91 protein-coding genes and 7 pseudogenes (2 of these 98 only partly in view) are annotated in these 115343 nt (G+C 71.4%); 37 read left to right on the top strand and 61 right to left on the bottom strand.

What is annotated here, in order from left to right:
- From ACNKF0_RS10355 to ACNKF0_RS10275, 17 genes are all read right to left on the bottom strand, one after another.
- Positions 1 to 673, bottom strand: the 5' portion of a protein-coding gene (locus ACNKF0_RS10355; protein WP_416958104.1) for a GNAT family N-acetyltransferase. It extends 77 nt beyond the left edge of the window; only the first 673 of its 750 coding nucleotides appear in the window; the start codon lies at positions 671 to 673; its stop codon lies beyond the left edge, outside the window.
- 1 nt (position 674) lies between these two features.
- The gene (locus ACNKF0_RS10350) at positions 675 to 1166 is read right to left on the bottom strand and encodes a phosphoribosyltransferase (protein ID WP_299929979.1); all 492 of its coding nucleotides are present in this window, start codon (positions 1164 to 1166) and stop codon (positions 675 to 677) included.
- Positions 1167 to 1300: 134 nt separating this feature from the next.
- On the bottom strand, positions 1301 to 2053 hold the full coding sequence (locus ACNKF0_RS10345) for a regulatory protein RecX (RefSeq protein ID WP_416958102.1): 753 nt from the start codon (positions 2051 to 2053) through the stop codon (positions 1301 to 1303).
- Positions 2043 to 3095, bottom strand: a complete 1053-nt coding sequence (gene recA / locus ACNKF0_RS10340) for a recombinase RecA (RefSeq protein WP_191280372.1) — start codon at positions 3093 to 3095, stop codon at positions 2043 to 2045. The genes ACNKF0_RS10345 and recA overlap by 11 nt, the downstream gene beginning before the upstream one ends.
- 240 nt (positions 3096 to 3335) lie before the next feature.
- Entirely contained in the window at positions 3336 to 4589 is a 1254-nt protein-coding gene (locus ACNKF0_RS10335) for an MFS transporter (protein ID WP_416958100.1), read from the bottom strand.
- Positions 4586 to 4780, bottom strand: a complete 195-nt coding sequence (locus tag ACNKF0_RS10330; RefSeq protein ID WP_416958098.1) for a DUF3046 domain-containing protein — start codon at positions 4778 to 4780, stop codon at positions 4586 to 4588. The genes ACNKF0_RS10335 and ACNKF0_RS10330 overlap by 4 nt, the downstream gene beginning before the upstream one ends.
- Positions 4777 to 5394: a class I SAM-dependent methyltransferase gene (locus ACNKF0_RS10325; RefSeq protein WP_416958096.1), complete on the bottom strand. Its 618-nt coding sequence runs from the start codon at positions 5392 to 5394 to the stop codon at positions 4777 to 4779. Before ACNKF0_RS10325 ends, ACNKF0_RS10330 begins: the two co-directional genes overlap by 4 nt.
- Positions 5391 to 5918, bottom strand: a complete 528-nt coding sequence (locus ACNKF0_RS10320) for a DinB family protein (RefSeq protein WP_416958094.1) — start codon at positions 5916 to 5918, stop codon at positions 5391 to 5393. Before ACNKF0_RS10320 ends, ACNKF0_RS10325 begins: the two co-directional genes overlap by 4 nt.
- 142 nt (positions 5919 to 6060) lie before the next feature.
- Positions 6061 to 7677 carry an AMP-binding protein gene (locus tag ACNKF0_RS10315; RefSeq protein ID WP_416958092.1) on the bottom strand — a complete coding sequence of 539 codons (1617 nt, stop codon included), beginning with the start codon at positions 7675 to 7677 and terminating at the stop codon, positions 6061 to 6063.
- Between the two features lie 27 nt (positions 7678 to 7704).
- Positions 7705 to 8505: an ABC transporter permease gene (locus ACNKF0_RS10310; RefSeq protein ID WP_416958090.1), complete on the bottom strand. Its 801-nt coding sequence runs from the start codon at positions 8503 to 8505 to the stop codon at positions 7705 to 7707.
- 1 nt (position 8506) lies between these two features.
- Positions 8507 to 9352, bottom strand: coding sequence for an ABC transporter permease (locus tag ACNKF0_RS10305; RefSeq protein WP_416958088.1), 846 nt, complete (start codon positions 9350 to 9352; stop codon positions 8507 to 8509).
- Positions 9352 to 10266, bottom strand: coding sequence for an ABC transporter ATP-binding protein (locus tag ACNKF0_RS10300; protein ID WP_299930212.1), 915 nt, complete (start codon positions 10264 to 10266; stop codon positions 9352 to 9354). The genes ACNKF0_RS10305 and ACNKF0_RS10300 overlap by 1 nt, the downstream gene beginning before the upstream one ends.
- 82 nt (positions 10267 to 10348) lie before the next feature.
- Positions 10349 to 11806 (bottom strand): hypothetical protein, encoded by a 1458-nt coding sequence (locus ACNKF0_RS10295; RefSeq protein WP_416958086.1) that lies wholly within the window; start codon positions 11804 to 11806, stop codon positions 10349 to 10351.
- A complete protein-coding gene (locus ACNKF0_RS10290; RefSeq protein ID WP_416958084.1) occupies positions 11803 to 12720 on the bottom strand; it encodes a hypothetical protein in 918 nt (305 codons plus the stop codon). Before ACNKF0_RS10290 ends, ACNKF0_RS10295 begins: the two co-directional genes overlap by 4 nt.
- A 5-nt stretch (positions 12721 to 12725) precedes the next feature.
- Positions 12726 to 13175, bottom strand: a complete 450-nt coding sequence (locus ACNKF0_RS10285) for a hypothetical protein (RefSeq protein WP_416958082.1) — start codon at positions 13173 to 13175, stop codon at positions 12726 to 12728.
- A gap of 112 nt (positions 13176 to 13287) precedes the next feature.
- Complete coding sequence (locus ACNKF0_RS10280; protein ID WP_416958080.1) at positions 13288 to 13677, bottom strand: SdpI family protein; 390 nt, start codon at positions 13675 to 13677, stop codon at positions 13288 to 13290.
- Positions 13678 to 13731: 54 nt separating this feature from the next.
- Positions 13732 to 14880, bottom strand: coding sequence for a PQQ-dependent sugar dehydrogenase (locus ACNKF0_RS10275; RefSeq protein WP_416958078.1), 1149 nt, complete (start codon positions 14878 to 14880; stop codon positions 13732 to 13734).
- Positions 14881 to 15077: 197 nt separating this feature from the next.
- Here ACNKF0_RS10275 and ACNKF0_RS10270 point away from each other — a divergent pair, with 197 nt between their 5' ends.
- From ACNKF0_RS10270 to ACNKF0_RS10260, 3 genes are all read left to right on the top strand, one after another.
- On the top strand, positions 15078 to 15425 hold the full coding sequence (locus tag ACNKF0_RS10270) for a YciI family protein (protein ID WP_416958076.1): 348 nt from the start codon (positions 15078 to 15080) through the stop codon (positions 15423 to 15425).
- A gap of 14 nt (positions 15426 to 15439) precedes the next feature.
- Positions 15440 to 16753: an RNA polymerase sigma factor gene (locus tag ACNKF0_RS10265; protein WP_416958074.1), complete on the top strand. Its 1314-nt coding sequence runs from the start codon at positions 15440 to 15442 to the stop codon at positions 16751 to 16753.
- Between the two features lie 64 nt (positions 16754 to 16817).
- On the top strand, positions 16818 to 17705 hold the full coding sequence (locus ACNKF0_RS10260; RefSeq protein ID WP_416958072.1) for an NAD-dependent epimerase/dehydratase family protein: 888 nt from the start codon (positions 16818 to 16820) through the stop codon (positions 17703 to 17705).
- Positions 17706 to 17784: 79 nt separating this feature from the next.
- Here ACNKF0_RS10260 and ACNKF0_RS10255 read toward each other — a convergent pair whose 3' ends face one another.
- From ACNKF0_RS10255 to ACNKF0_RS10220, 8 genes are all read right to left on the bottom strand, one after another.
- Positions 17785 to 18060 carry a Fe-S cluster assembly protein HesB gene (locus tag ACNKF0_RS10255; protein ID WP_299930071.1) on the bottom strand — a complete coding sequence of 92 codons (276 nt, stop codon included), beginning with the start codon at positions 18058 to 18060 and terminating at the stop codon, positions 17785 to 17787.
- Between the two features lie 327 nt (positions 18061 to 18387).
- Positions 18388 to 22266: a hypothetical protein gene (locus ACNKF0_RS10250; protein ID WP_416958070.1), complete on the bottom strand. Its 3879-nt coding sequence runs from the start codon at positions 22264 to 22266 to the stop codon at positions 18388 to 18390.
- A 2-nt stretch (positions 22267 to 22268) separates the two neighbouring features.
- A complete protein-coding gene (locus ACNKF0_RS10245; protein ID WP_416958068.1) occupies positions 22269 to 23624 on the bottom strand; it encodes an effector-associated domain EAD1-containing protein in 1356 nt (451 codons plus the stop codon).
- Positions 23621 to 24757 (bottom strand): trypsin-like peptidase domain-containing protein, encoded by a 1137-nt coding sequence (locus ACNKF0_RS10240; protein WP_416958066.1) that lies wholly within the window; start codon positions 24755 to 24757, stop codon positions 23621 to 23623. The genes ACNKF0_RS10245 and ACNKF0_RS10240 overlap by 4 nt, the downstream gene beginning before the upstream one ends.
- 192 nt (positions 24758 to 24949) lie before the next feature.
- Positions 24950 to 28786 (bottom strand): S8 family serine peptidase, encoded by a 3837-nt coding sequence (locus ACNKF0_RS10235; protein WP_416958064.1) that lies wholly within the window; start codon positions 28784 to 28786, stop codon positions 24950 to 24952.
- The gene (locus ACNKF0_RS10230) at positions 28783 to 30225 is read right to left on the bottom strand and encodes a trypsin-like serine peptidase (protein ID WP_416958062.1); all 1443 of its coding nucleotides are present in this window, start codon (positions 30223 to 30225) and stop codon (positions 28783 to 28785) included. Before ACNKF0_RS10230 ends, ACNKF0_RS10235 begins: the two co-directional genes overlap by 4 nt.
- 332 nt (positions 30226 to 30557) lie before the next feature.
- Positions 30558 to 32081: a M1 family metallopeptidase gene (locus ACNKF0_RS10225; RefSeq protein ID WP_416958060.1), complete on the bottom strand. Its 1524-nt coding sequence runs from the start codon at positions 32079 to 32081 to the stop codon at positions 30558 to 30560.
- A 107-nt stretch (positions 32082 to 32188) separates the two neighbouring features.
- The gene (locus ACNKF0_RS10220; RefSeq protein ID WP_416958058.1) at positions 32189 to 32413 is read right to left on the bottom strand and encodes a hypothetical protein; all 225 of its coding nucleotides are present in this window, start codon (positions 32411 to 32413) and stop codon (positions 32189 to 32191) included.
- Positions 32414 to 32670: 257 nt separating this feature from the next.
- Between ACNKF0_RS10220 and ACNKF0_RS10215 the strand changes: the two genes are divergently transcribed.
- Positions 32671 to 37212, top strand: a complete 4542-nt coding sequence (locus ACNKF0_RS10215) for an ATP-dependent helicase (protein ID WP_416958056.1) — start codon at positions 32671 to 32673, stop codon at positions 37210 to 37212.
- Positions 37205 to 37996: a DNA-formamidopyrimidine glycosylase family protein gene (locus tag ACNKF0_RS10210; protein ID WP_416958054.1), complete on the top strand. Its 792-nt coding sequence runs from the start codon at positions 37205 to 37207 to the stop codon at positions 37994 to 37996. The genes ACNKF0_RS10215 and ACNKF0_RS10210 overlap by 8 nt, the downstream gene beginning before the upstream one ends.
- A gap of 19 nt (positions 37997 to 38015) precedes the next feature.
- On the opposite strand, the gene ACNKF0_RS10205 is transcribed toward ACNKF0_RS10210, so the two are convergent.
- Both ACNKF0_RS10205 and ACNKF0_RS10200 read right to left on the bottom strand, forming a co-directional pair.
- Positions 38016 to 38327 (bottom strand): helix-turn-helix domain-containing protein, encoded by a 312-nt coding sequence (locus ACNKF0_RS10205; RefSeq protein WP_416958052.1) that lies wholly within the window; start codon positions 38325 to 38327, stop codon positions 38016 to 38018.
- Positions 38328 to 38381: 54 nt separating this feature from the next.
- Complete coding sequence (locus ACNKF0_RS10200) at positions 38382 to 38918, bottom strand: CinA family protein (RefSeq protein ID WP_416958049.1); 537 nt, start codon at positions 38916 to 38918, stop codon at positions 38382 to 38384.
- 45 nt (positions 38919 to 38963) lie between these two features.
- On the opposite strand from ACNKF0_RS10200, the gene ACNKF0_RS10195 reads away from it, so the two are divergent.
- Positions 38964 to 40730: a glycoside hydrolase family 15 protein gene (locus ACNKF0_RS10195; RefSeq protein WP_416958047.1), complete on the top strand. Its 1767-nt coding sequence runs from the start codon at positions 38964 to 38966 to the stop codon at positions 40728 to 40730.
- A 59-nt stretch (positions 40731 to 40789) separates the two neighbouring features.
- On the opposite strand, the gene ACNKF0_RS10190 is transcribed toward ACNKF0_RS10195, so the two are convergent.
- From ACNKF0_RS10190 to ACNKF0_RS10165, 6 genes are all read right to left on the bottom strand, one after another.
- Complete coding sequence (locus ACNKF0_RS10190) at positions 40790 to 43891, bottom strand: ExeM/NucH family extracellular endonuclease (protein WP_416958045.1); 3102 nt, start codon at positions 43889 to 43891, stop codon at positions 40790 to 40792.
- A gap of 84 nt (positions 43892 to 43975) precedes the next feature.
- A complete protein-coding gene (locus ACNKF0_RS10185; RefSeq protein WP_416958043.1) occupies positions 43976 to 46912 on the bottom strand; it encodes a bifunctional metallophosphatase/5'-nucleotidase in 2937 nt (978 codons plus the stop codon).
- 121 nt (positions 46913 to 47033) lie between these two features.
- Positions 47034 to 47681 (bottom strand): CDP-diacylglycerol--glycerol-3-phosphate 3-phosphatidyltransferase, encoded by a 648-nt coding sequence (gene pgsA / locus ACNKF0_RS10180; RefSeq protein ID WP_416958040.1) that lies wholly within the window; start codon positions 47679 to 47681, stop codon positions 47034 to 47036.
- Complete coding sequence (gene rimO, locus ACNKF0_RS10175) at positions 47678 to 49129, bottom strand: 30S ribosomal protein S12 methylthiotransferase RimO (protein ID WP_416958474.1); 1452 nt, start codon at positions 49127 to 49129, stop codon at positions 47678 to 47680. Before rimO ends, pgsA begins: the two co-directional genes overlap by 4 nt.
- Positions 49130 to 49313: 184 nt before the next feature.
- Entirely contained in the window at positions 49314 to 50996 is a 1683-nt protein-coding gene (locus ACNKF0_RS10170) for a helix-turn-helix domain-containing protein (RefSeq protein ID WP_416958037.1), read from the bottom strand.
- Positions 50996 to 53629, bottom strand: coding sequence for a DNA translocase FtsK 4TM domain-containing protein (locus ACNKF0_RS10165; protein ID WP_416958035.1), 2634 nt, complete (start codon positions 53627 to 53629; stop codon positions 50996 to 50998). The genes ACNKF0_RS10170 and ACNKF0_RS10165 overlap by 1 nt, the downstream gene beginning before the upstream one ends.
- A 185-nt stretch (positions 53630 to 53814) precedes the next feature.
- Between ACNKF0_RS10165 and ACNKF0_RS10160 the strand changes: the two genes are divergently transcribed.
- Positions 53815 to 57264 (top strand): M4 family metallopeptidase, encoded by a 3450-nt coding sequence (locus ACNKF0_RS10160; protein ID WP_416958033.1) that lies wholly within the window; start codon positions 53815 to 53817, stop codon positions 57262 to 57264.
- Positions 57265 to 57363: 99 nt separating this feature from the next.
- Here ACNKF0_RS10160 and ACNKF0_RS10155 read toward each other — a convergent pair whose 3' ends face one another.
- Positions 57364 to 58230: a M56 family metallopeptidase gene (locus ACNKF0_RS10155; protein WP_416958031.1), complete on the bottom strand. Its 867-nt coding sequence runs from the start codon at positions 58228 to 58230 to the stop codon at positions 57364 to 57366.
- A gap of 11 nt (positions 58231 to 58241) precedes the next feature.
- Entirely contained in the window at positions 58242 to 58643 is a 402-nt protein-coding gene (locus ACNKF0_RS10150; RefSeq protein WP_416958028.1) for a BlaI/MecI/CopY family transcriptional regulator, read from the bottom strand.
- A gap of 91 nt (positions 58644 to 58734) precedes the next feature.
- Here ACNKF0_RS10150 and ACNKF0_RS10145 point away from each other — a divergent pair, with 91 nt between their 5' ends.
- The 7 genes from ACNKF0_RS10145 (at position 58735) to ACNKF0_RS10115 (ending at position 64582) form a co-directional block, all read left to right on the top strand.
- A complete protein-coding gene (locus ACNKF0_RS10145; protein WP_416958026.1) occupies positions 58735 to 60183 on the top strand; it encodes a cytochrome ubiquinol oxidase subunit I in 1449 nt (482 codons plus the stop codon).
- 29 nt (positions 60184 to 60212) lie between these two features.
- A complete protein-coding gene (gene cydB, locus ACNKF0_RS10140; RefSeq protein WP_416958024.1) occupies positions 60213 to 61235 on the top strand; it encodes a cytochrome d ubiquinol oxidase subunit II in 1023 nt (340 codons plus the stop codon).
- Entirely contained in the window at positions 61232 to 61708 is a 477-nt protein-coding gene (locus ACNKF0_RS10135; protein ID WP_416958022.1) for a hypothetical protein, read from the top strand. The genes cydB and ACNKF0_RS10135 overlap by 4 nt, the downstream gene beginning before the upstream one ends.
- Complete coding sequence (locus tag ACNKF0_RS10130; RefSeq protein WP_416958020.1) at positions 61705 to 61992, top strand: hypothetical protein; 288 nt, start codon at positions 61705 to 61707, stop codon at positions 61990 to 61992. The genes ACNKF0_RS10135 and ACNKF0_RS10130 overlap by 4 nt, the downstream gene beginning before the upstream one ends.
- On the top strand, positions 61989 to 62600 hold the full coding sequence (locus ACNKF0_RS10125) for a hypothetical protein (protein WP_416958018.1): 612 nt from the start codon (positions 61989 to 61991) through the stop codon (positions 62598 to 62600). Before ACNKF0_RS10130 ends, ACNKF0_RS10125 begins: the two co-directional genes overlap by 4 nt.
- Before the next feature lie 55 nt (positions 62601 to 62655).
- On the top strand, positions 62656 to 63078 hold the full coding sequence (locus ACNKF0_RS10120) for a hypothetical protein (protein ID WP_416958667.1): 423 nt from the start codon (positions 62656 to 62658) through the stop codon (positions 63076 to 63078).
- A 772-nt stretch (positions 63079 to 63850) separates the two neighbouring features.
- Complete coding sequence (locus ACNKF0_RS10115; protein WP_416958016.1) at positions 63851 to 64582, top strand: ATP-binding cassette domain-containing protein; 732 nt, start codon at positions 63851 to 63853, stop codon at positions 64580 to 64582.
- On the opposite strand, the gene ACNKF0_RS10110 is transcribed toward ACNKF0_RS10115, so the two are convergent.
- The 3 genes from ACNKF0_RS10110 to dapA all read right to left on the bottom strand — a co-directional run bounded on the left by ACNKF0_RS10110 (position 64542) and on the right by dapA (position 69003).
- Positions 64542 to 66323, bottom strand: coding sequence for an ATP-binding protein (locus ACNKF0_RS10110; RefSeq protein WP_416958015.1), 1782 nt, complete (start codon positions 66321 to 66323; stop codon positions 64542 to 64544). The two genes, ACNKF0_RS10115 and ACNKF0_RS10110, sit on opposite strands and share 41 nt — an antisense overlap.
- A 73-nt stretch (positions 66324 to 66396) precedes the next feature.
- Positions 66397 to 68082: a ribonuclease J gene (locus tag ACNKF0_RS10105; RefSeq protein WP_416958013.1), complete on the bottom strand. Its 1686-nt coding sequence runs from the start codon at positions 68080 to 68082 to the stop codon at positions 66397 to 66399.
- A 30-nt stretch (positions 68083 to 68112) separates the two neighbouring features.
- Positions 68113 to 69003 (bottom strand): 4-hydroxy-tetrahydrodipicolinate synthase, encoded by an 891-nt coding sequence (gene dapA / locus ACNKF0_RS10100; protein ID WP_416958011.1) that lies wholly within the window; start codon positions 69001 to 69003, stop codon positions 68113 to 68115.
- A 164-nt stretch (positions 69004 to 69167) separates the two neighbouring features.
- Between dapA and ACNKF0_RS10095 the strand changes: the two genes are divergently transcribed.
- Together ACNKF0_RS10095 and ACNKF0_RS10090 are read left to right on the top strand one after the other, a co-directional pair.
- Complete coding sequence (locus tag ACNKF0_RS10095) at positions 69168 to 69500, top strand: TfoX/Sxy family protein (RefSeq protein WP_416958009.1); 333 nt, start codon at positions 69168 to 69170, stop codon at positions 69498 to 69500.
- A gap of 39 nt (positions 69501 to 69539) precedes the next feature.
- Positions 69540 to 70343, top strand: a complete 804-nt coding sequence (locus ACNKF0_RS10090; protein WP_416958007.1) for a nucleotidyltransferase domain-containing protein — start codon at positions 69540 to 69542, stop codon at positions 70341 to 70343.
- Positions 70344 to 70350: 7 nt separating this feature from the next.
- On the opposite strand, the gene ACNKF0_RS10085 is transcribed toward ACNKF0_RS10090, so the two are convergent.
- The 3 genes from ACNKF0_RS10085 to ACNKF0_RS10075 all read right to left on the bottom strand — a co-directional run bounded on the left by ACNKF0_RS10085 (position 70351) and on the right by ACNKF0_RS10075 (position 72004).
- On the bottom strand, positions 70351 to 70761 hold the full coding sequence (locus tag ACNKF0_RS10085) for an NUDIX hydrolase (RefSeq protein WP_416958005.1): 411 nt from the start codon (positions 70759 to 70761) through the stop codon (positions 70351 to 70353).
- A 404-nt stretch (positions 70762 to 71165) separates the two neighbouring features.
- Positions 71166 to 71513, bottom strand: a complete 348-nt coding sequence (locus ACNKF0_RS10080) for a GntR family transcriptional regulator (RefSeq protein WP_416958003.1) — start codon at positions 71511 to 71513, stop codon at positions 71166 to 71168.
- Positions 71510 to 72004 carry a dihydrofolate reductase gene (locus ACNKF0_RS10075; protein ID WP_416958001.1) on the bottom strand — a complete coding sequence of 165 codons (495 nt, stop codon included), beginning with the start codon at positions 72002 to 72004 and terminating at the stop codon, positions 71510 to 71512. Before ACNKF0_RS10075 ends, ACNKF0_RS10080 begins: the two co-directional genes overlap by 4 nt.
- A gap of 94 nt (positions 72005 to 72098) precedes the next feature.
- Here ACNKF0_RS10075 and ACNKF0_RS10070 point away from each other — a divergent pair, with 94 nt between their 5' ends.
- Positions 72099 to 72230, top strand: a complete 132-nt coding sequence (locus tag ACNKF0_RS10070) for a hypothetical protein (protein WP_299930177.1) — start codon at positions 72099 to 72101, stop codon at positions 72228 to 72230.
- On the opposite strand, the gene ACNKF0_RS10065 is transcribed toward ACNKF0_RS10070, so the two are convergent.
- The 7 genes and pseudogenes from ACNKF0_RS10065 to ACNKF0_RS10035 all read right to left on the bottom strand — a co-directional run.
- Positions 72227 to 73036, bottom strand: a complete 810-nt coding sequence (locus ACNKF0_RS10065) for a thymidylate synthase (protein ID WP_416957998.1) — start codon at positions 73034 to 73036, stop codon at positions 72227 to 72229. The genes ACNKF0_RS10070 and ACNKF0_RS10065 overlap by 4 nt on opposite strands.
- 30 nt (positions 73037 to 73066) lie before the next feature.
- Entirely contained in the window at positions 73067 to 73858 is a 792-nt protein-coding gene (locus ACNKF0_RS10060) for a class I SAM-dependent methyltransferase (protein ID WP_416957996.1), read from the bottom strand.
- Between the two features lie 33 nt (positions 73859 to 73891).
- Positions 73892 to 74344 (bottom strand): hypothetical protein, encoded by a 453-nt coding sequence (locus ACNKF0_RS10055; protein WP_416957995.1) that lies wholly within the window; start codon positions 74342 to 74344, stop codon positions 73892 to 73894.
- Complete coding sequence (locus tag ACNKF0_RS10050; RefSeq protein WP_416957993.1) at positions 74337 to 74756, bottom strand: hypothetical protein; 420 nt, start codon at positions 74754 to 74756, stop codon at positions 74337 to 74339. The genes ACNKF0_RS10055 and ACNKF0_RS10050 overlap by 8 nt, the downstream gene beginning before the upstream one ends.
- 3 nt (positions 74757 to 74759) lie before the next feature.
- Positions 74760 to 75011, bottom strand: a complete 252-nt coding sequence (locus ACNKF0_RS10045) for a hypothetical protein (RefSeq protein WP_416957991.1) — start codon at positions 75009 to 75011, stop codon at positions 74760 to 74762.
- 119 nt (positions 75012 to 75130) lie between these two features.
- Positions 75131 to 75481, bottom strand: a pseudogene (locus ACNKF0_RS10040) (glycine cleavage T C-terminal barrel domain-containing protein); the annotation flags it as partial.
- A 110-nt stretch (positions 75482 to 75591) separates the two neighbouring features.
- A pseudogene (locus ACNKF0_RS10035) lies at positions 75592 to 76059 on the bottom strand (glycine cleavage system protein T); the annotation flags it as partial.
- Positions 76060 to 76190: 131 nt separating this feature from the next.
- Between ACNKF0_RS10035 and ACNKF0_RS10030 the strand changes: the two are divergent.
- The 4 genes and pseudogenes from ACNKF0_RS10030 to ACNKF0_RS10015 form a co-directional block, all read left to right on the top strand.
- Positions 76191 to 76481, top strand: a pseudogene (locus ACNKF0_RS10030) (M17 family peptidase N-terminal domain-containing protein); the annotation flags it as partial.
- Positions 76482 to 76569: 88 nt separating this feature from the next.
- The gene (locus tag ACNKF0_RS10025) at positions 76570 to 76851 is read left to right on the top strand and encodes a hypothetical protein (protein WP_416958665.1); all 282 of its coding nucleotides are present in this window, start codon (positions 76570 to 76572) and stop codon (positions 76849 to 76851) included.
- Between the two features lie 37 nt (positions 76852 to 76888).
- Positions 76889 to 77308: pseudogene (locus ACNKF0_RS10020) on the top strand (M17 family metallopeptidase); the annotation flags it as partial.
- Positions 77309 to 77354: 46 nt separating this feature from the next.
- A complete protein-coding gene (locus tag ACNKF0_RS10015) occupies positions 77355 to 77723 on the top strand; it encodes a hypothetical protein (protein ID WP_416957989.1) in 369 nt (122 codons plus the stop codon).
- Positions 77724 to 77732: 9 nt separating this feature from the next.
- Here ACNKF0_RS10015 and ACNKF0_RS10010 read toward each other — a convergent pair whose 3' ends face one another.
- Complete coding sequence (locus ACNKF0_RS10010; RefSeq protein ID WP_416957987.1) at positions 77733 to 78011, bottom strand: hypothetical protein; 279 nt, start codon at positions 78009 to 78011, stop codon at positions 77733 to 77735.
- Positions 78012 to 78236: 225 nt separating this feature from the next.
- On the opposite strand from ACNKF0_RS10010, the pseudogene lpdA reads away from it, so the two are divergent.
- The 7 genes and pseudogenes from lpdA to ACNKF0_RS09975 all read left to right on the top strand — a co-directional run bounded on the left by lpdA (position 78237) and on the right by ACNKF0_RS09975 (position 86261).
- A pseudogene (gene lpdA, locus ACNKF0_RS10005) lies at positions 78237 to 79617 on the top strand (dihydrolipoyl dehydrogenase).
- 57 nt (positions 79618 to 79674) lie between these two features.
- Positions 79675 to 79770, top strand: a pseudogene (locus ACNKF0_RS10000) (biotin/lipoyl-containing protein); the annotation flags it as partial.
- A 107-nt stretch (positions 79771 to 79877) separates the two neighbouring features.
- Positions 79878 to 80042 (top strand): hypothetical protein, encoded by a 165-nt coding sequence (locus tag ACNKF0_RS09995; protein WP_416958663.1) that lies wholly within the window; start codon positions 79878 to 79880, stop codon positions 80040 to 80042.
- A 124-nt stretch (positions 80043 to 80166) separates the two neighbouring features.
- Positions 80167 to 80307 (top strand): annotated as a pseudogene (locus ACNKF0_RS09990) (biotin/lipoyl-containing protein); the annotation flags it as partial.
- Between the two features lie 68 nt (positions 80308 to 80375).
- Positions 80376 to 81641, top strand: a complete 1266-nt coding sequence (gene sucB, locus ACNKF0_RS09985; protein ID WP_416958472.1) for a 2-oxoglutarate dehydrogenase, E2 component, dihydrolipoamide succinyltransferase — start codon at positions 80376 to 80378, stop codon at positions 81639 to 81641.
- 179 nt (positions 81642 to 81820) lie between these two features.
- Complete coding sequence (locus tag ACNKF0_RS09980; protein ID WP_416957985.1) at positions 81821 to 85330, top strand: ATP-binding cassette domain-containing protein; 3510 nt, start codon at positions 81821 to 81823, stop codon at positions 85328 to 85330.
- Positions 85331 to 85370: 40 nt separating this feature from the next.
- Positions 85371 to 86261: a TIGR01777 family oxidoreductase gene (locus tag ACNKF0_RS09975; RefSeq protein ID WP_416957983.1), complete on the top strand. Its 891-nt coding sequence runs from the start codon at positions 85371 to 85373 to the stop codon at positions 86259 to 86261.
- Here the strand turns inward: ACNKF0_RS09975 and ACNKF0_RS09970 are convergent.
- On the bottom strand, positions 86207 to 86827 hold the full coding sequence (locus ACNKF0_RS09970; RefSeq protein WP_416957980.1) for a hypothetical protein: 621 nt from the start codon (positions 86825 to 86827) through the stop codon (positions 86207 to 86209). The two genes, ACNKF0_RS09975 and ACNKF0_RS09970, sit on opposite strands and share 55 nt — an antisense overlap.
- A gap of 174 nt (positions 86828 to 87001) precedes the next feature.
- Between ACNKF0_RS09970 and lipB the strand changes: the two genes are divergently transcribed.
- From lipB to ACNKF0_RS09940, 6 genes are read left to right on the top strand one after another with little or no spacing between them, the layout of a single operon-like run.
- Positions 87002 to 87754 (top strand): lipoyl(octanoyl) transferase LipB, encoded by a 753-nt coding sequence (lipB, locus tag ACNKF0_RS09965; protein WP_416957978.1) that lies wholly within the window; start codon positions 87002 to 87004, stop codon positions 87752 to 87754.
- Between the two features lie 58 nt (positions 87755 to 87812).
- A complete protein-coding gene (locus ACNKF0_RS09960) occupies positions 87813 to 88286 on the top strand; it encodes a (2Fe-2S)-binding protein (RefSeq protein WP_416957977.1) in 474 nt (157 codons plus the stop codon).
- A 1-nt stretch (position 88287) separates the two neighbouring features.
- Entirely contained in the window at positions 88288 to 89295 is a 1008-nt protein-coding gene (locus ACNKF0_RS09955) for an FAD binding domain-containing protein (protein WP_416957975.1), read from the top strand.
- The gene (locus tag ACNKF0_RS09950; RefSeq protein ID WP_416957973.1) at positions 89292 to 91445 is read left to right on the top strand and encodes a xanthine dehydrogenase family protein molybdopterin-binding subunit; all 2154 of its coding nucleotides are present in this window, start codon (positions 89292 to 89294) and stop codon (positions 91443 to 91445) included. Before ACNKF0_RS09955 ends, ACNKF0_RS09950 begins: the two co-directional genes overlap by 4 nt.
- 52 nt (positions 91446 to 91497) lie before the next feature.
- A complete protein-coding gene (gene lipA, locus ACNKF0_RS09945) occupies positions 91498 to 92439 on the top strand; it encodes a lipoyl synthase (RefSeq protein ID WP_299932526.1) in 942 nt (313 codons plus the stop codon).
- A 58-nt stretch (positions 92440 to 92497) separates the two neighbouring features.
- Positions 92498 to 93205 (top strand): DUF4191 domain-containing protein, encoded by a 708-nt coding sequence (locus ACNKF0_RS09940; RefSeq protein ID WP_416957970.1) that lies wholly within the window; start codon positions 92498 to 92500, stop codon positions 93203 to 93205.
- A gap of 9 nt (positions 93206 to 93214) precedes the next feature.
- On the opposite strand, the gene ACNKF0_RS09935 is transcribed toward ACNKF0_RS09940, so the two are convergent.
- Positions 93215 to 93598, bottom strand: a complete 384-nt coding sequence (locus tag ACNKF0_RS09935) for an RDD family protein (RefSeq protein WP_416957968.1) — start codon at positions 93596 to 93598, stop codon at positions 93215 to 93217.
- A 180-nt stretch (positions 93599 to 93778) separates the two neighbouring features.
- Here ACNKF0_RS09935 and glnA point away from each other — a divergent pair, with 180 nt between their 5' ends.
- Positions 93779 to 95200: a type I glutamate--ammonia ligase gene (gene glnA, locus ACNKF0_RS09930; protein ID WP_299932516.1), complete on the top strand. Its 1422-nt coding sequence runs from the start codon at positions 93779 to 93781 to the stop codon at positions 95198 to 95200.
- A 619-nt stretch (positions 95201 to 95819) separates the two neighbouring features.
- On the top strand, positions 95820 to 96167 hold the full coding sequence (locus ACNKF0_RS09925; RefSeq protein ID WP_416957966.1) for a hypothetical protein: 348 nt from the start codon (positions 95820 to 95822) through the stop codon (positions 96165 to 96167).
- A gap of 484 nt (positions 96168 to 96651) precedes the next feature.
- Here the strand turns inward: ACNKF0_RS09925 and ACNKF0_RS09920 are convergent, their stop codons facing one another.
- The 6 genes from ACNKF0_RS09920 to ACNKF0_RS09895 all read right to left on the bottom strand — a co-directional run bounded on the left by ACNKF0_RS09920 (position 96652) and on the right by ACNKF0_RS09895 (position 109424).
- A complete protein-coding gene (locus ACNKF0_RS09920; protein WP_416957964.1) occupies positions 96652 to 98052 on the bottom strand; it encodes a DUF2399 domain-containing protein in 1401 nt (466 codons plus the stop codon).
- A complete protein-coding gene (locus ACNKF0_RS09915) occupies positions 98049 to 102380 on the bottom strand; it encodes a TIGR02680 family protein (RefSeq protein WP_416957962.1) in 4332 nt (1443 codons plus the stop codon). Before ACNKF0_RS09915 ends, ACNKF0_RS09920 begins: the two co-directional genes overlap by 4 nt.
- Complete coding sequence (locus ACNKF0_RS09910) at positions 102377 to 103735, bottom strand: TIGR02678 family protein (RefSeq protein WP_416957960.1); 1359 nt, start codon at positions 103733 to 103735, stop codon at positions 102377 to 102379. The genes ACNKF0_RS09915 and ACNKF0_RS09910 overlap by 4 nt, the downstream gene beginning before the upstream one ends.
- Positions 103732 to 105354 carry a TIGR02677 family protein gene (locus ACNKF0_RS09905; RefSeq protein ID WP_416957958.1) on the bottom strand — a complete coding sequence of 541 codons (1623 nt, stop codon included), beginning with the start codon at positions 105352 to 105354 and terminating at the stop codon, positions 103732 to 103734. Before ACNKF0_RS09905 ends, ACNKF0_RS09910 begins: the two co-directional genes overlap by 4 nt.
- A 1396-nt stretch (positions 105355 to 106750) precedes the next feature.
- The gene (locus ACNKF0_RS09900) at positions 106751 to 108610 is read right to left on the bottom strand and encodes a DUF262 domain-containing protein (protein ID WP_416957956.1); all 1860 of its coding nucleotides are present in this window, start codon (positions 108608 to 108610) and stop codon (positions 106751 to 106753) included.
- Between the two features lie 10 nt (positions 108611 to 108620).
- On the bottom strand, positions 108621 to 109424 hold the full coding sequence (locus ACNKF0_RS09895) for a hypothetical protein (protein ID WP_416957954.1): 804 nt from the start codon (positions 109422 to 109424) through the stop codon (positions 108621 to 108623).
- Between the two features lie 51 nt (positions 109425 to 109475).
- Here ACNKF0_RS09895 and ACNKF0_RS09890 point away from each other — a divergent pair, with 51 nt between their 5' ends.
- Entirely contained in the window at positions 109476 to 109826 is a 351-nt protein-coding gene (locus tag ACNKF0_RS09890) for a hypothetical protein (RefSeq protein WP_416957952.1), read from the top strand.
- A 12-nt stretch (positions 109827 to 109838) separates the two neighbouring features.
- On the opposite strand, the gene ACNKF0_RS09885 is transcribed toward ACNKF0_RS09890, so the two are convergent.
- The 4 genes from ACNKF0_RS09885 to ACNKF0_RS09870 form a co-directional block, all read right to left on the bottom strand.
- Positions 109839 to 111131: an ISL3 family transposase gene (locus ACNKF0_RS09885; protein ID WP_300639430.1), complete on the bottom strand. Its 1293-nt coding sequence runs from the start codon at positions 111129 to 111131 to the stop codon at positions 109839 to 109841.
- A 100-nt stretch (positions 111132 to 111231) separates the two neighbouring features.
- On the bottom strand, positions 111232 to 113049 hold the full coding sequence (locus ACNKF0_RS09880; RefSeq protein WP_416957950.1) for a DEAD/DEAH box helicase family protein: 1818 nt from the start codon (positions 113047 to 113049) through the stop codon (positions 111232 to 111234).
- A gap of 95 nt (positions 113050 to 113144) precedes the next feature.
- Complete coding sequence (locus tag ACNKF0_RS09875; RefSeq protein ID WP_416957948.1) at positions 113145 to 115145, bottom strand: site-specific DNA-methyltransferase; 2001 nt, start codon at positions 115143 to 115145, stop codon at positions 113145 to 113147.
- Positions 115146 to 115168: 23 nt separating this feature from the next.
- Positions 115169 to 115343, bottom strand: partial view of a DUF4391 domain-containing protein gene (locus tag ACNKF0_RS09870; RefSeq protein WP_416957946.1) — the final stretch only. 527 nt of this gene lie beyond the right edge of the window; only the last 175 of its 702 coding nucleotides appear in the window; its start codon lies beyond the right edge, outside the window — the gene reads right to left on this strand; its stop codon occupies positions 115169 to 115171.

The following is a 115343-nucleotide window of genomic DNA, read 5'->3' as shown; positions in this document are numbered from 1 at the left end:
TGCCGTCGCGCTGCGGCTCGTCGAACCAGGTGCCCTGCGTGAACCCGGCCTTGTCGAGGATCCGCAGCGACGCCGCGTTGGCGTGGTCGGGCGCCGCGAAGTAGGACGTCGCGCCGGGGAAGCGCCGGTGCGCACCTCGCATCCACGCCCACAGCACGCGGGCGCCCAGGCCGCGTCCCACCCACCCGGGCTCCCCGATGGCGTAGTCGACGCCGATCGCGTCGGGGTCGGAAGTGAGGAGCGCGAACCCGGGGTAGTCGCGGATCCGGTAGTCCTGGACGAACCCGACCGACCGGCCGTTGACCTCCACCACCCACATGCGGGTCGGCGTCGTGCCGTCCACCCGAGGCCCGTACGCCGCCACCACCCGGTCCGCGGTCGGCTCGCCGTCGTTGTGCCACCACCGTTGCACGTGCGGCTCCTGCAGCCAGCGGGTCAGCGCCGGGAGGTCGCCGCGCGTCATCGCCCGCAGGTCGACCCGCTGGTCGGGCTCGATCCCGAATCGCAGCGTGTCACCCGACAGGTCGTCGACCACCGGTTCGCCGTCCGTCTCCGCGGCGATCCGGACCGCGGCCGCTGCCCACGACTCTCCGGGCAGCACCGTGCCGGCCAGCTCCCGGTCGCCGTGTCGTACGACGACGGGGCGGGCCGCCATCGCCTGGGGGCCGGGCACGTCAGTGGGCGAGCGCGTCCGGGTCGACCACCGGCGGCAGCACCGACCACGGGAAGTCGATCCAGCGCTCGGTGGTGCGCCAGGAGTAGTCGGGCCTGATGACCGACTGGGGCTTCTCGTAGATCACCACCGTGCGGGCCTCGGCCACGTGCCCCTCGCAGAACGCGTGCACGAGCTCGAGGGTGCGACCGGTGTCGGCCACGTCGTCGGCGACGAGCACCTTCAGGCCCGACAGGTCGACCGCCGCCGGCGTGGGCGGCAGCATGATCGGCACGTCGAGGCGCTGGTCGACGCCGGTGTAGAACTCGACGTTGACCACCGAGATGTTCTTCACCGCCAGGGCGTAGCCCAGCCCCATCCCCAGCGCCAGCCCGCCGCGCGCGATCGCCAGGATCATGTCGGGACGGAACCCCGAGTCGGCCACCTCCTGCGCCAGCTCGCGGGTGGCCGTGCCGAAGAGGTCGTAGGTGAGGACCTCGCGCTCGCTGCTCACGGGCTCCATCCCACCAGAGCACGCCACCGGCAGGGAAGGGCGGTCCGCCGCCGATGTCGATCCCGAGCGTCATACGTCCCGCAACCCATGGGTGCGGATCCGTATGACGCAGCAGGACGGTGACTGGCCGGCGCTCAGAAGTCGGGGTGCGACTCGTCCTCGAGCTCGCCGAGCGCCTCGCGGACGACGGAGAACGCCAGGCCGGCGGCGTAGCCCTTGCGGGCGAGCATGCCGGCCAGCCGCCGGGTGGCCACCTGGTGGTCGAGCCCGCGCATCGAGCGCAGCTTCTTGTCGACGAGCGCGCGGGCGGCCGCGTGCTGGTCGCCCTCGTCGATCTGCTCCAGGGCCGACTTCGCGTCGTCGTCGTCGATGCCCTTGCGACGCAGCTCCTGCGCCAGCGCCCGGGGAGCCAGCCCGCGGCTGCGGTGGCGGCTCTCCACCCACTGCCGGGCGTAGGCGGCGTCGTCGATCAGGCCGACCTCGGTGAAGCGGTCGAGGAGCTGCCCGGCCAGCTCGTCGGGGACCCCCCGCTTGGCCAGCTTGTCGGCGAGCTCCTGGCGTGAGCGGGCCTGCCCGGTCAGCGTGTCGAGGAGGATCTTGCGTGCCACGGCCTCCGGGTCGGCCTCGACCTCCGCGGCCGCCGCCTCCTCGCGGGCCAGCCTGGCCGCCTCCCGCTCCTCCCACGTCCGGGTGCGACCACGTCCGCCCGCGCGGGCCTTGCGGCCCTCACGCCGGGCACCGTCCTGCCGGCCGCCGCCACGTCGGTCGCGACCCCTGGCCGTCGGCGACGGCTCCGACGTGGGTGGGGAGTCCCCCACCCACGCCTGGACCCCGAGGCCGACGTCGCCGACCCAGTCGGGTGCGGGACGCGACTCGTCAGAAGTCATTGACCCCGATGGGCTCGTCGCTCAGGTCGTCGCTGGGCTTGTCGACGGCCGGAGTCACACCCAGCTTCTCGAGGATGAGCTTCTCGATCTCGTTGGCGAGGTCGGGGTTGTCGCGCAGGAAGTTGCGCGAGTTCTCCTTGCCCTGGCCGAGCTGGTCGCCCTCGTAGGTGTACCAGGCGCCGGCCTTGCGGATCAGGCCCGCCTCGACACCCACGTCGATCAGGCCACCCTCGCGGCTGATGCCCTTGCCGTACATGATGTCGAACTCGGCCTGCTTGAACGGCGGGGCGACCTTGTTCTTCACGACCTTGACGCGGGTGCGGTTGCCGACCATGTCGGTGCCGTCCTTGAGGGTCTCGATGCGACGCACGTCGAGGCGCACCGAGGAGTAGAACTTCAGCGCACGACCACCGGTCGTGGTCTCCGGCGAACCGAACATCACGCCGATCTTCTCGCGCAGCTGGTTGATGAAGATCGCGGTGGTGCCGGAGTTGTTGAGGGCACCGGTCATCTTGCGGAGCGCCTGGCTCATCAGGCGCGCCTGGAGGCCGACGTGGCTGTCACCCATCTCGCCCTCGATCTCGGCGCGGGGCACGAGCGCGGCCACCGAGTCGATGACGATCAGCGACAGCGCGCCGGAGCGGATCAGCATGTCGGCGATCTCGAGCGCCTGCTCACCCGAGTCGGGCTGGGACACCAGGAGCGCGTCGGTGTCGACACCGAGGGCCTTGGCGTAGTCGGGGTCGAGCGCGTGCTCGGCGTCGATGAAGGCGACGATGCCGCCGGCCGCCTGGGCGCTGGCCACCGCGTGGAGGGCGACCGTCGTCTTTCCGGAGGACTCCGGGCCGTAGATCTCCACGACACGACCGCGCGGCAGGCCGCCCAGTCCGAGAGCCACGTCGAGGGCGATCGACCCCGTGGGGATCACCTCGAGCGGCGCACGCGTCTCGTCGCCCAGTCGCATGACCGAGCCCTTGCCGAACTGCTTCTCCACCTGTGCGAGCGCGGCGTCGAGGGCCTTCTCGCGGTCTGCACCAGCCATTGCTGTGTCCTGTCTTGTCGTCGTGTCGTGAGAGGTACGTCTGCGACGCTAGGGCGAGCCACCGACAGTCCCTGATCAGGACGGTCGAACGCTGTGGACAACCTCGCCCCTCGTCGTACCTGTGGATGCACAGTAGCCCGAACAGGTGTTCGACGCGCGCTCCGCGTCCGGCGTGTCGGCCCCCGGTCGCGGATCGGTCGCAGGCCGGTCGCAGGCCGGTCGCGGGTCGGTCCGGACGGGTCAGGCGTGCTTGCGGGTGACCGCGCCCGCGACGACGACGGCCCCGGCCAGCAGCGCGGCGAACATCGCCAGCGCGGGGTAGCCCAGCTCGCCGACGATCACCCCCGCGAGCGCTCCTCCCCCGGCGGCGGTGAGCGCCATCGCCATGTCGGAGGTGCCCTGCACGTCGGTGCGGGCCTCGATGGGCGTGCGGTCGGCGATGACCGTCGACGCGGCGACGGTGGCACAGGACCAGCCGAGGCCGAGGAGGAAGAGCCCTGTGAAGATCTGCCACGAGGTGCCCTGCGGCGAGAGGCCGCACAGCGCCAGCGAGACGAGCAGGACGACGCCACCGGTGACCAGGACGGCGCTGCGGCCGAACCGGTCGGCCGCCCACCCGACGACGGGCGAGAAGGCGAACATGCCGAGCACGTGGACCGAGATGACGAAGCCGATGATCTCCAGCTGCGCGCCGCCGTGCTCCATGTGGAGCGGCGTCATGATCATGACGGTCACCATCGCGGCGTGGGCGCAGGCCATGGCGATCACCGCGGCGCCGACGGCGGGCACGTCGCGCACGACGGCCACGAAGCGGCCCCACGACCGGCCGCGCGGCTCGGGACCGGTAGCTGGCGTGACGCCGGCCGTCTCCTGCGCGAGGAGCAGCGGGTCGGGACGCAGCCGCCACCAGACCCAGCCCGCGGCGACGACGAGCACCACCGCGCCGATGGCGAAGCCTCCGGTCAGCTCGGGCACGCCCATCGTACGCGCCACGGACGCCCCCACCCCCGTGAGGTTGGGGCCGGCGACGGCACCGACGGTCGTGGCCCACACCACGACGGACAGCGCGCGGGCGCGGTGCTCCTCGGTCGCGAGGTCGGTCGCGGCGTAGCGCGAGCCGTTGTTGACCGCCGTGGTGGCGCCCAGCATCACCGCGCCGAGGAGCAGCACCGCCATCGAGTCGACGACGCCGGAGACGACGGCGAGCACGGCCCCGGTCGCTCCGATCAGGTAGCCGGCGACCAGGCCGACCCGCCGCCCGCGGCGGCGCATCACGCGCGCGAGCCCGTAGGCCGCCGCCGCCGTGCCCAGGACCTGGAAGGTCTGCGCGAGACCGGCCATGGTCTCGCTGCCGGAGATGTCGCGCGCCAGCAGCGACGCCGTCGCGACACCGATGGTGACACCGACGGCGCCGACGGCCTGGGAGACGACGAGGGTGCGGACCGTACGCCGCTGGACCTCCGCGACGGTGAGCCCCGCGACCCCCGTCGTCATCGCTCGCTGTCCGGCAGCTCGAGCTGACGACGCACGGCCGCCCACACCTGCTTGGGCGCCATCCCGGCGTCGAGCGCCTCCTGGGTCGTCCGGCCGTCGAGGTCGCGCACGACCGTCAGCTCGGCCCAGCTGCGGGAGTACGCCGGCCCGAGGGCCTCGTCGAGCCGCGTCCAGAACTCCGTGTGCCTCATGCCGACACCCCATCACGGGCAGCCGACAGCTCGAGCCAGGTCTCCCCCCGGTCGCCCTCCAGGCCCTGGCGGACGACGACGTCGGTCCAGCCCGCGCCCGCTGCGACGACCTCCAGGTCGGGTGCCCGCCAGTAGGTGAAGTGCCGCGGGCCGCTGATCGTCCCGTGGGTGGACCAGCCCTCCCCGTCGCCCTCCTTGAACGACGCCCGGAGCAGGCCCCCGGGCCGGGTGACGCGGGCGATCCGGGTGAGCACCGTCGGCAGGTCGTCCCGGTCGACGTGGAGCAGCGAGGCGTTGGCCCAGACGGCGTCGTACGGTCCGCCGGGCGAGGCGAGGTCGTCGACGAGCGGGTCGAGGAGGTCGCAGGGGTGTCCCGCCCCGCGCAGCAGCGCGACGAAGCCGGGCGTGACGTCGGTGCGTCGTACGACCAGACCCAGCTCCTCCATCAGCAGAGCGTCGCGCCCGCCGCCGGAGCCGATCTCCAGGACGCGCGCGCCCGACCCGAGCTGCGTCGCGAGGTGCTCCATGTCGGCGCGCACCGAGGCCGGCATCGCTGCCGTGCGGGCGGCGTACGCCTGCGCGTCGCGGTCGTAGGCCCGGACGGTCTCCTTCATCCGCGGAGGGCTCCCACGTCGTGGAGGTGGTGGACGACGTCGTGCAGGTGGTAGCGACCGAGGCTCTCCACGGTGAACTCGTCGCCGTTGGACCGCAGCCCGCGCCGGCCGCGCGAGTCATCGGTGACGGACGCGTAGAGCACCGCGACCGCCCGGGACGCCTCGGCCAGCTCGGCGGCGACCGCGTCGGGGTCCTGGCTGCCGTAGTCGCGCTCGACCGCGGTGGCGTCCTGGTCCCAGCTCGCGAAGGTGGGGACGTCCTCGGCGAGCATCAGCCGGACCCGCTCGGCGAAGAGCACGTGCACGTCGCGCACGTGGCAGGCGTACTCCAGCGGCGACCAGACGCCGGGCCGCGGACGGTCGGCCACGTCGCGGCGGGTGAGCACCTGCGTCCACGCGGTCGTGGTCGTCCCGAGGAGATCGGGCAGGTCGGACACCTCGCGCGCGGCCGACTCGAAGCCGCACTCCGGGCAGGGCCGCTCCAGGACCCACGTCCAGTCCTTGGTGTCGGGCGTGATGCTCATGGCCGTCATCCAACCAGTCCCCGTGGTGGGCACAATGCGTGGAACGGACATCCGTCGCGCACTTCCCGCCGACCTGCCGGCTGTCGTCGCGGTCGACGCCCTGGACCGGCTCCACGAGGAGGTCTTCCGATGACCGGTCGGCTCAGGCGAGCCCGAGGCGAGCGGTCGACACCTCGCGCATCTCGACCTTGCGCACCTTGCCGGTGACGGTCATCGGGAACTCCTCGACCACCATGACGTAGCGCGGGATCTTGTAGTGGGCGAGCCTGCCTGTCGCGAAGGCCCGTACGCCGTCGGCGTCCAGCGGCTCGCTGCCCGGACGCATCCGCAGCCACGCGCACAGCTCCTCGCCGTACTTCTCGTCCGGGACGCCGACGACCTGCACGTCCTCGACGTCGGGGTGGGTGTAGAGGAACTCCTCGATCTCGCGGGGGTAGATGTTCTCTCCGCCGCGGATGACCATGTCCTTGATCCGGCCGGTGATCCGGACGTAGCCGTCGTCGTCCATCACCCCGAGGTCCCCGGTGTGCATCCAGCCGTCGCCGTCGATCGCCTCGCGGGTCTTCTCCGGCTCGTCCCAGTAGCCCAGCATCACCGAGTAGCCACGGGTGCAGAACTCCCCCGCCTCCCCGCGGGGGACGGTGTCTCCGCTGACCGGGTCGACGATCTTGACCTCCAGGTGCGGGCAGACCCGGCCGACGGTGCCGACCTTGCGCTCGAGCGAGTCGTCGGTGCGGGTCTGCGTCGACACCGGCGACGTCTCGGTCATGCCGTAGCAGATCGTCATCTCGTCGATCCCCGCGGCAATGAGCTTCTTCATCATCTCCTCGGGGCACGGTGAGCCGGCCATGATCCCGGTGCGCACCGACGAGAGGTCGTAGGTGTCGAGTTCCGGCAGGGCCCACTCGGCGATGAACATCGTCGGCACGCCGTAGAGCGAGGTGCACCGCTCCTCGGCCACCGCCGCGAGGGTCAGCGCCGGGTCAAAGCCCGGCGCCGGGATGACCATCGTGGCGCCGTGGGTGGTGCACGCGAGGTTGCCCATGACCATGCCGAAGCAGTGGTAGAAGGGCACCGGGATGCAGACCCGGTCGGCCTCGGTGTAGCCGCAGATCTCGCCGACGAGGTAGCCGTTGTTGAGGATGTTGCGGTGGCTCAGGGTCGCACCCTTGGGGAAGCCGGTGGTGCCGGACGTGTACTGGATGTTGATCGGGTCGCCCGGCTCCAGGCTGGCGGCCCGCTCGGCCAGCTGGTCCGCGGAGACCCCCTCGCCGTCGGCGAGCAGCCCCGCCCAGCTCGCCTCGTCGTCGAGGTGCACGACCCGCTCCAGTGCGCGGGTGTCGACGCGCGTCTCCTCGATCATGGCGCGGTAGTCGCTCGCCTTGAAGGACGTCGCGGCGACGAGCAGCCGCATGCCGGACTGGTTGGCGACGTAGGAGAACTCGTGGGTGCGGTAGGCGGGGTTGACGTTGACCAGGATCGCGCCGACCTTCGCGCTCGCGAGCTGCACGAGCGTCCACTCGGCGCTGTTGGGTCCCCAGATGCCGACCCGGTCGCCCTTCCGGATGCCGGCACCGATCAGACCGCGCGCGAGGGCGTCGACGTCCGCCTGCAGCTCAGCCCACGTCCAGCGTCGCCCGCTCGCACGCTCGACCAGTGCCTCGCGGTCGGCGTACGACGCCACGGTGCGCGCCAGGTTGTCCCCGATGGTCTCGTCGAGCAGTGCCGGCGTCGTCTCGCCCTGGGCGTAGGAGTCCATGCTCCGAACCTAGCCCGGAGCGCGGGCTCAGGTCAGCAGAAGCTTGTCGAGGCGACGTCGTACGACGAGCAGGCCGATGATGCCCATGACGACGAGGTAGACCACCGACACCGCCGACTCCCAGGTGATCACCCCGGTGGTCAGCTCGCGGCACAGCACCACGCCGCGGTAGAGCGGGGTGGCCTCGACGACCCAACGCAGCACCCCGTCGCCGAACGCCTCGACAGGGAAGAACGTGGCCGAGAAGAGGAACAGGGGCATCTGGGCGAGGGTGATCTTGTCGAAGTCCTGCCACGACGTCATCCACGTCGTGACGGCCATGCAGACGGCGGAGAAGGCGAAGGCGATGAGGACGGCCGCCGGCAGGGCGAGCACGGCCCACCACGACTGGGTGAGGCCCATCAGCGCCATCACGACGAGGAAGGCGGCGGAGTAGACCGAGCCGCGCATCAGGCCCCAGGTGATCTCGCCGCGTGCGATGTCACCGGTCGACAGCGGGGTGGCCAGCATCTGGTCGTAGAGCTTCTCGTACTTCATCTTGAAGAAGACGTTGTAGGTCGAGTCGAGGAGCGCACCGTTGAAGGCGGACGTCGCGAGCATGGCCGGGGCGACGAACTCGGCGTAGGGGATGGCCTCGCCGTGGAACTCGAAGGTGTCGATCAGCTGGCCGACGCCGATGCCGATGGAGAAGAGGTAGAAGACGGGCTCGAGGAAGCCGGTGATGAAGAGCTTCCACGCGCCCTTGTAGACGACGTAGTTGCGCAGCACCAGCACCTTGGTGGCGGCGGCGGGCGTCAGCGGAGCCGGGATCTCCTGGATCAGCGCCATGTCAGACCTCCAGCCTGCGGTCGAGGTTGCGCACGGCGAGGAACCAGCCGACGACGGTGAGGGTCACCAGCACGACGACGTGGAGGGCCGCGAGCGACCAGTCGACCTGACCGACGCAGAACATCCGCGAGAGCGAGACGCCGTGCCACAGCGGGGTCAGCCGGGCGATCCACTCCAGCACCGGGCCGAGGTTCGTGATCGGGAAGAAGGCCCCGGAGAATAGGGTCAACGGGATCACGCCCAGGCGGAACAGCAGGCCGAACCCCTCCTCCGACTTGAGCCGTGCGCTGTAGGCGAAGACCAAGGTGGCGAAGGCGAAGCCGACCAGCACCTGCGACAGCCAGGCCAGGATCGGTCCCCACCAGGTGGTGAAGACGCCGAACGGCGCGATGACGAGCATGAAGACCGCGCACGCCGAGGCGACCCGGAACATCACGAACCCGACGAAGGCGTTGACCAGGTCGCGCACGGCGAGCGGCGTGGCCAGCTGGGCGTAGAAGGTCCGGTGCCACTTGATGGCACCCATGACGGGGTACGTCGACTCGCTGACCGCGATCGTCATGGCGTGCGAGGCGACGAGGCCGGGGACCACGAAGGCGAGGTAGGACGTCGCGCCCTCGAGCCGGTCGGGGTCGCCCTCGATGAACCCGCCGAGCAGGACGCCCATCGCGACGACGTAGAGCAGCGGGGTGAGGAAGCTGCTCACCACTCCCCCGCGCCAGGTGCGCTTGAGGACGGTGAGCCAGTAGTCGTACTGGCGGGCCATGCCCTCCCACGCCGACAGGGAGCCGGTGGGTCGCACCGGGCGGGTGGTGGGGCTCGTGTCGGCTCCGGTCTCGGTGGCCATCAGTCCGCCAGGCTCCGGCCGGTGAGGCGCAGGAAGACGTCCTCCAGGGTGGAGCGGCGCACCAGGGTCGCGATGGGGTGCAGGCCGCGGTCGAGGACGGCCGTCACCACGTCCTCGCCGTGGTCGCTGTAGACGAGGAGCCGGTCGGGCAGCACCTCGACCCGCTCGCCGAGGTCCTCGATCTTCTCCGCGAGCGCCTCGTGCTCGCCGACACCGAAGCGGAGCTCGGCGACCTCGCGGGTCGAGTGGGCGTCGATGAGCTCGCGCGGGGAGCCCTCGGCGGCGATGCGGCCCTTGTCCATCACGACGAGGCGGTCGCACAGCTGCTCGGCCTCGTCCATGTAGTGGGTGGTGATGACGAGGGTGACGCCGGCCTGCTTGAGCCGGAAGAGCTGGTCCCACAGGACGTGGCGGGCCTGCGGGTCGAGACCGGTGGTCGGCTCGTCGAGCAGCAGCAGGTCGGGGTTGTTGATCAGGCTGCGCGCGATGGTGAGCCGCCGCTTCATGCCTCCTGACAGGTCCTCGACCTTGGCCTTGGCCTTCTCGGTGATCTGGGCGAACTCGAGCAGCTCCTGCGCACGCTCGCGGCACGTGGCGCGGTCGATGCCGAAGTAGCGGCCGTAGATGTAGAGGTTGTCGAAGACGTTGAGCTCGTTGTCGAGCGTGTCCTCCTGCGGGCACACGCCGAGCCGACCGCGGATGGCGGGGCCGTCGGTGGCCGGGTCCATGCCGAGGATGCGCAGCTCACCGCCGCTCACCGGGCTGACCGAGGCGATCATCCGCATCGTGCTCGACTTGCCGGCGCCGTTGGGGCCGAGGAAGCCGAAGGCCTCGCCCTTGCGCACCTCCACGTCGATGCCCTTGACGGCCTCGAAGTCGCCGAACGACTTGCGCAGTCCCCGTGCCGAGATCATGGCTTCTGTCACAGGAGTCGACCCTAGATCAGGGGGGTGACAACGGCGAACCGGATCGGCCTGCCGTGGCCCGACGGAGGCGTCACCGGGTGATCACCCAGGTGCGCACCGGACCCGAGGCCCCTCCCCCGAGGTAGCCGTCGGCGCGCATCCGGTCGATCGCGTCGCGGATCGAGCCGTCCGGGGACGCGTCGGCCGCGGCGGCTCCGGCTGCGTAGTGGGTCAGGTCGTGGTTGCCGATGACGTCGTGCCCACCGTCGTCGAAGCGCACCGTCGTGCGGTGCGGCTGGTCGGGGTTGTCCTCGCCGTCGAGCAACGGCACGACGTCACCGCGGTTCTCCAGGTGCAGCCCGTGGGTCCCGGCGGGCAGCTCGGCGACCTGCGCCGTCGGCGCACCGGCCGTGACGACGTGCTGAACGTGGAAGTGTCGGGTGAAGTCGGGGTCGGCGGCCAGCGAGGTCGAGACCATCCCGCCCTGGGAGTGCCCGACCAGCATCATCTCCTTGCCGTCGAGACCGGCGTCGAGCATGGCCTGCTGGATGCCGCGGCCGTAGCCGCTGTCCGTGCCGGCGAGCAGCTGGTAGTTGGTCTCCATGTCCCGCACCAGGTCGCCCCCGCCCGGGATCGGACGCATGTCGTCGGTGCCCGGGAGGTAGACGATGTAGCGCTCGTCGGGCTCGCGCCCGACCTGCTGGACCTGGATCGCTCCGTGCAGGCCCGCGCGGTCGGGACCGGCGTCGAGGTCGCTGGTGGCCGACAGCTGCTCCACGAGGGATCGCAGGCTGTCGGGACGCAGGGGGCGCGCCCCACCACCGGCGTCGGCCACCTCGGTGACCCGGACGTCGGTGTCGTCGCCGAGCAGGAGCGCCATCAGCCGGGCCGCGTCGTTGGTGGTCGGTCCGTCGATCGCCCCACCGGGGTCGAGCAGACCCGCACCCGTGACCACCCCACCGGTCAGCCCGTCGAGGAGCCCGCCGCTCCCGTTGACCGCGTGCTGGACCAGCCCGGGGTGGTCGTGGAGCAGCCGACCCAGGTCGTCGGACAGCCCGTCGGTGAGCACTGCCTGCTCCTCGGCCGGGAGCGTCGACCACCAGGCGTAGGTGACGCCGCCGACGAGGAGCAGGGCCGGCAGCGCCCTCGGCAGCGCCTGGCCCGCCACCCGGCCCAGCGCGCCGTCCAGGGTCTCGGACAGCTGTCGCGCCAGGGCGTCGCTCGCCCGGAAGGCTGACACCACGGCTCGTACGCCGACCGCGTCGGCCTCGATGCCGAGCGCCCGGACGGTCAGTCCGTCGCTGCCCGTCGTGGCGGTCAGCACCTGCACCTCGGCGTCGGCGAAGGACAGCGGGGCCAGCAGCGCCGAGGCGAGGAGGTCGCCGTCGGCCATGACCCGGGCACCGAGGCCGGCCATCTCGACGAGGTCGCCGGCCTGCCGGTCGTAGCGGGCGGCCAGCGTGAGCATCTGGTCGTAGCCCGCGACCACGCCGTGGGACCCACCCGCCACGGACTCGATCGGCGGCAGGCCGTCGCTCCCGGTGCTCATGCCGCCAGCCCCGCGGCCAGCCGGGCGAGGGCCCGCGGCAGGTCGCGGGGCCCGACGCGCTGGAGGCGCACCATCTCCCAGCCGTCCCGGATGACGGGCGTCAGCGAGCACCAGCCGTCGGGCAGCAGCACCCACTCGACGACGCCGGCCACGCCCCCACGGGAGCCCCGGCCCGTCAGCGCTGCGTGCAGCCGGCCCCGCGACGTGCTCTCGAGCTGCTCGTGCCAGCGGCGTACGTCGTCGAGGCCGGCGTCGTCGAGCAGGTCCGGACGATGCCCGGCGAGCGTCGTGGCCGGGTGGTCGGTCACCATCCGGTCGACGAGGTCGGGACGGCCGGCCCGGACGGCCTCCCCGGTCGCGAGCAACAGGTCCCACGGCGTCTCGACGACGTCGGGGGTCGGCTCGAACGCCGGTGCGGTCCGCAACGTGTCGAGGTCGACGTGGGCCGCGCGGGCCAGCTCGGCTCGCCATCGCCCGACCGGCGACCAGGCGAGCTCCAGGGAGGCTCCGTCTGCGGTGGAGAGGCAGGCCACCCGGTCGCCGAGGCACCGGTGGTGGCTGCGGACGCGGGCCCTCCCCCGGGCGAGGTCGACGAGCACCTCGAGGTCGACGGCGAGGCTCGGTGCGTGCCACGTCGTGAGGACCGCACGCGCCGCGGCAGTCGGTGCCCCGGCGGCGAGGAGCCCGGCACGCTCGAGGACGTCGTCCACCGTCGCCTCCGCAGGCGGCGTGACCGGGGCACCCCCGAGCCGGCCTGCTCCCGGCGGCGCCGGGGTGCAGGTGAGGAGTTGGTCGGCCGGTGAGGCGACAGCCGCGACGGCGGCCAGGCGGTCGACAGCCGCGCGGGAGAGGCGTACGCGCTGGGTTGCCACCTCACCGTCGGCGACGACGGCGCCCCCGGTGTCGATCGTCACCGTGCTCACCGGACGCCGCCGAGGAGATCGGGTACGTCGAGCCAGTCCCGGTGGCCGTCGGGCGGCGGACGGAAGGACGCGAGCGCCTCGTCGACCGGGTCGGCGCCTCGCGTGACCAGGTCGACGGCGCGCTCGGCGAGGGCTGCCAGGCGCGAGCGGGCGTCCTCGACCAGTCCGCGCACCCGTCGCGCGATCTCCCGGATGCGCTCCTCCAGCCGGTCGACCTCGTCGGCGTGGCGCCGCAGCGCGCGGGCCGCGTCGTCGTGGTCGTCGGCCGTGCGTCTCATCGCGAGCGCCCGCTCGGCCATCCGCTCGCGCATCGCTGCGGCCGCCCGGCCGTCCCACAGCACCAGCTGCGACGCGCTGACCAGCCGGTCGGCGTCGTGCCGGATGTCTGCGCCCTGCTCGCTCATCCGGTCGGCGAGCCGGCGGATCGCCGCGGTGTCTCCGTACATGTGCGTCTCCTGCCCCGTCGGCGCCGAGGTGCGCCTGGGCTGGAGGTGCCCGCGGCCGTGGTCGGCCAAACGGGGTCGGCGCCGGCTGTGGACAGACCGGGTGGGGACCGGCTCAGCGGGTCCTGGCGTCCTCGGCTCGCCGGGCCGAACGCTGGGCGTGGACGACCGCGGAGGCGAAGAGGCCGAGCACCACGAGCGTCGCGGTGACAGCCGCCGCGGTGAGGGCGGCGGAGGGCGGCGACCCGGCGGCGAGCCGCCAGATGACGAGCGGCAGCGCGAGGACCGGTCCGAGGACCGCGGTCGCGAGCAGCCAGGGCTGGGCCGCCTCGTGGCCCGCTCGCCACGCCTCGTCGGACGCGCGCGTGGCCCTCGTCCTGATGCCGACGAGCTGGTTGGGGCCCGTCCCGTCCGTCCCGCCCAGCCGCGTCATGACGTACTGGAGCAGCGATGCCGCAGCGATGGCCAGCACGACGGCCAGCAGCGGCGCGTGGAGCGCGTCCAAACCCATCTCCCCCCGAGGATCGGTGTGGCGCCGACCCTATCGAAGCGGGCGCGGCTACCCGGTCGGCGTGAGGCGGAGGAGCCGCCCCGAGCCCTCGTCCTCGAGCACCCAGATCGCCCCGTCGGGGCCCTCCTCGACCGCGCGGATCCGCGCGCCCATGTCGAAGACCTCGGCCTCGCCGGCGGTCTCGCCGTCGAGGTCGACGCGCACGAGCGCCTCCCCGGAGAGGGCGCCGAGGAAGGCGTCGCCCCGCCACCCCTCGAACAGCGCGCCGTCGTAGATCATCAGGCTGCCCGGCGAGATGCTGGGGTTCCACGAGCGCGCGGGGGCGGCGTACCCGTCCCCCTCGGCGTGGTCGGGGATCTCCCCGCCGCCGTAGTCGCTCCCGTCGGACGCCTCGGGCCAGCCGTAGTTCGCCCCGGGCTCGATCACGTTGAGCTCGTCGCCGCCCTCGGGCCCCATCTCCGAGGACCACAGCGTGCCGTCGGGAGCGTGCTCGAGCCCGAGCGGGTTGCGGTGGCCCCAGCTCCAGATCTCGGCGCCCACCCCGCCGTCGTCGGCCAGTGGATTCCCCGGAGCCGGCTCGCCGTCGGGCGTGAGGCGCACGATCGTGCCGAGCGTGTTGGTGGTGTCCTGGGCCGGGCCGCCGAGCTGCCGGTCGCCGGAGGAGACGTAGAGGTGCTCGCCGTCGGGCGAGAAGGCGATGCGGTGGCTGAAGTGCCCGTCGCCGTCCACCTTCGGGGTCTGTCGCCACAGCACCTCGAGGTCGTCGAGCCGCGGCCCGCTCGGGTCGAGCTGCGCGCGCCCGACGACGGCACCCGTGCCGCCCTCGCCCGCCTCGACCCAGCTCAGGTAGACCAGCCCGTCCTCCTCGTACGACGGCGCGGGCACGACGTCGCCCAGCCCGCCCTGGCCGGCGTCGACCACCTCGGGCGCGCCGTCGACCTCCGTCCGTTCCCCGCTGTCCGCGTCACGGAGGTGGAGCGTCCCGTTGCGCTCGGTGACCAGCAGGTCACCGGTGCCGGGCAGGAACGCCATCGCCCACGGCTCGGCGAACCGGTCGACCTCCTCGACCGCGAAGGGCCAGCCACTGTCCTCCTCCCCCGTCACCGGGCCGAGCGAGCCGGAGGCCGCGGTGTCGCCCGAGCAGGCCGTGGTGAGCACTGCCAGGAGCCCGGCGAGTGCGGGTGCGAGGGGCTTCATGCCTCCATGGTGCGCGGGGGTGGCAAGGGGGTGGCACGCACGGCGCCGGTCGGAGCAGGATGCGCAGGAGAGCCGTCGAAGAAATGTGCGGCACCGATGTCGAAGCGCGCCGCGCCCGTTCGACGTACGTGCGAGAACCCACCCACCGCACCACAGGAGGAACGATCACGATGCCGCGCTTCATGGGATTCGTCAGGATGGAAGAGAACATCGGCATGCCGCCGCAGTCGTTGTTCGACGCGATGGACGTCTTCATCGGGGAGCGCGCCGCCAACGGCTCGTTCCTCGACGGGGGCGGGCTGTTCGGCACCGAGGACGCCGTCAACTTCGTCGTCCGCCGGGGCGAGGTGACCCGCGTCGACGGCCCCTACGCCGAGGGCAAGGAGGTCGTGGGCGGCTGGTCGTTGATGGAGTACGCCAGCCTCGAGGAGGCCGTGGCCGACCAGCGGCTCTTCGCCGAGCTGCACGCCAAGCACTGGCCCGAGGCCACCGTCGTCTCGACCCTGCGGCAGGTGTCCGAGGGTCCTGAGGCGCCCGGCGACTGACCTACGCTGGCCGGGTGCCGGCAGGGACGACGTACGACGACCTCTCCGGGCTCCCGGGGCCAACGGGGGCCGTGATCGCCACGTGGCGGGCCGAGTCGGCCCGCCTCGTCGGCGCGCTCACCCGGATGACGCGCGACGTCGACCTCGCCGAGGACCTCGCCCAGGACGCGCTCGTGGCCGCCCTGGAGCAGTGGCCGGAGTCCGGGATCCCGGACAACCCGTCGGCGTGGCTGATGACGACGGCGAAGCGTCGCGGCGTCGACCACTTCCGGCGCGCGGAGACGCTGCGCCGCAAGGTCGCCGAGCTCGAGCACGACCTCGAGCGGGACGGCGGCGAGGAGGCACCGGTGCCCGACCTCGACGACCAGGTCGACCACATCGAGGACGACGTCCTGCGGCTGATGTTCCTGTCGTGCCACCCCTCGCTGAGCCCCGAGTCGCGAGCGGCGCTCACCCTGCGACTGGTCGGCGGGCTGACCACCGCCGAGATCGCTCGTGCCTTCCTCACCTCCGAGGCCACGATGGGCCAGCGCATCTCGCGGGCGAAGAAGACCCTGACGGCCGCGCGGGTCGAGCTCGAGCTGCCGACGGGCGAGGAGCGGGCCGCGCGGCTCGACGACGTGATGGCCGTGGTCTACCTGATCTTCAACGAGGGCTACACCGTGACCATGGGCGACGACTGGATGCGCCCCGACCTCGTCGCCGAGGCGACCCGGCTCGCCCGCATGCTGGCCGACCTCGCGCCCGAGGAGCCCGAGGTGCTGGGCCTGCAGGCGCTGCTCGAGCTGCAGGGCTCCCGCACTGCGGCACGCCTCTCCCCCGACGGCACCCCCGTGCTCCTCGAGGAGCAGGACCGGTCGCTGTGGGACCAGCTGGCGATCCGGCGCGGCCTCGCAGCACTGCGTGCCGCCTCCCACGTCGCCGCGGGCGGCCGGCCCGTCGGCCGCTACTTCCTCCAGGCCTCGATCGCCGCCCAGCACGCGCGGGCCGCCCGGGCCGAGGACACCGACTGGGCCGGCATCGCCGCGTTGTACGACGTTCTCGGGCAGGCCGCGCCCGGACCGGTCGTCGAGGTGAACCGGGCCGTGGCCCACGGGCGAGCCCACGGTGCCGTGGCCGGGCTCGCAGTGCTCGACGCCGTCGCTCCCGCTGCGCTCGGCGGCTCGCCGCTGCTGCCCAGCGTGCGCGGCGACCTGCTCGAGCGGGCCGGGCAACACGGCGAGGCGGCGTCGGCCTTCGACGAGGCGGCCGCCCTCACCCGCAACGAGGGCGAGCGCCGGGTGCTGCTGCGCCGGGCCGAGGAGTGCCGGCGCCACTCGGACGGGTGACGCGCCGGGGCGGTGGTCGGCCACGCGACCGTCGTACCTTGCAGCCCTGCGGTAGGAAGGCTCCATGCGCATCTTCCTCACCGGCGGCAGCGGCAAGGCCGGCCGGCACGTCGCCCCGTACCTCGCCGAGCAGGGACACCAGGTCACCAACGCCGACCTCGTGCCGCTCGACCACCCCGACGTCCACGACCTGCAGGTCGACCTCACCGACGCCGGCCAGGTCTACTCGGCGCTCGCCGGTCTGGCGACGTTCGACGAGCTCGATCTGCCGCAGCAGCCGTCGTACGACGCGGTCGTGCACTTCGCCGCGGTGCCGGCGATCCTGCGCACGGCCGACTCGGCGACGTACGCCACCAACGTGCTGAGCACCTACCACGTCCTGGAGGCCGCGACCCGGCTCGGCATCCGCAAGGTGATCTTCGCGTCCTCGGAGACGACGTACGGCGTCTGCTTTGCGCAGGGCGAGCGGAAGCCTCTCTACGTGCCGGTCGACGAGGAGCACCCGACGGTCCCCGAGGACTCCTACGCGATGTCCAAGGTCGCCAACGAGGTGACGGCGCGCTCGTTCCAGGCGCGGAGCGGTGTCGACGTCTACGGCCTGCGGATCAACAACGTCATCGAGCCGCACGAGTACGCCGAGCTGTTCCCGGACTTCCTCGACGACCCGGCGCTGCGGCGACGCAACATCTTCGCCTACATCGACGTGCGCGACCTCGGCCAGATGGTGCAGCGCTGCCTGGCGACCGACGGCCTCGGCTACGAGGTCTTCAACGTCGCCAACGCCGACATGTCCGTCGCGGCGACGACCGACGAGGTCATCGCCCGGTTCTACGACGGCGTCGAGGTGCGGCGGGAGATGGGCCGGGACGAGACCTTCTACGCCATCAACAAGGCCCGTGAGCTGGTCGGGTTCGACCCCCAGCACTCGTGGCGCGACGTGCTGGGCAGGTAGCCCCGCAGCGTCCGGACATGAGCGGAGTCCCGGACCCCCATGGGCCCGGGACTCCGCCAGTCCGTTCAGCTGCGCTCGATCAGGCCTGCTGGCCCAGCGCGAACTGGATGTTGCCGTCGTCGTCGACGCCGCCGTCGAGCACCTTGTCGGAGAGGAACTCCGAGGCCGGTCCGTCGACGTAGATCGTGGCGCCATCCTGCTCGATGACCTGGTCATCGCTCTCGGCGTGGTCGGCAGGACTCACCGACAGGGACTCGCCGTCCGACTCGGTGGCGATCCGGAGCGCCGAGATCTCCGGCACCTCCTCGGCCAGCTTCTTGACGATGTCGGTCACGTTCTCGGTGAGAGCAAGCACGGGCTCTCCTTCCGTAGGGAGAATGTGTCCCGTTCACCATGGCGCGGACCCGGCACTCACGCAAACCGGGCGCACCCCATCAGGCGAGCGACGTCCGGACGAGGTGGTCGAGGCCCTGGGCGTACGGACGACATACGGCGCCCCATCGGGCCACATCCGCCACACGTGTCCGACATCTCGCCCCTTTCCGGCCGTTCCTGGGGCCACATCCGCCACACGTGTCCGACATCTCGCCCCTTCCCGGCCGTTCCTGGGGCCACATCTGCCACACGTGTCCGACATCTCGCCCCCGAGCCCCTGACGCCCGCCGTGACGCCGGTCACCCAGTCAGGCGAGCGACGTCCTGACGAGGTGGTCGAGGCCCCGCCGGGCCAGGTCGGCGAGCACGGCATCGAGCCCGAGCACCAGGTCGGCCGCTCCCCGATCGCGGGCGGCGCCGCACAGCAGCCCGACCGGAACCATCTCCCACGAGCAGACCACCGCTCCCGGGTGGACATCCGGATCGGGCGGGTCGATGGCGGACAGACCGGGTCGACCCGCGGCGCGGACGCGGCTCGCGAGCAGCCGCACCGAGGCACCGGTGCCGTTGCCGGGCCCGGGGCCGAGGACGAGCACCTCCTCGGACGGGGGTACGGCGTCGGGGCGCGCGAGGTCGACCCAGCCCCGCAGCGTCCCGGTCGAGGACTCGACGGCGTCCCCGCCCACGGGCTGCACGCCCGGACTGCCGTCGACCCGGACCAGCGCCCAGCCGGCTCCGGCACCGCGGCTGCTGTCGGCGGCCACCACGTCGTGGACGTCGTACCAGGTGCCCGGGGTGACCAGCTCTCCGCGCCGGCTCGTCTTGGCATCGAACCGGCAGTGCCCGGCGGCCTCGGCGAGGCGTGCGCCCACCACGTCCGCGGTGAGGACGAGGTCGGCCGCGACGAGGACGCCGGCACCCGCGACGGCGCCGTCGCAGTGGATGGTGCAGGTCTGCGCCTCGACCTGGCCGAGCGCGTGGAGCCACGGTCGGACCGGCCGCCCTGCCGCCTCGACCCGCTGCACGACGTCGTCGAGCATCCCGGACACCGGGGTGTCGAGGCCCACGGCCTCGGCCGTCCGCAGGAGCTGGAGGTCGCCCGGGGCCACCTCGAGGCAGTGGGCCACCAGCTCCAGCAGCAGCCCCCGCTCCTCGAGGACGTCCACCAGCTGCCGGACGCTCTCCTCGAAGTCCGTCGTGGTGCCCGGCACCAGCGCGTCGAGGCTCTGGTGCAGGCGGATCCGGAGGAACCACCGCAACGACTCGGGAGAGAAGATGGACACCAATGCCTGCGCGAGCATCCCGTGCACCTCGGGCGGGAGCGGCACGCGCGAGACGACGTCGTCCGTCGCCCCCTCGTCGTGGCGCTCGGTCTTGCGGCTGAGGCTCGGGTCGGTCGTCATCACCCGGGCCAGGGCGGTCATCAGCCCGGTCAGGTCCACCCCGGGCATGCAGAGCACCTCTCGCAGGGCGGCCCGGACCGAGGCCTCGTCCGCCACGAGGAGGAACTCGCTCCAGGCGGCGGTGAGCGACCGCGCCTGCGGCAGCCGCAGCCTGCGGGCGAGCACGCCCGGCTGCTCCTCCTCGCGCGCCGAGGCTGCCAGGTCGATGGTGGCCAGCTCCGCGGCCACGACCCGCACCGGTCCCTCGACGTGGCGCGGGATGCCGGCGAGCGTGACCACGCGTGCCATCCGCTCCACGTCCCGGACGTCGTCGGCGGCCAGGACGCTGCCCACGGCACGGACCAAGGACGGGTCGTCGTGCAGCACGGCGTCCGCGAGGTCGTCCATGGTGGACCTGGCCGCGCGAGCGAGGTCGGCGGCCGGGGCACCCGCTCCCTTGGCGAGGACGGCGCCCAGCGCCGTGCACCCCAGCCGCACCAGCCGGTCGGACGCGAGCTCGTCCACCTGCTCGAGCCTGCTCAGCACGCCTCCCGCCGCGTCCCACAGCCCCGCCGAGATGACGAGCTCGGCCTGCATCCGCGCGAGCCGGTAGGTCTGGTCGTTGACCCCTGCAAGCAGCGCGTCGTCGGCCGTCGTCGCGAGGAGGGACACCGCCTGCTCGACGTGTCCCACCGCGAAGAGCGCCTCGGCGGTCAGGGTCGTCAGGGGGCTCCGCGGCGAGCGCTCCTGGCGGGTCCCGAGCGCGGCGAGCGCGTCGCGTGGCCGGTCGTCGTCGAGCATCGCCCGCACCTTGCGCGCGGTGATCTCCTCGTAGTCCTCCAGGCGCGCGGCGTCCGTCGCCAACGCGTCCAGGGCGAGCCCGAGCCGTGAGGCGAGGAAGGCCCGTCGGCTGCCGTCGAGCTCGTCCATGGCGGACTCGAGGTGGGGTTGCACACCGTCCATCCACCGGCTGTCGACCACGCCGAGGTCGTCGCCGGACTTGAGGCGGTGGTAGATCTCCTCGGCCCTCTCGCGGGCCACCGGAGGTCGGCCGGCGTAGTACGCGACAGCGGCCCGGTGCAGGGTCTGCGAGAGCGCCGGCTGGTCGGCCTCGAGCAGCGGCAGCATCACCCGCCGCAGCTCCACCCGGTGGACCAGCGCGCCGTCGGACTCGGGCGTGACCAGCGAGGTCTCGCGCTCGAGCTCGTCGAACACGTCCTGCGCCTGCTCTGCCGTGGCGACGCCGAGCTCGCACGGCCTCGCGAGCACGTTGAGCACGATGTCCGGCGTGATCCGCCGCAGCACCAGACCGGCGCCGGCCAGGCGGCGGACCCGCTCGTCCTGCACGTGCCCCAGCACCCGGTCGTAGAGCCGGCGCTGGATCACCGCACCGTCGAGCTGCAGGAGCCAGTCGGTGGCGCGCGAGATCCAGCTGGACAGCGGCCGGTGCGCGTCCGGGGCGGACGCCGCCAGCTTGAGCGACACCGGGTCGCCGCCGTAGCGGTGCGCGATCCGCTCGGCGACCTTGCGGTCCTCCACGCCCAGCTTCACGAGGAGCTCACACGCGGACTCGGGGTCGAGCGCCGCGACCTCGAGCTGCTGGGCGTACGTGCGGGTGATCCCCGCCCGTCCGGCGACGACCACCCGGGCCTCGGCGGGCAGCTTCTCCACCAGCAGGTCGATCAGCCGCAGCACCGTGGCCACCTCCTCGCTGCTGCGGTACTGCACGACCTCGAAGGTGTCGAGCACGAGGACGAAGCCGCGTCGGGCCAGGTCGAGCTGCTGGAGCATCGTGACCAGCTCGTCGACCGCGCGCGGTAGCGAGAAGTGCCGCTTGCCGCGCGGCACCTCCAGCACCCGGGCCCAGTCCTCCCGGATCCGGTTGCAGCTCGCCTTCGCGTCGGGGAACTCGACGCCGATCTGCGCGAGCATCTCGATGAGGAGGATGAGGCACTGGTTGGTGGCCTCCACGGACGGCCGGTCGAAGTCCAGGTAGGCGAACGGGACCCGCGACGCGGCGGCGGTGTCCCGGCCGCCGAGGTCGAGCAGGAACCTCGCGACCAGCGTCGACTTGCCGATCCCACCGGGCCCGTAGAGCACCAGCAGGCGGGTGTCCGCCTGCTGGTGCGCAGCCGTACGGCTGCGACCGCGCCTCGTCCCGGCAGGCGCCGTCTGCTCGCGACCCAGGAAGTCGGCGATGACCGCGAGCTCGGCCTTCCGACCCACGAACTCGGGTCCGGCGAGGAGCTCGAGCGGCTCGAGCAGGGTCAGCAGGTCGATGCGGTCACGCAGCCGCACCAGGTCCGGCAGGTCCTCGAAACCGGCGTCGTGCAGCCAGTCGCACACGAGCGCCAGCGAGTGGAGGTCCGGCAGCGACTGGTCCGCGATCTCGACCACCCCGCCCGTCACCAGGACCCGGATCAGCTGGTGGAGCCGGTCACCCGGTGATGCCGTGTTCGCGGCCAGCGCGCGACGCAGCCGTCCCGACTCCCGCAGGTGGCGGAGCACCGCGACGCGGCGGTTGGAGGAGATGCTCAGCGCGTCCTCGCCCTGGTCGTCGACGACGTGGATCACCGATCGGAGCAGGGCGTCCAGGCCGGGCCCGTCGGCTGACCTCGTCGTCGGGCGGAGGGTGTCGGGGTCGAACCAGCCGAGGACGGCCGCTGCCTCCTCGTGGCCCCCGACCCGAGCCGGCGGCGCAGCGGCCGGAGGCGCAGTGACCGGCGACGGCTCGACCTCGGCGGCCTCCCTCAGCGCCATCGCCTGGGCGACGAGCTCCTCGATGCTGATCTCGGTGTCGCCCATCGTCAGGTCCCCGGCAGCTCGCGGGCGACCCGGTCCGCCATCTCGTCCAGCCATCCGGGCGCGGCCGTCTTGCGCCTGCCGAGGACCTCGGTGGTCTTGCGGGCGATCTCGGCGGGATCGATCTCGACCTGGGACTCCTTGAAGGCTTTCGCGAAGAACTCCATGAGGTGCTGGACCGTGAGCTCCCCCGTCTGGTCGAGCAGCCTGGCCTGGCGCAGCCCCACCGGGAGGTCCTCGGTGAAGCCCACCAGCACCAGTCGCAGGTTGGGCAGGACCATCCCGATGCTCCGGCTCAACCGGCTGACCAGGTCGAGAGACGCCTGGGTCAGCCGGACCTTGTGGAAGGCGTCGAGGACCAGGAAGGTCATCGGACGGTCGTCGCGCTGGGCCCGCTCCTCGAAGCAGTCCTTGAAGTCGAGGATCCACGCTGACCACTGCTTGTCGGGCGGCTTGTCCGGCACGTCGACGTCGTCGTAGTCGAGCGCCCGGACGACCTCGATCGCCAGGTCTCGCGGGGTGAGCGATCGACGCGGACCGACCCGTCGCGAGGCCTCCTCGAGGTCGATCTCCGCGATCGCGAACGAGCAGACCTCGCGCATGTGGTAGATCAGCCGCAGGCTGTGGCTCATGCCCGATCGTGCTTCCCCGCGCACGACCAGGACGCGGTTGCCGTCTGCTGGGATCATCCGCTCCATCGACGCGCGCAGCGGCTTCCGGTCGATCATGAAGAAACCGCCCGTCAGTCGGCACAGCTGGAGCGCCGGACGCCACGACTCCGGGTCCACCTCGGGCGCGGCGAGCGGCGCCAACCGGGCCTCGAGCTCCCGCAACCTCGGGTCGCCCGGGGCGCGCGACGACGCCTCGATGACCAGCGGGAGCAGCCACCCGTCCGTCGCGGCGGCCTCGACGCAGCGGCGGAGGTTGTCGGTCGTGGTGCGGCTCTCCTCCCAGTACGCCGCGGCGCGGGCGTCCACCTCGACGAGCATCGACCTCAGCTCCTCGCTGTCGTCGATCGCCTCGAGCACCGCCTCGACGATCCCGGTCTGCACGTCCTCGTCCGGACGACGCGTCGGCCGGACGTGGCGCGCGGGGCCGACCAGGGCGTCGTACGCCAGGTCCTGCAGGAGCCGGTTGGTCGGGACCAGGCCCTGGGCCTCGGCGATGAGGGCGGCGACAGCGTCCTGCACCTCGGCGTGCTCGATGAAGGCGTGCACCGTGGTGCCGAGCGTGGCTCCGTCACCGACGACGTCGGTGCGCTCCCAGCCGAGGCGACGCGCGAGCCGGTCGAACTCCTCGAGCCGGAGGGCGTCGCCGAGCGCCCGGGACAGCTGACCGTAGGCGGGGCCGTCGAGCCTCATGGCTCCTCCCCTCCGAACACCCAGCCCAGGCCGTGGCGTTCGAGGTCGCGCTTGATCGTGGCGATCGGGATGCACTGGTTGTAGTCGGCCGCGGTGACCTGTCGGTCGCAGGGCAGCCACACGTCGTCGCGCCCGGGCTGTCCGGCGTGGTGCAGCGCCACGAGCTCCTGCTGGGCGTCGAGGACCGGGGAGCCCGACGAGCCCGGCATGGTGTTGACCCGGTGGTGCACCCGCAGCCGGTCGCCGATGACGCGCTGGACACCGTCGAACGCGAAGTCGAACGAGATCGGGTCGTGGCACGGGTGCTGGACGACCATCAGGTAGGAGCCGAGCGGGAAGTCGTGCTCCTCCGGCCGTGGCTCGACCCAGCCGCGGCGCTCGCCGACCGGGTCGTCGGAGGTCCCCTGGGCGCCGAGGGGGCGCTCCAGCCGGAGCACGGCGTAGTCCAGCTCGTCGGGGGCGGGCTCCGTGCCCTCGACGTAGTCCGCGAGGTCGAAGCTGCTGTAGGGCGAGGTGTGGACCAGCCAGTCCTCGGCCAGCCGGGCCTCGGTCCCGGGGTCGCGCACGATCCCGTCACGATCGCGCTTGTAGTCGAAGCGGAGCACGATCTTCTCGGGCGGGAACGCGCCGTCGATGGCCTTCTTGACCACGTGGTGGTTGGTGAGGACGCTGCTGGGCCCGATGAGGAAGCCCGTCCCGCCGGCGGTGCCGAGCTCGACGGCGCACACGCGGCGGGTGTACTCCAGGAGCCGCACCGAGAACCGGCCCAGGTCGGCGATGCCGCGTCGGGGGTCGACCATCCGCTCGAGCTGGAGCCGCGTCTGCGTGAGGACCTGCGCCTCCGGGACCGCGGCCGTGACCGGGGCGGCGCCCGCGCCCGTCGCCGCGGCCAGCTCCATCAGCCGCACGTTGTCGGGGTTGATGGCGCGGGCTGCCGTCACGAGCTCGGTGACGCGGTCCCGGGTCTCGGCGTAGCTGATCACCTCGCCGATCACGCCGACCAGGGCCCCGGGCGCGATCTCGCCCGGCGGGATGCCTGCGCGCCGGAGCATGCGCGTGACCCCGTCGACGTCGTCGAAGGCGTCGAGCAACACCTCCTCCAGGAGGACGTACTCGTCACTCGTGAGGCGCACCTGGTCCCACCCCCCCTCAGAAGTGCGACGTCCCGCCGAGCTGGATGGTGGCGGCCCCGGCCGTCGACTCGGCCTCGGCCGCCGCACGCGAGCCGCTGCGGTCCGGGACGTGGATCTTCCCGGTCACCTCTAGAGGAGCGGCGAACGTCCCCGGTGATACGTCCGCCGTCGACCGGCGTACGCCCCTCGGGGTCATGGCACGAACCTCGCGATCGCCGGCGCGACCTGCTCCATCGCGTGGGCGTAGTTCGCCCGGAGCCAGTTGCCGGCGAAGTGCAGGCCGGCGACGTCCAGGTCGTCGTCGAAGGCGAGCACGCACGACCCGCTGTTGCCGCCCAGGGACGTCGCGTCGTGGGTGAACACCCAGCCCCGAGGGCTGTCGGGGACCGCGTCCCGCGACGTCATGACGAGCCCCGGGCTCAGGTAGCGCACGCCGTACTGCATGTTGAACAGCTCCTGCAGCCGGCGTACGACGTCCATGCGGCGCCGGCCGTCCTCGTCGCTGGGGAGCACGGTGGGCATCGCCGGGTACCCGACGACGAACAGCCTCGAGGCAGCGGGCGCGATCGGCTGCGTGGACAGCGTGAGCGGAGGTGGCAGCTCGACGCCGTCGGTGCTGGTCTGCTCGACGCGCAGGAGGGCGAGGTCGAGGTGGGCGAGGTCGACCCGCCCGTCGATCGGGTCGGGCCCGGCGAAGACGACCTCCAGGACCCGGAACCTGCGGGTCGTGTCGGTCGCAGACGGCGAGAAGTTGATCGACGGCGCCCCGGTCAGCACCCACCCGGACGGGTCGGACCTGCGCGGGGTCGGGAAGGCGAGCAGCTCGACGACGTGCCGGTTGGTCATCACGAGCCCGTCGCCGACGACGAAGCCCGTGCCCGCATGGACGCCGGGGGCGGAGTCGATGCGCCCGACCGAGCGTTGCCTCACCGCGAAGGTGGGGTGGAGCACGACCGGACCCTGCCACTCGCCGAGCTCCGGGTCGTCGGGGTCGACGCCGTCGTCGCCCAGCCGGAGCGCGGGTCGACCCTCGAGCTGCACCAGTGCCTCCAGCGCGGTCTCCGACCCGGGGTCGCGCGGGACCTGCTCGCCCTCGCACAGGCACCCGATGACCCGCTCGCTGTCCCGGAGGAGCTGGTCGTGGAGGGGGGTGAGCCTCTGCGTGTCGACCTCGTCGGACTCGCCCCGGACTCGTCGGACCTTGTCCTCGAGCAGCCCGAGCACGGACGCGGGGTTCGCACGCAGCGACTCCCGCGCTGCCTCGGGAGTGAGGTCGGCGGCGGACTCGAGGCCGCTGCGGCGGCCGGCGACGAGCACGACCGGGTCGACGGAGGCGATCCGGTCCGCGCGCAGCTCGGGCCTCGTCGGCCCGGGGGCGGGTCGGGCGCTCGGTGGGGTCGTCACGCCGATGGCCGCCTCGAGCTGTGGACTCATCGGGTGCCGCGACAGGCGGGACTCGACGTCGGTCTCCTCGGGAAGGTCCGCGGCGATCCGCGCGTCCTCGAACATCACCGAGCTGAGCTCGAGCTGCAGCTGCGGCTGCGCGGCGGCTTCCGCCAGCAGCCCGGCCCCGTCCGGTCCCACCGCGTCGACGAGCAGGTCCATCGCGTCGGCGGCGGTGCTCCGGGAGGCAGCCTCGGGTGCCACGGCGACCGGCCCGTCGAGCGAGGCGTGCAGGACCGCCTGGGCATCGACGATCCCCGCGCCGAACTCGTCGGTGTCCCACCCGGTCGGGACGCGCACGGTCGAGGTCAGCACGTCGCGGAAGAGTGCCTGGACCGTCGTCTGCCGAGCCGCTGCCGCCGCCAGCACCGTCGCCCGGCCGTGGTGCGAGAGCCACAGCGCAGCCACGCCGGCGGTGAGCGCGACGGCGAAGGAGGTGCCCTGGCCCCCTGCCACCGCGCTGTTCCCCGGTCCGGCCACGGCTTTCCACACCTTCTCCGCCGGGGCGGTGACGTCGACCGCGGACCCGTGGCACGACCCGCGCCACGTGCCGTCGTCGACGTTGCTCCCGGCCACCGCGATGACGTCGGCGTAGCGGGCGGGGTAGACGACGAGGTCGACGCAGTTGCCCGCGGCGGCCAGGACGATGACCCCCTCGTCGATGGCCCGCTTGATGGCCTGACGCATCGCACGACTCGGGGTGCCGCCGAGGCTCATGGTCACGACGTGGCAGCCACGTTGCCGGGCGTGGTCGATCGCTCTCGCCACCGCGCTGCCGTTGAACGCGAGCACCACGGACTCGACGCAGCGGATGGGCACCAGCGTGGCCTCGGGTGCGGGACCGAGCACCTCGCCATGCGATCCGCTCGCCGCCACGCTGGCGGTCCCGGTCCCGTGGCCGGGGTTGCCGCCCCCGGACACGGGATCGAGGGCGTCCGCGGCGCCGGTGAGGACGTTGAAGCCGTCCCTGATGGTGACGTCGGAGAGCTCGACGTGCGGGGTGATCCCGGTGTCCGGCTGGCCGATCCGGATGCCGGCCCCCCGGGCCGGGCTGTCGTCCCAGGCGTCCAGCACCCCGGCGCGCTCGAGGGCCCACGTCCGGTCGACCGGAGCAGCACCCGCCACGAAGCAGGTGCCGTGGAAGCGGTCCTTGACCACGGACTCGTCGACCATGCCGGGGGCGACCGGTTCCTGGTAGAACTCGCTGCCGATGTCGGGCTCGACGGTGACCGCACCGAGGAGCTCGCGCAGCTCGTGGGCGATCGAGAACAACGTGCCGTTGTCCATCGTGCGTTCCAGCCCGGGGAGCTGGAGGACGTGGAAGACACCAAGCTCGTCGTCCGGGCGCGCGTCCTCGAACAGGGCGAAGAGCTCGACGTCCTCGATGCCGAGGAGCCTCCGGACCTCGGCGCGGGCGGCGTCGACGTCGACCGCGTCGGCGTACTCCACCACGAAGCGCAGCGTCCGCGCGTCCAGTCCGGCTGTCTCGTCATGTCCGTCCCGGTGAGCGGCGAGCGCTCTCAACAGCTCGATGTCAGGCACGGCGTGGTCCCCGATCTGTGTGGTGCGCCGCTCCCGGTGGAACGGCTGCGGATGGGGCGGCGTCCTCGTGCTCGCTCGACGCCCCGTTCGTGCGGTCACCTCCTGGTCCAGGCACCCGAGCAGCCGCGCCAGCGCCGAGGAGATGGGCTGGCCCGTCGCGAGCTCGATGAACAGCCACTGCCCGGCCGGGTTGACCTCGAGGAAGACGTAGTCGCCGTCCGGGGCCCTGCGCAGGTCGATGGCCCCGTAGCGCAGCCCGAGGCGCCGCATCATCCGCACCAGTCGCCGTTCGACCGGCTCCGGCAGCGGGTGCACCTCGATCGGCGCGTTCTCGGTGTCGACGCGGAAGTCGAGGTCGTACGACGACTCGCCCGACCGGATCTCGGCGGAGAACACCTGGTCGCCCACGATGGTGACCCGGATGTCGAAGCCTCCGGGGATGCACTCCTGGAAGATCACGGGCGCCAGGCGGACCCGGTCGAACAGCTCGCGGTGCTCGTCGCGCACCAGCCTGGTCTCGCGCCAGGTCACCTCGCTCGCGCTGAAGGACTTGAAGACCACGGAGCCCGGCTCGGACTCGATGAAGCCGAGGGCGCGCGCGGGGTCGTTGGTCATGCAGGTGCGCGGCACCCGCAGGCCGACCTCGGACGCGACGCGGAGCTGCCACATCTTGCGCGAGGCCGCTTCGTCGCGGTCGGGGTCGTTGACCCACTCCGCGTCGAGGCAGTGCCACAGCCCGGCGACCATGGCCGCGCACTCGCCGCGCGCGAACGCGCGGTCGTGGGCGTCGGTGATGGCGCCGTCCAGCACGAAGGGCTGCGGTCGGCGCCACCACATGGCATGCACGTCGCGCAGGTCGACCGGCACCCCGTCGTGCTCCCACCAGCCGTGCCAGCCCGCGCCGGGCACCTCGCTCGTCGTCAGCCCCACCTGCATGGGCAGCGACGAGGTGTCGAGGACCAGGTGCGCGGACCCTGCCTGCTCCAGGTGACGTCGTACGTGGACGGCGTGCAGGTCGTCGAGGTGGGACACGATGCCGATCACATGTCGCCCCCACTGCTCAGCAGGTCGTGCAGCGCCATCAGCGACTCGACCAGCGCCGAACCCGCCTCGATGGCTGCCTCGAGCTCACCGAGGACCGCGTCGGCGACCGGCTCCGACCCGCTCTCCTGGGCGATCCCGAGGTGCGGCGCGGCCTGGACGAAGGGCCGCACACCGCCGAGGGCTCGGCCGATCGCCGGGTCGAGCCACGGGTCGTCGAGGTCGACGATCACCTCCCGGCGCGTCAGGTTGGGGTCGTCCGCGCCGCCGGGCGTGCCGAGGACGTCTCCCGCCAACGGGGTGCCCCCGGCGTCCCGCGCGAGCGGGGTGCCCCTCACGTCCCGCGCCAGGGGCGTCCCGCGCACGTCGCGCGCGAGCAGCGTGTCGCGGATGTCGGCCGCCAGCCGGGTCCCGGCCCGGTCCCGGAAGCCGGTGTCGGCGGCGAGCAGGGTGCCGGTGACGTCGTCGGCGAGCTGGGTGGTGATGCTGTCCGCTGCGCGGGCGGTCTGCGAGCTCGGGGTGATCGACCGCAGCGTGGGCGAGGCCGCGATGATCGCCGCGATGGCCACGCCCGAGTTGCTGCCGGTCCCTGAGCTGGTGCAGCCACCGTTCGTGTGTACGCCGACGACCCGCCCGGTCGGACCGTGCAGGATGCCCGACCCCGAGTTGCCGCCGAGGGTGTCGATGTCGTTGTAGCGGATCACCGACCCCGACAGGGTCGTCGCCGGGCCGGCCTCGATCCGCTTCGGCTGGCCGAGGGGGTGCCCGATGATGGCGAGCATGTCGCCCACGGCCGCGTCCGTGGTCGCGAACTCGCTCCAGCCGTAACGGGAGCCGGGGCTGCCGCCGATCCGGCACAGCGCCATGTCGAGGCCACCGAGGCGGTACTCGATGAGCTGCGTGATCGGGTAGGACTGCTCGGCGCGGAGCACGTTGTTCTCGTCGACCTGGTACTCGAAGTTCAGGTGCATGCTGGTGGCCGCCTGCTGCGGCGAGATCGCGTTGGACGTGCCGTTCTGGCGCGGGACCGTCCAGCCGTTGATGTCGGTGTCGAACAGGTGCCCGCAGGTGAGGAACAGGTCGGGACCGATCATCGTCCCGCTCCCCCACCGCACGCCGTTGACGTCTCCCGGGTTGGTGAAGACGGTGGCGAGGTTGTCGTTCCACTGCACCTGGGCGACCGGTAGCTGGTGGTGGTCGACGAACGCCACCGTCACACCCAGGGAGCCGTCGTAGAGCTCCACCTGCTGGGAGTCGTCGGCGACCCCGCAGATCGACTCGAGCATCGTGCTGTAGTCGGGACCCGTCCCCTCGAGCGCCGACTCCGGCAGCGTCAGCTCGTCGAGGTGGGGGACGTAGAGGGGGTCGTCCAGCCCTGCGTTGACCGGCTTGCCTGCGGACCGCTTGGAGGTCGTCTTCCTCCCGGACTTCGTTGCTGCCATGTCTGTCTCTCCTCGTGGGCGGTGGCTCCACCACCGCGAGTGTCAGGAGTCAGCGGCTCCGCGCCTGGGCTCCGGGCCGCAGCCCGGACGCGCCGGCCGTGCCGGCGGAACAGCGCGCCTCGACCCACCGGGCCGGTTCGCCGTCCATGTCTTCGGAGGGTGGGGCAGTACGCGTCGGAACGAGTTCACGTGACGCCTCCGAGGGTCGCGTCCACGGCCGCGTGGTCCGGCCCACTCCTCAATGTGCTCCCGGTGGGGGCAGGACGCCAGACCGGACCAGACCACCTCGCAACACGGCCCTCACGACGGGGGCCGTGTCGGCGGGGGTGCGATCACCAGCTCGTGGGCTTCTCCGGGGCGAACAGCCAGGCGTGGAAGAACGCGGAGAGGTCCTGCCCGGACTCCTCCTCGAAGACGGCGATGAAGTCGTCGGTCGTCCCGGTCCCGTCGTCGTACCTCGCGATCCACTCGCGCGTCGCCGCGAAGAACGCCTCGTCGCCGACCTTCACCCGCAGTGCGTGGAGCGTGCCGGCACCTCGGTTGTAGACCTGTGTCGCGAAGAGCCCGAGCGGGCCGGGGTCGCCGATCGGCAGCGACCAGTACGCCGACGTGCGGGCCGGGGCGTACCAGTTGTCGAACGCCTGCTGGGCCGTGAGGCCGCCGTTCTCCTCGGCCCAGAGCCAGCTCGCGTAGGTCGCCCAGCCCTCGTTGAGCCAGATGTGCTGCCACGTGTCGGGGCTGACGGCGTTGCCGAGCCACTGGTGGGCGAGCTCGTGCGCGACCGTGCCCTGGGATGCCTGTCTCGAGTAGACCGGACGGGTCTGGGTCTCCAACGCATATCCCACGCTGTCGTCGTCGACGATCGAGCCGAAGGAGCTGAAGGGGTAGGCACCGAACCGCGACTCGAAGAAGTCGATCATCCGCGGCTGCAACGCCAGGCTGGCGTCGGTGGTGGCGAGCTGACTGCTGGTGAGCTTGCTGTCGACGAAGTCGTGGATGGGCACCCCGCTCGCCGAGGTCGTCACCGGTCGCTGCACGAAGTCACCGACGGACGCCGTGGTCAGGTAGCTCGCCTGCTGGTCCGGAGCCTCCCAGGACCAGGTCGTCGTACCACCCGCCGTCACCGGCTCCCCGGCCGGCAGGCCGTTGGCCACCGCGGTCTTGCCGGCAGGCACCGTGATCTCGAAGCTGTAGGTCGCCTTGTCCCGCTGGTGGTCGCTGACCGGGTACCACGTCATCGACCCCTCCGGCTCGCTGACCACCATCGCGCCGTCGCGCGTGGTGACCCAGCCGTAGAGCGCGCCCTCGACATCGGTCGGGCGCGTGGTCGCGCCGCCGTAGGTGACGACCACCCGCGCCGACTGCCCGGCCTTGAGCTTGGGACGCGGCTGGACCGTCAGCTCCCAGCTGCGGCTCGCGTCGTCCTGCACGTGCCAGTACGCCGCTCCGTCGACCTCCGCCCCGTCGGCCGGGGGCTCGATGCCGGTGGCGCGCTTGCCGTTGACGGTGAGCGCCGACACGGTCATGCCGCGCAGGTCGAGGTTGAAGCGGTCGAGGTCCTGGCGTGCGACGAGGTCGATCGTCGCCACACCGTCGAGCCGGCCACGGACCTGCGCCAGCGGCGTCGGCGGGACCGTCGCCACCGGGGGGACGTAGTCGATGTCGAGGTCGTAGTGCGTGACGTCGTAACCGCCGTTGCCCGCGCGCGGGAAGTAGGGGTCGCCGGCCCCGTCCGCTCCTGCGGTGAACCGCGGCCCGGGCCCGCCCGGGGCGGCCACGGCCGCGGCCGAGGCGAGGACCGCGGTGGCCAGGCTCGCACCGACGAGCATCCGCGACGTCCGGACGAGTGATCCCATGGCGCGACCTCCCAGTCGTCGGGCGCTGCGGCCCATCTCGCGACCGTACGCCCGCGTCGCCGGGAAGGGCGTCTCCCAAGTTGAGGACGTTGGCTCGCCCCCGACATTCACAGGGCCGACGCGGCCTCCAGCTCACCGATGCGTACGCGCAGGCTCGACTCGGCCAGTCGCCAGAGGGTGGCCGAGTGCGCGTGGCGGTGCTGGACGGCCGTGCCGGGGCGCGCGCGGTCGCGGCACCCCTCCTGCTCCAGCGCACGCTGCGCGAACGCCTCCGCAGCACGCTCCAGCTCACGGATCACCGTGGCCGTCTCGGGAAGCATCACTGCCGTCATGTCGACACGATGCACGAACGACAGGTCCCCCACGCCGATCGAGCCCGAACATGCCCGATTTGGTGGGCTCGGACCGAAGAATCTCCGGCGACCGGCACGCGCGCGGGCGCCGCGCGAGCGAGGCGCGAGCCGCGCACGTGCGGCGGGTCTGGCCCCTGATTCGCCCGTCCGAGGGCCAGGACCGCCGCACGTGCGGCTGGATGCCGCCCGCCCTCGGGGCGGGGCCGTTGTCGGACCCCGGTGTCAGACTGCACGGCATGACTGCCCTCGACCGCTTCAGCGCGCCGACGCGTGCTTGGTTCGAGGCCTCCTTCGCGAGCCCGACGCCGGCCCAGGAGGGCGCCTGGGACGCCATCGCCGCGGGCAAGCACGCGCTGGTCGTCGCGCCGACCGGCAGCGGCAAGACGCTGAGCGCCTTCCTCCACGCGATCGACCGGCTGCTCAGCACCGAGCGGCCCGACGACAAGAGCCGGCGCACCCGCGTGCTCTACATCTCCCCGCTGAAGGCGCTCGGTGTCGACGTCGAGCGCAACCTCCGCGCCCCGCTGACCGGCATCCGCAACACCGCCGAGCGGCTCGAGGTCACTGTCCCCGACGTCACCGTCGGCCTCCGCTCCGGCGACACCAGCCCGGCCGATCGTCGCAAGCTCGGCACGACGCCGCCCGACATCCTCATCACCACGCCCGAGTCGCTGTTCCTGATGCTGACCAGCCAGGCGCGCGAGACGCTGCGCGGCGTCGACACGGTGATCATCGACGAGGTGCACGCGGTCGCCGGCACCAAGCGCGGCGCCCACCTCGGCATCAGCCTCGAGCGCCTCGACCACCTGCTCGAGCAGCCCGCCCAGCGCATCGGCCTCAGCGCGACCGTCCGTCCTCTGGAGGAGGTCGCCCGCTTCCTCGGCGGCACCCAGCCCGTCGAGATCGTCGCCCCGCCCAGCACCAAGGAGTGGGACCTGCGCGTCGTCGTCCCCGTCGAGGACATGACGATGCCCGAGGAGTACGACGAGGAGTCGGGCGACCCCGGCCGCTCGACGAGCATCTGGCCCCACGTGGAGGAGCACGTCGTCGACCTCGTCGAGGAGCACCGCTCGACGATCGTCTTCGCCAACTCCCGACGACTGGCCGAGCGACTCACCGCCCGGCTCAACGAGATCGCCGCCGAGCGGGCCGCCGCCCGCGAGGAGGGCCTCGAGACGGACGCGGAGCGCCCGTCCCGGGCGGCCGCGAGCCCGGCCCAGGTGATGGCGCAGTCCGGCCAGAGCAGCGGCGCCGAGACCGTGATCGCCAAGGCCCACCACGGCTCGGTCTCCAAGGAGCAGCGCGCGATCATCGAGGACGACCTCAAGCGCGGCCGTCTCCCCTGCGTCGTCGCCACGAGCAGCCTCGAGCTCGGCATCGACATGGGATCGGTCGACCTCGTCGTCCAGATCGAGTCGCCGCCCAGCGTCGCCAGTGCGCTCCAGCGCGTCGGTCGCGCCGGCCACCAGGTCGGCGAGGTGAGCCGCGGGGTGCTGTTCCCCAAGCACCGCGGCGACCTCGCCCAGACGGCCGTCTCGGTCGAGCGGATGCGCTCGGGAGCCATCGAGAAGATGGCGGTGCCGGCCAACCCGCTCGACGTGCTGGCCCAGCAGGTCGTGGCCGCGCTCGCGATGGAGGAGTGGCAGGTCGACGAGCTCTTCTCCCTCGTCACGCGCTCCGCCTCCTACACCCAGCTCCCCCGCTCCGCCTACGACGCCACCCTCGACCTGCTGAGCGGTCGCTACCCGAGCGAGGAGTTCGCCGAGCTGCGCCCGCGCATCGTGTGGGACCGGGTGACCGGCCAGCTCAGCGGACGCCCCGGCGCCCAGCGGCTGGCCGTCACCAGTGGCGGCACGATCCCCGACCGCGGCCTGTTCGGCGTCTTCCTGGTCGGCGAGAAGGCCAGCCGGGTCGGCGAGCTCGACGAGGAGATGGTCTACGAGTCCCGGGTGGGCGACATCTTCGCCCTCGGCGCCACCAGCTGGCGCATCGAGGACATCACCCACGACCGGGTGCTCGTCACCCCCGCGCCGGGCATCCCCGGACGCCTGCCGTTCTGGAAGGGCGACGCCCTCGGCCGGCCGGCCGAGCTCGGCGCGGCCGTCGGGGCGTTCACCCGCGAGCTCGCCGCCAAGCCCGCGGCCAAGGCCATCGCGAGCGTCCGCGAGCGCGGCCTCGACGCCAACGCCGCCACCAACCTCGTCACCTACCTCGGGGAGCAGCGCGAGGCCACCCAGGTCGTCCCGAGCGACACCCAGGTCGTCGTCGAGCGCTTCCGCGACGAGCTCGGCGACTGGCGCCTGGTCGTGCACTCCCCCTACGGCACCCCCGTCCACGCCCCGTGGGCGCTGGCGATCAACGCCCGGCTGCGGGAGCGCTTCGACGTCGACGGGCAGGCGGTCGCCTCCGACGACGGCATCGTCATCCGGATCCCCGACACCGACGCCGAGCCGCCCACCGGCGAGGTCATCGTCTTCGAGCCGGAGGAGATCGAGCAGCTCGTCACCCAGGAGGTCGGCGGGTCCGCGCTGTTCGCCAGCCGCTTCCGCGAGTGCGCCGCCCGCGCGCTGCTGCTCCCCCGTCGCGACCCCGGCCGTCGCAGCCCGCTGTGGCAGCAGCGCCAGCGCAGCGCCCAGCTCCTCGAGGTCGCGAGCCAGTACCCCGCCTTCCCGATCGTGCTCGAGGCCGTGCGCGAGTGCCTGCAGGACGTCTACGACCTGCCGGCCCTCGTGACCCTGCTCGGTCGCGTGCAGCGCCGCGAGGTCACCGTCGTCGACGTCGCCACCACCCAGCCCAGTCCCTTCGCCCGCAGCCTCCTCTTCGGCTACGTCGCCCAGTTCGTCTACGAGGGCGACTCCCCCATCGCCGAGCGGCGCGCGGCGGCGCTGTCCCTCGACCAGGGGCTGCTCGCCGAGCTGCTCGGTCGTGCCGAGCTGCGCGAGCTGCTCGACCCCGAGGTGCTCACCGAGGTCGAGGCCGAGCTGCAGTGGCTCGCCCCCGACCGGCGTGCCCGCGGCGCCGAGGCGGTCGCCGACCTGCTCCGCCTGGTCGGTCCGCTCTCGGTCGAGGAGATCCGGGCGAGGTCGGTCGACGGGGCCGACGTCGAGGGGTGGCTCGCCTCGCTCGACCGCCGGGTCGCCCAGGTCCGGATGGCCGGCGACGACCGGTGGACCGCGATCGAGGACATCGGCCGGCTGCGCGACGGGCTCGGCGTACCCGTCCCGGTCGGCACGCCCGACGCCTTCCTGGAGCTGCCGGAGGACCCCCTCGGCGACCTGGTCTCCCGCTACGCCCGCAGCCACGGCCCGTTCACCACGGCCGAGGTCGCGGCCCGGCTCGGGCTCGGCGAGGCCGTCGCCCGTCAGACGCTCCAGCGCCTCGCCCACCGCGGGCGGGTGCTCGACGGCGAGTTCCGACCGTCCGGCTCCGGCACCGAGTGGTGCGACGCCGAGGTGCTGCGCAAGCTCCGCCGCCGTTCGCTCGCCCGCCTCCGGCAGGAGATCGAGCCCGTCACCCACGACGCGGTGGCGCGCTTCCTGCCCGCCTGGCAGCGCGTCGGGGGGTCGCTGCGCGGCGTCGACGGCGTGGTCGCCGCCATCGACCAGCTCGCCGGCTGCCCGGTCCCGGCGAGCGCCCTCGAGCCGCTGGTCCTCGCCGCCCGCGTCCGCGACTACGAGCCGTCCATGCTCGACGAGCTCACCGCCTCCGGCGAGGTCATCTGGACCGGCCACGCCCCGCTGCCCGGCAGCGACGGCTGGGTCAGCCTGCACCTCGCCGACCAGGCCCACCTCACGTTGCCCGAGGTCGAGGGCGGGGAGCCCGAGGGCCTCCAGCGGGCCGTCCTCGACGCCCTCGACCCCGGTGGCGCGTGGTTCTTCCGCCAGCTCGCCGACCGCGTCGGGTCCACGTCCGACGCCGACCTCAGCGCCGCCCTGTGGGAGCTGGCCTGGAAGGGCCTCGTCACCAACGACACGCTCGCCCCGCTCCGCGCCCTCGTGCGCAGCGGCACGCCGTCCCACCGCACCCGTCGTACGCCGCCACGCCTCGGCAGGACGACCGGCGGGCGGATGCCCGTGCGCACCGGCCCGCCGGAGACAGCCGGCCGGTGGGCGCTGCTGCCCGAGCGCGACAGCGACCCGACGCGACGGGCCCACGCCCGCGCCGAGCACCTGCTGGAGCGCCACGGCGTCGTCACGCGCGGCGCCGTCGTCAGCGAGCGGGTGGTGGGCGGCTTCGCCGGGGTCTACAAGGTGCTCAGCGCGTTCGAGGACACCGGGCGCTGCCGACGCGGCTACTTCATCGAGGGCCTCGGCGCCGCCCAGTTCGGCACTGCCGGCGCGATCGACCGGTTGCGCACCTTCACCGAGCCCGACCGCGCCACGTCCGGCACCAAGCCGTCGGTCGTCGCCCTCGCCGCGACCGACCCGGCCAACGTCTACGGCGCCGCCCTGCCGTGGCCCGACGCCGGTGAGGAGCGGGCGGGGCACCGACCCGGTCGCAAGGCGGGCGCGCTCGTCGTCCTGGTCGACGGCGCACTGACGGTCTACGTCGAGCGCGGCGGCCGAACGCTGCTCACCTGGAGCGACGATCTCGACGTGCTCACCCCGGCGATGGCCGCGTTGGCCGATGCCGCCCGACGTGGGGCGCTGGGGCGGCTGACCGTCGAGAAGGCCGACGGCCAGGCGCTGATCGGCAGCGGTGGCGAGACACCCATCCGGCTCGCGCTCACCGCTGCGGGCTTCCTCGCCACACCGAAGGGGCTGAGGCTGCGTGCCTGAGGGGGACACCGTCTATCGCGCCGCAGCCAAGCTCGACCGTGCACTGACCGGTCACCGGCTGACCGTCACCGACTTCCGCGTCCCGGCCTTCGCCACCGTCGACCTCCGCGAGGGCACCGTCATCCGCACGCTGTCGCGCGGCAAGCACATGCTCACCCGCATCGACCACCAGCGCGCCTGGACGATCCACACGCACCTCAAGATGGAGGGCTCGTGGCACGTCTACCCCAACGGCGAGCGGTGGCGCCGTCCCGACACCCAGGTGCGCCTCGTGCTCGGCATCGAGGACCGCGTGGCCGTCGGCTTCCAGCTCGGCATCGTCGAGCTCGTGCCACGGGAGCAGGAGGCCGACCTCGTCGCCCACCTCGGGCCCGACCTGCTCGGCCCCGACTGGGACGAGGAACGCGCGGTGGCCAACCTCCGCGGCGAGCCCGGTCGGCCGATCGGGCAGGCGCTGCTCGACCAGCGCAACCTCGCGGGCATCGGCAACATGTACGTGGCCGAGCTGTGCTTCACCATGGGCGTCAACCCGGCCAGTGCCGTCGCGACCGTCGACCAGCTCCCCCGGCTCGTGCGTCGGGGCCGGCAGATGCTCGAGGTCAACAAGGAGCGGGCGATCCAGACCACGACCGGAGACCTGCGCGAGCGTGAGCGCATGTGGGTCTACCGCCGCGACCGGTCGCCGTGCCGCCGGTGCCGCACTCCCATCGTGGTCACGATGCTCGGCGAGCCCGGTCGGGAGCGGGCCTCCTACTGGTGCCCCAGCTGCCAGCCGGAGCGCTGACGCAGGACCCCGGTCGGGGTCAGGCCGCGGAGGCGACCACGTCGCCGGCAGGGCGTGCGGTGCGGATCGGCGTGCTGACGACCAGGCCGACCGCGGCCTCCTCGATCGACACCGCGTCGGCGACGTCGCGCAGCACGTCGGACAGCGGGAGGTCCATCGCCTGGCACAGGGAGGCCAGCAGCTCGGAGGACGCTTCCTTCTGACCCCGCTCGATCTCGGAGATGTAGCCCAGGCTCACCCGCGCCTCCGCCGAGAGCTCCCGGAGGGTCATCCCGCGCTGCACCCGGGCACTGCGCAGCACGTCACCGAGCAGTCGTCGGAAGAGCACCATGCGCGAGTCCTTACTCTCGGGATGTCCGGTTGAGGAGAAGTCTCTGCCCCAACGCTACCCGAGGCCTCCTTCTTCCCGCCGACTTACCTCGCTTTCGCGCGGCCGTGCCTCCTGCCGGCCCCCGCCCTGCCCGCCGTCGAGCTCGTCCACGAGCATCTCGAGAACGGCCGCGCACGTCGCCTCCCGGATCGCCGTCCGGTCGCCCGCGAGGTCGAGCAGGCCCGCTCGTGCCCCGGTCGGACCGGCGACCGCCACCCACACGGTGCCGACGGCCCGGCCCTCCTGGGGGTCGGGCCCGGCCACGCCCGTGGTCGCCAGCCCCCAGGTCGCGTCGAACCGGTCGCGCACGCCCCGGGCCATCGCGAGCGCGCACTCCTCCGAGACCACGCCGTGCTCGGCGACCACCCCGTCCGGCACCCCGAGCACCGAGACCTTCACCCGGGTGGCGTACGACACCACGCCCCCGACGAAGCTGCGGGACGCACCGGGCACGTCGGTGAGCCGTGCCGACAGCAGCCCGCCGGTCAGGGACTCCGCCGTCGCGAGCGTCTCCCCGCGGGAAGCGAGGACCTCCAGGACGCGCGCAGCCACCCTCGACTCCGGTTGGCCTGACCACATGTCGGCGACACTAACCGCATGGCGCTCCCCATCCAGGACTATGCACTCATCGGCGACCGGGGCACGGCGGCTCTGGTCGGCAAGGACGGATCGATCGACTGGCTGTGCCTGCCGCGCTTCGACTCCCCCGCCTGCTTCGCCGCGCTGCTCGGCACCGAGGAGAACGGGCGCTGGCTCCTCGCCCCGGCCGACGAGGTCGTCGCGACCAGTCGGCGCTACGTCGACGGCACCGCGCTGCTCGAGACGACGTTCACCACCGCCGACGGCGAGGTCGTGCTGCTCGACGTGATGCCGGTCGGCGACGGTCGCGCCGACGTCGTACGCCGCGTGACCTGCACGCGCGGCACCGTGCGGATGCGCCACGACTGGGTGGTGCGCGCCGACTACGGCCTGGTGCGTCCCTGGGTGAGCCGGGAGCAGGCACACGGCCACGAGGTCGTGGTGGCGGTGGCGGGGCCCGACAAGTTCGTGCTCCGCGGGCCCCACCTCCCGCACGGCCACCACGGCCACCACAGCAACGAGTTCGAGCTGTCGGCAGGCGAGGAGGTGAGGTTCTCGACCACGTGGGTGCGCTCGTGGCACGACGTCCCGGAGCCGCTGTCCATCGACGAGCGCATCGCCGCCACCACGGAGCGGCAACGCAGGTGGTCGGCACGCGCCCCCGAGGACGTCCCGCACGCCGACCTGGTGCGGCGCAGCCTGCTCACCCTCCTGCTGATGACGCACGCCGAGACCGGCGGGATCGTCGCGGCCCCGACGACGTCACTCCCCGAGGACTTCGGCGGGGAGCGCAACTGGGACTACCGCTTCTGCTGGCTGCGCGACGCGGCGCTCACCCTGGAGTCGCTGCTGGGCGCGGGCTACGACGGCGAGGCGCTGGAGTGGCGCGGCTGGTTGCTGCGCGCCGTCGCGGGCGATCCGGCGGACCTGCAGATCATGTACACCGTCGACGGTGGCCGGCAGCTTCCGGAGCGCGAGGTGCCGCACCTGCCGGGGTACGCCGGGAGCACCCCGGTGCGGATCGGCAACGGCGCGGTGTCACAGCGGCAGAACGACGTCCTGGGCGAGGTGATGATCGCGTTGGAGCTGGCCCGCGACGCCGGGCTCGAGGAGACGCACAACTCCTGGGCGCTGCAGCGCGCGCTCGTCGACGAGCTCGCCGAGCACTGGGACCAGCCGGACAACGGGCTGTGGGAGATCCGCGGGCCGCAGCGGCACTTCACCCACTCCCGCGTGATGGTGTGGGTCGCCTTCGACCGCGCGGTCAAGGCGGTCGAGCGCCACGACCTGGACGGTCCGGTCGACCGGTGGCGCGACCTCCGGGACCGGGTGCGCGAGGAGATCCTGGACAAGGGCTTCGACCACGAGCGCGGCACCTTCACCCAGCACTACGACACGACCGCGGTCGACGCCTCGCTCCTCACCATCCCCCTGGTGGGCTTCCTGCCGGGTGACGACCCGCGCGTGCTCGGCACCATCGACGCCGTCATCGCCGACCTCGACGTCGACGGACTCCTGCTGCGCTACCGCACCGAGACGGGCGTCGACGGGCTCGCGGGCGACGAGCACCCGTTCCTGGCTTGCTCCTTCTGGCTGGTCTCAGCGCTCGCGGCGGCCGGTCGGCGCGAGCAGGCCCACGAGCTGATGGACCGCCTCTGCGGGCTGGCCAACGACGTCGGGCTGCTCTCGGAGGAGTACGACGTCACCCACGGGCGGATGGCCGGCAACTTCCCGCAGGCGTTCAGCCACCTCGCGCTCGTGCAGGCGGCCCTCGCCCTGCGCTGAGCAGGGCGACGGCCCGGCCCCCCTACCATCGGGGAACCGGGCCGTCTGGTGCATGACGATCAGCGGCGCTTCACGCGCAGCTTCACGACCTTGCGGTCCCGCTCCACGCTGGACGAACCGGCGTAGGCGACCACGATCCGCTTCGTACCGGGCTTCGCGAAGGCCGGCAGCTTGACCTTCACCCGACCGTCGTCGAGGCGTGCGCTCCGCCACTTGCCCGCCACCTTGACGCGGACCTTGCCCTCGGCCGCACCGAGGTCGGAGTCGCGGACGGCGACCTTGAGCACGCCCTTCTTGCCCTGGACCGCCTTGGCCTTCAGGACCCGAATGTCCGATGCGGCACGGAGCACCGTCACGGCGACCGTCTGCTCGGCGCGGACGGCCGTACCGTCGAGGTAGCGCACGGTCAGGGTGTGCTGGCCGGTGGTCGTGAAGGCGGGCAGCTTGACGTTGGCCACCCCACCGGACACCGGGCCGGAGGCGAGGAGGACGTTGCCCTCACGGATCTCCACAGTGCCCGTGACGGGCTTCGAGGAGGTGTCCGTCACCGTCGCGTGGACCATTGCCTCGGTGCGGTCGACCACGACGACCTGGGGGGTCACCTTGGCCGTCACCGTGACGGACGCGGGCTCCGGCTTGACGGGCACCTTGATGCCCACCACCTCGGGGTTGTGGTCCGAGCTGGCGAACACCTCAGGCGTGTAGAGATCGGTGCCGATGTAGTTGTAACGGCTGTACTGGTAGAAGACCGACTCGTTGGCGTTGATCTCCCACAGGTCGACGCCGGTGACCATCGCCTTGGCTGCGGCGTTGGCGAACACGTGGTCGAGCGAGCCGGACGTCCCGGCGAAGCTGTAGCTCTCCTCCGCAGGGTCGTCGGTCGACTCCAGGGAGGTGAAGCCGGCCGCCTCGATCACCTGGACCGGGTCCTCCATCGAGTAGGCGTTGAAGTCGCCGGTGAGGAAGACCTTGTCGGTGCCGCGAGCAGCAGCGAAGCTGTTCGCGAACTCCGTCAGTGCCGTGGCCTGCGCCACGCGGTCGGGGTTGGCGTTGCCCTGGCCGGTGCCGTCGTCCACGCCCGAGCCCTTGGACTTGAAGTGGTTGACGATGACGGCGAACGCCTGGTCGGACGTGCCGGCCTTCGGCTTGAACAGCTGGGCCAGCGGGTCACGAGCGTTGTCGAAGGCGCTGACGTCGTGGATCTCGCTCTCGCCCACAGGCGCGACCGTGGTGGGGTCGTAGATGAACGCGTTGCGGATGACGTCCTCGCTCGCCGGGACGACGGCCGGGGATGGCACGAACGACCAGCGCTGCGTGCCGGCGTCGTCGTTGAGCGCGGCCACCAGGGCGGCGAGCGCCTCGTCGCGGTTGGCCCCGTCCACCGACTTGGAGTTCTCGAGCTCCTCGAGGGAGACGATGTCGGCGTCCATGGTGTTGATCGCGTTGACGATCTTGGTCTGCTGACGCTCGAAGTTCACCTGGTCCCACGCACCACGCGGGCCGTTGGACCCGCTGCAGCTGCGGGTGGCGATCGGGTTGTCGTCCCGGTCGACGTACGCCGTGCAGCCGGGGACGTCCCCGCCGAACGTGGTGAAGTAGTTGAGCACGTTGAACGTGGCCAGCTTCAGGTCGCCTCCGACGGCGGCCGGGGCCGCCGGACGGTCCTGCTCGAACGTGACGAGCCCGGTGGGCTCACCCACGACCTGCCGCTGGGGCTGGAGCTTCCACCCGAAGCGGTAGTCGAGGACGACCGGCTCGTCGAAGGTCACGTCGGCGCCCACGCGGACGGTGTGGTCCTTGGTCAGCCACGGCACCGGCTGGTCCTGCGCGCCGGCGGTGTTGGAGGTGTTCCAGTAGTTGGCGGACGACCCGTCGTCCAGGACCACCAGGTGCGCGGTGTTGTAGGCCGTGCGGTCCGCGATGGCCTCGGTGTCCTGCGCGTCGATCACCTCGGTGGGGGTGACCAGCGGGATGTCGCTGGCGGCGGCGATGCCGATCTCCCCGAAGAAGCTGGAGGAGGTGGCACCGAAGTCGTAGGAGTCGGTGACGGTCATCGGCGTCGTCGGCTGGAAGGCCTCGCCCTCGAACTCCTCGCGAGCGGCGTCGAGCTCGGCACCCGTCAGGCACTCGTCACCCGGGAGCGCGCAGTCGGTGCCGGGAAGCACCGTGTTGGGCACGGCGGGCGGTAGCGGCTGGCTCAGCTCGGTCACCTCGGTCGCATCGATCTCGGTGAGGGAGCTGAACTCCTTCACCGTGCCCTCGACCTCGACGGAGTCGCCCACCTCGATGGTGGCGGCGAAGCCGGGCTCGTAGACGAAGATGCCGTCCGAGGCGCCCGGGGTCGTGTCCTCGCCGCCGGTCTGGATGTAGAACCCGTTGAACCCGCCGGTGGGGAACGCCGCGGTGACGACGCCCTCGGTGACGACCGGGTCGTCGACGAGCGGGCTCGCGGCACCGGTGCCCTGGATCTCCGCGATGGACACCTCGACGGGCTCCGGAGGCGGCTCCACGACCCCGCCCCCGGATGCGGTCGGGGTCTGGTCGCCAGCGGTGAAGTCGGCGCTGTTGTTGTTCGTGTCGACGCCGGCGGTGCGGGACACCGACGTGGTGACCGACATCCCCGGGGCCGGAGCCGTCTCGAAGGAGGTCGACGTCGAGCCGACCCCCACCATGTCGACGATCCGGCTGTCGGAGGTCATGTTGCCCGTGGCAGGCGACGGGGTGATGCTCGTCGTCCCGTCGACCAGGAACACCTGTCCGGCGCTGGCGCCCATGTTGACGCCTGTCACGGTCACGTCCGGGGCAGGGATGGCGGAACCGTTGGAACCAGCCGTGCTGGTCTGGATCAGGAAGGTCTTGCCGGCCGGGACGGACCCGGTGAGCGCCGCGGTGCCGTTCGTGGCAGCCGACCCTGTCGCGGACCGGTACTGGATGCTCAGCCCGGAGAGGCTGATGGATGCGGCGGTCGGGTTGTAGAGCTCGACGTAGTCAGCGTTGAGGTCTGCGTTGTTGTTGCCGCCGCCACCGTAGACCTCGTTGATGACCAGTGCGGTGCCCGCGGGGTTCGCCTGGGCCGGGCTGGGCAGGGCGGCGAGCCCTGCGGTGATGAGGCCGAGGCCGAGGCCGCCGGCTGCGCGTCGTACGAACGCGGAAGTCTGCATGGGTTCTCCTGAGCAAAGGGATGCTGGGGGGACGGCAAGGGGATCCGGCCGAGTCCGGATCCCCTCCCGTCTGGAGTGGTGCGATCAGCGCGTGACGCGGACGCGGACGACCTTCTTCTTGGCGGCCGTGAGGTCGTCACCGCGGTAGCGGATGACCACCTTGTTCTTGCCGAGCTTGGTCATCTTGATGCGGAACGTCACCTTGCCGTTCTTCAGCTTCTTGGTGACCTTCTTGCCTGCGACCTTGACCGTGACCTTGCCGGAGGGCTTGAGGTCCGCGGCCTGGTAGACCAGGCGGAAGACGGCCCGGTCCCCTCGCTCCACGCTCTTCGGTGCGCGCACCTTGGCCCGCGGGTTGGCCTTGGTGACCGTGACCGCGACGCTGGTCTGCGCGGCCTTCGTGCTCTCGTCGCCGAAGTACTTCAGCGTGACCGTGGCCGTGCCAGCCTCGTCGAAGGGCTGCAGGGCGATGTCCGCCTTGCCACCCGCGAGCTCACCGGCGCCGACGACGGTGCCGTCGACCATCGCGATGACCGCCCCGGTCGCCGTGCCGGACGGCTTGGTGACCGCCAGGGAGACGGTGGCGCCGTCCTTCTTGACCTTCACGGTGTCGGGGCTGACGGTCGCCGACAGGGTCGGCGTGGCCTTCTCGACCACGGGCGCCGGCTCGACGGTGAGGCTCACCTGGCCCGATGCCGCCTTGGTCGCCTGGTCGCCGTAGTAGGTGACCTCGATCAGCTTCTCGCCGGCCGTGGCGAACGGACCGACCTTGATCGCGGCCTTGCCGTCCACCAGCTCGGCTCCGCCGACGACCTGGCCGTCGAGCAGCGCGGCGACCAGGCCGGTCGCCTTGGTGCCGGGCCGGGCCACGGTGACGTCGAGGACCGACGTGCCCGTCTGCGCCTTGATCGTCGAAGGGGTCGCGACCGCCGTGACGGTGGCGTCCGCCTTGATCGGGGCACGGTCGGTGGTCACCGGGATGTCGAGCGTGGTGCCGGTGGTCTGACCGACGAGCGTGATCACGTGGTCGCCCGGAGGCGTGCCCACCGGGATCTCCACGTCGCCGGCGATCTTGCCGTAGTCGTCGAACACCGCGGTGCCCGGCGTGTTGTCGACCGGCAGGCTGCCGATCTCCTTGCCGTCGAGCTCGACCGTGACCGACTGGTCCTGGGGGTCTCCCGCGCCGGTGAACGCCCACGACGTCACGGAGAACCGGACGTGCTCACCCGGGTGGTAGACCGACGGCGCCTCGGGGGCGAAGCTCACGCCGAGGGCGTGCTGGGTCGAGTCACCCTCCACCGGGGACATGGCGGCCATGTAGTCGACCATCGCCTGCAGGTCGACGCGTCCGGAGTCGCGCTTGTTGGTGGCGGTGTTGAACGCCCGGAAGTTGTCGCCACCGGACGCCAGGAAGGAGTTCGCCGTCACCGCGTAGACGGTGCCGGGCACGATCGCGGTGCCGTCGAGCCACATCCCGGTGATCCGGTCGCCCTCGGGTCGCGTCGCGTCGTAGGTGAACTCGAAGCCCTCGGAGGTGCCCAGGCGCAGGAACGGCCGAGACGGGACGTTGCCGGAGCCGTCACGCTGCCACTGCTGCTCGAGCAGCGTCTTGATCTGTGCCCCGGTCATGTCCATCGTGACCAGGGTGTTGGCGAACGGCTGGACCACCGCTGCCTGCTTGTAGGTCAGGACGGCCGGGTAGCCACTGGCGTTGTTGCCGAGCATGTCGGCGCGCAGGCCGCCCGGATTCATGAACGCGATCTGCGCCGTGCCGGACGACTCCGGTCCCGTGGCCCATCGCTGGACCTCGGCGACCAGGTTGCCCAGGGTGGACTCGCCACCGCGGTTCTCGTTGCCGTTGGCCAGCTTGGCGCGGTTGAACGGCATCGCCAGCTGCCCCAGCTCGCGAGCCCCCAGCACCTCGGCCTTGGCCACGGCGTCCTGGACCACGGTGGACGCGGCGTCGCGTGCGGCCGTGGCGGACGGGTCCGTGAGGGTCACGGTGTTGGCCCGCACGACGTCCTTGGACTTCAGCGCGACCGTGCCGGCGTCGGGGTCGACGGTGAAGACCAGCTTGTTGAGGTTCGTGCCGTACTGCCCGGCGGACACGACCGGCCGGCCGGCGGTGTCGGCGTTGGGGTCGGCGTGGTTGTAGGCCAGGTGGGTGTGGCCGGAGACGATCGCGCTGACGTCGGAGTCGACGCCTGCGACGATCTGGGCGAAGGCGGAGCCGTCGCTGAGCGCGGCGATGTCCTCCGAGCTCGCGCCCTCGTGGATCAGCATGACGACGATGTCCGCGCCGTCGGCCTTGAGGTCCGCAGCACCCTGGTTGACCGTCGAGACGATGTCGTCGACGTAGATGTCCGTGATCCCGGACGGGCTCACCAGCGCGGGCAGGTCCTCGGTGACCGCACCCACGAAGCCGACGTCGACACCGTTCATCGTCGTCATCCAGGTGCCGCCGTCGGACACGTCAGAGGGGTCCGGGGTGTTGGCCGTGACGTCGGGCAGGGCATAGGCGCTGTGGTCACCGGCCTGCTTCACGTTGGCCGCGATGTACTGCCAGTCAGCGCCACCCTCGGGGTTGGTGGTCGCGTCATAGGGAGTCATGACGCGGTCGACGAGGTCGTCGTAGCCGGCGTCGAACTCGTGGTTGCCCGCGGCGGACACGTCGAGGCCGGCAATGTTGAGGGCGTCGAGCGTGGGCTTGTCGCGCTGGATGAACGACTCGAACGTGGAAGCGCCGATGAGGTCGCCCGCAGCGGTGAACACCGTGCTGCCCGGGTAGTCGGACTCCAGCTGCTTGACCGCGCCGGCGAGCTGTGCCGCACCCGCTTCCTGGGCACCGTTGGAGGTGTTGGGGAGAAGGCGACCGTGGAAGTCGTTGGTGGCGAGGATCTGGATGTCGACGGGAGCCGCCTGCGCAGGAGCAGCCGTGGTGACCACGGCGAGTGGCGCAGCAAGAAGTCCCGTCACGGCGGTCGCGAGCGAGAAGCGGCGCCCAAGACGTGATGCTGACAAAGGAAGACCTTTCGAGAGGGTGGGTGAGCCGGCTCACCCTAACCTCAGACCTCCGACATCGACCCCCCAGAAAGTCGAGATTTTCCCGAAGTCGTGGTAACGACTTGGTGTCGGTTGTCGGTCAGTTCCCGGACAGTTCGGGATCGCCCTTGACAGCCCTCTGCCGGCGCACGTCGCGGAAGAACTCGTAGCCCGACCACATCGTCATCGCGACGGCTGCGGCGAGCGCCGCCTGGGCGAGGTAGAACAGGCCCTCGCCCACGTAGCCGGGCCAGAAGTCGAAGGCCCCGCCGTGTGCGTCACCGTGCGGGAGCGGCCAGAGGAGCCCGGCCAGCGCGAACGCCTGGAGGACCGTCTTGATCTTTCCGCTCTGCGCGGCGGGGATCACCACGTCCTTGAGGACCGACAGGCGCAGCAGCGTCACGCTCCACTCGCGCAGCAGGACGACGATCGTCACCCACCACCAGATGTCGCCCACGATGGACAGGCCGATGAAGGCCATGCCGGTGATCGCCTTGTCGGCGATGGGGTCGGCGATCTTGCCGAAGTCGGTGATGAGGTTGTGCTTGCGGGCGAGGTCGCCGTCGATCTTGTCGGTGATCATCGCGACGGCGAACAGCCCGAACGCCACCCAGCGCCACAGGGGGTCGTTGCCGCCGTCGTGCAGCAGCGCCCAGCCGAAGAGCGGCACCATGGCGATGCGCAGCACTGTCAGGACATTGGCGATGTTGAAGTTGGAGACCTGGTGGTCGGTGCTGTCGGTGCTCATGCCGGCTCTCCGTCCGTGCGTGCGACCAGGTCGACCCCGTCGGTGCCGGTGACGGTCGCTGCCAGTAGGTCGCCGACGCGCGCGTGGGCAGCACCGGTCAACATCGTCGTACCGTCGACCTCCGGGCCCTGGTGGGCTGCCCGGCCCTCGACGACACCGTCCTCGACCGACTCCACGAGGACGACGACCTGCTCGCCGATGCGTTCCTCGGCCCGCTGGGCGTTGAGCTCCTCGACGAGGGTGGTGACGTGCTCGGTGCGGGCGCGGATCTCGTCGTCGTCGAGCTTGAGGTCGTCGGCGAAGCCCGCGGCCTCGGTGCCGTCCTCGTCGGAGTAGCCGAAGACGCCGGTGACGTCCATGCGTGCCGCGACCAGGAAGTCGCACAGGGTCTGCAGGTCGTCCTCGGTCTCGCCGGGGAAGCCGACGATGACGTTGGAGCGTACGCCGGCCAGCGGGGCCAGCGACCGCACCTGCTCGAGCAGCCCGAGGAAGCTCTCCGGGTCACCGAAGCGCCGCATCCGCCGCAGCACCGGGCCGCTCGCGTGCTGGAAGGACAGGTCGAAGTAGGGCACCACGCCCGGCGTCGAGGCGATCGCCTCGATCAGGCCCGGCCGGGTCTCGGCCGGCTGGAGGTAGGACACGCGCACGCGCTCGATGCCGTCGATGCCGCTCAGCTCGGGCAGGAGGGTCTCGAGCAGCCGGAGGTCGCCGAGGTCCTTGCCGTAGGACGTGGAGTTCTCGCTGACGAGGAAGAGCTCCTTGACGCCCTGCGTGGCCAGCCACTGGCCCTCCTGCAGCACGTCGCTGGGCCGGCGGCTGACGAAGGACCCGCGGAAGCTGGGGATCGCGCAGAAGGAGCAGCGACGGTCACAGCCGCTGGCCAGCTTGAGCGGGGCCATCGGGCCCGAGTCCAGGCGACGTCGTACGGCGCGAGGTCCCGTCGCGGGCGCGCCCTCACCGATCTCGTCGACGTCGGCCACGACGTCGTGGCCGGGGACCGAGACGCCGGACGCGTCGCGCTCGACCGGCGAGATCGGGAGCAGCCGCCGGCGGTCGGACGGGGTGTGCGGGTGGTGGGTCTCCCCCGCCACGATGGCGCGCAGCCGGGAGGCGATGTCGGGGTAGTCGTCGAAGCCGAGCACGGCGTCCGCCTCGGGCAGCGACTCGGCGAGGTCCTTGCCGTACCGCTCCGCGAGGCAGCCCACCGCGACCACGGCCTGGGCCCGGCCGCCGTGACCGGCGGACGCCTTGAGGTCGGCCGCCTCGAGCAACGTGTCGACCGAGTCCTTCTTCGCGGCCTCGACGAAGCCGCACGTGTTCACCACGACCGTGTCGGCGTCCTCGGCGTCGTCGACGAGCACGAACCCGCCGGCCTCGAGCCGCCCGGCCAGCTCCTCGGAGTCGACCTCGTTGCGGGCGCACCCGAGGGTCACCACAGCGACGTTCAGTGGGGTCAGGGATAGCTCGGTGTCAGTCGTCATCGCACCCGTGAGTATGCCGGGTCCGTGCGCCCGGACCCGCACTGCCGCGGCGGTGAGGCCGCTCTCACGCCGGTCGGGGACGACAGTGGGGAGGATCGTCCTCGACATGTCAGGACGATCCTCCCCACTCACGACGCGGGTACCTGCCGGTTCAGTCGGAGACGAACGTGCCCTGGCCGGCGACGCCGGGCTCCCCCACCGGTCGGGCCTCGCCGCCTGCGAGCGAGACGGTCACGGCGCCGTCGGACGACATCACGCGCACCGGAGGCGACGCCTTCAGCTCGCGGGTCTGGCCCACGGCCAGGTTGCCCTTGAAGACCTGCTCGCCCGCACCGTCGCGTACGACGACCTGGGCACCGCCCGAGGCGGCGCTGACCACGACCGCGACCGGCTCGGCCAGCGGAGCGGTGCCCGCCCCCTGCGGGCCACCGGAGCCGTTGAGGACCGGCGTTGCGCCGCGGAGCTCGGGCGGGGTGTCCATCACGAGCCGGGCGATCGACCAGGCCAGCACGAGCGCCATCACGACGGCGACCAGGACGGACCAGTTCGGGCCGCCGCGGGTCCCCCGGATGGAGCCGTGCGCGCCGGTGGCCAGCTCGGCCTCGAACACTCGCCGGGGGTTGATCGGGGCGTGGGCGTAGCGCTCGTCGTAGGACGCCAGCAGCGGCGCGACGTCGATGCCCAGCACCCGCGCAAGCGTGCGCAGGTGGCCGCGGGCGTAGAAGTCGCCACCGCAGGGCTCGAAGTCGTCGACCTCGACGGCCTCGATCACGTGCGGACGGATCCGGGTGCGGTCGGCCAGCTGGTCGACGCTCAGACCCAGTCGCGTGCGTGCCGCCGCGAGCTCGGGACCGATGACCGGGTCCTCGGCGGGCTCGACCTCGAAGTCGTCGAGCACGAGTGGCTCGACGGGCTCCCCCGGCCGCGCGATGGCGCGGACCCGGTCGCCCCACGACTGGGTCTCCTCGACGAGGCTGACCCGACCGGGGCGGCGCAGCTCGCGACCCTCCGGCTCCTCCTCGTCGACGACCACATCGCGGCGCACCTCCGAGCGCCGGGCGGTGCCGGTCTCACGCAGCGCCGCCGGGGTCGGGCTCGCCACGACGGCGGGCTCGACGGCGGGCTCGACGACCACCGGCTCCGCGGGCAGCGAGGCCTCGGGGGCCTCGGTCTCCTCGACGGACTCCGCGACGTCGGCGGTTCCGGGGTCCCCGACCTCGTCGGCGGCGGGCTCGAGGACGACGATCTGGCTGGCGTCGCGGGCGACGCGACCGAGCGCCTCGGTGAGGTCGCCGTCGGCACCGGTGACACGCGTCGAGAGCCCGAGCGGCACCGCGAACGGCGCGCCGTGCAGCAACCGGGAGATGCTGGTGTGGCGCTTGCCGGTGCCGGTGAGCTCGGCCTCGATGAGCTCGAGGTTGTGCGGTACGACGACCAGGCGGCCGTCGCGGAGCTGGCCCCGCCGGGGCGTGTGCTCGACGTGGTGCACCGCCGTCCACGGCAGCCCGCGCCAGGTGCGGCCGAGCCGGATCCGGATGCCCTGCGCGTCCGCGACGAGCAGCGGGGTGCGGGCGTCGACGAGGCCCACCAGCCAGTAGGCACCCAGCAGGCCCATCGCGACCACGAAGGCCCAGTCGAGCGCGGACCCGGTCTGGGTCGCCCGACCGAGGTAGGCGATGGCGACCGCGGACGCGGTCAGCCCGACGCCGGCGGCGACGGCCGCGCTGCGGCGTACCTCCACCGCGTCGGGAGCGACGGCGAGCGGCCCGTGCTCACCGGTCTCGTCGTGGACGTCGTCCTCGTGCACTGCTGCCTGAACTGACCTGGCGCCCATCAGGCTCCCCCCTCCAACGTGGCGATCACGGAATCGAGCTCGTCGGGCTTCACCAGGACGTCACGGGCCTTCGAGCCCTCGCTGGGCCCGACGACCCCGCGGCTCTCCATGATGTCCATCAGACGTCCGGCCTTGGCGAAGCCGACGCGCAGCTTGCGCTGCAGCATCGACGTCGAGCCGAACTGGGTGGAGACGACGAGCTCGATGGCCTGCACCACGAGCTCCATGTCGTCGCCGATGTCGTCGTCGAGCTCACGCTTGGACTCCTTCGGCGCCGTCACGTCCTCGACGTAGGTCGGCTCGAGCTGGTCCTTGCAGTGCTTGACGACCTGGTGGATCTCCGCCTCGGTGACCCACGCGCCCTGGACGCGCACCGGCTTGGAGGCGCCCATCGGCAGGAACAGTCCGTCACCCTGGCCGACCAGCTTCTCGGCACCCGGCTGGTCGAGGATGACCCGGCTGTCGCCCAGCGAGCTCGTCGCGAAGGCGAGCCGCGAGGGGACGTTGGCCTTGATCAGGCCGGTCACCACGTCGACCGAGGGTCGCTGTGTGGCGAGCACCAGGTGGATGCCCGCCGCGCGGGCGAGCTGGGTGATGCGGACGACGGAATCCTCGACGTCGCGCGGCGAGACCATCATCAGGTCGGCGAGCTCGTCGACGATGACCAGGAGATAGGGGTACGGCGTCAGCGTGCGCTCGCTGCCCGCCGGCACCTCGACCTTGCCGGCCCGCACCGCCTTGTTGAAGTCGTCGATGTGGCGGAAGCCGAAGTTGGCCAGGTCGTCGTAGCGCATGTCCATCTCGCGCACGACCCAGGCCAGCGCCTCGGCGGCCTTCTTGGGGTTGGTGATGATCGGGGTGATCAGGTGCGGCACGCCCTCGTAGGCGTTGAGCTCGACCCGCTTGGGGTCGACCATGATCATCCGCACCTCGTCGGGCGTCGAACGCATCAGGATCGAGGTGATCAGCGAGTTGATGAAGCTCGACTTTCCGGAGCCGGTCGCACCGGCGACCAGCAGGTGCGGCATCTTCGCCATGTTGGCCACGACGAAGCCGCCCTCGACGTCCTTGCCGAGTCCGGCCACCATCGGGTGGTGGTCGGAGCGGGCCGTGGTGGACCGGAGCACGTCACCGAGGGAGACGATCTCCTTGTCGGTGTTGGGGATCTCGATGCCGATCGCCGACTTGCCGGGGATCGGGCTGAGGATGCGGACGTCGGCGGACGCGACGGCGTAGGCGATGTTCTTCGACAGCGCCGTGACCTTCTCGACCTTCACCGCCGGGCCGAGCTCGACCTCGTAGCGGGTCACGGTCGGGCCGCGGGTGTAGCCGGTCACGGTGGCGTCGATGCCGAACTCGTCCATCACCTGCATCAGCCGCTCGACGACCGCGTCGCTGGCCTTCGAACGCGCCTTGTGCGGCGAGCCCGGCTTGAGCGCGGAGTTGTCGGGCAGGGAGTAGGTGATGTCGCCCGACAGCGCGAGCTGCTCGACGCGAGCCGGCAACGGCGTGTGCGGCGGCGGCTCGACGGGTCCGGTCTCGTCCTTGCCGGCCGGGACCGCGGCGACCGCCGGCGTGACGTCGGTCGGTGCGTCCGACATCGCGTCGGTCGGGTCCGCGAACAGGTCGATGCCGTAGTCCTCGACCGGCTCGGCCGGCTCCTTCTTCTTGCGGCGCTTCCTCAGCTCGCGGTCGGAGAGCACCGGGCTGTCGTAGGCGGGGTCGCCCATCTCGGGGTCGATCTCGTCGTCGAGCATCGACCTGCGGCGCGTGCGCACCGGCTTGGTCGGCTCGTCGTCGGCCGCGGCGTCCTCGGCAGGCGTACGACCCAGCGCCTTGTCGCGCAGCTCGGCGAGCCTGACCGGCACCTGGTAGACGGGCGTCGCGGTGATGATGAGGACGCCGAAGAGCGCGAGGAGAGCCAGCAGCGGCACGACGACGTACGTCGTCTGCATGAGATCGAGCAGGAGGCTCGAGGTGACGTAGCCGACGGCACCGCCGGCCTCCTGGAGGTTGGTGGCGTCGCCGAGGACCGGCTGCGGGTTGCCGTTGGCGATGTGCACGATGCCGAGCAGGCCGAGCGTGAAGGCCGCCCAGCCGATGACCTGCCGGCCCGCAGGCCCGTTGCGCTCGGGGTCGCGCAGGGTGCGCCAGCCGGCGTAGACGAGGAACAGCGGGACGAACCATCCGACCTTGCCCACCGCGCCCGACGTGACCGAGCGGGCGAAGTCCATCACCCCGCCGGGCAGCTGCCACCACACGGCGGCGGCCACGACCATGGCGAGGCCGAGGAGGAACAGCCCGACCCCGTCGCGGCGGTGCTCGGGGTCGAGGTCGCGGGCCGACTGCCCCATCGACCGGGCGACTGCGCCCACGCCGTGGGCGATGCCGAGCCACGCCGCGGCGACGCCGCGTCCGAGCACGCCGAACGTGCGCGAGACCGGGCCCGCACCGCTGCGCACGGCACGAGGTGCCGGACGCGCGCTCGAGCCGCTCCGGCCCTTCGCTGACGAGCGAGGGGCGGGGCGCTTGCTGGTACTCCGTGATCGGGTGCTCGAACCCTTGGTGGTGCGCTTGGATCCAGACGTGCTCGAGCTCCGCGACCCCGGCGGGGAAGACGTACGGGTCGCCATGGTCCGACCCTACGGCCCGGTCACACCCGTCACATGGATCACACGAGTGCGTGTCGCCGGCGGCCACCCCTGGGGGGGCAAATAGTCCACCCTCCCTTCCCAATGTCGGACGTCCTACTTATGGTGAGCCGGGTCACTCGGGCGACTCTGGTTCCGAGTGCGACTCGGAAATCGGAGGAATGAGAGTGAAGCTCCTCAACAGAGGACTTGCACTCGCGGTCGTGGGGGCTGGCTTTGCCGCGCTCCCGACGATCGGCGTGCAGGCAGCACCGGCCGCACAGGCCGACCCCAACGGCGTAGCCGCCATGGCCGACCGGGCCAGTGGTGACGTCGCCGTCACGCGCGAGGAGGCCACCAAGAAGGTCGGCTTCATCCGCGTCAAGGGCGACGGAGACCTGCTCCCGTCCGTCGAGGGCAACTCCCTCGCCGCGGCGACCAGCAAGGCCGACGCCTACCTCGACCGCTACGCCGCCAACTTCGGCGCGCGGCCGGGCGAGCTCGTCCGCAGCGAGGTCACGAAGTCGGCGGCCGGCTGGACCGCGACCTACACCCAGTCCTACCAGGGTGTCGACGTCTTCGGCTCGATGCTGCGCGTGCAGGTCGACCGCGAGGGCGACCTGACCTCGGTCAACGGCTACGCCGCCCCCGACCTCTCGCTGTCGGTCGACCCGCGCATCAGCGCGAGCGACGCCGGCAAGCGCGCGGTGGGCCTGGTCCGCGAGGACCCGCCGGCCCACGACGGCGAGACCGCCGACCTGACCGGCATCGAGCCCCAGGACACCGAGCTGGTCGTCTACCGCATGGGCGCGACCCGCGGCGAGGCCGGCGAGGCCGTGCTCGCCTACCAGGTCGAGGTCACCAACGACAAGAACGTCCGCGACGCCGTCTTCATCGACGCGCAGACCGGCAAGGCGCTCAACCGCTGGTCGATGGTGCACGACGCCCTCAGCCGCGAGCTCTACGAGGCCACCGGCACCCCGCAGTCGCCGTCCCTGACGCGCGTGTGGAAGGAGGGCGACCCGTTCCCGGGCACCCTCAACAACGACCAGCAGAACCTCGTCAACTCCGCCGGTGAGTCCTACTGGCTCTACGAGAACGCGTTCGGTCGCGACTCCTACGACGGCAGCGGCGCCATCATGCGCACGGTCAACAACGACCCGCGGATCAGCTGCCCCAACGCCAACTGGAACGGCGTGACGACCAACTACTGCAACGGCGTCACCTCCGACGACGTGGTCTCCCACGAGTGGGGCCACGCCTACACCGAGTACACCTCCGGCCTGATCTACCAGTACCAGTCCGGTGCCCTCAACGAGTCCTACTCCGACGTGTGGGGCGAGACGCTCGACCTGATCAACGGTCGTGAGGACGAGGGCGAGAACTTCCAGGCCAAGCGCACCGTGGGCGACTGCGACAAGACCGCGCCTCCCGGCCTCGACATGCGCATCACGGCCCCGGCAAGCCTCGCCGGTCCGTGCGCCGCGGTGGCCGCGACGGGCGCCAAGCCGTTCCCGACCACCGAGATCACCGCTGAGGTCGTCGTCGCGCGCGACGCCGCCAACACGACCGGTCCCACCACCACCGACGGCTGCACCGCGTTCACCAACGCCACCGCCGTGTCGGGCAAGTGGGCCTACGTCGACCGCGGCACGTGCCCCTTCGCCACGAAGGTGGCCAACGCCAAGACCGCCGGCGCCACCGGCATCGTGATCGGCAACAACAACGTCGACCCGCCGGCCGGCTTCTCGGGTGACCCCGCGCTCTACGGCGTGATGGTCTCCCAGGCCGACGGTGCCAAGTTCAAGAGCACGGCCAACCCCGTCAGCGTCGCGGTCAAGGCAGAGGACACGTCCTCGCGCCCCGACACCACCCGCTGGCTCATGGGCGAGAAGTCCACGGCCTTCGGCGGCGCGATCCGCGACATGTGGAACCCCACCTGCTACGGCGACCCGGGCAAGGTGACCGACGCCGAGTACAAGTGCGACCCGACCGGCGCCGACGCCGGTGGCGTGCACAGCAACTCGGGCGTGCCCAACCACGCCTACGCGCTGGTCGTCGACGGTGGCACCGACAACGGCCAGACCGTGACCGGCCTCGGTCTCGACAAGGCCGCTGCCATCTGGTGGCGCGCCCAGACCGCCTACCTCACGCCGCAGTCCAACTTCATCGACGCGGCCAACGCGTTCGAGCAGTCCTGCGTCGACCTGGTCGGCCAGCCGATCAACAAGCTGACCACCCAGCCCGACGCCGCGCCCGTGGCAGCCACCCCGATCGCCGCGGGTGACTGCGCCTCGGTCGAGGCCGCAACGGCCGCGACCGAGATGCGCACCGAGCCGGTGAAGTGCAACTTCACGGCCCTGCTCGCCAAGGACGCTCCCGCCACCTGTGGCGAGGGCTTCACCGAGGACGTGCTGTGGAGCGAGGACTTCGAGGACGGCCTGACCGGCTGGACCACCAGCAACGAGGTGGTCTTCGAAGGCGGCATCCACAAGCCCTGGAAGTCGGTGGACTCGGCCCCGGCCGGCACCGGCGACCCGCACGCCAGCAAGGTGGCCTTCGGTCCCGCTCCCGCCGAGGGCCAGTGCGTCAACGGCCCGGGCGACTTCTCCAGCCGCGACTCGATCGCGAGCCCGGTCGTGCAGCTGCCCGACAGCCTGCGCTCGGCCAAGCTCACCTTCGAGCACTACGTCGCCACGGAGATCGGCTATGACGGCGGCAACGTGAAGATGAGCATCAACGGTGGCCCGTTCACGGCCATCCCGGCGGCTGCCTACCTCTACAACGAGCCGACCACGCTCACCGGTCCTGCCACCAACACCAACCCGCTCGCGGGTGAGCCCGGCTTCACGGGCACCGACGGTGGCCAGACCAAGGGCAGCTGGGGCGAGTCGCAGGTCGACATCGCCGCGACCGGCGCCGAGCCGGGCGACACCGTGCAGCTTCGCTTCGACATCGGGCGCGACGGCTGTGGCGGCAACGAGGGCTGGTACGTCGACAACGTGCAGATCGTCGACTGCAAGCTCGTCAGCGCGACCGAGGCGGTGCACCGTCCGGAGCCGTCCACCTTCGGCACCGCGTCGACCGCCGAGGTCACCGTGAAGCGTGCCGGTTCCGTCGGCGGTGCCCCGGAGGGCACCGTGGCCGTGACCGACGCCAAGGGCAAGGAGCTGGGCTCGGCCACCCTCGCGGACGGCAAGGCCTCGGTCGCCCTGCCGGCCGACCTGCCGGTGGGCACCCACTCGCTGACCGCCACCTACGAGGGCAGCGGCTCGCTGGCCACGTCCACGGCGACGTTCACCGCGACGGTCGTCGCGGCCACCACGACGCCGCCGGCACCGGAGATGGAGCCCTCGCGGACGATCGCCAAGGTGTCGCCCAAGAAGCCGCGCTTCAAGAGCGACTTCACCGTCATCGGCAAGGTCCGGACCAAGGGCGACCTCGTCCCGAGGAGCAAGGTCGTCTTCCGCATCGACGGCAAGAAGGTCGGCACCCGGAAGCTCGACGACGGGCGGGCGGTGATGACGGTCCGCAAGAACTACCGGCCCGGCAAGCACAAGCTCGTGGTCATCTACAAGGGCTCCAAGCTGATCGAGGGCAGCAAGGACAAGCTGACCTTCCGCATCAAGCGCCGCTGACCGAGGTCATCGGCTAGCACCACCTGCAGCACGCGAGGGCCCCGGCGGATCTCCGCCGGGGCCCTCGTGCTGTCCGACCACCGACAGACGAGGCTGTCCTCAGACGAGGCTGCCCAGCCAGGGCAGCACCACGAGCAGCGTCGGCAGCGCCAGGATGCCCGCGGCCAGCACGGCCACGGCTGCTGCCTGCCAGGGGTGCGAGCGCGGGTCGCCCAGCACCTCCGCCCGGGCGGCGAGCGACGGTCCCGTCGATCCGAGCGACCCGGCCGGCGCGGGCGAGCCCGCCAGCGTGACGAGGGCCGACAGGAGGGCCCGCCGATCGCCGCCGCGACAGGCCGCCCGGTCGGCGAGCACCTCGACCAGCACCTCCACCTCGCGACGCGCGGAGGCGCTGGCGACCCAGCGCGGGAACGCCAGGTGGAGCACCGTGAACGCCTCCAGCACGAGGTCGTGACGGGCACGCAGGTGGGACCGTTCGTGCCCGAGGACCGCGTCGAGCTCGGCCGGGGCCAGGCGGGTGAGGGTCGAGCGCGAGACGACGATGCGCGCGCCGTTCATGCCCGGCACGCAGTAGGCCACCGGTACGTCGTGGTCGAGGACGGACACTCCCCCGTCGAGCCGTGCCACCAGGTCGACGCGCTCGCGGTGGAGCCGTCGCATCCGGCGCAGCGACGTGCCCGTGCGGTGCCCGCTCAGCAGCAGCCGGGCCAGCACCACGACGGTGATCGCCCCGGCCAGCGCAGCCACCACGACGTCGCCGGGTCCCGCCGCGCCCTGCCGGAGCCGTCCGGTCACCAGCGCGAGCCCGGCGCCGAGCGCTGCCAGGACCGCCGCCAGCGCCGTGCTCTGCCACAGCAGCATGGCTGCGGCCGGCGTACGACGGAGCCGGGTCCACCGCGAGAACGCCCACGGCAGCGGGCCGGCCAGCAGCACGGCGAGCGCGCCGAGGACGACAGGGGTCGGCATCGCGGCGACGGTCAGGACAGGTCGTCGAGGGCGCGACGCAGCGCGGCCAGGTCCTCGGCGCTGGCCTCCCCCACGAACGAGACCAGTGCCTGCTCGCGGTCACCACGCGTTCCCTCGAGCGCCTCGTGCATCAGCTCGGCGGTCATCGCGGCGCGGGTGAGCCGCGGCGCGTAGCGGAACGCGCGCCCGTCGCGCTGTCGTACGACGAGGTCCTTGCGCGCGAGCCGGTCGAGCACCGTCATCACGGTCGTGTAGGCCAGGTCGCGACCGGCGAGCCGGTCGTGCACCTCCCGGCCGCTGGCGCCGGGCGCGTCCGAGCCCTCCGAGCGGCCGGCGCGGCCGGACACGTCGAGGTCCCACAGCGCCTCGAGAACGGCCTGCTCCAGCTCTCCCATCCGGGACCTTGGACTCACGGATCAAGAGTCTAGAGGCCCTCACCGCTGAACTACGACACGGCGTAGTATCTACTACACTTTGTAGTAACTCCTTCGCCGAAAGGGCCCCATGGACGTCCTCGAGATCGCCCGTTGGCAGTTCGGGATCATCACCGTCTACCACTTCCTGTTCGTGCCGCTGACGATCGGGCTCACTGCTGTCATCGCCGGCCTGGAGACCGCCTGGGTGCGCACCGGCAAGGAGGACTACCTCCGGCTGACGAAGTTCTTCGGCAAGCTCTTCCTCATCAACTTCGCCATCGGCGTGGTGACCGGGATCGTGCAGGAGTTCCAGTTCGGGATGAACTGGTCGGACTACTCCCGCTTCGTCGGGGACGTCTTCGGCGCCCCGCTCGCGGTCGAGGGGCTCCTCGCGTTCTTCCTCGAGTCGACGTTCCTCGGCCTGTGGATCTTCGGGTGGGACAAGCTCCCCCGGGGCCTGCACGCGGGCTGCATGTGGCTGGTGCACCTCGGCACGCTCGCGTCGTCGTGGTTCATCCTGGCTGCCAACTCCTGGATGCAGCACCCGGTGGGCTACCGCTTCAACGCCGAGGCCGGCCGCGCGGAGCTCACCGACTTCTGGGCGGTGATGTTCAACAAGGTCCAGGTGGTGACGTTCCCGCACGTGATCTTCGCGGCGTACATGACCGCGGGCACCTTCCTGCTCGGGGTCTCGGCCTACCTCTACATGAAGAAGAAGCACGAGGCAGACCGCCCGATGTACCACCGCGCGATCCGCATCGGTGCGGTCGTCACGCTGCTCGCCGGGCTCGGCGTCGCGATCACCGGCGACCTGCAGGGCAAGGTGATGACCGAGGTCCAGCCGATGAAGATGGCGGCCGCTGAGGGCCTCTACGAGACCAGCGACAGCTGCGCCCCCTTCTCCGTGTTCACCGTCGGCACCCCGGACGGCAAGGAGGAGAAGTTCGCCGTCACCGTCCCGTGCCTGCTCTCGTTCCTCGGCACCGGGTCCTTCGACGGCACCGTCGAGGGCATCAACCCGCTGCGTGAGGAGTACGCCGAGACCTACGGCTCCGACCCGACCTCCAAGGCCTTCACCGAGGGCGACTACACCCCGGTGATCCCGGTGACCTACTGGTCGTTCCGCTTCATGATGGGCCTCGGCTTCTTCGCCGCGGCCGGTGCGGCGCTCATCCTGTGGTTGACCCGCAAGGGGCGTACGCCCGGCGTCCGCTGGCTCGGCGTCCTGGGCCTCAGCCTCCCGATCGCGACGACGCTGGCGTCGTCGTGGGGCTGGATCTTCACCGAGATGGGCCGGCAGCCCTGGGTCGTCTTCGGCCTGATGACCACCGAGTCCGGCGTCTCGCCCGGCGTCTCGGTCTTCGAGGCCGCCACGTCCCTCATCGTGCTCACCGCGCTCTACGCCGTGCTCGCGGTGATCGAGGTCAAGCTCCTCGTCACCTACATCAAGAAGGGCGCCGATCCCTACGAGGAGCCGCCCCGCGTCAAGGTCGGCGGCTCCGACGACGAGGACGCCCCGCTCACCTTCGCCTACTGACCCGCCTGCTGGATGACGAGAGAGACACCATGGAACTGACCACCGTCTGGTTCGCCCTGATCGCCGTGCTGTGGGTCGGCTACTTCTGCCTGGAGGGATTCGACTTCGGCGTCGGGATGCTGCTGCCCGTGCTCGCCCGCGACGAGACCGAGCGCCGCGTCATGATCAACACGATCGGCCCGGTGTGGGACGGCAACGAGGTCTGGGTGCTGGTCGCGGGCGGTGCGACCTTCGCCGCCTTCCCCGAGTGGTACGCCACCTTGTTCAGCGGGTTCTACCTCCCCCTCCTGCTGATCCTCGTCGCCCTCATCGTGCGCGGGCTCGCCTTCGAGTACCGCCACAAGCGCGGGCACGACACCTGGAAGGGACGGTGGGACCTCGCGATCATCTGGGGCTCGTTCGTGCCGGCCCTGCTCTGGGGCGTCGCCTTCGCCAACATCGTCGCCGGCGTGCCGATCGACGCCGACAAGGAGTTCACCGGCACGCTCTTCACGCTGCTCAACCCCTACGGCCTGCTCGGCGGTCTCGTCACGTTGACGCTCTTCGCCACGCACGGCGCGATGTTCGTCGCGCTCAAGACCGACGGCGACATCCGCCACCGCGCCCGTGACCTGGCCGTCCGGATCGGCGCCGTGGCGGCGCTGCTGGCCGTGGTCTTCCTGGTCTGGAGCCAGCTGAAGACCGGCACCGCCGTCTCCGCGGTCGTGTTCGTCGTGGCCGCGCTCGCGCTCGTCGGCGGGCTGCTCGCCGCGATGGGCGGGCGCGAGGGCTGGGCGTTCGTGGGCACCTTCGTCACCATCGCCCTCGCCGTCATCGGCCTGTTCGTGGCGTTGTTCCCCGACGTGATGCCCTCGTCCACGGACCCGGCGTACTCCCTCACGACGACGAACGCCGCCGCGACGGCGTACACCCTCAAGGTGATGACGTGGGTCGCGGTCGTCTTCACCCCGATCGTGCTCGGCTACCAGGCGTGGACCTACTGGGTGTTCCGCCGGCGGATCGCCGTGCACCACATCCCCACGGCCGAGCTGGCCGAGACCCCGGCGTCGTGAAGCCGCTCGACCCGGCGGCGCTCCCCCACCTCCGCCCCGCCCGCGGCGCCTTGTCGCTGGTGGTATCGAGCGGGGTCGTCGGCGGCCTGGCGACGGTGGCGCAGGCTTTCGCCCTCGGCGCCCTCGTGGTCGCCGCGGTCACCCCGCCGGCCGGTGGCTGGCACGGCCCCGCGTGGGCGTTCGCCGGTCTGGTGCTGCTGCGGACCGCGGCGGCGTACGTCGGTCAGCGGGCGGCGGCCCGTGCAGCGGGCGAGGTCTCCGGGGCGCTGCGCCAGCGGCTGCTGGACGCGGCTCGCCGGAGCGACGACCTGCCGCCGGCCCGCCTGGTGGTGCTGGCCACCCGCGGTGTCGCCGGGGTCGAGCCCTACGTCACGCGCTACCTCCCCGCCCTGGTGCCCGCGGCGGTCCTCCCCTCGTCACGCTGGCCGCGATCGCCTGGCTCGACCCGCTCTCCGGCCTCGTGGTCGCGTTGACGCTGCCGCTGGTGCCGGTCTTCGCCGTGCTCGTCGGCCTCACCACCCGCGAGCGAGCCCGCACGCAGTGGCGCGAGCTCGAGGCGCTCTCGGGGCACTTCCTCGACGTGGTGCGCGGGCTGCCGACCTTGGTCGCCCACCGGCGCGCCGCGGCGCAGGTGGAGACCATCCGGTCGGTGACCCACCGCTACCGTCGCGCCACCGTCGAGACCCTGAAGGTCGCCTTCGCGTCCTCGTCGGTGCTGGACTCGTCGCGACGCTGTCCGTCGCGCTGGTCGCGGTGACGGTCGGCCTGCGGCTGGCCTCGGGCAGCGTCGGCTTCGAGGTCGCGCTCACCGTCCTGCTGCTTGCCCCCGAGGCCTACTGGCCGCTGCGCCGCGTCGGCGCCGAGTTCCACGCGGCGGCCGAGGGCACGGCCGCGCTCGCCGACGCCGACGACCTGCTGGCGCGGGCAGGGACCCGAGGGGCTGGCACGGCCCTCCCCACCTCCACCGGCCTGGTGCTGTCGGGGCTCGAGATCGGCCATGCCCCGGGGCCCGCCCTCACCCGCCCGCTCGACCTCGAGCTTCCCGACCGCGGCCTCGTCGCGATCGCGGGTCCCTCCGGGTCCGGCAAGTCCACACTGCTCGCCACCCTCCGCGGGGGCTGCGGCCGCTGGCCGGGGACGTCCGCGTCGGCGGCACGCCGCTCGACGACCTCGACCCGGGGTGGTGGCGCAGCCTGGTCGGCTGGGCGCCCCAGCGGCCGTGGCTGCTGGCCGACACGATCGCTGCCAACGTCCGGCTCGCTCGCCCCTCGGCCGGCGACGACGAGGTGTGGGAGGCGCTGCGCAGCGTCGGCCTCGACGACGTCGTCCGCGCCCTCCCCAGGGTCTCGACACGCCGCTCGGTGAGGACGGCGCCGGCCTGTCCGCGGGCCAGCGGGCCCGCGTCGCCCTGGCGCGGGTCGTGCTCGCCGGTCGACCGGTCGTGCTCCTCGACGAGCCCAGCGCCCACCTCGACGAGGAGACCGAGCAGGTCCTGCTCGACACCCTCGCGCTGCTGGCCCGACGCAGCCTGGTGGTCGTGGTGGCCCACCGGCCGGCCGTGCTCGCCGCCGCGGACCGGGTGGTCGAGCTGTCCCCGGCGCCGGTGCCCGCGAGGGTGACGGCTCCCGGCACCGACCCGGCCGAGCCGGAGGTCGTACGCCGCCGCCCGACGGCGGCCCCGGAGGTCGTCGGTGCCGAGCCGGATGACGCGGGTCGGCCCCGCTGGGGCATGCGGACCGCCACCGTGCTCGGGGCGCTGTCCACCGCGTCCGGCGTGGCCCTCACCGCCACCGCAGGCTGGCTGATCACCCGGGCCAGCGAGCAGCCCCCGTCCTCTACCTGATGGTCGCCATCGTCGGGGTCCGTCTCTTCGGTCTCGCGCGCCCGGTGCTGCGGCACGCCGAGCGCGTGCTCAGCCACGACGTCGTGCTGCGGGAGGCTGGCCGAACGGCGGGCGCAGGTGTTCGCCGACCTCGTCCCGCTGGTGCCGGGCCGCCTCGGTCCGCGCCGCGGCGACCTGCTCACCGGTGTCGTCGACGACGTGGACGCCCTGCTCGACGACCGGCTCCGGGTGCGCCAGCCGCTCGTCACCGCGGCACTCGTCGGCGCGGGTGCCGCCGTGCTCACCGCCCTCGTCGCGCCGCTCGCGGGGCGGTCGTGCTGCTGGTCACCGCCGCCGGCGGGCTCGCGTTCGTCCTCGCCCGCCGCGGTGCCGCTGCCGCCGAACCGCTGCTGGTCGCCCACCGGGCCCGGCTCGGGACCCGGGTGGAGGAGCTCGCCCACGGCCTGCGCGAGGCTCGAGCAGTGGGGCGCCACGGACCGGGCCCTCACCGCCGTCCGCGCGGAGTCGACCGCGCTCGCCCGGGCCGTACGCCGCTCCTCCCGCGCCGTCGCCGCGGGCGCTGCCCTGACGAGCGCCGCGGCCGGTCTGGGGTGGTCGCCGTCGCGGCCCTCGTCGACCTGTCGGCCACCTCACCCGCGCGCCTGGCCCTGCTGCTGCTCGTGCCGCTCGCCCTCGCCGACGCCGTCGGCGGGCTCGCCGACGCCGGAGCCCTGTCGGTGCGGGCCCGTGCGGCGCGCGAGCGCCTGGACCGGCTCACCGCCACTCCCCGGCAGTGGCCGACCCCACCTCGCCCGAGCCCGTGCCGGCCGCCCACGACGTCGTGGTGCGCGAGGCCGAGCTCGGGTGGACCGAGCGTCCGGTGCTCGCGCTCGACCACCTCGTCCTGCGGCCCGGCGAGCACCTGGGTGTCACCGGGCCGTCGGGCTCGGGGAAGTCGACCCTCGCCGCCAGCCTGGTGCGCTTCATCGACCCGGTCCGGGGCGAGGTCCTGCTGGGCGGGACCGACCTGCGCCGGCTCGCGCTCGACGACGTACGCCGCCGGGTGGGCCTGGTGGACGACGACCCCCACGTCTTCGCCTCGACCGTCGCGGAGAACGTCCGCCTGGCGCGGCCGGACGCCGACGACGAGGAGGTCCTCGACGCCTTGCAGCGGGCCCGCCTCGGGGCATGGGTGGACGCGCTCCCCGCCGGCATCCACACCCACGTCGGCGCCGGCCGGCGGGACGTGTCCGGGGGTGAGCGCGCCCGGCTCGCCCTGGCGCGCTCGCTGCTCGCGGACCCGCCGGTGCTCGTGCTCGACGAGCCGACCGCCCACCTCGACGGACCCACCGCGCGGGCCGTCGCACACGAGATGCTCGGCTCGGCGGGACGTGCCGGGCGGTCGATCCTGTGGATCACCCACGGCACGGTCGGGCTCGACGAGATGGACCGTGTGGTGCACCTCGAGGCGGGGTCCGCCTCGCTCAGTCGGCCTGCTCTCGCAGCGAGCGCAGCGGGAGCGTGAAGGTGAACGTGCTCCCCTGACCCAGCTCGGAGGACACCTTCAGCGTCCCACCGTGCGACTCCGCGATCCGTTGCGCGATCGGCAGGCCGAGGCCGGTGCCGGGCACCGACAGCGCGTTGGGGTTGGTGGAGCGGTGGAAGGCCGAGAACACGTTCTGCTGGTCGGTCACCGAGATGCCGAGGCCGGTGTCGGTGACGTGCACGCTGACCTCGTCGTCCCCGACCGTCATCGCCACCGACACCGAGCCGTCCTCGGGGGTGTACTTGACGGCGTTGTCGACCATGTTGTCGATCACCCGGGCGAGCTCCTCGGGGTCGCCGAAGACGATCACCGGAGCCGGTCCCGGGCGGTCGAAGTGGAGCCGCACCCCTGCCTGCTTGGCGCGGATGTCGAGCAGGTCGACGCTGGCCTCGCACAGCTCGGAGAGGTCGACCGCGCGCCGCACGGTCTCGCGCCGGCCCTGGATGCGGGAGTAGTGCAGCAGGTTGGCGACCAGGTTGTTGAGCCGGCCGGCGTTGCGGATGATCGCGTCGATCGAGGCGAGGTCGGGGTGCCGGTCGGCGATCAGCTCGGCATGTCCGAGGATCGCGGTGAGGGGCGTCTTGAGCTCGTGGGAGATGGTCGCGATGAGCTCGCTGCGGTAGCGCGCGAGCTCGCGCAGCTCCTGCACGAGGCGTTGCTCGGTCTCCAGCACGCGCGAGGCGCGCACGGTCTGGGCGAGCAGTCGGCACACCTCGAGCACCGCGTCGGCCTCATTGGCCGTCACGGTGCGGGCGTGGCGGGCGAAGCCGAGCACGAGGTAGCCGACCAGGTCGTCCTGCGAGACGAGCGGGGAGACCAGCGCGCGGTCAACCCGCATGCCGCGCATCAGCTCCTGCATCCGGGCGGCGCTGCGGGGCAGCTGCGGTGACGACGGGTCGTCGACGCCGAGCTCGATGAGGACGGGGAGGTCCTCGAGCCGCGTGAGGTCCTCGCGGATCTCGGGGACGTCGTGCTCGGAGGTGAAGGTGTACGGCGTCCCGACGCCGAGCTGGCTGCCCTGGGCGTCGCTGGGGAAGGTGCGCACGACCGTCTGGACGGTGCCGAGCGACTCCGCGACGGCGACCACGGCGGCGCCGAGCGCCTGGGACAGGTTCTGCGCGGTGGCGGCGCCGGCGACCGTGGTGAGCATGCGGTCCAGGCGCACGCGGTCGGTGAGGCGCTCGCGCTCGCGGGCGTTGGACAGCGCCACGCCGGCCTGCACGGCGAACATCTCGAGCAGCTCGCGGTCGGCCTCGTCAGGCACCCTGCCGTCGGCCGGCAGGTCGACGGCCATGTTGCCGAGGAGCTCACCGCCCGCCGAGTAGAGCGGCGCGTAGAGGGCGTGCTCGGGGTGCCACGCGTCCGGGTCGCCGGTGGGCTGGAACTCCGGGATCCACGCCGCCTGCAGCCGCGCCGCCGACATCCGGCCGGCCGGCACGAAGCGGAGGATCCCCCACTTGTCGGCCTCGCGGAACTCGTCGAGGATCTGCTCGGCCGGGGTGCGGCGGTGGAGGATCTGCGCGACCACGTCGGGCGGACCGGCCACGTGGGTCATCACGAGCGTGTCGCCCTCGAGGCGGGCGATCGCCGCGACGCCGTAGCCCAGCACGTCGACGACACCGTGCGCGATCTCCTCGAGGATCACCTCGGTGTCGGTGGAGGAGTTGACGCGGCGCATCAGCTCCGCCAGCCGGCTCAGCGCGCCCTGGCTGCGCGGCATGTCCACCTCCCCACCCAGGCCTGCCGGCCCCGCTGATGCGGGTCGAGCCGGTCCCGCGTCGATGCTAGGGCCGTCAGGCCTCGATCACCACAGGAATGATCATCGGACGGCGACGGTGGGCGCGGTTGACCCAGCGCCCGACCACCCGTCGGATGGTCTGCTGCAGCTGGTAGCTGTCGTTGGTGCCCTCGGCGACGGCAGCGTCGATGGCGTCGATGATCGGCTGGCGGATGTCGTCGAAGGTGGACTCGTCCTCCGCGAAGCCGCGGGCATGGATCTCCGGGCCCGAGACGACCTTGCCGGTCACCGAGTCGACGACGACGATCACCGAGAGGAAGCCTTCCTCACCGAGGATCCGGCGGTCCTTCATCGAGGCCTCGGACACGTCGCCGATGGTGGTGCCGTCGACGAACACGTAGCCGACCTCGACCTTGCCGGTCACCTTGGCGACGCCGTCGACCAGGTCGACGACGACGCCGTCCTCGGCCAGGACGACGTTCTGCACGCCGGTGGCGCGGGCCAGGTCGGCGTTGGCGCGCATGTGGCGGACCTCGCCGTGCACCGGCATCACGTTGCGCGGCTTGACGATGTTGTAGCAGTAGAGCAGCTCGCCGGCGCTGGCGTGGCCGGAGACGTGGACGAGCGAGTTGCCCTTGTGCACGACGTTGGCGCCGAGGCGGGCGAGGCCGTTGATCACCCGGTAGACGGCGTTCTCGTTGCCGGGGATCAGCGAGCTGGCCAGGACGACGGTGTCGCCCTCCTCGAGGTGCACGAAGTGGTGGTTGTTCTGCGACATGCGGCTCAGCGCCGCCAGCGGCTCGCCCTGCGAGCCGGTCGAGATCAGCACCTGCTTGTGCGGCGGCAGGTCGGCGAGCTCCTTCGCCTCGACCATGACGCCCGGCGGGACGGTGAGGTAGCCGAGCTCCTGGGCGATGGCCATGTTGCGCACCATCGAGCGACCGACGTAGCCGACCTTGCGGCCGTGGGCGACGGCGGCGTCGAGCACCTGCTGGACGCGGTGCACGTGGGAGGCGAAGCAGGCCACGATGATCCGCTTCTCGCTCTTGGCGAAGACCCCGTCCAGCACCGGGGAGATGTCCTTCTCCGACGTCGTGAAGCCCGGCACCTCGGCGTTGGTGGAGTCGGTGAGGAACAGGTCGACGCCCTCGTCGCCGAGGCGGGCGAACTCGTTGAGGTCGGTGATGCGTCCGTCGAGCGGCAGCTGGTCCATCTTGAAGTCGCCGGTGTGCAGCACGACGCCGGCGCCGGTGCGGATGACGACAGCCAGTGCGTCGGGGATGGAGTGGTTGACCGCGACGAACTCCAGCACGAAGGGACCGAAGGTGATGGTCTGGCCCTCGGCCACCTCGTAGTGGACCGTCTCCTTGAGCCGGTGCTCGCGCAGCTTGGAGCCGAGCAGGGCGAGGGTCAGCTTGGAGCCGACGAGCGGGATGTCGCCGCGCTCGCGCAGCAGGTACGGCGTCGCGCCGATGTGGTCCTCGTGGCCGTGGGTCAGCACGAGCGCCTCGACGGCGTCGAGCCGGTCCCGGATCGGGTCGAAGTCGGGGAGGATCAGGTCCACGCCGGGGTGGTGGTCCTCGGGGAACAGCACGCCGCAGTCGACGATCAGCAGCCGGCCGTCGTACTCGAACACGGTCATGTTGCGGCCCACCTCGCCCAGTCCGCCGAGCGGGATGACCCGGAGGCCTCCGGCCGGGAGGGGGGCGGGCGCGCTCAGGTCGGGGTGGGGATGGCTCAAGGTATTCCTCGGGTTCGGGGGGTCAGGAGTTCAGATGAGGCCGGCGGCAGCCAGGCCCGTGCGGAGCGCTGCGACCTCGTGGTCGTCGAGCGCGACGAGCGGGCCGCGGACGCGGCGGTTGTCGAGCACACCGAGCAGCTCGAGGGCTGCCTTGGCGGTGGTGGCTCCGTAGTTGGGGACGCCCATCACGGCCTCGAAGGCCGGCAGGAGCGCCGTGTGGATGCGCAGGGCCTCGGCATGGTCACCGCGGACCCAGGCGTCGATCATCGACGCGAGCTGGTCGCCCGCGGCGTGCGCGACGACCGAGACCAGGCCGACCCCGCCGTAGGCGAGGTAGCCCAGGGTGGCGACATCGTCGCCGGAGTAGACGGCGTAGCCCATGTCCACGAGCTGTGCCGTGCGCGGCAGCAGGCCGGAGGCCTCCTTGACCGACGTGACGTGGTCGTAGCGGCGCATCGCCTCGTAGGTGTCGAGCTCGATGAGGCTCGCCGTGCGACCGGGGACGTCGTAGAGCATGACCGGCAGCTCGGTCGCCTCGGCGACGGACGTGAAGTGGTGGCGCAGCCCGACCTGGCCGGGCTTGTTGTAGTAGGGGCTGACCAGCAGCACCCCGTCGACACCGATCTTCTCCGCCTGGCGGGCCAGCTCGACCGAGTGCGCGGTCGCGTTGGTGCCGACGCCTGCGATGACCGTGGCGCGGTCGCCGACCGCGTCCTGGACCGCCCGCAGGATCTCGCCGTCCTCGGCGACGGACGTGGTGGGGCTCTCCCCCGTCGTGCCGCTGACCACGACGCCGTCGTTGCCGTGGGCGACCAGGTGCGCGGCGATCCGCGCCGTGCCGTCGAGGTCGACGCTGCCGTCCTCGTGGAACGCGGTGGCCATCGCCGTGAGGAGGCGGCCGAACGGGACTGCAACACTCACGCGCGTACTCGCTTCGCTCCGTGCGCGCGTGAGGCACGTGCCGCACTGCACCGTTCGACTCGCTCGCTCCGCTCGCTCATGGTCGAAGGTTATCGCCCCTCCTCCGTCACGCCGTGGTCGCCGAGCCGCGAGCCGGTGTCGGACGGGTGGTCTACGGTCACGGCATGGCGTACGACGAGGAGCTGGCGCGGCGCATCCACGACGTCCTCAACGGGGAGCCGGGGCTGACCTCGAAGAAGATGTTCGGCGGGCTCGGCTTCATGCTCGACGGCCACATGGCGGTCGCGGCCGCCAGCGACGGCTCCCTCATGGTGCGCGCCGACCCGGCCGACGCCGAGGACTGGGTCGACGGCTCGTCGGTGGCCCCGATGGAGATGCGCGGGCGCCCGATGACCGGGTGGCTGCTCGTCGCTGCCGACGCGCTCGCCGACGACGACCGGCTGCAGCTCTGGGTCGGCCGTGGGGTCGCCTTCGTGCGGACGCTGCCCCCGAAGTAACCGGTTGCCGGCGCCGCACCGATGGCGTTGGCTGGCGCGGTGACGCTGCCCCTGGACCTGCCCGCGCACCTGACCGCCGCTGACTGCGCCCGCGTCTCGGCCCTCGCCGAACGCAATCTCGCCGCGCACGGCGACGGCCTCCTGGGTCTCGTGCTGTCGGGGTCCGCCGGCCGTGGCATGGCCACCGAGCGGTCCGACCTCGACGTCTTCGTCGTGCTGGGCGACGAGGCAGCCGCCGAGAGGACCACGGCGCACTCGTCGGACGTGGACGAGATCCCCTGGTCGCGGTCCGAGCTCGACGCGCCCGGAGCCTTCGGCACGGAGGACTGGTGGCACCGCTGGTCCTGCGCATGGGCGCCGGTCGTGCTCGACCGCACGGGCGGCGCGATCGTCACCGCGCTACGACGCCAGGCGACCCTGACGCCCGAGGAGGCCGACGCGGTCCTCATCGACCACGACCGGCTCGACGGCTGGGTCAACTTCGCCTACCGCGCCCTCAAGAGCGGCCGCGACGGGCGCCCGCTCGAGACCCGCCTCGACGCAGCCGAGTCGGTGCCGTGGCTGCTCGACGTGGTCTTCGCGATCGCCGGCCGGGTGCGCCCCTACAACAAGTACCTCGCCTGGGAGCTGCGGACGCACCCGCTCGAGGAGTGGCCCGCCGACGACCTGCTCGGACTCGTCCAGCGCACGCTCGAGGGTGACGTCGACGCGGTGCGCGAGACCTTCGTCCGGGTCCGCGCGGCGTGCTCGACGTACGACGCCTCGCGCGGGCACTCCCGCACCACCGACATGATCGCGGGCTGGGGCGACGAGCTCCGGCTCTTCGAGGTCCGCCCCGGCTGAGGCCGGCTCAGACCTCGCCGGCCGTCGCCCGCAGCACCGGCAGCACGTGGTGCTCGAGCATCGGCGCCAGGTCGTCGGGGTGGTCGTCCAGCGGGGTCCAGCGGACCTCCGCGATCTCGGCGGACGCGACCGGCTCGGCGTCGGACTCGACCCAGAACACCGTCGAGTGGAGGGTGTGGCCCGGCTCGTTGGCGGCCTCCGAGTGGAACTCGCCCAGCAGCGTGGCCGACCCGATCTCGAGCCCGACCTCCTCGTAGGTCTCCCGCAGCGCCGCGTCCTGCGCCGACTCCCCCGGCTCGAGCTTGCCGCCGACCAGCATGAACCGCTCGGTCCCCCGCTTGCGCACCGTCAGCACGTGTCCGTCCCGCACCAGGGCGACCGCCGCCACGACGATGTGCCGGTCACGGGCGACGTCCATGGGGCCGAGCATCGCAGGTTGCCCCGGACAGCACGCAGCCACCCTGACCGGGGCTTACCCGCGGGTGGCTGCGTGATGCTGCTCGCTGGTCCGTCAGCCGCCTCTCGGCGAAGGGCCGCTCGTAGCGGCAAGTGGTGAGGCCCGGGGGCTTGATGCGGAGCCAGCTGTCCGGTCCAACGAGGGCCCGGCCGAGTTCATTCCCACACGTCTGTGGCAGCTCTCGGCGGGCGCATCGGCCGGCCGAGGTGGCTGGGGAACCGTCGGGTCTGCGACGTGCCCCGCGGACGACCCGACGGTTCCCCACGGCTCTTCGGACCGCGTACGTCAGACGGATCCGCAGCCATGGGTGCGAGTTCGTATGACGCAGGCGGCGGAGGAGGCGCAGGGCGTGACCGCGCGGCCGCTCAGCCCAGCGCGCGGCGTACGGCGTCGAGCGCCTCGGCGTCGTCGACCCCGAGCGTCCGGACGACTGCGGCGTACGACGACGCGGCCTCGCGCAGCGACCGCTCGACGCCGGACCCGGCGACGAAGGGGCCGGCCCGCCCGCGGGTCTCGACGACGCAGAGGGCCTCGAGCTCCTTGTAGGCGCGGGCGACCGTGTTGGCGGCGAGGTCGAGCTCGGTCGCGAGCGAGCGCACGGGCGGCAGCCGGAAGCCGGGCTCCAGCTCACCGGCGTCGACCTGGGCACGGACCGCCTCCCGCACCTGCTCGAAGGGCGGGACGCCGGAGGTCGGGTCGACCGTGATCCTCACGCGGCGGGCTCCATCCGCTCGAGCCACACCCGCTCGTAGCCGTCGAAGGCCTCGCGTCGGGTCTCCACCCACTCGCCGGCGGGGAACTGCGGGTAGTGCACGTCGCCCTCGGGCTCGAGGTCGACCTCGGTCAGCACCTGGTGGGTGGCGTGGGGCAGCAGCGCGGCGTACACCTCACCACCCCCGGCGACCATCAGGTCCCCGGGCTGCGACCGCGCGAGGTCGAGCGCCTCCTCGACCGTGTGGGCGACCAGCACGCCGTCGTGGCTCCACCCGGCGTGGCGGGTCAGGACGATGGTCGTGCGCCCGGGCAGCGGCCGACCGATGGACTCGAAGGTGGTGCGTCCCATGAGAAGGGTGTGGCCCCAGGTGAGCTCCTTGAACTGTGCCTGCTCACCGGGGAGCCGCCACGGGATGTCGGGACCGTTGCCGATCACCCGGTTGCGGGCGTGGGCGGCGACGAGGACGACGCGCTGGTCGGGACGGAGCACGGGACCGACCCTACTGATGACGGTCCATGGGCCCTGTTCGCGGTGCCCGGCCACTGTCACGGTGGGAGGCACAACCCGACCCCTGGAGGCTCCGATGAGCACAGAGCACCCGACCTGCCCCGACTGCCACGCCCTCGTGGCCGACCTCACCGCCCACGAACGGTGGCACACGCGCCTGGTGGCCGACGTCGCGAAGGCGGTCAGCCAAGCACTCGAACGTCGCTAGACCGCGATGGGCGCCTTGATGCCCGGGTGGGGGTCGTAGCCCTCAACCGCGACGTGCTCGAGGTCGAACCCGTCGATCTCGGTGATCGTGGGGTCGAGCACGAGGCGCGGCAGCGGGCGGGGCTCGCGCGAGAGCTGCAGCCTCGCCTGCTCGACGTGGTTGAGGTAGAGGTGGGCGTCGCCCATGGTGTGCACGAAGTCGCCCACCTCGAGGCCGGTCACCTGCGCGACCATGTGGGTCAGCAGCGCGTAGGACGCGATGTTGAACGGCACGCCGAGGAAGGTGTCGGCCGAGCGCTGGTAGAGCTGGCACGAGAGCCGGCCCGGTCCGGACTCCGAGGGGGCGACGTAGAACTGGAAGAGCGTGTGGCACGGCGGGAGGGCCATGTCGTCCACGTCGGCGACGTTCCAGGCCGAGACGATGTGCCGCCGCGAGTCGGGGTTGGTGCGGATCCCCTCGACCAGCCGGGAGATCTGGTCGACGTGGCGGCCGTCGGGCGTCGGCCACGAGCGCCACTGGTAGCCGTAGACAGGACCGAGGTCGCCGTTCTCGTCGGCCCACTCGTCCCAGATGGTGATGCCGCGGTCCTGCAGCCACTTCACGTTGGTGTCGCCGCGGAGGAACCACAGCAGCTCACCGAAGACCGAGCGCGTGTGCACCTTCTTGGTGGTCACGAGCGGAAACCCCTCGGACAGGTCGAACCGCATCTGGTGGCCGAAGACGCTCAACGTGCCGGTGCCGGTGCGGTCGGTCTTCTCGACCCCCTCGTCGAGGATCCGCTGGAGGAGGTCGAGGTAGGCGCGCACGGGACGACTCTACGACCTCCCACGACCCTCCTACGTCCGCGGCACGCGCGCCTCGGCGACGACGCACACGACGTCGAAGGCGAGGTCCCCGTCCGGGTCCGCGCCGTCGCGCCACCGCGCGTCGAGGGCGTCGTACGCCGTCCGCACGCGGTCGCGCACGTCATCGGCCTGGTCGCGCCACAGCACGCCGAAGTTGCCGACCGAGGTCAACCCTGCCCACAGGTCGTCGGGGGCCACGCGCCACCGCCAGGCGTGCGTGCCGGCGTGGGTCACGGCGAGCCCGGCCTCCTCGAGGATACCGGCCAGTCCGTGGGGCGAGCGCTCGAAGTCGCGCTCCGCAGGCAGTCGCGGCGACGGGGTACGGGTGGCGCCGGCGGCGTCGAGCAGCTCGCTCCACATCACCGCCTGCGGCGGCGGGGTCGTGCCCCAGATCGTCGCGCGCACGGTGCCGCCCGGGGCCGCCACCCGCGCCAGCTCGCGCGCCCCGGCACGGGGGTCGTCCACGTGGTTGAGCACGAAGGACGCCGTCACGGTGTCGAACCCGTCGTCGGCCAGGGGCAGGACGGGCAGGCCCGCGACCGCGACGTCGGCGCCGAGGGCGGCCGACGCCAGCGCCGCCATCTCCGGGTCGGGCTCGACCCCGACCGCGTCGTGTCCCGCCTCGCGGGCGGCGTGCACCAGCGCACCCGTGCCGCACCCGACATCGAGCAGCCGCCCGCCGCGCGGCAGGTCGGCGAGCAGCACCGGGACGGCGCCGGCGCACAGGCCCGCGAAGCTGCGCGCGTAGGCCTGCGCCACGCCTGTCCAGAGTGCTTCGGCCACGAGGCGCGACCCTAGCGGCCGGAACCCGGCGGGTCAGCGCAACCGGACTGTCCCGCCGGCGACGACGGTGACAGGTTGCTCGCACGTCCACTCGGTCGGGCACACGACCACGGCGCGGCGCCCCGTCTCCGACTGCCGCAGCTCGTCCTGGGCGCCGGCACGGCGCGCGGAGTCGACCAGGTGGGCCCAGCCTCCGCCGGCCAGGGGAACGCTCTCCAACAGCACGTCGTACGGGCCGATCCCGCGGACAGGTGGCGGGATCGGGACCGCGTCGAGGGTGTCCGGCGCCTCGTTGACCGGCTCGACCTCACCTTCGGCGTCCACCCGTACGACCTCGCCGGACCGCAGCCGCGCCACCACCGCGGCATCGTCGGTGAAGTCGGCGACGAACGTCTCCACCTCGGGGAGCTCGACCACCACGTCCTGCAGGTGCAGCTCCCCCTCGGCGTACCAGGCGACGGGCAGCGGGTTCGCCTCCTCACGCACCGCCGGCGGGTCCGGGCGCGCGGCCCACCACCCCCACCCCGCAGCGAGCACGGCCACGAGCGCGAGGCCGATCACGCCTCGGCGCGCTCCCCGGCGACGACGCGCGGCGCGCAGCCGGTCCGCGCGCTCGAGCCACTCCCCGGCCCGTCGCGGGGGTCGCGCGGTCGTACGGCGTGGGGCACCGGCTCGCCCGGCCGACCGGCAGGTCCGCCCGGTCGCGCACCTCCGCCCACAGGGTGACGTCGACCTGCTCCTCGCGCACCCGGCGCTCCCACGACCGCCGGGCGGCCAGCAGCGCCTCGGCGACGGCGAGCCGCGCACGATCGCCCGGGACGCCCTCGTCCTCGAGGGCGCCGACGAGGTCGGGCCACCGCGCGTCGACGTACGTCGCGAAGTCCGACCGGTCCGACACGCCTCAGGCGCTCAGCGACATCGGGCCGTAGACCTGCCGGTCGTGCTCGAACAACGTCACCGCAGCCACGCCGTGCTCGGCCAGGTCGGCCCAGATCTCGCCCACCCACGACTCCGCGTCGCCCTGGTTGGCGAAGCGCTGGTCGGAGTGGCCCGCCACCTCGATGGCCTCGCCGGACGCGTCCTCCAGGCGCCACCACCACGGCCGCTCGGAGGCCGAGGGCTGGCGGAACGTCGGGGGCTGGCCGGGCAGCACGTCAGGACTCCTTCACCGAGGGGTCGACGAAGGGCGGCTTGACGAGCCTGGAAGAACTCGCGTCGGCCGCGGATGTCGACGCCGACCTGTGCGTCCGCGGCGACCATGGTCGGGACCAGCGCGAGGCCGATGCCCTTCTTGAGCGTCGGGGAGAACGTGCCGGAGGTGATGTCGGCGAGCGGCACGTCGTGGGTGAGGGTGACACCCATGCCGGGGCGCGGGATGCCGCGGCCGACGGCGATGAGCCCGCGCAGGCGCCGCTTCGGGCCTGCCTCCTTGACCGCGAGCACCGCGTCACGGCCCCAGAAGGCCTCCTTCTTCCAGCCCACGGCCCACGACAGCCCCGCCTCGACGGGGTCGGTGTCGAGGCTGATGTCCTGCCCGTGCAGCGGGTAGCCCATCTCCGTGCGGAGCGTGTCGCGGGCGCCGAGGCCGCACGCCGTGATGCCCCACTCCTCGCCGGCGGCCATGAGAGAACTCGTCCCACAGCCTCCCGGCCACGGAGTTGGCCACGACCAGGCTCGTAGCCGCGCTCGCCGGTGTAGCCGGTGCGGCACACGACGACGCCGACACCGGTGTCGTCGGACTGCGCTGATTCGTAGGGGGCCTCGACGAAGGACATGTAGTCGTGGCCGGTCGGGAGCCCGACCTTCTCGAGCACCTCGTCGGAGCGGGTGCCCTGGACGGCCAGCACGGCGTAGTCGTCGTGGTGGCTCCTGACCTTCACGCCGTCGGGCGCCGCGGCGGTGAGGCGGGCCACCACCTCGGCGGTGTTGGCCGCGTTGGGGATCAGCAGCACGTGCTCGTCGTCGTGCCAGTAGGCGATGAGGTCGTCGACGATGCCGCCGGACTCGTCGAGGCAGAGGGTGTACTGCGCCTTGCCGGGCTCGATCTTGGCGAGGTCGTTGGAGAGCGTGGCGTTGACGAAGTCGGCGGCGCCGGGACCGGACACCATCGCCTTGCCGAGGTGGCTGACGTCGAAGATCCCGACCGCCTCACGGACGGCCGTGTGCTCCTTCACGACACCGGTCGGGTACTCCAGCGGCATCGACCACCCGCCGAACTCGGCGAACTTCGCACCGAGGGCCTCGTGACGGTCGTGGAGGGGCGACTGCTTGAGCGATCCGGCCATGGCGCCGAACCTACCGCAGCACCGGAGCGCGTCAGGCCTCCCCTAACATGCCCCGGGTGACCTCCTACGCGCTCCGCAGTGCCAGCCCCGCCAAGACCCGAGCCGACGCCGTCGTCGTGGGAGTGGTCGCCGGCCCCAAGGGGCCTCGGCTGTGCGACGCCGCCGCGGACGTCAGTGCGGCGTACGGTCGCCGGCTCCGTCCCTTCCTCTCCACGATGGGGGTGACCGGCAAGGCCGGCGAGGCGGTCCGGACGCCGACGCGCGACGAGGTCAACGCGCCCCTGCTCGTGTTCGTGGGCCTGGGTGAGGACCCCACCGACCCCATCGCCGTACGCCGTGCCGCGGGCGTCGCGGCCCGCAACGTCCCCAACGCCGCGTCGGTCGCCCTCGCCCTGCCGAGCGAGACCCCCGAGCCTGGTCGCCGCCGTGGTCGAGGGGCACCGCCTCGGCGGCTACACGTACACCGCCTACAAGTCGGCGAAGTCGGAGACCACCGAGCCCAACGACGTCGTCGTGCTCACCGGGATCGCCCGCCGCGCCGACGCCGTCGCGGCGCTCGAGCGCGCGGAGGTCCTCGCCGACGCTGTCGCGCTGACCCGCGACTGGGTCAACACCCCGCCCCGCGACTGCACTCCCCCGCTGCTGGCCGAGTTCTCGTCACGGCAGCGCACAAGGACGTCACCAAGGGACGCGGCGCGCCCAAGGTGAAGGCTGGAGGTCTTCGACCACGAGCAGGCTCGCGGAGATGGGCTGCGGCGGCATCCTCAGCGTCGGCGACTCCTCCGAGGCGCCGTCGCGGATGGTCAAGGCGACCTGGGCGCCGCAGGACGCGGTCGCCCACCTCGCCCTGGTCGGCAAGGGCGTCACCTTCGACTCCGGCGGCCTCACCATCAAGCCGTCGTCGAGCATGGTCAACATGAAGGGCGACATGGCCGGGGCGGCCAGCGTCGTCGCCGCCACCCTCGCCGTCGCGCGGCTGGGCCTGCCGGTCAAGGTGACCGCCTTCGCGCCGATGGCCGAGAACATGGTCTCGGGCACCGCCACCCGTCCCGGCGACGTCATCACCATGCACAACGGCTCCACCGTCGAGATCGCCAACACCGACGCCGAGGGCCGGATGCTGCTGGGCGACGCGCTGTCGCTCGCCGTGCTCGAGGAGCCCGACCTCGTCGTCGACATCGCCACCCTGACCGGCCACATGCAGGCTCGCGTTGGGCGACAAGGTCGGGGCCGTGATGGGCACCGACGAGCAGGTGCAGGTCGTCCTGGCCGCGGGCCGAGCGGCCGGCGAGCAGCACTGGCCGATGCCGATCCCCGAGGAGATGAAGGAGCGCATCACCTCCTCCAAGGTCGCCGACCTCCTCCAGCACGACTGGGTGCGCTGGGGCGGCGGGCTCTACGCCTCGGCGTTCCTGCGCGAGTTCACCGGCGGGCTTCCGTGGGCCCACCTCGACATCGCGGGCAAGGAGATGAACCTCGGCAGCCCCTACGGCCACGTGCCCGCGGGCGCCACCGGCTTCGGCGTCACCACCCTGGTCGAGATCGCCCGCTCGCTCGCCGAGGGCCGGTCCCGCGACTGACCCGAGGGGCTAGATGCCCTCGGCCTTCTTGCGCCGGTTGTAGTCGCGCATGCGCTGCGGCACCCCGACCACCGCGGCGTCGTACGACGGCACGCGGTTGCGGTTGGCGAAGTCGTGCGCCCACTTCACGCTCGGCACCCGCCGGCGCGTCCACTCACCGTCGTGGGCGACGAGGAGCAGCGTCACGTCGTTGACGGCCGTGCGCGGCTCGACGAACCCCTCGACCCCCTGACGGCTGGCGACGAACGCCTCGAGGTGTCGTGCGTCCTCGCTGTCGGAGGCGCGCACGCGTCGAACCGGTGCGGGTGGCGTCCTGCGCCGGGGCACTGGTGCGGCCCTTGCGGCGGAATCGGTCGAACAAGCCCATGGCGCACATTCTGCCGGGACGTTCCTCATCGCGCTCGCCGATCACCCGTTCGGCCCACCCGACCCGGTGTGGACAGCGTCGCGAAGAGTGCAAAGATGGACGCGCTCCGAGGTGGTCGGTGCGAGTCGAGCGTGTGGAGGGAATCAGTGGCGGACGGTGAGTTCGACGTCCTCGTCCTCGGGGCTGGTTCGGGCGGATACGCCTGTGCCCTGCGAGCGGCCCAGGCTGGGCCTGAGCGTCGGGCTGGTCGAGAAGGGCAACCTCGGAGGCACCTGCCTCCACGTGGGCTGCATCCCGACCAAGGCCCTCCTGCACGCCGCCGAGGTGGCCGACTCGGCCCGCGAGGCCGCGCAGTTCGGCGTGAGCGCCACCCTCGACGGCATCGACATGACCGGCGTCAACGCCTACAAGGACAAGGTCGTCGACCGCCTCTTCAAGGGCCCTCACCGGACTGATCAGGTCGCGCGGCATCACCGTCATCGAGGGCGCCGGCACGCTGACCGGTCCCCGCGAGGTGACCGTCGACGGCACCGCCTACACCGGCAAGGCCGTCGTGCTCGCCTCCGGCTCCTACAGCAAGTCGCTCCCCGGGCTCGAGGTCGACGGCGTCAAGGTGCTCACCTCCGAGCACGCGCTGCGCCTCGACCGGGTCCCGAAGTCCGCCATCGTGCTGGGCGGCGGCGTGATCGGCTGCGAGTTCGCGAGCGTGTGGAAGTCCTTCGGCTCCGACGTCACGATCGTCGAGGCCCTGCCGCGGCTGGTCGCCGCCGAGGACGAGGCCGCCTCCAAGGCGCTCGAGCGCGCCTTCCGCAAGCGCAAGATCGCCTCCTCACCGCGACGCCGTTCCAGAGCGTGAAGTCCACCGACACCGGTGTCGCCGTCACCGTCGAGGGGGTGACGTGATCGAGGCCGAGATCCTCCTCGTCGCGGTCGGCCGCGGACCGTCGACCGACGGCCTCGGCTACGCCGAGCAGGGCATCGAGATGGACCGCGGCTTCGTGCTCGCCGACGAGCGGTGCCGCACCAACGTCGAGGGCGTGTACGCCGTCGGCGACATCGTGCCCGGGGCTCCAGGCTCGCCCACCGCGGGTTCCAGCAGGGCATCTTCGTGGCCGAGGAGATCGCCGGGCTCGACCCGCGCCCGGTCGACGAGGCCGGCATCCCGCGCGTGACCTACTCCCACCCCGAGATCGCGTCGGTCGGCCTGGACGAGGCGAAGGCGCGCGAGATCCACGGCGACGCCGTCACCACCGTCACCTACGACCTCGGCGGCAACGGCAAGAGCCAGATCCTGCAGACCCAGGGGTTCGTCAAGGCTGGTCGGCCTGGTGGACGGCCCGGTCCTCGGCGTCCACATGGTGGGCGATCGCGTCGGCGAGGCTCATCGGCGAGGCCCAGGCCATCTACAACTGGGAGGCACACGCCGACGACGTCGCGCCGCTCGTGCACGCCCACCCCACCCAGAACGAGGCCCTCGGCGAGGCGCACCTCGCGCTGGCCGGCAAGCCGCTCCACGCGCACTCCTGAAGCACCTCCTCGAACCACCCCGAGAATTCCCCAACCACACGCGAGCGAAGGAACCACATGGCCTCCGAAGTCACCCTCCCCGCACTCGGCGAGTCCGTCACCGAGGGCACCGTCACCCGCTGGCTGAAGCAGGTCGGTGACACGGTTGCCGTCGACGAGCCGCTGCTGGAGGTCTCCACCGACAAGGTCGACACCGAGATCCCGTCCCCGTCGCGGGCACGCTGCTCGAGATCAGGGCCGAGGAGGACGACACCGTCGAGGTGGGCGCGGTCCTGGCCGTCGTCGGCGAGGAGGGCGAGTCCGCGGGCGACGCCTCCGACACCGCCGAGCCCGAGGCGCAGCCCCAGGACGAGGGCGAGTCGGAGAAGAAGGCCGAGCAGGAGGAGCAGGTCGCCGAGGAGACCGGCGAGCCTCCCCGACGGTGACGAGACCCCCGAGTCGGAGAAGGACGACGCCCCGGCCCAGTCCGAGCCCGCCGCCGAGCAGGCCTCGTCCGGCGACTCGTCCGGCGACTCGTCCGGCGGTGGTGGTGGCGGCGGCGGCGGTACGGTGACGCTGCCCGCGCTGGGTGAGTCGGTCACCGAGGGCACGGTCACCCGCTGGCTCAAGCAGGTCGGTGACGAGGTAGCCGTCGACGAGCCGCTGCTCGAGGTGTCCACCGACAAGGTCGACACCGAGATCCCCTCGCCCGTCGCCGGCACGCTGCTGGAGATCAAGGCCGAGGAGGACGAGACGGTCGAGGTCGGCGCCGAGCCGCGATCATCGGCTCGGGTGACGCCTCCGGCGGTTCGTCGGAGCCCCAGTCCGCCGAGGCTCAGCCCAAGGACGACGCCAACGCCGAGAAGAAGGCCGAGCAGGAGGAGCAGATCGCCGAGGACAAGGGCGAGCCTTCCCGCCGGCGACGAGACCCCGAGTCCGACAAGCAGGACTCCCCCGCCGCGTCGCAGGAGTCGGAGAAGCCGAAGGAGACCGAGCAGCCGAAGGAGGCCGAGCCCGAGGCCAAGGGTGACGCGCCCTACGCGCCGGCCCCGGCCTCGTCGGGTGGATCGACCGGCTCCTCGGAGGGTGGCCGCGACCAGTCGGCGTACGTCACTCCGCTGGTGCGCAAGATGGCCGACCAGCACGGGGTGGACCTCGGGTCGGTGCAGGGCACCGGTGTCGGCGGCCGCATCCGCAAGCAGGACGTCCTCGACGCCGCTGCCGCTGCCCAGCAGGCTGCCGCTGCTCCGGCCGCTGCCGCTCCTGCCGCGGCCCCCGCGGCTGCCGGCGCCCCGCCGGCCGCTGCCGCTCCGTCGACGGCCTCGCCGTCGCCGCTGCGGGGCACCACCGAGCCGCTCTCGCGCCTGCGCAAGGTGATCGCCTCGCGCATGGTCGAGTCGCTGCACGAGTCTGCCCAGCTGACGCAGGTCATGGAGGTCGACGTCACCGCGATCGCCCGTCTCCGCGAGGCGTCCAAGGCCGACTTCCTGGCCCGTGAGGGCGTGAAGCTGACCTACCTGCCCTTCTTCGCGAAGGCGGCGATCGACGCGCTCAAGCTGCACCCCAAGCTCAACGCGGCGATCGACAGCGACAAGGGCGAGGTGACCTACTACGACCGCGAGAACATCGCGTTCGCGGTGGACACCGAGAAGGGCCTGCTGACGCCGGTCGTCAAGGAGGCGGGCGACCTCTCGATCGCCGGGCTGGCGAAGAAGATCGCCGACGTCGCCGAGCGCACCCGCACCAACAAGATCACCCCGGACGAGCTGTCCGGCGGCACGTTCACGATCACGAACCTCGGCAGCTTCGGGGCGCTCTTCGACACCCCGATCATCAACAAGCCGCAGGTCGCGATCCTCGGCCCCGGTGCCGTGGTCAAGCGTCCCGTCGTGATCGACGACCCCAACCTGGGCGAGACGATCGCGGTGCGCCACATGGTCCACCTGTCGCTGACCTACGACCACCGCCTGGTCGACGGCGCCGACGCCGGCCGGTTCCTGCAGGAGGTCAAGAAGCGCCTCGAGGCCGGACAGTTCGAGGTCTGAGGCCAGTCGCCCGGCCGGTCGTCTCGAAACCCCCTGAGGACAACTGCCAGCCTTCACGACGACGCCCCGCCCGCACTCCGCGGGCGGGGCGTCGTCGTACGTCCGGACGGTCGCGCGGGTCACACGAAAATCGGGCGCGCGATGTCGGTGCCGCCACGTAACGTCCTGTGTTTGTGACGGTGACCGGGACGCAGACTCAGACAGCACCGGCGACCACGTCCGCGACCGAGGGACTGGCGCCGGGGCGGGTGCCGGTCGACTGGCGTCGCGTCCGCCGTCCGCTGACCTACCTCTGCTTCTCGATGTCGCTGATGGGTGCCATCGCGGCGTCCCTCGGCTCGATGGTCGCCGGACGCCTCGCCGACGACCCCACCCAGTCGCTCCTGGTCCTGCTCGCGCTGTGCGTCGTGGGCGGCGCCGTCATCGACACGGTCGCCAAGACCATCTGGGCCACCATCTGCGACCGCGCCGAGGGCCAGCTGCGCGCCGACCTGCTCGACGCGGCAATGGCACAGCCGCTGTCCGAGCTCTCCGAGCAGGCCGTGGGCGAGGTCCTCGACCGGATCGACGACGACACGTGGGAGGTCGGCCAGCTGATGCGCTGGGGCGTGTGGCAGGCCGCGCGCACCTTCCTCGCCTCCGGCCCGCTGTGGGTGGTGGCGTCCATCACCTGGTGGCCGGCCGCCTTCCTGTTCCCGCTGACCGCGGTCGTCACCTACCTCGCGATCCGCCGGCTGCTCCCGCAGATCGCGGAGCGCAAGGTCGTCGAGGAGGCGGCCTGGACCGACCACGCCGCCTCGACCGAGGAGGGCGTCGCTGCGCGCGACGATGTGCGCACCTCGCTGGGCCAGGCCCACGTGCTGCGCCGCAACGCCCAGCTCGCCGCGGTCGTCCATCGCACCCTCGACGCGGTCCTGGCGATCGAGGTGCGGGTCACCCGGCGCAGCGGCGGGCTGCTCCACGGAGCCCTCGCCGCCGTCGGTGTCGTCGGCGTCGCACTGGTCCTCTCCGGTGACCTCACGACCGCGCGCCTGGTCACGCTCTTCCTGGTCACGACGATGTTCGTCGGCGGCGTCGACATGCTCGCCCGGCACCTGCCCGACCTCCAGGAGGGCTTCGGCGCCGTGATCCGGCTGCGCGGCATGCTCGCCTCGCCCGCCGAGCCGACGGGCGGGCTCCCCGTGCCCGACGGGCCGCTCGACGTCGAGTTCCGCCACCTCGAGTTCAGCTACGGCACCGGCACGTTCGCGCTCCGCGACGTCGACCTGCTGCTGAGCGCCGGGCACACCTGCGCCCTCGTCGGTCGCACCGGGTCGGGCAAGTCCACCCTCGCGTCCCTGCTCTCGCGCGCGGTCGAGCCGCCGCGCGGCATGGTCTTCCTCGGAGGCGCCGACGTCCTCGACCTCGATCTCCAGCAGCTGCGCTCCGCGGTCGGCGTGGTGACCCAGCGCACCGAGGTCCTCGCCGGTTCGCTGGCCGACAACATCGCCCTCTTCGACGACGTGCCCCGCGCGGTCGTCGAGGCGGCGGTGGCCGAGCTCGGCCTGACCGAGTGGGTCGCCGGGCTGCCCGACGGGCTCGACACCGTCCTCGGCCCGGGCGGCACGAGCCTGTCCGCCGGTGAGGAGCAGCTCGTCGCCTTCGCCCGCCTGCTGGTCCGCGACGTCAGCGTCGTGGTCCTCGACGAGGCCACGGCCCGCATGGACCCCGTCACCGAGGCGCGCGTGGTGCGCGCGGCCGACCGCCTGATCTCCGGCCGCACGGGCATCCTGGTCGCGCACCGGCTCTCCACCACCGAGCGCGCCGAGCAGGTCGCCGTCCTCGAGTCGGGTCGGGTCGTCCAGCAGGGACCGCGCGCACGACTCGCTGCCGAGGACGGTCCCTTCCGTGACCTCCTCGCCGCCGCGGCCCACGAGGCGGTCGTCGAGGAGCACCACCACGACGACTCCGCCATCGGCTCCGTGCGCCGCAGCACCACTCCCCCGGCGCCGCCGGAGCTCGCTCCCACGCCGAGCCTGGCCCGCCAGGTCCTCCACACCATCAGCATGCAGCCGCAGTGGGGCCTGCTGGGCGCGGTCCTGTTCCTCGTCTCCTCGCTGACCGGCGCGTTCGGCGCGGTGACGGGCTGGGTCTGGGGACACATCGTCACCGACCTCCAGGCGGGTCAGCGTCCCGGGTTGCTGGTCCTCGCCCTGGTCGCCTCCCTGCTCATCGGCCCCCTCCTCCTCGCCCAGGCGTTCCGCACCTACCCCCACTGGTGGGTGGAGGTACGCCTGCGCGTGCGCGCCGCGGTCCTCCACGGACAGACGTCCCAGCGCCGCCTGCTGCGCACCCCGCCCGGCGAGGTCGTCGCCCGCACGATGGACGCCGACCGGCTCGCGCGCTACACCGACCGCTGGGTCGACTTCGTCAACGGCCTGGTCATCGCGGCGGTGACCGCCCTCATCGCCCGCACCTGGGTCGCAGGCGCGGTCCTGCTCGCCGTGATGGTCGCCTCCGCCCTCGCCTCCACCCTGGGCCGCCGCGTCGCCGGACGCTCGGCCGCGGCCGCGTCGACCGCCCGGGCGCGGTTCGGCCAGTCGCTCGTGTCGGCGCTCGAGTCGGTCCGCACGGTCAAGCTCGCCGCGGCCACGCCACAGGTCCACCAGCACCTGCGCGACGTCGACGGGGGTCGCGTGGACGCGGCGGTCCGCGAGCACCGCGTGCAGGCACTGCTCGAGGGCGTCCCGGTCGTGATGGTCCAGTGCGGCGTCGTGGCGGCGTGGGGCGGGCTGCTCACCGGTCAGTGGGAGCTCGCGACCGCGCTGCTGGTCGCCAACGCCGTGAGCGGCTTCGACTGGTTCGGCCGGGTCGCCGGCACCGTCGTGACCGAGGCACCCGGCACCCGTGCCTGGTTGAACGCCACGAGCGAGCTGGCCGGTGGCGGCGACCTGATGGACCTGCCGCCCGGCGTCGACCTCGTCCACGGCCTCGGCCCCGAGCCCACCACCCCCCACCGCGACCCGTTGCGCACCCTCGCGGTCCGCGACCTCGCCGCGGTCCACGACGACGGCACGGTCGGCGTCCACGGCGTCGACCTCGAGGTGCAGGCCGGCGAGCTCGTGCTCCTGCTCGGCCAGGTGGGGTCGGGCAAGTCCAGCCTGCTCAGCGCGCTCGCCGGGCTGGTCGGCAGCACGGGCGAGATCCGCTGGAACGACCGGCTCGTCGACGACCCGCAGACCACCCTCCGGCCCGGACGCGTCGCCCACGTCGCGCAGGTGCCGCGGGTGCTGTCCGGCACGTTCACGGGCAACGTCGCGCTCGACCACCTCGACCGGACGGTGATGCCGGCGCTCGAGTCGGCGCGCATGGGGCGCGACGTCCACGAGGCCGGTGGCCCCGACGCCCTCGTCGGCCACCGCGGCGTACGCCTCTCCGGCGGGCAGGTGCAGCGCCTCGCCCTGGCGCGCGCGCTGGCGACCGACGCCGACGTGCTGCTGGCCGACGACGTGTCCTCGGCGCTCGACGCCGCGACCGAGATCGAGCTGTGGCAGGCGCTGCGGGCCCGCGGCACCGCCGTCATCGGCGCCACGAGCAAGGCAGCGGCGCTGGCGCAGGCCGACCGTGTCGTGGTGCTCGACTCCGGTCGCGTGGTCGACGACGGGCCGTGGCACGAGCTGTCCCCCCGGTGGGCCCACCTGGCCGGCTGAACCCGCCTCGCACGCTTGGGCCGCATGGTTGGGTGGTGGCATGCGCGTCGTCATCGCCGGGGCCTCGGGCTTCCTCGGGACCCACCTGTCCGACCACCTCCGGGTGCACGGGCACGAGGTGACCGCCCTCGTCCGGCGCGAGACCTGCTCGGCGCACGAGTCCCGGTGGGACCCCGCTGCTGGCCGGGTCGACACCGCGGTGATCGAGGGCGCCGACGCCGTCGTCAACCTCGCCGGCGCCAGCATCGCCGGCAACCCGCACTCGCGGAAGTGGGCCCGCGAGGTGCTCGAGTCCCGGGTCTCCACCACCCGGCTGCTCGCCGAGACCATCGCCGCCTCCGAGCGCCCGGCGGCGTTCCTCGCCGGCAACGGCATCGCGTGGTACGGCGACCACGGCGCCGCGCCGGTCACCGAGGACACCCCCAGCACCGGCGACGCCTTCCTCACCACGGTCTCCCACGAGTGGTCGGCGGCAGCCGACCCGGCGCGCGAGGCCGGAGCTCGGGTGTGCGAGCTGCGCACCTCCCCCGTCATGGACCGGACCTCGCCGCCCCTGAAGCAGCTGCGCCTGCTGTTCCAGGCCGGAGGCGGCGCGCGGCTCGGGTCGGGCAAGCAGTTCATGCCGATGATCTCGCTGCGCGACTGGATCGGCGCGGTGAGCTACCTCATCGAGTCCCGCGACGTCTCGGGCGCCTTCAACCTCTGCTGCCCGCACACGCCCACCAACGCGGAGTTCACCAAGGCCCTCGCCGGAGCACTGCACCGCAAGGCCTTCCTCGCCGTGCCGGCCCCCCTGATGCGAGTGGCCGCCGGCGACCTGGCCCCCGAGCTCCTCGGGTCGGTCAACGCGCGGCCGGCGGCGCTCGAGCGCGCCGGCTACGACTTCGAGGACGAGGACGTCCGCGAGGTGCTGGCCGCCGCGCTGTCCTGATCGCGCACCTCCGCCACCAGCCAGCTCCCGTCCTCGCGGACCAGCACCACCCGCCGCGTGGACGGGCGGGCCACCGGCAGCGCGACCGGCTCCCCGGCCCCGACGGCCTCGGCCCCGACGACGCGGTCGGTGACCACCAGCTCCAGCCTCTCGGACGACCGCGCGGTCACGCGAAGGGCCAGCAGCTGCGTCGCCAGCCCCTCGACCCGTAGCCCACGACGGCGGTAGTCCCGCAGCAGGCGCACGTCGGCCGCGCCCGCGCCGGACCCGTCGACGTACAACTCCTTGAGCGCCGCGACGTCACCCTCGGCCCAGGCGGCGGAGCGACGCTCGTCCCACGCCGCCAGGACCGCGGCCGGTCCGGCCCGCGCGGGCCGCGCCGCCGGCGGCGGGTGGTCCGAGCTGCCTGCCTCGACCCGTGGTCGTGGCGGCGGATCGGGGCGCGCCACGACGACCACCAGCGTCGCCACGACCAGCGCACAGGCGGCCGCGGTCAGCACGGGGAGCAGTCGTCGCGGGTCCACCACCCCACCCTCGCCGATCCCCCGGCCCGCTGCAGGCGTCATCCACAGGCCCCCTCGCAGCGTCATACGAACCGGCAGTCATGGCTGCGGAGGCGTATGACGCTGCCACGGCCACCCGCGCAGCGTCATACGAACCGCGACCCATGGGTGCGGATCTGGATGACGCAGGGCAGGTCCACGGGAAGAGCGGCGAGCCAGCGGCGTACGCTCGGGGGCATGTCGTCGGACCAGGTCGTCACGCCCGCGCTGGACTTCGAGGTCGCCGGTCTCGGCGACGACGCGGTCGACTACCTGGCCGCGTGGGACCTCCAGCGGCGGGTCCACGAGGAGGTCGTCGCGGGCTCGCGGCGCGCCACCGTGCTGCTGCTCGAGCACCCGCCCGTCTTCACGGCCGGCAAGCGGACCGACCCGCACGAGCGCCCACTCGACCCGGGAGGCGCGGCCGTGATCGACGTCGACCGCGGCGGCAAGATCACCTTCCACGGTCCTGGCCAGCTCGTCGGCTACCCGATCGTCGCCCTGCCCGACCACGTCAAGGTCGTCGACTACGTCCGCCGGCTCGAGGAGGCGCTGATCGCGGTGTGCGCCGAGCTCGGCGTCACGACGGCTCGCATCCCCGGCCGCAGCGGCGTGTGGCTGCGCGAGGACGAGCGCGGCCCCGAGCGCAAGATCGCGGCCATCGGCATCCGGGTGAGCCGCGGCGTGACGATGCACGGCTTCGCGCTCAACTGCGACGTCGACCTGGGCTGGTACGACCGGTTCGTCCCGTGCGGCATCGCCGACGCGGGCGTCACCTCGCTGTCGCAGGAGCTCGGCCGCGACGTCACGATCGGCGACGTGCTGCCGAGCGTGCGGCAGCACCTCGCGACGTACCTCTCCTGGCAGCCCTACGAGGCCACCCCCGACTACGACGCCCGTCCCGAGCCCGGTCGCGGTCCGCGCATCCAGCTGGTGACGCCCGGCGGCTGACCCCGACCCGCGCCGAGGGGTGGTGCGTCCGGCGTACGGCATCTGGTTCGCTGGCGGCATGAGTGGCGTGCCCGTGACCGTGACCGTCAACGATGAGAGCCGCTCGGTGGAGGTGGACCCACGCCGCTCCCTGCTCGACATGCTGCGGGAGACGCTGGGGCTCACCGGCACCCAGAAGGGCTGCGACCAGGGAGCCTGCGGTGCCTGCACCGTGCACGTCGACGGACGTCGGGTGCTCTCGTGCCTCACCCTCGCGGCGCAGGTCGACGGCCGTGAGGTCACCACCGTCGAGGGGATCGGCAGCGCCGACGCGCTGCACCCGGTCCAGCAGGCGTTCCTCGACTGCGACGCCTTCCAGTGCGGTGCGTGCACCGCAGGACAGGTGATGTCCGCTGCGGCCCTGCTCGAGGAGGACGGGTGGGAGACCGCCGAGGACGTCCGCGAGCTCATGAGCGGCAACCTCTGCCGGTGCGGCGCCTACCCGCGCATCGTCGACGCGGTCCTCGCCGCCCGCGCTGCCCGGGAGGCCTGACGTGCGCCCCTTCACCTACACCCGCGCCGACGACGTGGCCACCGCCAGCGCCGCGGTCACGACCGACGCCGTCGCCCGCGCCGTCCAGAGACCCGGCGACACCGCCTTCATCGCCGGCGGCACCACCCAGCTCGACCTGATGCGCGACGGGGTGTGGTCCCCGGACGCCCTCGTCGACATCAGCCGGCTCCCACTGACCGACGTGGAGCTCGAGGACGGCGTGCTCGTGGTCGGGGCCTCGGTGACGATGGCCGACCTGGCCCGGCACCCCGAGGTCGTACGCTGCGCCGTGCTGCGCGACTCGTTGCTGCTCGCTGCCTCTCCCCAGCTGCGCACCATGGCGACCATCGGCGGCAACGTCCTCCAACGCACCCGCTGCCGCTACTACCGCGACCCGACGGTGACCCAGTGCAACAAGCGTGAACCCGGCAGCGGCTGCGCGGCGGTCGAGGGCACCGCGCGCACCCACGCCGTCCTCGGCGTCAACGCCGGCTGCATCGCACTGCACGCCTCCGACCTCGCGGTGGCCCTGGTGGCGCTGGACGCGCAGGTACGCCTGCACGGCCCCGGCGGCCGCCGCACCATCCCGGTCACCGACCTGCACGTCCGCGCCGACGACGACCCCTCGCGCGACAACGTGCTGGGCGCCGGGGAGCTCATCACCCACCTCGAGATCCCCCTGCCTGACGCCCGCTCGGGCTACCTCAAGGTGCGCGACCGCGCGTCCTACGAGTTCGCCCTGACGTCGGCGGCGGTGGTCGCCCGGGTCGAGGACGGCGTGCTCGCCCACGTCGGCATCGGTCTCGGAGGTGTCGGCTCCGTGCCCTGGCGCGCGAGGCGCGCCGAGGAGGTGCTGCGCGGCCAGCGGGCCTCGATGGCGCTCTTCGAGGAGGCGGCGGCCGCCGAGCTGGCCGACGCCTTCACCGTCACGGGCACCGACTTCAAGCCTGAGCTGGCCCGCCGCACCCTGGTCCGGCAGCTGCGCGACGTCACGGAGGTGACCGCATGACCACCACGACGGCAGCCCCCACGACCGGTGCGCCCGTCATCGGCGCCGGAGTGACCCGCGTCGACGGACCGCTCAAGGTCACCGGCGCCGTGCCCTACGCCGACGACCTCGCCCCGCGCGACGCCCTCGTCGGCGTGCTGGTCGGCGCCACGATCACCTCGGGCCGCGTGGAGCTCGTCGACACCACCGATGCGCTGGCCGCACCCGGCGTGGTCGCCGTGCTGTCGCACCACGACGCGCCCCGCGTCGTACGCCCTGACGAGGCGTCCTCCGACGAGCGCGCACCGCTGCCGCCGTTCCAGGACGCGGTCGTGCGCTTCCGCGGCGACTACGTCGCCATGGTCGTCGCCCAGACGCGCGAGGAGGCGCTGCACGCTGCCGACCTGCTGCACGTGACGTACGACGTCGACGAGCCGGTCGTGGACATCAACGACCCGCGGGCCGACCGGGAGGACGACGACCCGGCGGGCGCCGACAGCGTGCGCGGCGACCTCGAGCGCGGCCTCGCGGAGGCCGAGGTGGTGGTCGACGCCGACTACGTCACCGGTGACAACACCAACAACCCGATCGGGCTCTTCGCCGCGAGCGCGGAGTGGGACGGCGACGCGCTGCACATGTGGGCCACCACCCAGTGGCCCTTCAACGTCGCGGACTGCCTGGCCGAGGCGTGGGGCATCCCGCGCGAGGACGTGCGGGTCGAGTGCCCCTACCTCGGTGGAGGGTTCGGCTCGGGCCTGCGGCCGTGGCCCTACATCCACGCGGCGGCGATGGCCGCGAAGGTCGTCGACCGGCCGGTGCGAGTTGTGCTGAGCCGCCCGCAGATGTTCACCGGGGTCGGCCACCGGCCCGAGACCGTGCAGCACGTGCGCCTCGGCGCCCGTCGCGACGGCACGCTCACCGCCGTCGAGCACACCGCGACGATCCCGGTGGCCGTCGACGACGACAACCCGGAGAACGTGGTCTCCGGCACCCGCCAGGGGTACGCCGTCGAGCACCTGCGCGCCGACGTCGACCAGGTGCGCCTGCACATCTCTCCTCCGGGCTCGATGCGGGCGCCCGGGGAGGCGCAGGGCAACTTCGCCCTCGAGACCGCACTCGACGAGCTCGCCGTGGAGCTCGGCATCGACCCCGTCGAGCTGCGGCTGCGCAACGAAGCCGTCACCAACCCCGACCAGGACGACCTGCCGTGGTCGAGCAAGGCGCTGGACGAGTGCCTGCGCCGCGGCGCCGAGCTGATCGGCTGGGACGAGCGCGATCCGTCGCCCCGCGCGACGCGCGAGGGCGACCAGCTCATCGGCTACGGGATGGCGGCCGTGTCGTTCTTCTACTTCCAGGAGCCCTGCACGGTGCGCGTCGTCGTACGTCGCGACGGTTCGGCGGCGGTCCACTGCGCGGCCATGGACATCGGGACCGGCACCTACACCATCGTCACCCAGGTGGCCGCCGAGCGGCTCGGGCTCGAGGTCGGTGACGTCGAGGTGGTCCTGGGCGACAGCTCGCTGCCCGCCTCTCCCCCGGCCGGCGGATCGGGTCTGGCGACGGCCATCTCCAACGCCGTCGCGCTGGCCACCTCCGCGGTGCTGGCCGACCTGGAGCTGAGTGGTGCGCCTGGCCGCGAGGCGCTGGCGCGGGCCGTCGGCGACCGTGACGAGGTGACGGCGGAGGCCACGGCGGACAAGCCCGACCCTGCCGAGCTGGGGATGTCCCCGTCCGGTGCCTTCGGTGCGAAGTTCGCCAAGGTCCGGGTCGACGCCGACCTCGGCCTCGTGCGGGTCGAGCGGCTGGTGTCGGTCATCGACTGCGGTCAGGTGCTCAACGAGCGGACCGCGCGAAGCCAGGTGGTCGGCGGCACGGTCGGCGGCATCGGTCACGCCCTCCTGGAGCACACCGTCACCGACCTCCACGCCGGACCTCAGACGGGTCGCATCACCAACGCCCACCTCGCCGACTACCTGATGGCCGTCAACGCCGACGTCCCCGACCTCGAGGTCGAGTTCGTCGGCGGTCCCGACCGCCTCAACCCGGTCGGGGTGAAGGGCGTCGGGGAGGTCGGCCTGTGCGGCGTCGCCGCCGCCATCGGCAACGCCGTCTTCAACGCCACCGGCCGTCGCATCCGCCGCCTCCCGATCACGCCCGACCTGCTCCTCTGAACCGCACCGGGCGAAATTGGGTGGCCTCCAGACGCGGCGTAGGGTGGCGGACGTGACGACTGCTCCCGCACCTGAAGGACGCAAGCTCCTCCGCCTGGAGATCCGCAACGCGGAGACCCCGATCGAACGCAAGCCGGAGTGGATCAAGACCAAGGCCAAGATGGGCCCTGAGTACACCGCTCTGCAGAACCTGGTGAAGGGCGAGGGCCTGCACACGGTCTGCCAGTCGGCCGGGTGCCCCAACATCTTCGAGTGCTGGGAGGACCGCGAGGCCACCTTCCTCATCGGCGGCGACCAGTGCACCCGACGCTGCGACTTCTGTCAGATCGACACCGGCAAGCCCCAGCCGCTCGACCGTGACGAGCCGCGCCGCGTGGCCGAGTCGGTGCAGAAGATGGAGCTCAAGTACGCCACCATCACCGGCGTCGCCCGCGACGACCTGCCCGACGGCGGCGCCTGGCTGTACGCCGAGACGGTCCGCGCGATCCACGAGCTCAACCCCGGCACCGGCGTGGAGAACCTCATCCCCGACTTCAACGGCAAGCCCGACCTCCTCCAGGAGGTCTTCGAGTCGCGTCCCGAGGTGCTCGCCCACAACGTGGAGACGGTCCCGCGGATCTTCAAGCGGATCCGCCCGGCCTTCCGCTACGACCGCTCGCTCGACGTGATCACCCAGGCGCGCGACTTCGGCCTGGTGACCAAGTCCAACCTCATCCTCGGCATGGGCGAGACCCGCGAGGAGGTCAGCCAGGCGCTGCGCGACCTCCACGAGGCCGGCTGCGAGCTGATCACCATCACCCAGTACCTCCGCCCCTCCCCCCGGCACCACCCCGTCGAGCGATGGGTCAAGCCGGAGGAGTTCGTCGAGCTCAAGGCCGAGGCCGACGAGATCGGCTTCGCCGGCGCGCTCTCGGGTCCGCTGGTCCGCTCGTCCTACCGCGCCGGACGGCTGTACGGTCAGGCGATGGACGCGCGCGCCGCTGCAAGCGTCTGACCCTCACCACCCGCACCACCCCGCACCTGTTGAACACCTGACCGGACAAGGCCACCTCATGTCGACCCCCGCCACCACGCCCAGCTCGCGCCGCGGGCAGATCATGCAGACCTACACGATGGCCAAGCGGAGCGACCCGCGCATCGGCCTGATCGTGATGGGCGTCTTCGTGCTCGGCGCCGCCCTCGGTTTCGCGCTCATGTGGGTGCTGCCCGGTGACGGCCTGATCGGCTGGATCATCTCGGTCGTCGGCGCGCTCCTGATCGGTGCGCTCTGCGCGCTGCTCGTCTTCGGCCGCCGCGCCCAGAAGGCGGCGTACACGCAGATGGAGGGCCAGCCGGCCGCCGGAGCGGGCGCCCTGCAGATGCTGCGCCGCGGCTGGAAGGTCGACCCGGTCGTCGGCTTCACCAAGCAGCAGGACGTCGTGCACCGCGTCGTCGGTCCTCCCGGCATCGTGCTGGTCGGGGAGGGCTCGAGCCCCAGCCGCGTCAAGGCGCTGCTCGCGACCGAGCGCAAGAAGCACGAGCGCGTGGCGTACGGCGTCCCGATCCACGAGGTCGTGTGCGGTCGCGGCGACGGCGAGGTGCCGCTGCCCAAGCTGGTCAAGCACGTCCAGAAGCTCGGCCGCAACGTCAAGCCCGCCGAGATGACCGACATCCTCCAGCGCCTCAAGGCCCTCGACGCCCAGCGCGGCAAGCTGCCGCTGCCCAAGGGGCCGATCCCGACCTCGATGAAGGGCATGCGCTCCCAGCAGCGCGGCCGCTGAGGCTCCGCCTCAGATCGTCACGCTGCGGGTGCCGGCCGCGACGTCGTGCAGGCCGCGGCCGTCGAAGGTCAGCAACGGCGGGATGAGCAGCGCGACCAGCACCGAGCGCAGGAGGGCTCGCAGCAGCGAGGGAGGCTGGCCCGAGCCGTCGCGGCGTACGACCCGGATCCTGGTCGCGAGCTTGCCGAACGAGCCGCCGGCCAGCGCGGTGAACAGCGCGGACTCGACGACGAAGAGCGCCAACGTGCCGAGACCGTTGGGGTTGCCGCCGAGGACGCCGGCCGCCACGAGTCCCTCGACGACGGCCAGGCAGGTGATCCAGTCCACGAACAGGGCGAGGATGCGCCTTCCCCACGGGGCCGACTCGAGCTCCGGTGTTACAGCGCTGGTCACGCACCCAGCCTAGGAGGCGTCCGGGGACGGCCCAGCGACCGGTCACCTGTAACACGGGCGAAACAAACGGGATACGGTCTGGAAACTGCTCCCACCTAGCGTGGCGGCACGGTGCAACGAGGCTCCGCTCCCGAACGCTGCAAACTCGACGTGCGCACGTCGCCGTCAAGGAGGAACCGAATGTTCAACAACTCCGATGAGCTCCTGAAGTTCATCAAGGACGAGGGCGTCGAGATGATCGACGTCCGCTTCTGCGACCTGCCGGGCGTGATGCAGCACTTCACGGTCCCGGCATCCTCCTTCGACCAGAGCGTCTTCGACGACGGCCTCGGCTTCGACGGCTCCTCGATCCGCGGGTTCCAGGCGATCAACGAGTCCGACATGTCGCTCTTCCCGGACCCGACGACGGCGTACCTCGACCCGTTCCGCCGCAGCAAGACCCTCAACGTCAACTTCTTCATCCACGACCCGATCACGGGCGAGGCCTACAGCCGCGACCCGCGCAACATCGCGCGCAAGGCGCTGGCCTACCTCGACTCGACCGGCATCGCGGACACCGCCTACTTCGCCCCCGAGGCCGAGTTCTACATCTTCGACAACGTCCGCTACAGCACGGGCGTCAACGAGGGCTACTACCACATCGACTCCGTCGAGGGCTGGTGGAACTCCGGCAAGGACGACGGCCAGAACAAGGGCTACAAGACGCGCCTCAAGGGCGGCTACTTCCCCGTCGAGCCCTACGACCACTACAGCGACCTGCGCGCCGACATGGTCAAGAACCTCGAGGCCTGCGGCCTCCTCGTCGAGCGTGCCCACCACGAGGTCGGCACCGCCGGCCAGGCGGAGATCAACTACCGCTTCGACACGCTGCTCAAGGCCGCGGACGACGTGATGAAGTTCAAGTACCTCATCAAGAACACCGCGTGGGACCAGGGCAAGTCGGTCACCTTCATGCCGAAGCCGATCTTCGGCGACAACGGCTCGGGCATGCACATCCACTCCTCGCTGTGGAAGGACGGCGACCCGCTGTTCTTCGACGAGACCGGGTACGCCGGCCTGTCCGACATCGCCCGCTGGTACATCGGCGGCATCCTCGAGCACGCCCCCTCGCTCCTCGCGTTCACCAACCCCACCGTGAACTCCTTCCACCGGCTCGTGCCCGGGTTCGAGGCGCCGATCTCGCTCGTCTACTCCTCGCGCAACCGCTCCGCCTCGGTCCGCATCCCGATCACGGGTGCCAACCCCAAGGCCAAGCGCGTCGAGGCCCGCTTCCCCGACCCGTCGGCGAACCCCTACCTCGCCTTCTCGGCCCTGATGCTCGCCGGCCTTGACGGCATCCAGAACAAGACCGAGCCCGCAGCGCCGATCGACAAGGACATCTACGAGCTGCCGCCGGACGAGATGGCCGACATCAACCAGGTGCCGACCAGCCTCGACGCCGTGCTCGACGCCCTTGAGGCGGACCACGAGTACCTGACGGCCGGCGGTGTCTTCACCGACGACCTGATCGAGACCTGGATCCACTTCAAGCGCACCCAGGAGATCGCCCCGGTCCAGCAGCGCCCGCACCCGCACGAGTTCGAGCTGTACTACGACATTTAAGTCGGGGGTCGATCTGACCTGCGGCTAGATGCCTGAAACGGCGTCTGACCTGCGAAAACGTCTTACAACGTCTTCCAGCGTCAGACGCCGTTTTTCGTTGTTGTGCGTACCCAGCGCACCCCACGCTGAGCGCGCATCCGGCTGAGCCCGCAGACCACCCAGACGGGTGCGGCGCACTCAACGTTGTGTGTCATCGGGAAGACGCCGACGATCCTGAGCGTGAGCGCGATCCTTTGCCGACAACTGCGTTCATGTGAGCAAACCGGCCGCTGACCTGCGGCTTTGCCGCCTGGGACGCCGATTGCGTCGGCTTCATCTGCGACCCGCCGCGATTCAAAGCGCGCCCTCGAACAATCGGCTCCAACGGGTCGCAACCGACCGCAGCCTCAGGGATGGCTCGCTGACGTTCGTTGACCTGGCGGATCGGCATGATCCAATCCGATCATGGGCGCTCCGCACGCGTCCGAGGGGCGTCATCGGTCTCACCGGCGCTGTCTCGCGACCCTGAGCCGCCGATATGCGCCACGCGATCGCATCGGCGTGTGCGGGCGGCAGCCTGGAACACAAAGTTCACCGCGAACCTGTTGCGCGCCACGCTGCCGGTTCGCAGTATCGAGGCATGGTGACGGACTCGGGGACCGATGTGCTGCCCGCTGGGGTCTACAGCGATGGCACGCGGTTGTGGCGCCCCAAGCGGGGCGCGACGTCAACCTTCGAGGAGAACGTGGCCGCGCGCGAGCTGTTTGTCGATCTACACCGCGATGAGTTCTGGAATCCCTGGCGGCTGGAGGACCAGGCTGCCGAATTGGAGCACGCCCAGCACGTCATGCAGCAGTGGGAGCGAGCAGACCCTGGCTTCCGCCGCAAGACAAAGCGGCAGGTCGCTGCTGAGATGGCCCGCTGGGACCATGAGGCCAAGGAGCGCCAGGAGCAGCGCGAACCGGCTGAGGAGCACGCGACTCCGTGACACTCTGGCCGCTGCCAATCGGGAACCCCAGCTTCTGCAACCACCGCCGCGAGGACTGAGACTGGAAGCGCTGCCGGTCCGTGACACCGGTCGCCAGTGAGATGACCTGCTTCACGGGCCAGCGAGTACCGTCGATCTCGACCCAATACTCACGGATGTCTTCAGGAACGTGGTCGACGAGACGTGCGCGAACCGACTCAGGCGTCAGCTCGAATTGCTCACCGTCCAACGTGAAATGCATGACCTCGTTGTATCGCACGGCACCGACACAGTTCAGCGCCTTCTCGGTACCGCCTAACGAACCCCCCGCAGCGTGGGACGGAGATCTTCTTCCCCCAAGATCCACTTGAGGTGCCGCGTCGTCGTAGCCCCGGTTCGTGCCCGGGCGGGGACTGCGGCACAACTGGCCACTTCTCCTTATGCGGCGATCACGTAGTCCCTCGAGCCAGTCAAACATCCGGTTCTCGGCGCGAGCACGGTAGGCCTAGTCGGACAATCCCGCTGCTGCGTCGGCCAAGTCTGCGAGAAGGAAGCTGATGAGAGCTTCCTCGTGGACCGCGACCCCGACCGTGCGCATGCGGGCCGCGAGCTCAGGTGCCCACGGGGTCGCGGCCTCACGTCCGGTGAGCGCGACCCGGCTGCGACCCGGCGCGGCAACGACGGCTTCGTCGTAGTCGCCGGCGCCCATCCGCCACGGCTCGACGTCGAGGCCGATCAGTCGGCCCGCGATCGCGACACCGGGCCAGTCGAAGTCACCGTGATAGCGAACGACGACACCGGCACGGCACAGCCGGTCCAGCAGCCGCCACCCGGCCGACGCCGGGTTCCCAGCTGTACACAGCAACGGTCCCGGCACCATCGCCCTGGCCGCCGCCTGCAGAACCTGAGGGTTCTCACACGCCCACACCACCGTGCCCGGCGGCGTCACGGCAATCTGCTCGTGCTCGCCGAGCACCCCAGCCGCCTCGAGCTCTTGAACGGTCAGGTGGGTCACCAGGCCCAGGTCTGCACGCTGGCGCATCATCGCCGACCAGGCGTCATCCCCGGGAGGGCGCAGTCCCCACGACAGCACGGTCCCTGACACCGCGTCCGGGCTGACCCCGAGCCGAGCCCACACCTCCCGCCGCTCCGTCGCCGACGTCGGGACCGGTACCCCGAAAGCGGCTGCAGCAGCGCGCAGCACCAGCGCCGCAGTCACCCGACCCCCGTCCAGCCCGTGCGCATCCCCGGTACCCCGCGTGGCGAGCTCACCCAGCTCACCCAACATCAGCGCTACACCGGCCACTCCACCGCCGTTCACACCGTGTGGGTCGTCGGCCGCCGGGCGTCCGGCTAGGTCGAAGTGGGTCGGCAACGCTCCGGCGGCGACCAGCTCGCCCAGAACCCGACCGAACGCGCCGACCGCATCCCACGCCTCGTCCCCGGCCTTGCTGAGCACACCGGCTCGACGTACGCCGTCACAGAACGTCGGTACCCACGGCGCCGCGGCACACCCCGCACCGGCGAGGGCCGCATCGAGTGTGCCGAACAAATCGGTCCGGACCTGCCGATCGTGCGCCCGAACTACGGCGCGGTCAACCAGGGTAGACCCCGTCAGGTCAGCGACGACCGCAACCAGACCAGCTTGGGCTGCCGAGCCGCGCAGCGCCGCGTCCAGGGCTGCGAGGTCCAGACGTCGGCGGCCCGGCCGCAGCGGCTTCGATCCGGCACCGAGCAGCCCGGAGATCCGTTCGGCCGCGTCCGTGTCCAGGTCGACCGAAACCGCCCCGGTCGGCGCCAACGCGCCCTTCTCGAGCTTGGTCCGCACCGCCACCCACACCGGCGCCAGGCATGGTGCCGCGAGGTAGGAGCGTGCGGGCTCCGGCACGGCCGCCGTCTTGGTCATCGCGCCGCTCGCAGGTGCCGGTTCCGGCCGTCCCAATGCGTGTGCGTGGTCACCGCCGCGCCCTCGTCGGCGCGACGTACCTCGTAGGCATCCAGGGACGGCACCTGCGGGTAGGTCCCCCACAAGGCGTGCCCGGTCATCGCGAAGTCGAGGTCGAGACGCACGAGGAGCCCCATCAGCTCACCGATCGTAGGGTCGTCGACCTTCGCGAACGCGTCGTCGAGCAGCAGCATCCGCAGCGCCCGGTCCGGATTCGGCAGTCCCGACAGGTACGCGTCGACGGCGGCGAACAACGCCACGTACGACACGAACCGGGTCTCCCCCTGCGACAGCTTCGCCTTGCGGCCGATCAGCCGCTCCTGGCCGGGGTTCGGGCCGAGGATGATGACGTTCATGCGGTGCCAGTCGCGGTAGTCCAGCGCGCCGGCCAGGTGTACCGCGTACCCGGCGGACGGGTCGGCGTCGAACGCCTCGGAGACGCGGGCCCGCAGCAGGTCGGTCAGCTCGGAGGTCTGCTCGGCCGAGCGGAGCTGGCCGACGGTCGCGACCAGTTCCCGGATGCGGCTCGCCGTCCGGTCGGAGTCGTCGTCGAGCTTCCACCGCAGCTTGACCCCGATGCCGTGGCTGGTGCGGATCTCGGCCAGCGACGCGTTCATCGCATCGACGAGCTCGCCGGCCTGGTTCAGCCGGCGGCGGAGCTCTTCGGCGACGCCGCCGAGGACGAACTCGGTGAACACGTCACGTTCCCGGTCGGTCAGCGCCGACCGGCCGGTGGCGGCCGCCTGGTCCAGTCCGACGGCAGCCTGCGCGATGCTGCGCGACCCGGTCGCGTCGCTCAACGTCACCAGCCGGACGCCGTCGTCGATGCGGGGGGTGACGTCGAACGTGCCGGACAGATCGCGTTCGAGACGCTGCTGGGCAGCCAGGAGCGTGTTCTCGTCCGCCTTGCCCTGGTGGGCTCGTAGCCCCTCTTCGAGTTTGAGGGTCAGGTCGCGGACAGCCTTGGGCGTGATCTCCGGCAGCGATGGCGGCTCGAGGTCGTTCGTGAACGCGGCGGCGGCCAGGCCGGGCAGCGCGAGCCGTCGCAACAGCTCGGAGGTCGCGTCGGTCAGTGTGACCTTCGCGGTGGCGACGTCGTCGGCGGCGTTGTCGGCGTTGACCAGTGCGGTGGCGCACTGGGCGACCAGGTTGCTGTACTCGCTGCGCCAGCGTTCCAGGTCGTCGCTGTGGGCTCGGTGCAGTTCGCGTGCCTGCTTGAGCTCGGCTTGCGCGGTGGACGCGTCGGCGCCGACGTTGGCTTCGATGGCGGCGAACTCGGCTGCCTCGCGGTGCCAGACGGCCCAGTCGGACGTGGCCGCCAGCTCCGCGCCCTCGCGAGCCTTGGCAGCCGCCGGGAGCTGGTCGAGACGGGCCTGGTGCTTCGTGTGGGCCTCGTCGGTACGCCGCAGCGAGGTGACTGCGTCGCGGCATCGGCCGGCTGCGGACCGGCTCGCGCGTCCGACCTCGTCGAGGGCCTCCGCGCCATCGGGGAACGCGAGCTCGGCGCACACGGCTCGGTGGGCCTCGCGGGCCGCTGCCCATTCGGCGCGGCGTTCTTGTGCGATGCGTGCGGCGGTGACGGCAGCGGCAGCGGCTTCGTCGGCTCGGCGTGCCGCGTCGTCGAGGCGGGTGCGGGCGGAGTGGATGGGGCGGGTGGCTGGCGCTGTCGCCACGACCTGCTTGAGCGCGGCGATGAGGTCGCGGGTCTGGGCGGCGTCGAGGGCGCGCTGTTCAGCGGCCGCGGCCAACGTGGCCAGCTCGGTGGCGATCTCGACGAGCCGTTCCTCGCGCGCTGCTGCCCGGGCGGCGGCGCCGACGTGGCGGGCACGGTCGCGCTGGTGGGTCCCGCGTAGCGGCCCGTTGCTCCACGCGCCGCAGACCGCGACGGCCAGGGGCACGTCCTCGTCGACGGCCTGTCCGGCTCCGTTCGGGGTGCCGGCTGCGCCGGTGCTGGGGGCGGTCGAGACCCGTTCGAGGAGGGCGGCGACCAGGTCCTGGTCGACGTCGGCGGCCGGGTCCGGGCGCAGGAGCGTCGAGAGGGGGTGGGTGGCCTGCGGGCCGGTCGCGCTGACCAGGGTGGCGCCGTCGACGGCGTGGGCGGTGCCGTCGACGCTCAAGGTCGCGTTCAGGAGCCCGGAGGCGAGCAGCGCCCCTTCGAGGCCGGCACGTTGGTCGGCGTCGAGGGTGTCCTGGAAGTCGACCGCCTGCCAGAGCATGACCCCGTCGGCCGGCATGGCCCACGGGCTCAGCGGGGGCGCCGGGTCCACGGCTGCGCGCAGCGCGTCGGCTTCGCGACCCAGGTCCGCTGCGCGCTGTGCGTCGCTGGTGTCCGCCGTGTCCAGGGCGGCCAGTCGGCGGGTGTGCAGGTCGCGGACCGGTTCGGCTGCACGCGCGGCGGCACGGTCGAGCGCGGTCAGGAGCTCCTCGCCTGCCGTGTACAGGTCATCGGCGGAGATGGCCGCGGCAGCCGTCTGGGCGAGAGCGTCGTCCAGGATGACTGCCCGGCCGGTTCCCGTGTCGGTGGTGGTGAACGCGGTCACGGTGGCGGCGTCAATGCGCCAGGAGTGCCACGCCCTTAGGTAGGTCTCGACGGCCTGGGCCAGGTCCTCGGCTCGGGCCGTCGCTTCTCCCTCGAACTTCTCGCGCGTCTGGTCGAGTTCGCTGGAGCGTTCCTGGGCGCTGTCTGCCGTGGACCGCAGCGTGTCGACCTGGCGCGCCTCGCGGGCGCGGTGGAACGCCTGGTCGCTGCGGGCGGCGGCCACCCGCTGTACCTGCTCGACCCCGGCCACTGCTGAAGCCAGGTCGTCGGGCACGACTCGGAGCACGGACGGTTCGGGGCGGGTGAGGGCCACCGGATCGTCGTCGCGGTGTACGCGCACGCTGGCGGACTTCAGTGCGGGTTCGTCTGCGGACGCGTGGACCTGGGTCGGGATGGAGGCGAGGACACCGGCGGGCACGCCACCCTCGGTCAGCGCGATCCGTGCCTGGTCGGCATCGGCGCCGGCTCGCGATGCAGCGTCGACGACGTCGCCGGCGGCGGCGTCCGCGTCAGCGACGAGAGCTGCCTCGCGGTCGCGTGCGGTCGCTGCTCCGGCGAGACCGATCTCGGCGGTGCGGGCCAGTGCGGTGACGGTTCCGCGGCGGGCGTCGAGGTCTCGCGCGGCCGCGTAGGCCGGGGACTCCTTGATGCCCACGATGGTCGCGTCGAGCTCGCTGATCGCGACCACGAGCTCGTCGACGAGCGTCTGGGCGTCGACGCGCTCACCCTCGAGCTGGTCGTGGCGGGTGCGGAGCTCGTCGGCGAGCCGGGTCTGCGTGGTGACCTTGTCGGCCCTCTCCCGGGCCTGCTGCGCGGACGTCGCGATGGTCGCGGCCGCGTAGCGGCGGTACGTGCCGAGGAACGTCTTCACGTGCTCGAGGGCGGCTTCGAGACGTTCCTGCTGGGCGCGGGTCTCCGAAAGCGAGTCGAGCTGTTCGCCTGCGGCGTTCAGGGCGTTCTCGGCAAGCGGCGGGAGCGCGTCGGTGAGGATCTGCGGGAGCCGGCCTTCCTCGATGCGGTTGCCGACGTCGGGTGAACGGAGCGTGTGCAGGAGCTGGAGCAGCCCGTTGTACCGTTCGGCGCCGCTCTCCCCGGTGAGCCCGAACACGGTGGCGCGGACCCGGTCGCGGTGGGTTGCCGGGGAGACCACCACCCGGTCGGCGCCGACGAGCTCGGTCAGCCGGTCACGCGAGAGCGGTTCGCGAGCCTCGGTCATCAGCGGCAGGTCGTGTCCTACGCGCAGGTCGGTGGTGAAGTAGTGGACCTTCACCTCGGTCGTCGAGCTCGAGTAGCGCAGGTGGGCGCCGAGCGTGATCCACGTGTGGGTGGCGCCGGAGGCGAGCAGGTCGGCGTCGAGCGGGTCGGTGTCGTCGAGCGGGCGGCGCAGCTCGACCCACAGGTACCCGACCCGGTTCGACGCGCCTTCGGCGCCGGCCTTCATCAGGTCGGTGAGCTGGACCTTCCCGGACCCGGTCGCGTCCATGCGGCGCCGGTCGGCGTCGAAGAGGAACGGCAGCAGCATCTCCAGGGCGCGGCTCTTGCCGGACCCGTTGGTGCCGCGCAACACGAGCCGGCCCCCGGAGAAGTCGAACTCGGTGTCGTAGTAGAACCACACGTTCGTGATGCCGGCGCGGTGCAGCTGCCACCGGTTCGGGTGGTGCTGGACCGGGGTGTCGGAGAGGTCGTCGACGGCGACAGCGAAGTCGAAGTCGAAGCGGGTGCCGGTCTCGGGCTGCTCGGTCGTGGTCACGATGTGCTGCTCCCAGGGGTTTCGGTGGCGAACAGGTCAGGGTCGGACGGGTCGGGGTCGAACAGGTCGGGGTCGTCGTTGACGGTGTCCGGTGCGTCGTCTGCGGCGGGCCGGGTGGTGCGTGCGCGGGAGGGTGTGCGGACCGGTTCGGGCCGGTACCGGGCGCACGCCGGGTGCAGGACGAGCCCCGTGTCGGTCGCGATCGCGAGGCCGACGGCACGGAGGCGGGCGACGACGTCGTTGCGTAGACCTCTAGGGTCCTCGGCGACGCCAGCTCGCCAGGAGCGCACGTTGCGGCTGATGAGGTCATCGAGCTCGGCGTCGACGTCGTCCCACGCGCACAGCAGGCCGGGTACCGGGTTCCCGTCGACGAGGGCCGTGGTGCTCGCGTCCGGCTTGTGGTTGTCGACGAGCGCGTCGACGAGCAGGAGCGCGGCCTGGGAGACCGTCCCCTGGCCAGGGAACGCGATGTCGGTGAGGTCCTGGTCGGGGTCGTAGGCCAGGGCACCTTCGAGGCGAACTTCGACGATGAGCCCGAACGCGTCGTCGAGCGCCCGGCCGATGTCGCGGCGTTCGCGCGACAGGGCGTCAGCTTCGGCGTCGGTGAGGTGCTCGCGACGCGTCAGCGGGTTCTCCACGAGCCGTCGGCGCAGAGTGCGCCGCGGCTGGGGGTCTGCGGCGTCCTCGGCGGGCTCCCAGACTTCGTGAGGCTCGATGAGACCGGCGAGGGAGCGGGCGAGGATGTGCGGGAGCAGCGCCCGGTTGATCGACAGCAGCGCCTCCTCGTGGCGCTCTCCCCAGGCGGCGACGCTGCCGTCGGTCTCGACGAGCAGCCCGACGTCGGTGAGGTGGCCGATCGCGGCGACCAGGGCGCGCCGGTCGGTGATGGTGTCGTCGACGTCGATGCCGGCGGTCGCGGCGTCGCTGCGGACCTGTTCGACGAGGGCGGACATGACGACCTGCTCGCCGGTGCCCGGTGCCAGAAGCCCTGCGCAGACCAACGCGAGGAACGTGTACGCGCGCGGAGACAGGGGCGTGTTGTTGGCGCGGACCGCTCCGCGGGGCTCGACGTCGGCGGGCAGCGGCGGCTTGGTCAGGCGGGCGAAGCTGGCCTCGATGACGAGCGGGTAGCCGAGCACCGTCTGGAAGGACTGCTTGAGTGCGGGCGCGTGCCGTCGGATCAGAGCGAGCTGGTCGGGGTGCTTGGCGGCGGTCAGGATCGGGATCATCTCCAGCGCCCGCGCTGCTTCGCGGCGCTGGGCGGCGGCTGCCTCGTTCGTCCCCGCGGCACCGGCCGCGCTCATCCGCGTCCCATCGCGGCCCGCGGCGGTGCTGTCGGTGAAGTTCTCGGTCATGACGTTGCCGCCATGCTCGGGCTCCCCGGCTGGGTGCCGGGCTGGGTGATGGCTCGGGTGGTGAGCGTCATGCCGTGGATGGTGAGGTCTCCGTCCGGGCTGTGGATCACGGTGGCCGCGTCCGGGTCCGGGGTCGCGGTCAGGCGCAGGGCGAGGTCGGTGTCGGTCGTGCTGCTCTTGCCGTCGAGGCTCTGCGCGCGGGCGAGCAGGTCGGAGAGCAGGACGAGAAGCAGCTGCTGGGCCGCCGGCGAGACGTGCGCTCCGTTGAGATGTCCGGCGGCGCACAACTCGGCCGCTGCGAGGCGCTTGCGTTCGTCTTCCGCGTGCGCCTGGGCGATGAGCTGTTCGCGGATGAGCCCCGGGTCGGGGATCCGTGAGGTTCGCCCGCGGGCGGTGCGGTCGCCGCGTTCGCGCAGGCTCAGGGGCACGTCGACCGGGTCGTCGTCCCACCAGGAGGTGGTCGGGCCGGCACGGCCGTTGTCCTCGTCGGGGCCGTGGATTGCGTGCCGGGCCGGGTAGGCACCGAACGCGGCGTCGTAGAGCCGGTGACAGGTAGCGGTGTCGGCCGTGTCAAACCAGGTGGCCAGCTTCAGCAGGTCGGCGCGCCGGGACACCCCAGTGCCGGCGGCGGCGAGCATCCGTTTCGCGTTCGACAGGAGCTGCCCAAGCGCTTGGTCGGCCGCGCCGCGGAGCTGGTCGGGCCCGGAGCGGCCGCGCCGTCCGGTGTACCAGGCGGTGAGGTCCACCCAGTCCTCACGGCGGCGTCCTGGGGACCGTTCGGTGCCGGCTTCGGCCAGGCCCGGGAGGGTGTCGAGGGCCGGCAGGAGCACGTCAAGGCCGCCCTCGATGCGTACCAGGGTCGCGGCGATGCCGGTTGCGTGCCGCGACACGTCGGCGCTGATGAGCTCGACGTAGTCGAGGAGCATCGTCTTGAACGCGGCGAACTCGTCCCCGGCGAGGTCGTAGCGGGAGATGCGGCCCTGGACGAACGCGTAGAAGTCGGTGGCCGACTCGGAGAACGCGCGCTGGTTTAGGAAGACGGTGGTGACGTCGGCGGCAAGCGTCTCGACGTCGACGCGCGCGCTGTTGCCCGTGTTCCGGATCGTGTCGATGGCTTTCGCGATGCGGGCCAGGACGGTTGCGGTCCCGCCGAGGAGTTCGCGGGCGACCTCGCGGGCACCGTCGCTGGCGACGAGGATCGCTCCGACGTCGCGGTGGACACGGCCGCCGAGCTTGGAAACCTGGTAGCGGGAACGGGAGCGCAGGTACTCGCTGACGGTCGCGACGCGTGCGTCCCGCACGGAGCGGACCACGTTGCCCCACTCCTCGAGCCGACGGCACAGGTACTCGACCTCCTCGACGCGCGCGTCGAGGCCGTCGGCGACCAGGGAGGTGTGCACCTCGGCCGCCGAGAGGTCGGTGAGCAGGGTGGCGGTGAACAGGTCCATCACGGCCAGGTAGTCGGAAGCGCTATCCGCGGTGACGTACCGGTACAGGTCGGTGCGTCTGCCGGCGTCGAAGTCGGCGATGTCGCCGTCGTCCACGGCGTCACCGTCCGCGGGCGGCGGGGCGTGCTCGCCCGATGCCTCGGCCGCGGCCGTGTCCTGGTGCTCTGTCACGCGGACCCTCCTCCGTCATGCCGCAGGCCTGACCCGCGTCACCGCGCGGGAGTGGTGGTGCTCGGCAGTCGCCGTGATCGGCGAGGTTACGCAACGGCGCCGACAGTCCCACCCGGTTTCCAGATCGCCGCCCTGACAACGGCGTCCGTACCGGGCTCGAGGCCAACCGAGATCGACGAGGTCTACGACGCCGAGGCGGCCAAGAACCAGCTCGGCCACACCTCCAAAGACTGTGACCGAGCGCCACTACGTCAACCGGAAGCTGGTGGTGCCGGACTACCGGGCGGCCACCGACCGCCTTGCTCCAGGCTCCGGGTCGGACCATGGGGCTGCGCCCAACAAGTAGGCCCGACTATGGCCGACGCCCGTCCGCCAGCGCGGAATCGGGTGTGCGGTGCGCAAAGTGCGCCCAAAGTGCGCCATCGAAGCGTTCGGCTCCCGAGGGTCACAACCGAACGCATAGAACGCACGGGCTACCGAGACTGCGGGGACCCAGTTCGAGGGTCGACGGGGCCGGGATGTCGAGCGTCGCGACCCGATCGAACCGTGCGCCAGGCCTCCAGCGCCTCGACGTACACCGTAGACGCGCGAGCGAACTCCGCGTCGTAGGAAACCTGTTGGGCGATGCGGTCGACGTCCGCCCGCGCCTTTCGTGCCGACCACTCTGTGTGAGCGGGGTTGGTGATCTTGCGCGCTTGAGACCCGTAACGCTTGATGCAGTCCGTGCCTACTCGGTGCCGCTGGCTGTTCGGGTTGGTCAGCGCGCGCCCACACTTCACACAGTTGTAGGAGACGTCCCAGATCGTTGAGCTCGGCGGAAATCCGACCCACGCACGGCCGGCCTTCTGGAGCCTGGGCCTACGCGGCTTCTTCCCCGCTCGACGCCGAGCCTCTGCGCGTTCGCGCCGGGTGAGTCGCGCGGCACTGTCGGCGTCCCCCTGCCGTTGGATCGCGACCGCAGAACCTGGCGCCGAGTTCAGTTCTGAAGAAGCCACGGGAGCCGCTTTGCTCGAATTCCGCGGAGTAGCGGTGCCTGAGGATCCACTGGACGACGCGCACGCCAGCAGGCGAGCCATGTCCGGGTCGAGTTTCGAGCCCCACAGCGTCTTGACCCCCAGGCTGGTGCGCAAGCGGACGCCCTTCTTCGTAGCACGCGGCCCTCGAATCACGTCGAGCGGAAACGGCACACGGGTGACCTTGGCCCGGACTGCGCCCTTCACGAGCAGCAAGGCTCGATCGGTCAGGACCGCCGCGAACCAGACGTGCGCGCTCACCGAGTAGAGCGCCTGGGCTACCTCGCCGTCCTCTAGCGCCGCCAAGAGCGCACGCTGCATGCCCGCGTCGCGGAGGCCTTGTTCGCCACCCAATGGCGCCAACCGGAGGTCGTTGAAGTTCGTCACGGGAGCTCGCCCGCCGCGACGGCAAGAAGGTCTTCAGGGTTCCAGACATGCTTGGCGATGTCCCGATAGAGGTTGCCGCGTTCGACGATGTCGGCCGCCTTGAACTCCTCATGGGCGTGGAACGACAGGACCGATTCCTTGACGAAAGCCAGGAACCCTGGGTTCTTCTCGTAGGCCTGCGGATCCAAGCTGGCGGCAAGGAGGTTCTGGCTGAAGTACCTCGGGCGCTTCTTGGCGTACGTCTCGTCGTTGTAGCTGGCGTTGAACTGCTTGGGCAGCAGCAGCAAGTCACCGATCCGATTTCGGTGACGTGCGAAGTCAGCCTCGTGGCTGAACTCGTCCGTGTGCCGGTCGGGGTGGTCGGCCCAGATGTGCTCGACTTCGTACTTCACCTTCGCGCCGTTGGTCAGTTCGATGTAATTCGAGGCCTGGCCTGACTTCACGGTGATGTGGTCGGTGATGCGAGCGAGGATCTTGTGGAGTTGGCTCCTGTTCTGCTGATGGACGTAGAGGCCGTCGTAGTCGAACGTCTCGTCGATCTTGACCAGGTAGTCGCGGAGCACCTTCGCGAGGGCATCCGGACTGAGACCCCGGATGTCGCGCATGACGTTGAACATGGCGTACTGCATCGTGGAGTACGCCGTTGCGCGGAAGTTCCAGATGCGTCGTGCCAACAGGATGTCCGTGAAGCGACCGACCACCTCCAGCTTCCTGTCGATCGCCGCTGCGTTGTCGTTGACTTGCAACGGCGCCAACAGCAGCTGGTTCTGGAGGGTGAAGCCAAGGTCGGAGTTGAACCGAATGAACCGCAGTGGGCTGTCCGGCTGGAAGGGGCCCGTCGACGCGTCGAGAATGCGCGCGTAGTGGCGGCTATAGAAATCGAGGTCTCGGACGACGAACTGATAGAAGTCCTCGCGAAACTTCAGCCCGACGCTGTCGTGAGCGCCACGAAGCCAGCGGTGAAACTCCGTGCCGATCCGGTCCCAGTCCTCGGGGCGCGCGCCCTTCTTGCGCTCACGGATCTTCGTGGAGTACTGGCTACGGAGCCAGGTCTTGAGGAAGTCCGAACTGGCATCCTCCGCCTGCTCATCGAGGTTGCGCAGCCGCTTGCGCCAAAGTTCGTTTGCCTTGGTACGCGGCTTCCCGTCCTCCATGTTCGCGAGCAAGTAGCCCTTGAGCATGTCCGCCGGGGTGAGCTTGAGGCCGCGGTCGTTCATCGTCTCGAAGATGGCGTACGCGTCATCGTCGCTGTAGGCCGTGATTTGAACAAGCTGGACGCGATCCTTCAACCAGTCGATGAAGAACGGCAGCGCCTCCTCCTTCAACTCGTCCGGGAAGAGCCGGTCCAGCTCCGAGTACCTGTTCACCAACGTGTGCACGGACTCCGGAGAGTCCGACGGCGGCTCGTACTCACCGGACTCGAACAGGGCCTCCATGCAGTGGTTTCGGTCGGGAACATCGAGATTGAACGACTTCTCACCGAACTTCTCGGAGTAAATGAGCTCGTCAATGTTGACGACCTCCTCGCGTCCCTCCTGAAGCCGCCGCAGGTAGGTCAGAAACAGCGTCAGGCTCGTCAGCCGCTGCTGGCCGTCAACCACGAACGGCTGACTCCCCTTCTGCGAAATGATGATCGACCCGAGGAAGTAGCCGGGGTACTTCGCGACGTCCTTGCGGGCATGGTCAGGCTGGTACAGGTCGAGGAACTTGGCAGTGAGGTCCGCGACCAGCTCGGCGGTCTGTTTGGACTCCCACTTGTACTCGCGCTGGTAGTAGTCGATCGAGTACTTCTTCTTCTCAAGGACTTCAGCGATCGTCTTGGCGACGCCGTCGATGGTGCGATCGATCTCGGTCACTGTCATCCCCTTATCCCGTCACGAGTTCCATGAGTTTGGAGTAGCTGTCGGCTACGTCGTACTTCACTTGGCCCTCGAACTTCTTGTTGACGTCTGCGAAGAACTTCCGGGCGCACTCGATCTTCGCGTCCTCGACGCCCTTGAGCTGCAAGGTGGAGAGGGAGCCCTTCGTCTCGGCGACGAAGTACACGTGCTTGACCGAACCCTCCGTGAACGCAATCGCCCAGTCGGGGTTGTAATTGCCGACGGGGGTCGGGATAAAGAAGCCGCGGGGCAACTTGGCGTACACCGCGACCTCCGTGCTCGTGTCCAGTTCGGTGACGAAGTCCCGCTCGACCTTTGAATCCGTGACGACGTAGTCGTACACGTGCTTCTTGAGCTTCTCGCCGACCTTCGCGAAGTCCTGGGCACTCTGGTTCTCCGTGAAGATGGCCGTGTCGAAGCGGTCTTCGAGCGCGTCGTACGCGAGGTGCTCAACGATGACCGTGGCCTTTTGCTCGTTGATCAGGCGTGCAGCTTCCGTAATGAACTGCTCCGGATTGAGGCGGAACTTCGCGAAGGTGTTCGGGTTGATCCGGCCAAGAATCGCAGCGGCGGTGCGCCGGGTGAGTTGGGTCTTCTCCGTGATCTCCCCGAGCAGGTCGTACTGGACTTGAGACCCGGCTGACACGGTCTCGGTCTGGGTTGAGGTCGTCGAGACATCGAATCCCGCACCACTAGCCAGGTCATCAGCGTCAAGTGACTCCCGCTGCTGGCCGGCCTGAATGACGTACTGCATGGCGGCGACGTTCAAGTGGGTGTCGAGAGATCCCACGCACTTGCCAATCAACTCGGCTGAGTCGAACTCGACCTGGTAGACGGCCTTGTGGTTGATCCGGCTCCAGAGTTCCTGGAACTCCTTCCTATTGAAGTTCGCCTCGTTGAGCGGGATCTTTTTCGGCTTTCGAGCGTCTGGAGGAACGGGCAGATCGATGTACAGCGCCTCGACCAGCGGCCAGACGAAGTCAATGACGGGCTTCAGGACATCGGACGTCGGCTCGGCGAGGGTTCCATTCTCCTTGGCCTCAAGGTAGGCCTCCGAGACCGTGTCGTCATCGTTGATGTAATCGTTCTTGACCAGGTACTTGTAGAGCGCCTGGGCAAGCGCTTCCTCGACGACCGATTCGCCATCCGCGGTGTGGATCGTCTTGCCAGTGAAGAATTTGGGCTCTTCTGACTGATCCGTGGGTCATCGGCCGGGCAGCAGCGGTCGGTGTCCGCCTAGGTTGAGCATCGCGAGGCCGATGAGGGCGTCGGGTGAGCGGAATCCGAAGGCCACCCTGGTGATGAGCCGGATCTTGGTGTTGACCGATTCGATGAGGCCGTTGGATAGGCCGTGGTCGATGGCGGCGAGGATCTCGGCGCGGTGCTTGGTGATGCGCTGCTGGAGCTTGACGAACGATGCGATCCGGCAGCGCCGTGCCCACGCGACCCATCGGTCCAGCGCCTCGGCGGCCTCGTCTGCTGGGAGCTTGAAGACGGTACGCAGGCCTTCTTTGAGCAGATAGGCGCGGTAGAGCCGAGGATCAGTCTTGGCGATCCACGCAAGCTTCGTCTGCTGCTTGTCGGTGAGGTTCTCGGGGTTCTTCCACAGTGCGTAGCGGGCGTGCTTGAGAGCGCGAGCGTGTCCGGTTGCGACCGTAACCGCCCGGCCGTTCTGCCAACCGGCGGGGCGGGTGTGGCCCGCGCGTCTGGCCTGGTTCCAGGCGTCTCGTCGCACGGCGTCGAGGGCATCGGTGGCCCAGCCGACGACGTGGAAGGGGTCGGCGCACCGGACCGCGGCTGGGCAGCGTCGCCGCACAACGTCCGCGATCCAGTCCGCGCCGTCGGCTGTGACATGGGTGATCTGGGCGCACCTGCCTTCGCCGGAGGCTTCCAGTGCGTCGAAGAACTCCTCGAGGGTGGCGCGGTCGCGTCCGGCCTTGGCCCACACCAGCCGGCCGGTGTCGTGGTCGACCACGACGGTCAGGTACTTGTGGTTGCGTTTGTAGGAGATCTCATCGATGCCGATGCGGCGCAGTCCGGCGAAGGCGTCGATCCCTTCGGCGGTGTCGGCCCAGACCCGGGCGATGATCGATCCCACGGTCCGCCACGCGATCCGCATCAACTGGGTGATCGCGGACTTCGAGCACTGGGTGGCCAGCCAGGCGACCTGCTGGTCAAAGCTGAACGTGTGACCGGCCGCGTGACGCGCCCAGGGCACATGCCGCACCGTCGGCCCGTGGACCGGGCAGTTGACCCTTGGCGCGTCGGCCTCGAGGAAGACCTCGACTGTTCCGAGATCCAGGCTTCGCCACCGTCGGCGTCCTTCTCCGTGGTCGTACCAGGCGGCTCTGGTGCCGCATCGTCCGCAGCGGCCCCGAGCAGCTCGCCGTGGTCGCACGTGCGCGATCACGATGTCCTCGACCTCGCTGAACTCGATTGCCTCGATGACGGTGTTCTCGACGCCCAAGAGGGCGCGCCATAGGCTGGCGTTTCGCACGCCGTTCTCCGTTCCGTGGTTCCTGACTCTCGACAAGCCAGAAACCTAGAGCGGGAACGGCGTGCGGCCATTCAGACGCGATCAACCACCCACGGAAGCATCAGATGAGCCAGAATTTGACGCTTGCCTTCCGAGGCCTCGCCGCCAGCGACTCGGCAATCTCCTTCTGCAGCCCGGCCACGAAGTCGGTGTAGGACTCGTCGGTCACAACCGTCAGTTCGTTGATGTCGTGGACCGTGACCGGGTTGTCCATGCGCTCGCCATGCTGGTCAACGGCCAGTCGCAGCCCGCGCCCGATCTCCTGTCGTCGAGAGATGGTGTTGTCACTCTTCTTCAGCATGCCCATGACGAAGACGTTGGGGTTGTCCCATCCCTCGCGGAGCGCCGAGTGCGAGAACAGGAACCGCACCGGCTCCGCGAACGAAAGGAGGCGTTCCTTGTTCTTCAGGATCAAGTCGTACGCCGCTACGTCCTTGGACTGACCCTTCTCGTCGCCCGTCTTGTGCACGTCACCGTCCACCAGCCGCTTGCTCTTCTTGTCGATCGAGAAGTATCCCTGGTGCACTGCGCGGGCCTTGTCTCGGTTGAGGTACTTCTTGTAGGCCGCCGTTGCTCCGTCGAGTTCCAACTCCCCGAGTACCTCCTCGACGAGAGCGTCGTACTCCTCCTCGAACAGTCGGGCGTAGTCGCCCAGCGTGTCCTCACGGTCGTAGTCCCGATACTTGGCGACCTCGTCGATGAAGAAGAGCGAGAGGACCTTGATGTCTTGGCCGAAGAGTTCCCGCTCCTTGTCGATGTGCGCACGTATGACCTCGCGGATCTGGATGCGCCGCTTGGTTTCCTCGGTGACGTCGCGATCGGCGAGCTGCCCGGCAACGACGACCTCCCCGTTGCTCAGCGTGATGGTGTCGTCAATCGCGCTGATGTCTGTGACGACGAGGTCCTTGTACGCCTCGATGCCATTGGAAAGATCATGCAAACGGGCGCCCTTGGTGACTCGTTTGAGTCTCCTGTCGATCTGACTGACGCCTTTGCGCTGGATCTCCAGCTCTACCCGGGCGGTAGGCGGCTGGCCTTTCTTGACCTCGATTGCGTCGAGATAGAGGTATGCGGTGGATCCAGCGAGCCCCTTGACCGTGATGCCCCGCACGGCGATCTTCTTGACGAGCTTCTGGTTGTACGCGTCGAGCGCATCGAGCCGATGAACCTTGGTGTGCTCGACCTTGTGGGTCGCGGAGTAGCGCAGCACCATCAGGGCGTTGAACCGCGACAGCGCCTCCAGCGACTTCGGGGCGCCGATCTTCTGGGGCTCGTCGATGATGACGATGGGCCGGTTGGCACTGATCACGTCGATCGGCCTGCGGGACTGGAAGTCGTCCAGCACGTCGTAGATGCGCCGATTGTCCTTGCCCGTCGCGTTGAAGGCCTGGATGTTGATGATCATGACCTGTACGCCAGCGTCGGAGCTGAATCGCTCGAGCTCATGCAACTGCGAGGAGTTGTAGATGAACGATCGCGGCTTCGTGCCATAGGTCTGCTGGAAGTGCTCGGCCGTGACGTCGAAAGACTTCTTCACACCCTCGCGAATCGCCACGGACGGCACGACGATGATGAACTTCGACCACCCGTAGCGCTTGTTCAACTCCATGATCGTCTTGATGTAGACGTAGGTCTTGCCGGTGCCGGTCTCCATCTCGATGTCGAGGTTGGGTGCACCAGGCGCGGCCTTGCTGTCGACGACCTTCGACGCCAGCGGCAGGTTGCGAGACTTCTGAACTTGGTGAAGGTTGGCGAGCAGCTGAGACGCGGACATCTCGATCTCAGCGTTGCGCAGACCTGAGTCGGGAGTCGTGTTGGTCTCGAATAGGGCCGGCGCGGCAGTCGGGTTCACCTTGCCAGGGTCGATCTTGTACGACATTCCGGTACGTCTGGGCTGGCCCGAAAACACCTCGACTACTGAGTCGACTGCGTCGGTCTGGTACGGCTGGATCTTGAACTGAAGCTTCATCTAGTTCAGATCGCCTTCACGTCGGTCGCGGGCGAGAGCTCTTTGAAGATCTGCTCCGCGTTGATCCGAGCGTCGTCGGAAGCGAAGCCCGAGTCACGGAATACGGCACGCAACGGCTCACGCTTCGCCAGCACACGGACCAGATCCTGGCTGACGTCACCGTCGAAGCAAGCGAGCAGCGCACCGTCGTCGACGCTGAAGACGGCGCTCCCGTGTAGCTGCTCGGTTTCAATTCGAGCGCTGATGTCCATGCCCCAATCCAGGAGAACCTGGAAGAGCAGATCCTCGGCGGTACGCCCGGTCTTGACGCTGCCTTCCAAGCCGCCCAGTGCCTCCTGTGTTGTCTCGTCTGGAGTACGGAGGACGTCGGCCATGTTCGTCGTGTCTACCCGTAGCGCTCGGAACCCGAGATCGAGCGATTCACCGTTCAGGCCCGACCCGTCTCTGATCTGGGTCGCGACGCGACGAACACGTTCGCGCGCAAAGTCTGCAATGGACGAGAAGCCGGCCTTCGCGACCTCAGATGCAGCATCGATCGGCGGATCCGCCTGAACGAGGATGAACTGACGCTCCCCGCCATCCTCCGCGTTTGCTTCCATCACGGCATGCGCAGTCGCCGCCGAACCTGCGTAGAAGTCCAAGACGATGCCGTCTCGGGCGCCGGCGTGGGACTGAATCAACTGCTTGAGTAGCGACGTTGGCTTGGGATACGGAAACAGTGACTTTCCGCCGAAGAGCGCTTCTACCTCGACGCCGCCGTCGCTCTTCAGCGAGATCACAGATCGGAGAAGAAACCGCTCTACATCGTCGAGAAACGTCACCGAACTCGGCTGCTGCGCATCCGTGGCTGCGAACCAGATCCGACCGCAGAGGAAGCTCCCATCGTGCAGCGTGACCATGTTGTTGTACTGGCCCGAGCTGGCGTCGAAGCCAGACGCCTCGACGAATGTCTCGTACTTCCACCGCCACCCTCGGTCCGGAACCTTGACCGGCTCGGAAGTCTTCGGGTGCAGGACGTCATATCGCGGGCCCTCGGTGTTCCCATTGGGCCAGCTCATGTTGACCTTGCCGAACAGCCGGTAGTCATCGGTCAGCGTGTTGTAGAGGGTGATGCCTCGGTCGTACCCGTTCTTCTTGAACAGGACCCGGAGCTCCGCTTCGGCTTCCTTGAGGTCCTTGCCCTGAGATTTGGCTCGCTTGACGAGGTCCAGGACGTCCTGGATTCCGTCCTTTGCCACCGTCAGGGGGCCGAGCTCGTCCTTGTTTCGCGCGTACGCGAGGACGTACTCGTGGATACTGCCAACACCCTCATCATTCTTGGGCACTCGCTTGTTCCAGATGAGCGTCTCGATGAAGTTCCTCTCACCGAAGATCTCGTCGCAGACGCGGCGCAGATTCGCCTGCTCGTCGCGGCCGATGGAGACGAACATGACACCGTCTTCTGCGAGCAGAGTTCGAGCGATCTTGAGTCTGGGATAGATGCTGGACAGCCACGCCGAGTGGATTCGCCCACTGGACTCGAGATTGGCAACGAACCGAAACCCATCTTCGTCAATCTGTCCGGAGTTGCGCAGATAGTCGAGGTTCGACTCGGCGAAGTTGTCGTCGTAGAGGAAGTCGCCCCCGGTGTTGTACGGCGGGTCGATGTAGATCAGTTTCACCTTGCCGAGGTACGACTCTTGGAGCAACTTCAGCGCATCGAGGTTGTCGCCCTCAATGAAGAGGTTCTTCGACTTATCGAAGTCGACGGACTGCTCGCGAACCGGCCGCAGCGTCTTCGCGATGGGAGCGTTGGCCGCGAATGCTGAGGCACGCTTACCCGGCCAGTCGAGCTGGTACCGCTCCTGCGGGCCTTCCACCAAGTGGTCTGACAGCTCCTGCCGGAGCAGATCGAAGTCGACGGCGCTGATGGGGTTCCCTTCCGCATCGACAGTCTCAGTGATGACCTCCGGGAACCACTCGGCGATCTTGGCGACGTTGCTCGCAGCGAGATCGGGTGACGTCATTCGAAGCTTCTCCACGATGGTCCTTAGTTCGCGTCGCCCGTGGCCGGGCTGGGGGTCTGGCTCGTGAGGTCCACGAGCGTGGCGTGCTTGGTCTTTAAAGTGCGCCGCAGTTCGACCTTCCGATTGAGCTGCGGTTCGTTCCGGAGCTTCCGTTCCAAGGCGGCGATCTCGCGCTCGAGTGCCCGCACGGTCGTGAGT

Source organism: Nocardioides sp. T5, assembly GCF_048161455.1.
In the GTDB taxonomy this organism is placed as follows: domain Bacteria; phylum Actinomycetota; class Actinomycetes; order Propionibacteriales; family Nocardioidaceae; genus Nocardioides.
The sequence above is the reverse complement of the archived record's forward strand: the minus strand, read 5'-3'. Positions and strand labels throughout refer to the sequence as shown.

Excerpts from the sequence above, each read along its gene's own strand:
- ACNKF0_RS10145 (WP_416958026.1), top strand. The coding sequence starts at position 58,735 with ATGGACGTCCTCGAGATCGCCCGTTGGCAGTTCGGGATCATCACCGTC.
- ACNKF0_RS10310 (WP_416958090.1), bottom strand. The coding sequence starts at position 8,505 with ATGGCGCTGATCCAGGAGATCCCGGCTCCGCTGACGCCCGCCGCCGCC.
- ACNKF0_RS10195 (WP_416958047.1), top strand. The coding sequence starts at position 38,964 with ATGGCGCTCCCCATCCAGGACTATGCACTCATCGGCGACCGGGGCACG.
- ACNKF0_RS09925 (WP_416957966.1), top strand. The coding sequence starts at position 95,820 with ATGGTGACGGACTCGGGGACCGATGTGCTGCCCGCTGGGGTCTACAGC.
- ACNKF0_RS09910 (WP_416957960.1), bottom strand. The coding sequence starts at position 103,735 with ATGACCGAGAACTTCACCGACAGCACCGCCGCGGGCCGCGATGGGACG.
- ACNKF0_RS10245 (WP_416958068.1), bottom strand. The coding sequence starts at position 23,624 with ATGAGGCTCGACGGCCCCGCCTACGGTCAGCTGTCCCGGGCGCTCGGC.
- ACNKF0_RS09960 (WP_416957977.1), top strand. The coding sequence starts at position 87,813 with ATGAGTGGCGTGCCCGTGACCGTGACCGTCAACGATGAGAGCCGCTCG.
- ACNKF0_RS09970 (WP_416957980.1), bottom strand. The coding sequence starts at position 86,827 with ATGACGCCTGCAGCGGGCCGGGGGATCGGCGAGGGTGGGGTGGTGGAC.
- ACNKF0_RS10095 (WP_416958009.1), top strand. The coding sequence starts at position 69,168 with ATGGCGTACGACGAGGAGCTGGCGCGGCGCATCCACGACGTCCTCAAC.
- ACNKF0_RS10205 (WP_416958052.1), bottom strand. The coding sequence starts at position 38,327 with ATGGTGCTCTTCCGACGACTGCTCGGTGACGTGCTGCGCAGTGCCCGG.
- ACNKF0_RS10190 (WP_416958045.1), bottom strand. The coding sequence starts at position 43,891 with ATGCAGACTTCCGCGTTCGTACGACGCGCAGCCGGCGGCCTCGGCCTC.
- glnA (WP_299932516.1), top strand. The coding sequence starts at position 93,779 with ATGTTCAACAACTCCGATGAGCTCCTGAAGTTCATCAAGGACGAGGGC.
- ACNKF0_RS10320 (WP_416958094.1), bottom strand. The coding sequence starts at position 5,918 with ATGAGCATCACGCCCGACACCAAGGACTGGACGTGGGTCCTGGAGCGG.
- ACNKF0_RS10220 (WP_416958058.1), bottom strand. The coding sequence starts at position 32,413 with ATGACGGCAGTGATGCTTCCCGAGACGGCCACGGTGATCCGTGAGCTG.
- ACNKF0_RS09875 (WP_416957948.1), bottom strand. The coding sequence starts at position 115,145 with ATGACGTCACCCGATCTCGCTGCGAGCAACGTCGCCAAGATCGCCGAG.
- ACNKF0_RS10275 (WP_416958078.1), bottom strand. The coding sequence starts at position 14,880 with ATGAAGCCCCTCGCACCCGCACTCGCCGGGCTCCTGGCAGTGCTCACC.
- ACNKF0_RS10155 (WP_416958031.1), bottom strand. The coding sequence starts at position 58,230 with ATGCCGACCCCTGTCGTCCTCGGCGCGCTCGCCGTGCTGCTGGCCGGC.
- ACNKF0_RS10285 (WP_416958082.1), bottom strand. The coding sequence starts at position 13,175 with ATGTACGGAGACACCGCGGCGATCCGCCGGCTCGCCGACCGGATGAGC.
- ACNKF0_RS10110 (WP_416958015.1), bottom strand. The coding sequence starts at position 66,323 with ATGCCGCGCAGCCAGGGCGCGCTGAGCCGGCTGGCGGAGCTGATGCGC.
- ACNKF0_RS10225 (WP_416958060.1), bottom strand. The coding sequence starts at position 32,081 with ATGGGATCACTCGTCCGGACGTCGCGGATGCTCGTCGGTGCGAGCCTG.
- ACNKF0_RS09880 (WP_416957950.1), bottom strand. The coding sequence starts at position 113,049 with ATGTCGTACAAGATCGACCCTGGCAAGGTGAACCCGACTGCCGCGCCG.
- ACNKF0_RS10335 (WP_416958100.1), bottom strand. The coding sequence starts at position 4,589 with ATGACGACGGGGGTCGCGGGGCTCACCGTCGCGGAGGTCCAGCGGCGT.
- ACNKF0_RS10165 (WP_416958035.1), bottom strand. The coding sequence starts at position 53,629 with ATGGCGACCCGTACGTCTTCCCCGCCGGGGTCGCGGAGCTCGAGCACG.
- ACNKF0_RS09940 (WP_416957970.1), top strand. The coding sequence starts at position 92,498 with ATGTCGACCCCCGCCACCACGCCCAGCTCGCGCCGCGGGCAGATCATG.
- ACNKF0_RS10325 (WP_416958096.1), bottom strand. The coding sequence starts at position 5,394 with ATGAAGGAGACCGTCCGGGCCTACGACCGCGACGCGCAGGCGTACGCC.
- lipB (WP_416957978.1), top strand. The coding sequence starts at position 87,002 with ATGTCGTCGGACCAGGTCGTCACGCCCGCGCTGGACTTCGAGGTCGCC.
- ACNKF0_RS10305 (WP_416958088.1), bottom strand. The coding sequence starts at position 9,352 with ATGGCCACCGAGACCGGAGCCGACACGAGCCCCACCACCCGCCCGGTG.
- ACNKF0_RS10330 (WP_416958098.1), bottom strand. The coding sequence starts at position 4,780 with ATGAGGCACACGGAGTTCTGGACGCGGCTCGACGAGGCCCTCGGGCCG.
- ACNKF0_RS10250 (WP_416958070.1), bottom strand. The coding sequence starts at position 22,266 with ATGGGCGACACCGAGATCAGCATCGAGGAGCTCGTCGCCCAGGCGATG.
- ACNKF0_RS10170 (WP_416958037.1), bottom strand. The coding sequence starts at position 50,996 with ATGGGCGCCAGGTCAGTTCAGGCAGCAGTGCACGAGGACGACGTCCAC.
- ACNKF0_RS10315 (WP_416958092.1), bottom strand. The coding sequence starts at position 7,677 with ATGGACTCCTACGCCCAGGGCGAGACGACGCCGGCACTGCTCGACGAG.
- ACNKF0_RS10215 (WP_416958056.1), top strand. The coding sequence starts at position 32,671 with ATGACTGCCCTCGACCGCTTCAGCGCGCCGACGCGTGCTTGGTTCGAG.
- ACNKF0_RS10345 (WP_416958102.1), bottom strand. The coding sequence starts at position 2,053 with ATGACTTCTGACGAGTCGCGTCCCGCACCCGACTGGGTCGGCGACGTC.
- recA (WP_191280372.1), bottom strand. The coding sequence starts at position 3,095 with ATGGCTGGTGCAGACCGCGAGAAGGCCCTCGACGCCGCGCTCGCACAG.
- ACNKF0_RS09920 (WP_416957964.1), bottom strand. The coding sequence starts at position 98,052 with ATGACCAAGACGGCGGCCGTGCCGGAGCCCGCACGCTCCTACCTCGCG.
- cydB (WP_416958024.1), top strand. The coding sequence starts at position 60,213 with ATGGAACTGACCACCGTCTGGTTCGCCCTGATCGCCGTGCTGTGGGTC.
- ACNKF0_RS10085 (WP_416958005.1), bottom strand. The coding sequence starts at position 70,761 with ATGGACGTCGCCCGTGACCGGCACATCGTCGTGGCGGCGGTCGCCCTG.
- ACNKF0_RS09950 (WP_416957973.1), top strand. The coding sequence starts at position 89,292 with ATGACCACCACGACGGCAGCCCCCACGACCGGTGCGCCCGTCATCGGC.
- ACNKF0_RS10295 (WP_416958086.1), bottom strand. The coding sequence starts at position 11,806 with ATGAGCACCGGGAGCGACGGCCTGCCGCCGATCGAGTCCGTGGCGGGT.
- ACNKF0_RS09975 (WP_416957983.1), top strand. The coding sequence starts at position 85,371 with ATGCGCGTCGTCATCGCCGGGGCCTCGGGCTTCCTCGGGACCCACCTG.
- pgsA (WP_416958040.1), bottom strand. The coding sequence starts at position 47,681 with ATGAGCACCGACAGCACCGACCACCAGGTCTCCAACTTCAACATCGCC.
- ACNKF0_RS10230 (WP_416958062.1), bottom strand. The coding sequence starts at position 30,225 with ATGGCAGCAACGAAGTCCGGGAGGAAGACGACCTCCAAGCGGTCCGCA.
- ACNKF0_RS10070 (WP_299930177.1), top strand. The coding sequence starts at position 72,099 with ATGAGCACAGAGCACCCGACCTGCCCCGACTGCCACGCCCTCGTGGCC.
- ACNKF0_RS10260 (WP_416958072.1), top strand. The coding sequence starts at position 16,818 with ATGCGCATCTTCCTCACCGGCGGCAGCGGCAAGGCCGGCCGGCACGTC.
- ACNKF0_RS10300 (WP_299930212.1), bottom strand. The coding sequence starts at position 10,266 with ATGATCTCGGCACGGGGACTGCGCAAGTCGTTCGGCGACTTCGAGGCC.
- ACNKF0_RS10270 (WP_416958076.1), top strand. The coding sequence starts at position 15,078 with ATGGAAGAGAACATCGGCATGCCGCCGCAGTCGTTGTTCGACGCGATG.